The sequence below is a fragment of the Lacrimispora sp. genome, from assembly GCF_031982545.1.
Taxonomy (GTDB): domain Bacteria; phylum Bacillota; class Clostridia; order Lachnospirales; family Lachnospiraceae; genus Lacrimispora.
Genome location: NZ_DALYXB010000007.1, coordinates 56,505 through 171,847, shown reverse-complemented (window position 1 = coordinate 171,847; position 115,343 = coordinate 56,505). Strand labels below are relative to the sequence as shown.

General features: G+C 42.3%; 109 protein-coding genes, 2 tRNA genes and 1 riboswitch (1 of these 112 only partly in view). Of the genes, 80 read left to right on the top strand and 31 right to left on the bottom strand.

Annotated features, from left to right (window positions below):
• Window positions 1–11 precede the first annotated feature (11 nt).
• The 11 genes from ABS301_RS13495 (at window position 12) to gtfA (ending at window position 14,390) form a co-directional block, all read left to right on the top strand.
• Window positions 12–1,262: an ABC transporter permease gene (locus ABS301_RS13495; RefSeq protein ID WP_349672700.1), complete on the top strand. Its 1,251-nt coding sequence runs from the start codon at window positions 12–14 to the stop codon at window positions 1,260–1,262.
• Window positions 1,263–1,274: 12 nt separating this feature from the next.
• On the top strand, window positions 1,275–2,282 hold the full coding sequence (locus ABS301_RS13490) for an ABC transporter ATP-binding protein (RefSeq protein WP_349672699.1): 1,008 nt from the start codon (window positions 1,275–1,277) through the stop codon (window positions 2,280–2,282).
• Window positions 2,275–3,102 carry an ABC transporter ATP-binding protein gene (locus ABS301_RS13485; protein WP_349672698.1) on the top strand — a complete coding sequence of 276 codons (828 nt, stop codon included), beginning with the start codon at window positions 2,275–2,277 and terminating at the stop codon, window positions 3,100–3,102. Before ABS301_RS13490 ends, ABS301_RS13485 begins: the two co-directional genes overlap by 8 nt.
• A 22-nt stretch (window positions 3,103–3,124) precedes the next feature.
• On the top strand, window positions 3,125–5,611 hold the full coding sequence (locus ABS301_RS13480) for a beta-mannosidase (protein ID WP_349672697.1): 2,487 nt from the start codon (window positions 3,125–3,127) through the stop codon (window positions 5,609–5,611).
• 29 nt (window positions 5,612–5,640) lie between these two features.
• Window positions 5,641–7,905: a glycoside hydrolase family 3 C-terminal domain-containing protein gene (locus ABS301_RS13475; RefSeq protein ID WP_349672696.1), complete on the top strand. Its 2,265-nt coding sequence runs from the start codon at window positions 5,641–5,643 to the stop codon at window positions 7,903–7,905.
• A 202-nt stretch (window positions 7,906–8,107) separates the two neighbouring features.
• A complete protein-coding gene (gene tnpA / locus ABS301_RS13470) occupies window positions 8,108–8,569 on the top strand; it encodes an IS200/IS605 family transposase (protein WP_124065458.1) in 462 nt (153 codons plus the stop codon).
• Window positions 8,570–8,803: 234 nt separating this feature from the next.
• Window positions 8,804–9,712 carry a helix-turn-helix transcriptional regulator gene (locus tag ABS301_RS13465; RefSeq protein WP_349672695.1) on the top strand — a complete coding sequence of 303 codons (909 nt, stop codon included), beginning with the start codon at window positions 8,804–8,806 and terminating at the stop codon, window positions 9,710–9,712.
• Window positions 9,713–9,853: 141 nt separating this feature from the next.
• Window positions 9,854–11,200: an ABC transporter substrate-binding protein gene (locus ABS301_RS13460; RefSeq protein WP_349672694.1), complete on the top strand. Its 1,347-nt coding sequence runs from the start codon at window positions 9,854–9,856 to the stop codon at window positions 11,198–11,200.
• A gap of 20 nt (window positions 11,201–11,220) precedes the next feature.
• Window positions 11,221–12,111: a carbohydrate ABC transporter permease gene (locus ABS301_RS13455; protein ID WP_349672693.1), complete on the top strand. Its 891-nt coding sequence runs from the start codon at window positions 11,221–11,223 to the stop codon at window positions 12,109–12,111.
• Complete coding sequence (locus ABS301_RS13450; RefSeq protein ID WP_277407131.1) at window positions 12,108–12,935, top strand: carbohydrate ABC transporter permease; 828 nt, start codon at window positions 12,108–12,110, stop codon at window positions 12,933–12,935. Before ABS301_RS13455 ends, ABS301_RS13450 begins: the two co-directional genes overlap by 4 nt.
• 15 nt (window positions 12,936–12,950) lie before the next feature.
• Window positions 12,951–14,390, top strand: a complete 1,440-nt coding sequence (gtfA, locus tag ABS301_RS13445) for a sucrose phosphorylase (RefSeq protein WP_349672692.1) — start codon at window positions 12,951–12,953, stop codon at window positions 14,388–14,390.
• 61 nt (window positions 14,391–14,451) lie between these two features.
• Here gtfA and ABS301_RS13440 read toward each other — a convergent pair whose 3' ends face one another.
• Window positions 14,452–15,045, bottom strand: a complete 594-nt coding sequence (locus ABS301_RS13440; protein WP_349672691.1) for a type 1 glutamine amidotransferase family protein — start codon at window positions 15,043–15,045, stop codon at window positions 14,452–14,454.
• A gap of 24 nt (window positions 15,046–15,069) precedes the next feature.
• Window positions 15,070–15,525, bottom strand: coding sequence for a pyridoxamine 5'-phosphate oxidase family protein (locus ABS301_RS13435; RefSeq protein ID WP_349672690.1), 456 nt, complete (start codon window positions 15,523–15,525; stop codon window positions 15,070–15,072).
• 94 nt (window positions 15,526–15,619) lie between these two features.
• Between ABS301_RS13435 and ABS301_RS13430 the strand changes: the two genes are divergently transcribed.
• From ABS301_RS13430 to ABS301_RS13405, 6 genes are all read left to right on the top strand, one after another.
• Complete coding sequence (locus ABS301_RS13430; RefSeq protein ID WP_349672689.1) at window positions 15,620–16,555, top strand: helix-turn-helix transcriptional regulator; 936 nt, start codon at window positions 15,620–15,622, stop codon at window positions 16,553–16,555.
• Window positions 16,556–16,639: 84 nt separating this feature from the next.
• Window positions 16,640–17,650 (top strand): putative heme d1 biosynthesis radical SAM protein NirJ2, encoded by a 1,011-nt coding sequence (gene nirJ2 / locus ABS301_RS13425; RefSeq protein WP_349672688.1) that lies wholly within the window; start codon window positions 16,640–16,642, stop codon window positions 17,648–17,650.
• Entirely contained in the window at window positions 17,647–18,603 is a 957-nt protein-coding gene (locus ABS301_RS13420) for an ABC transporter substrate-binding protein (protein ID WP_349672687.1), read from the top strand. Before nirJ2 ends, ABS301_RS13420 begins: the two co-directional genes overlap by 4 nt.
• Window positions 18,566–19,594, top strand: a complete 1,029-nt coding sequence (locus ABS301_RS13415; RefSeq protein WP_349672686.1) for a FecCD family ABC transporter permease — start codon at window positions 18,566–18,568, stop codon at window positions 19,592–19,594. Before ABS301_RS13420 ends, ABS301_RS13415 begins: the two co-directional genes overlap by 38 nt.
• On the top strand, window positions 19,588–20,376 hold the full coding sequence (locus tag ABS301_RS13410) for an ABC transporter ATP-binding protein (protein ID WP_349672685.1): 789 nt from the start codon (window positions 19,588–19,590) through the stop codon (window positions 20,374–20,376). The genes ABS301_RS13415 and ABS301_RS13410 overlap by 7 nt, the downstream gene beginning before the upstream one ends.
• A gap of 82 nt (window positions 20,377–20,458) precedes the next feature.
• On the top strand, window positions 20,459–21,388 hold the full coding sequence (locus tag ABS301_RS13405) for a bifunctional helix-turn-helix transcriptional regulator/GNAT family N-acetyltransferase (RefSeq protein WP_349672684.1): 930 nt from the start codon (window positions 20,459–20,461) through the stop codon (window positions 21,386–21,388).
• 61 nt (window positions 21,389–21,449) lie between these two features.
• Here the strand turns inward: ABS301_RS13405 and xdh are convergent, their stop codons facing one another.
• The 3 genes from xdh to ABS301_RS13390 all read right to left on the bottom strand — a co-directional run bounded on the left by xdh (window position 21,450) and on the right by ABS301_RS13390 (window position 25,719).
• Window positions 21,450–24,035 carry a selenium-dependent xanthine dehydrogenase gene (gene xdh, locus ABS301_RS13400; RefSeq protein ID WP_349672683.1) on the bottom strand — a complete coding sequence of 862 codons (2,586 nt, stop codon included), beginning with the start codon at window positions 24,033–24,035 and terminating at the stop codon, window positions 21,450–21,452.
• A 3-nt stretch (window positions 24,036–24,038) separates the two neighbouring features.
• Entirely contained in the window at window positions 24,039–24,671 is a 633-nt protein-coding gene (locus ABS301_RS13395; RefSeq protein WP_349672682.1) for a nucleotidyltransferase family protein, read from the bottom strand.
• 121 nt (window positions 24,672–24,792) lie between these two features.
• Window positions 24,793–25,719, bottom strand: coding sequence for an NTP transferase domain-containing protein (locus ABS301_RS13390; RefSeq protein WP_349672681.1), 927 nt, complete (start codon window positions 25,717–25,719; stop codon window positions 24,793–24,795).
• Between the two features lie 153 nt (window positions 25,720–25,872).
• On the opposite strand from ABS301_RS13390, the gene ABS301_RS13385 reads away from it, so the two are divergent.
• The 5 genes from ABS301_RS13385 (at window position 25,873) to ABS301_RS13365 (ending at window position 30,710) form a co-directional block, all read left to right on the top strand.
• Complete coding sequence (locus ABS301_RS13385) at window positions 25,873–26,193, top strand: DUF4491 family protein (protein ID WP_349672680.1); 321 nt, start codon at window positions 25,873–25,875, stop codon at window positions 26,191–26,193.
• Window positions 26,194–26,398: 205 nt separating this feature from the next.
• Complete coding sequence (locus ABS301_RS13380; RefSeq protein WP_349672679.1) at window positions 26,399–28,426, top strand: BglG family transcription antiterminator; 2,028 nt, start codon at window positions 26,399–26,401, stop codon at window positions 28,424–28,426.
• Window positions 28,427–28,705 (top strand): PTS sugar transporter subunit IIB, encoded by a 279-nt coding sequence (locus tag ABS301_RS13375; protein ID WP_349669310.1) that lies wholly within the window; start codon window positions 28,427–28,429, stop codon window positions 28,703–28,705.
• Window positions 28,706–28,734: 29 nt separating this feature from the next.
• A complete protein-coding gene (gene ulaA / locus ABS301_RS13370; RefSeq protein WP_349672678.1) occupies window positions 28,735–30,015 on the top strand; it encodes a PTS ascorbate transporter subunit IIC in 1,281 nt (426 codons plus the stop codon).
• Window positions 30,015–30,710, top strand: coding sequence for a tryptophan synthase subunit alpha (locus tag ABS301_RS13365; protein ID WP_349672677.1), 696 nt, complete (start codon window positions 30,015–30,017; stop codon window positions 30,708–30,710). The genes ulaA and ABS301_RS13365 overlap by 1 nt, the downstream gene beginning before the upstream one ends.
• Before the next feature lie 48 nt (window positions 30,711–30,758).
• Here ABS301_RS13365 and ABS301_RS13360 read toward each other — a convergent pair whose 3' ends face one another.
• Window positions 30,759–32,000, bottom strand: a complete 1,242-nt coding sequence (locus tag ABS301_RS13360; RefSeq protein ID WP_349672676.1) for a helix-turn-helix domain-containing protein — start codon at window positions 31,998–32,000, stop codon at window positions 30,759–30,761.
• A gap of 113 nt (window positions 32,001–32,113) precedes the next feature.
• Between ABS301_RS13360 and ABS301_RS13355 the strand changes: the two genes are divergently transcribed.
• The 4 genes from ABS301_RS13355 to ABS301_RS13340 are packed head-to-tail and all read left to right on the top strand — an operon-like array spanning window position 32,114 to window position 38,380.
• Window positions 32,114–33,289, top strand: coding sequence for a glycoside hydrolase family 5 protein (locus ABS301_RS13355; RefSeq protein ID WP_349672675.1), 1,176 nt, complete (start codon window positions 32,114–32,116; stop codon window positions 33,287–33,289).
• Window positions 33,290–33,309: 20 nt separating this feature from the next.
• On the top strand, window positions 33,310–34,695 hold the full coding sequence (locus ABS301_RS13350) for an MFS transporter (RefSeq protein WP_349672674.1): 1,386 nt from the start codon (window positions 33,310–33,312) through the stop codon (window positions 34,693–34,695).
• Entirely contained in the window at window positions 34,695–36,722 is a 2,028-nt protein-coding gene (locus ABS301_RS13345) for a beta-galactosidase (RefSeq protein WP_349672673.1), read from the top strand. The genes ABS301_RS13350 and ABS301_RS13345 overlap by 1 nt, the downstream gene beginning before the upstream one ends.
• Window positions 36,719–38,380 (top strand): glycoside hydrolase family 43 protein, encoded by a 1,662-nt coding sequence (locus ABS301_RS13340; RefSeq protein WP_349672672.1) that lies wholly within the window; start codon window positions 36,719–36,721, stop codon window positions 38,378–38,380. The genes ABS301_RS13345 and ABS301_RS13340 overlap by 4 nt, the downstream gene beginning before the upstream one ends.
• A gap of 71 nt (window positions 38,381–38,451) precedes the next feature.
• Here ABS301_RS13340 and ABS301_RS13335 read toward each other — a convergent pair whose 3' ends face one another.
• A complete protein-coding gene (locus ABS301_RS13335) occupies window positions 38,452–38,619 on the bottom strand; it encodes a DUF6132 family protein (protein WP_349672671.1) in 168 nt (55 codons plus the stop codon).
• Between the two features lie 144 nt (window positions 38,620–38,763).
• Between ABS301_RS13335 and ABS301_RS13330 the strand changes: the two genes are divergently transcribed.
• The 3 genes from ABS301_RS13330 to ABS301_RS13320 all read left to right on the top strand — a co-directional run bounded on the left by ABS301_RS13330 (window position 38,764) and on the right by ABS301_RS13320 (window position 42,057).
• Window positions 38,764–39,327, top strand: coding sequence for a TetR/AcrR family transcriptional regulator (locus tag ABS301_RS13330; RefSeq protein ID WP_277407145.1), 564 nt, complete (start codon window positions 38,764–38,766; stop codon window positions 39,325–39,327).
• Window positions 39,328–39,435: 108 nt separating this feature from the next.
• Window positions 39,436–41,853, top strand: a complete 2,418-nt coding sequence (gene lon / locus ABS301_RS13325; protein ID WP_349672670.1) for an endopeptidase La — start codon at window positions 39,436–39,438, stop codon at window positions 41,851–41,853.
• Window positions 41,854–42,057: a DUF1858 domain-containing protein gene (locus ABS301_RS13320; protein WP_349672669.1), complete on the top strand. Its 204-nt coding sequence runs from the start codon at window positions 41,854–41,856 to the stop codon at window positions 42,055–42,057.
• A gap of 70 nt (window positions 42,058–42,127) precedes the next feature.
• Here ABS301_RS13320 and ABS301_RS13315 read toward each other — a convergent pair whose 3' ends face one another.
• Window positions 42,128–42,517 (bottom strand): DUF6483 family protein, encoded by a 390-nt coding sequence (locus ABS301_RS13315; RefSeq protein WP_349672668.1) that lies wholly within the window; start codon window positions 42,515–42,517, stop codon window positions 42,128–42,130.
• A gap of 175 nt (window positions 42,518–42,692) precedes the next feature.
• Here ABS301_RS13315 and ABS301_RS13310 point away from each other — a divergent pair, with 175 nt between their 5' ends.
• The 3 genes from ABS301_RS13310 to ABS301_RS13300 all read left to right on the top strand — a co-directional run bounded on the left by ABS301_RS13310 (window position 42,693) and on the right by ABS301_RS13300 (window position 46,511).
• A complete protein-coding gene (locus ABS301_RS13310) occupies window positions 42,693–43,817 on the top strand; it encodes a CdaR family transcriptional regulator (protein WP_349672667.1) in 1,125 nt (374 codons plus the stop codon).
• A 131-nt stretch (window positions 43,818–43,948) separates the two neighbouring features.
• Window positions 43,949–45,340 carry a GntP family permease gene (locus ABS301_RS13305; protein ID WP_349672666.1) on the top strand — a complete coding sequence of 464 codons (1,392 nt, stop codon included), beginning with the start codon at window positions 43,949–43,951 and terminating at the stop codon, window positions 45,338–45,340.
• Between the two features lie 34 nt (window positions 45,341–45,374).
• Entirely contained in the window at window positions 45,375–46,511 is a 1,137-nt protein-coding gene (locus ABS301_RS13300) for a glycerate kinase family protein (RefSeq protein ID WP_349672665.1), read from the top strand.
• A gap of 58 nt (window positions 46,512–46,569) precedes the next feature.
• Here ABS301_RS13300 and ABS301_RS13295 read toward each other — a convergent pair whose 3' ends face one another.
• From ABS301_RS13295 to ABS301_RS13280, 4 genes are all read right to left on the bottom strand, one after another.
• Window positions 46,570–48,789: a methyl-accepting chemotaxis protein gene (locus ABS301_RS13295; protein ID WP_349672664.1), complete on the bottom strand. Its 2,220-nt coding sequence runs from the start codon at window positions 48,787–48,789 to the stop codon at window positions 46,570–46,572.
• A gap of 330 nt (window positions 48,790–49,119) precedes the next feature.
• Window positions 49,120–49,692, bottom strand: a complete 573-nt coding sequence (locus ABS301_RS13290; RefSeq protein WP_349672663.1) for a chromate transporter — start codon at window positions 49,690–49,692, stop codon at window positions 49,120–49,122.
• A gap of 2 nt (window positions 49,693–49,694) precedes the next feature.
• Window positions 49,695–50,255 carry a chromate transporter gene (locus tag ABS301_RS13285; protein ID WP_349672662.1) on the bottom strand — a complete coding sequence of 187 codons (561 nt, stop codon included), beginning with the start codon at window positions 50,253–50,255 and terminating at the stop codon, window positions 49,695–49,697.
• Window positions 50,252–50,776 (bottom strand): hypothetical protein, encoded by a 525-nt coding sequence (locus ABS301_RS13280; protein WP_349672661.1) that lies wholly within the window; start codon window positions 50,774–50,776, stop codon window positions 50,252–50,254. Before ABS301_RS13280 ends, ABS301_RS13285 begins: the two co-directional genes overlap by 4 nt.
• A gap of 120 nt (window positions 50,777–50,896) precedes the next feature.
• Here ABS301_RS13280 and ABS301_RS13275 point away from each other — a divergent pair, with 120 nt between their 5' ends.
• The 4 genes from ABS301_RS13275 to ABS301_RS13260 all read left to right on the top strand — a co-directional run bounded on the left by ABS301_RS13275 (window position 50,897) and on the right by ABS301_RS13260 (window position 55,463).
• Window positions 50,897–51,808: a LysR family transcriptional regulator gene (locus ABS301_RS13275; RefSeq protein WP_349672660.1), complete on the top strand. Its 912-nt coding sequence runs from the start codon at window positions 50,897–50,899 to the stop codon at window positions 51,806–51,808.
• 215 nt (window positions 51,809–52,023) lie between these two features.
• On the top strand, window positions 52,024–52,974 hold the full coding sequence (locus ABS301_RS13270) for a dihydrodipicolinate synthase family protein (RefSeq protein WP_349672659.1): 951 nt from the start codon (window positions 52,024–52,026) through the stop codon (window positions 52,972–52,974).
• 30 nt (window positions 52,975–53,004) lie between these two features.
• Window positions 53,005–54,315, top strand: a complete 1,311-nt coding sequence (locus ABS301_RS13265) for an Nramp family divalent metal transporter (protein WP_349672658.1) — start codon at window positions 53,005–53,007, stop codon at window positions 54,313–54,315.
• Between the two features lie 149 nt (window positions 54,316–54,464).
• Complete coding sequence (locus ABS301_RS13260; protein WP_349672657.1) at window positions 54,465–55,463, top strand: LacI family DNA-binding transcriptional regulator; 999 nt, start codon at window positions 54,465–54,467, stop codon at window positions 55,461–55,463.
• Window positions 55,464–55,489: 26 nt separating this feature from the next.
• On the opposite strand, the gene lgt is transcribed toward ABS301_RS13260, so the two are convergent.
• Both lgt and ABS301_RS13250 read right to left on the bottom strand, forming a co-directional pair.
• Entirely contained in the window at window positions 55,490–56,251 is a 762-nt protein-coding gene (gene lgt / locus ABS301_RS13255; RefSeq protein WP_349672656.1) for a prolipoprotein diacylglyceryl transferase, read from the bottom strand.
• Between the two features lie 94 nt (window positions 56,252–56,345).
• On the bottom strand, window positions 56,346–57,341 hold the full coding sequence (locus ABS301_RS13250) for an SPL family radical SAM protein (protein WP_349672655.1): 996 nt from the start codon (window positions 57,339–57,341) through the stop codon (window positions 56,346–56,348).
• A gap of 236 nt (window positions 57,342–57,577) precedes the next feature.
• On the opposite strand from ABS301_RS13250, the gene ulaG reads away from it, so the two are divergent.
• The 9 genes from ulaG (at window position 57,578) to ABS301_RS13205 (ending at window position 66,137) form a co-directional block, all read left to right on the top strand.
• Window positions 57,578–58,681, top strand: coding sequence for an L-ascorbate 6-phosphate lactonase (gene ulaG / locus ABS301_RS13245; RefSeq protein WP_349672654.1), 1,104 nt, complete (start codon window positions 57,578–57,580; stop codon window positions 58,679–58,681).
• A gap of 20 nt (window positions 58,682–58,701) precedes the next feature.
• Complete coding sequence (locus tag ABS301_RS13240; protein WP_349672653.1) at window positions 58,702–59,163, top strand: PTS sugar transporter subunit IIA; 462 nt, start codon at window positions 58,702–58,704, stop codon at window positions 59,161–59,163.
• 15 nt (window positions 59,164–59,178) lie between these two features.
• Window positions 59,179–60,657 carry a PTS sugar transporter subunit IIC gene (locus ABS301_RS13235; protein WP_349672652.1) on the top strand — a complete coding sequence of 493 codons (1,479 nt, stop codon included), beginning with the start codon at window positions 59,179–59,181 and terminating at the stop codon, window positions 60,655–60,657.
• A 17-nt stretch (window positions 60,658–60,674) separates the two neighbouring features.
• Window positions 60,675–60,977, top strand: a complete 303-nt coding sequence (locus tag ABS301_RS13230; protein ID WP_349672651.1) for a PTS sugar transporter subunit IIB — start codon at window positions 60,675–60,677, stop codon at window positions 60,975–60,977.
• Between the two features lie 97 nt (window positions 60,978–61,074).
• A complete protein-coding gene (locus ABS301_RS13225; protein WP_349672650.1) occupies window positions 61,075–61,836 on the top strand; it encodes a DeoR/GlpR family DNA-binding transcription regulator in 762 nt (253 codons plus the stop codon).
• 64 nt (window positions 61,837–61,900) lie between these two features.
• Window positions 61,901–62,764: an L-ribulose-5-phosphate 3-epimerase gene (locus ABS301_RS13220; protein WP_349672649.1), complete on the top strand. Its 864-nt coding sequence runs from the start codon at window positions 61,901–61,903 to the stop codon at window positions 62,762–62,764.
• Entirely contained in the window at window positions 62,761–63,810 is a 1,050-nt protein-coding gene (locus tag ABS301_RS13215) for a hypothetical protein (protein ID WP_349672648.1), read from the top strand. The genes ABS301_RS13220 and ABS301_RS13215 overlap by 4 nt, the downstream gene beginning before the upstream one ends.
• Window positions 63,811–63,931: 121 nt before the next feature.
• Complete coding sequence (locus ABS301_RS13210; protein ID WP_349672647.1) at window positions 63,932–65,899, top strand: methyl-accepting chemotaxis protein; 1,968 nt, start codon at window positions 63,932–63,934, stop codon at window positions 65,897–65,899.
• A 94-nt stretch (window positions 65,900–65,993) separates the two neighbouring features.
• Window positions 65,994–66,137, top strand: coding sequence for a hypothetical protein (locus ABS301_RS13205; RefSeq protein WP_349672646.1), 144 nt, complete (start codon window positions 65,994–65,996; stop codon window positions 66,135–66,137).
• Window positions 66,138–66,207: 70 nt separating this feature from the next.
• Here ABS301_RS13205 and ABS301_RS13200 read toward each other — a convergent pair whose 3' ends face one another.
• The 4 genes from ABS301_RS13200 to ABS301_RS13185 form a co-directional block, all read right to left on the bottom strand.
• A complete protein-coding gene (locus ABS301_RS13200) occupies window positions 66,208–67,881 on the bottom strand; it encodes a S8 family peptidase (protein ID WP_349672645.1) in 1,674 nt (557 codons plus the stop codon).
• 60 nt (window positions 67,882–67,941) lie between these two features.
• Complete coding sequence (locus tag ABS301_RS13195) at window positions 67,942–69,612, bottom strand: S8 family peptidase (RefSeq protein ID WP_349672644.1); 1,671 nt, start codon at window positions 69,610–69,612, stop codon at window positions 67,942–67,944.
• Between the two features lie 36 nt (window positions 69,613–69,648).
• Window positions 69,649–71,322, bottom strand: a complete 1,674-nt coding sequence (locus ABS301_RS13190) for a S8 family peptidase (RefSeq protein ID WP_349672643.1) — start codon at window positions 71,320–71,322, stop codon at window positions 69,649–69,651.
• A 101-nt stretch (window positions 71,323–71,423) separates the two neighbouring features.
• Window positions 71,424–73,097: a S8 family peptidase gene (locus tag ABS301_RS13185; RefSeq protein ID WP_349672642.1), complete on the bottom strand. Its 1,674-nt coding sequence runs from the start codon at window positions 73,095–73,097 to the stop codon at window positions 71,424–71,426.
• Window positions 73,098–73,312: 215 nt separating this feature from the next.
• On the opposite strand from ABS301_RS13185, the gene ABS301_RS13180 reads away from it, so the two are divergent.
• The gene (locus tag ABS301_RS13180) at window positions 73,313–73,837 is read left to right on the top strand and encodes a GNAT family N-acetyltransferase (protein WP_349672641.1); all 525 of its coding nucleotides are present in this window, start codon (window positions 73,313–73,315) and stop codon (window positions 73,835–73,837) included.
• 5 nt (window positions 73,838–73,842) lie between these two features.
• Here ABS301_RS13180 and ABS301_RS25800 read toward each other — a convergent pair whose 3' ends face one another.
• The 6 genes from ABS301_RS25800 to ABS301_RS13155 all read right to left on the bottom strand — a co-directional run bounded on the left by ABS301_RS25800 (window position 73,843) and on the right by ABS301_RS13155 (window position 77,435).
• Window positions 73,843–74,049, bottom strand: a complete 207-nt coding sequence (locus ABS301_RS25800) for a DUF6774 domain-containing protein (protein ID WP_502877965.1) — start codon at window positions 74,047–74,049, stop codon at window positions 73,843–73,845.
• A gap of 105 nt (window positions 74,050–74,154) precedes the next feature.
• Window positions 74,155–74,589, bottom strand: a complete 435-nt coding sequence (locus ABS301_RS13175) for a hypothetical protein (RefSeq protein ID WP_349672640.1) — start codon at window positions 74,587–74,589, stop codon at window positions 74,155–74,157.
• Between the two features lie 147 nt (window positions 74,590–74,736).
• Window positions 74,737–76,026, bottom strand: a complete 1,290-nt coding sequence (locus ABS301_RS13170) for a LysM peptidoglycan-binding domain-containing protein (protein WP_349672639.1) — start codon at window positions 76,024–76,026, stop codon at window positions 74,737–74,739.
• Window positions 76,027–76,182: 156 nt separating this feature from the next.
• Window positions 76,183–76,256: transfer RNA gene (locus ABS301_RS13165), tRNA-Val, on the bottom strand.
• A 6-nt stretch (window positions 76,257–76,262) separates the two neighbouring features.
• Window positions 76,263–76,335 (bottom strand) — tRNA-Ala (locus ABS301_RS13160).
• 152 nt (window positions 76,336–76,487) lie between these two features.
• Window positions 76,488–77,435 (bottom strand): NAD(P)-dependent oxidoreductase, encoded by a 948-nt coding sequence (locus ABS301_RS13155; RefSeq protein WP_349672638.1) that lies wholly within the window; start codon window positions 77,433–77,435, stop codon window positions 76,488–76,490.
• Window positions 77,436–77,679: 244 nt separating this feature from the next.
• Between ABS301_RS13155 and ABS301_RS13150 the strand changes: the two genes are divergently transcribed.
• A complete protein-coding gene (locus ABS301_RS13150; protein WP_349672637.1) occupies window positions 77,680–78,696 on the top strand; it encodes an AI-2E family transporter in 1,017 nt (338 codons plus the stop codon).
• Between the two features lie 75 nt (window positions 78,697–78,771).
• Here the strand turns inward: ABS301_RS13150 and ABS301_RS13145 are convergent, their stop codons facing one another.
• From ABS301_RS13145 to ABS301_RS13135, 3 genes are all read right to left on the bottom strand, one after another.
• Window positions 78,772–80,448, bottom strand: a complete 1,677-nt coding sequence (locus tag ABS301_RS13145; protein WP_349672636.1) for a flavin monoamine oxidase family protein — start codon at window positions 80,446–80,448, stop codon at window positions 78,772–78,774.
• A gap of 73 nt (window positions 80,449–80,521) precedes the next feature.
• Window positions 80,522–81,529 (bottom strand): ABC transporter substrate-binding protein, encoded by a 1,008-nt coding sequence (locus ABS301_RS13140; protein ID WP_349672635.1) that lies wholly within the window; start codon window positions 81,527–81,529, stop codon window positions 80,522–80,524.
• A 75-nt stretch (window positions 81,530–81,604) separates the two neighbouring features.
• Window positions 81,605–81,751: a hypothetical protein gene (locus tag ABS301_RS13135; RefSeq protein WP_277407186.1), complete on the bottom strand. Its 147-nt coding sequence runs from the start codon at window positions 81,749–81,751 to the stop codon at window positions 81,605–81,607.
• A gap of 139 nt (window positions 81,752–81,890) precedes the next feature.
• Here ABS301_RS13135 and ABS301_RS13130 point away from each other — a divergent pair, with 139 nt between their 5' ends.
• Both ABS301_RS13130 and ABS301_RS13125 read left to right on the top strand, forming a co-directional pair.
• Complete coding sequence (locus ABS301_RS13130; protein ID WP_349672634.1) at window positions 81,891–82,700, top strand: Cof-type HAD-IIB family hydrolase; 810 nt, start codon at window positions 81,891–81,893, stop codon at window positions 82,698–82,700.
• Window positions 82,701–82,781: 81 nt separating this feature from the next.
• On the top strand, window positions 82,782–83,081 hold the full coding sequence (locus tag ABS301_RS13125) for a YerC/YecD family TrpR-related protein (protein ID WP_097005014.1): 300 nt from the start codon (window positions 82,782–82,784) through the stop codon (window positions 83,079–83,081).
• Window positions 83,082–83,123: 42 nt separating this feature from the next.
• Here the strand turns inward: ABS301_RS13125 and ABS301_RS13120 are convergent, their stop codons facing one another.
• Window positions 83,124–83,738: a DUF1836 domain-containing protein gene (locus ABS301_RS13120; protein WP_349672633.1), complete on the bottom strand. Its 615-nt coding sequence runs from the start codon at window positions 83,736–83,738 to the stop codon at window positions 83,124–83,126.
• Window positions 83,739–83,943: 205 nt separating this feature from the next.
• On the opposite strand from ABS301_RS13120, the gene ABS301_RS13115 reads away from it, so the two are divergent.
• The 13 genes from ABS301_RS13115 (at window position 83,944) to spoVAE (ending at window position 92,176) form a co-directional block, all read left to right on the top strand.
• Window positions 83,944–84,330, top strand: coding sequence for a RidA family protein (locus ABS301_RS13115; protein WP_349672632.1), 387 nt, complete (start codon window positions 83,944–83,946; stop codon window positions 84,328–84,330).
• 249 nt (window positions 84,331–84,579) lie between these two features.
• Window positions 84,580–85,905, top strand: a complete 1,326-nt coding sequence (locus ABS301_RS13110) for a bifunctional folylpolyglutamate synthase/dihydrofolate synthase (RefSeq protein ID WP_349672631.1) — start codon at window positions 84,580–84,582, stop codon at window positions 85,903–85,905.
• Complete coding sequence (locus ABS301_RS13105; RefSeq protein ID WP_170072532.1) at window positions 85,898–86,038, top strand: hypothetical protein; 141 nt, start codon at window positions 85,898–85,900, stop codon at window positions 86,036–86,038. The genes ABS301_RS13110 and ABS301_RS13105 overlap by 8 nt, the downstream gene beginning before the upstream one ends.
• An 11-nt stretch (window positions 86,039–86,049) precedes the next feature.
• Window positions 86,050–87,366 (top strand): tetratricopeptide repeat protein, encoded by a 1,317-nt coding sequence (locus ABS301_RS13100; protein ID WP_349672630.1) that lies wholly within the window; start codon window positions 86,050–86,052, stop codon window positions 87,364–87,366.
• A gap of 139 nt (window positions 87,367–87,505) precedes the next feature.
• A complete protein-coding gene (locus ABS301_RS13095; protein WP_170820047.1) occupies window positions 87,506–87,847 on the top strand; it encodes an STAS domain-containing protein in 342 nt (113 codons plus the stop codon).
• A 10-nt stretch (window positions 87,848–87,857) separates the two neighbouring features.
• Window positions 87,858–88,292: an anti-sigma F factor gene (spoIIAB, locus tag ABS301_RS13090; RefSeq protein ID WP_104439017.1), complete on the top strand. Its 435-nt coding sequence runs from the start codon at window positions 87,858–87,860 to the stop codon at window positions 88,290–88,292.
• 5 nt (window positions 88,293–88,297) lie between these two features.
• Window positions 88,298–89,011 carry an RNA polymerase sporulation sigma factor SigF gene (sigF, locus tag ABS301_RS13085; protein WP_349672629.1) on the top strand — a complete coding sequence of 238 codons (714 nt, stop codon included), beginning with the start codon at window positions 88,298–88,300 and terminating at the stop codon, window positions 89,009–89,011.
• Between the two features lie 63 nt (window positions 89,012–89,074).
• Entirely contained in the window at window positions 89,075–89,233 is a 159-nt protein-coding gene (locus ABS301_RS13080) for a hypothetical protein (RefSeq protein ID WP_170072536.1), read from the top strand.
• Complete coding sequence (locus ABS301_RS13075; RefSeq protein WP_349672628.1) at window positions 89,230–89,856, top strand: stage V sporulation protein AA; 627 nt, start codon at window positions 89,230–89,232, stop codon at window positions 89,854–89,856. Before ABS301_RS13080 ends, ABS301_RS13075 begins: the two co-directional genes overlap by 4 nt.
• Window positions 89,846–90,271: a stage V sporulation protein AB gene (locus tag ABS301_RS13070; protein ID WP_349672627.1), complete on the top strand. Its 426-nt coding sequence runs from the start codon at window positions 89,846–89,848 to the stop codon at window positions 90,269–90,271. The genes ABS301_RS13075 and ABS301_RS13070 overlap by 11 nt, the downstream gene beginning before the upstream one ends.
• 29 nt (window positions 90,272–90,300) lie before the next feature.
• The gene (locus tag ABS301_RS13065; RefSeq protein WP_349672626.1) at window positions 90,301–90,753 is read left to right on the top strand and encodes a SpoVA/SpoVAEb family sporulation membrane protein; all 453 of its coding nucleotides are present in this window, start codon (window positions 90,301–90,303) and stop codon (window positions 90,751–90,753) included.
• 31 nt (window positions 90,754–90,784) lie between these two features.
• Window positions 90,785–91,801 (top strand): stage V sporulation protein AD, encoded by a 1,017-nt coding sequence (spoVAD, locus tag ABS301_RS13060; RefSeq protein WP_502877967.1) that lies wholly within the window; start codon window positions 90,785–90,787, stop codon window positions 91,799–91,801.
• Window positions 91,802–91,819: 18 nt separating this feature from the next.
• Complete coding sequence (spoVAE, locus tag ABS301_RS13055) at window positions 91,820–92,176, top strand: stage V sporulation protein AE (RefSeq protein WP_104439023.1); 357 nt, start codon at window positions 91,820–91,822, stop codon at window positions 92,174–92,176.
• A gap of 60 nt (window positions 92,177–92,236) precedes the next feature.
• Here spoVAE and ABS301_RS13050 read toward each other — a convergent pair whose 3' ends face one another.
• Entirely contained in the window at window positions 92,237–94,888 is a 2,652-nt protein-coding gene (locus ABS301_RS13050; RefSeq protein WP_349672624.1) for a transglycosylase domain-containing protein, read from the bottom strand.
• A gap of 163 nt (window positions 94,889–95,051) precedes the next feature.
• Here ABS301_RS13050 and ABS301_RS13045 point away from each other — a divergent pair, with 163 nt between their 5' ends.
• From ABS301_RS13045 to ABS301_RS12985, 13 genes are all read left to right on the top strand, one after another.
• A complete protein-coding gene (locus ABS301_RS13045) occupies window positions 95,052–95,714 on the top strand; it encodes a YigZ family protein (RefSeq protein ID WP_349672623.1) in 663 nt (220 codons plus the stop codon).
• 164 nt (window positions 95,715–95,878) lie between these two features.
• On the top strand, window positions 95,879–97,720 hold the full coding sequence (gene typA / locus ABS301_RS13040) for a translational GTPase TypA (protein ID WP_349672622.1): 1,842 nt from the start codon (window positions 95,879–95,881) through the stop codon (window positions 97,718–97,720).
• A gap of 202 nt (window positions 97,721–97,922) precedes the next feature.
• Window positions 97,923–98,549: a single-stranded DNA-binding protein gene (locus ABS301_RS13035; protein ID WP_104439027.1), complete on the top strand. Its 627-nt coding sequence runs from the start codon at window positions 97,923–97,925 to the stop codon at window positions 98,547–98,549.
• 125 nt (window positions 98,550–98,674) lie between these two features.
• Window positions 98,675–99,178 carry a cob(I)yrinic acid a,c-diamide adenosyltransferase gene (locus ABS301_RS13030; RefSeq protein WP_104439028.1) on the top strand — a complete coding sequence of 168 codons (504 nt, stop codon included), beginning with the start codon at window positions 98,675–98,677 and terminating at the stop codon, window positions 99,176–99,178.
• 23 nt (window positions 99,179–99,201) lie between these two features.
• Window positions 99,202–99,376, top strand: a riboswitch (Lysine riboswitch).
• Between the two features lie 142 nt (window positions 99,377–99,518).
• The gene (gene dapA, locus ABS301_RS13025) at window positions 99,519–100,403 is read left to right on the top strand and encodes a 4-hydroxy-tetrahydrodipicolinate synthase (RefSeq protein WP_349672621.1); all 885 of its coding nucleotides are present in this window, start codon (window positions 99,519–99,521) and stop codon (window positions 100,401–100,403) included.
• A gap of 30 nt (window positions 100,404–100,433) precedes the next feature.
• Entirely contained in the window at window positions 100,434–101,192 is a 759-nt protein-coding gene (dapB, locus tag ABS301_RS13020; protein WP_349672620.1) for a 4-hydroxy-tetrahydrodipicolinate reductase, read from the top strand.
• A gap of 74 nt (window positions 101,193–101,266) precedes the next feature.
• Window positions 101,267–101,578, top strand: a complete 312-nt coding sequence (locus ABS301_RS13015; RefSeq protein ID WP_349672619.1) for a hypothetical protein — start codon at window positions 101,267–101,269, stop codon at window positions 101,576–101,578.
• A gap of 158 nt (window positions 101,579–101,736) precedes the next feature.
• Entirely contained in the window at window positions 101,737–102,099 is a 363-nt protein-coding gene (locus ABS301_RS13010; RefSeq protein WP_349672618.1) for a hypothetical protein, read from the top strand.
• A 146-nt stretch (window positions 102,100–102,245) separates the two neighbouring features.
• A complete protein-coding gene (gene purC, locus ABS301_RS13005) occupies window positions 102,246–102,953 on the top strand; it encodes a phosphoribosylaminoimidazolesuccinocarboxamide synthase (protein ID WP_349672617.1) in 708 nt (235 codons plus the stop codon).
• A gap of 25 nt (window positions 102,954–102,978) precedes the next feature.
• Window positions 102,979–104,421, top strand: coding sequence for an amidophosphoribosyltransferase (gene purF, locus ABS301_RS13000; RefSeq protein WP_349672616.1), 1,443 nt, complete (start codon window positions 102,979–102,981; stop codon window positions 104,419–104,421).
• Window positions 104,422–104,556: 135 nt separating this feature from the next.
• Window positions 104,557–105,987, top strand: a complete 1,431-nt coding sequence (gene purB / locus ABS301_RS12995) for an adenylosuccinate lyase (RefSeq protein WP_349672615.1) — start codon at window positions 104,557–104,559, stop codon at window positions 105,985–105,987.
• Window positions 105,988–106,055: 68 nt separating this feature from the next.
• Window positions 106,056–106,949 (top strand): LysR family transcriptional regulator, encoded by an 894-nt coding sequence (locus ABS301_RS12990; RefSeq protein ID WP_349672827.1) that lies wholly within the window; start codon window positions 106,056–106,058, stop codon window positions 106,947–106,949.
• Between the two features lie 101 nt (window positions 106,950–107,050).
• Complete coding sequence (locus ABS301_RS12985) at window positions 107,051–108,325, top strand: adenylosuccinate synthase (RefSeq protein WP_349672614.1); 1,275 nt, start codon at window positions 107,051–107,053, stop codon at window positions 108,323–108,325.
• Between the two features lie 128 nt (window positions 108,326–108,453).
• Here ABS301_RS12985 and ABS301_RS12980 read toward each other — a convergent pair whose 3' ends face one another.
• Entirely contained in the window at window positions 108,454–108,684 is a 231-nt protein-coding gene (locus ABS301_RS12980; RefSeq protein WP_349672613.1) for a hypothetical protein, read from the bottom strand.
• Window positions 108,685–108,866: 182 nt separating this feature from the next.
• On the opposite strand from ABS301_RS12980, the gene ABS301_RS12975 reads away from it, so the two are divergent.
• The 3 genes from ABS301_RS12975 (at window position 108,867) to ABS301_RS12965 (ending at window position 111,228) form a co-directional block, all read left to right on the top strand.
• Window positions 108,867–109,946: a cell wall-binding protein gene (locus tag ABS301_RS12975; protein WP_349672612.1), complete on the top strand. Its 1,080-nt coding sequence runs from the start codon at window positions 108,867–108,869 to the stop codon at window positions 109,944–109,946.
• Between the two features lie 160 nt (window positions 109,947–110,106).
• On the top strand, window positions 110,107–110,469 hold the full coding sequence (locus ABS301_RS12970; protein WP_349672611.1) for a DUF1304 domain-containing protein: 363 nt from the start codon (window positions 110,107–110,109) through the stop codon (window positions 110,467–110,469).
• An 18-nt stretch (window positions 110,470–110,487) separates the two neighbouring features.
• Window positions 110,488–111,228 carry an NADPH-dependent oxidoreductase gene (locus ABS301_RS12965; RefSeq protein WP_349672610.1) on the top strand — a complete coding sequence of 247 codons (741 nt, stop codon included), beginning with the start codon at window positions 110,488–110,490 and terminating at the stop codon, window positions 111,226–111,228.
• A gap of 38 nt (window positions 111,229–111,266) precedes the next feature.
• On the opposite strand, the gene abc-f is transcribed toward ABS301_RS12965, so the two are convergent.
• A complete protein-coding gene (gene abc-f / locus ABS301_RS12960; RefSeq protein WP_349672609.1) occupies window positions 111,267–113,180 on the bottom strand; it encodes a ribosomal protection-like ABC-F family protein in 1,914 nt (637 codons plus the stop codon).
• Window positions 113,181–113,334: 154 nt separating this feature from the next.
• On the opposite strand from abc-f, the gene ABS301_RS12955 reads away from it, so the two are divergent.
• Entirely contained in the window at window positions 113,335–114,009 is a 675-nt protein-coding gene (locus tag ABS301_RS12955; protein WP_349672608.1) for a redox-sensing transcriptional repressor Rex, read from the top strand.
• Window positions 114,010–114,085: 76 nt separating this feature from the next.
• Window positions 114,086–115,343 carry the 5' portion of an NAD(P)H-hydrate dehydratase gene (locus tag ABS301_RS12950; RefSeq protein WP_349672607.1) on the top strand. The gene runs 269 nt beyond the window's last position, so the window shows 1,258 of its 1,527 coding nt (coding positions 1–1,258); the start codon lies at window positions 114,086–114,088; the stop codon falls past the right edge of the window.

Genomic DNA, 115,343 nt, shown 5'->3' with positions numbered 1-115,343 from the left:
GAGGGCGAGTGATGAAAAACCAGATCAGACAGATTTTCCATTCCCCTAAATTTACAGTGGGATTTATCATATTTGCAGCATTGCTTGTGTTAACCGTTTTTTATCCTTTGATTGTGACCAATGATCCTTTGGAGATGGTTGGACAGGGGAACTTTTTTAAACCGGGAACCTATATCTCAGTCTCGGAAGCGGTGAATACAAATCCATATACCTTAAATATAAATGCGTCATCTGGCAGGCTTGAGCAGAATTTAAGCATGGAGGAGCGTATGGCCATGGCTGACTGGCTGAATCAGTTCGCAGGTCTTTCTTCAAAGGAGATAGATGTAACGGACGCCGGGGGGCTTGTTTCGCTGTGGAAAGACCATTATGATTCTGCCAGTGAGCAAAAAGGTCTTATCGCCGCCAGAAAAAAGTATTTCAGCCGTCTTGACAAAAAGATTACAGGACTGCTTGAGAATAGTGATGTTCTTCTGGCTGAAAAGAATCAGGAGACGGGGGAAGTAGCGGTTAAAAAGACCATACCATCCACCTCTTATGTCAATGTTAAGGATGTAGGAAGCAGACGGGTATTCATTCTGGGGACAGATAATTTCGGACGTGATGTATTGACAGAGCTGGTCGCAGCGATTAAAACCTCTTTAAAAATAGGATTTATTGCAGGACTGATTGCCACAACCATTGGGCTTTCTCTGGGTCTGATTGCCGGGTATCTGGGGGGAGTCATCGATGATTTAATTTTGTTTATCACCAATCTGTTTACTGTAATCCCCAGCTTTATTCTTCTTATTCTCATTTCCTACAGCATAGGTAAAAATGCCAGAGGGGTGATGATGGTGGCGATTATTATCGGACTTACCTCATGGACCTGGACTACCAGATCGGTTCGTTCCCAGGTGATTTCTCTTCGAAACAGAGATCACGTGAATCTGTCGAAGCTTTCCGGGCACAGCCTGTTTCGGATTATTCTGACAGATATTCTTCCGTACATAGCATCTTACGTTGTAATGGCACTGATTTTACAGATTTCCTCCGGGATTCTTGCGGAAGCGCAGTTATCGATGATCGGGCTTGGTCCTGCGACAACGACGGTATCCACTCTTGGTCTTATGATGAACTGGGCGATGTCTTACAGTGCACATTTGAATGGGGACTGGTGGGCTTATTTTCCTGTCATCATTTCCATCGCACTGATTTCATTTTCCTTAAATCTGATGAATACGGGCCTGGATCAGATATTTAATCCGCAGTTAAGAGAGTGAGGAGGATAAAAAGTGGAAAAGACAATGCTGGAAGTGGATCATTTAAAAACGAAATATATTACCAGATTTGGAGAAAATGTCTTTGCAGTTGACGGAATATCGCTTAAAATAGAAGAAGGGAAATCTCTTGGAATCGCAGGGGAATCAGGCTGCGGAAAATCCACACTGGCACTGAGTCTGATGGGGTATTATTTTGCGCCCCTTCATTATCAGAGCGGAACCATAAAAGTGGATGGAGTGGATATAACCGGAATGAAGCCGGATGAGATCCGTAAGAAGATTCTTGGCAATGAAATCGCTTATATCCCCCAGGCTGCCATGAATGCCTTAAACCCCACACAGAAGATTATTTCTTTTATCGAAGATGTCATACGGGCCCATGACCCTGGTGCTTCAAAAAAGGAGATTTATGATCTTGCAAGGGAGCGGTTTGAAATTCTGGGGCTTCCGGAAAGCGTCTTAAAGAAACATGCAGTGGAGCTGTCCGGAGGCATGAGGCAAAGGACGGTCATCGCTATATCTACTATTTTATCACCCAAAGTACTGATTGCAGATGAACCTTCCTCTGCTCTTGACGTGACTTCCCAGAAGATGGTAATCAAAATGCTTCGGAACTTAATGGAAAAAGGCTTTATTAAATCCATGATATTCATTACCCATGAGCTTCCTCTCCTTTATAATGTTACAGATGAGATTATGGTAATGTATGCGGGACAGATCGTGGAGCATGCAACTGCGAAGGAGATGGTTTTCGATCCTCTGCACCCTTATTCCAAAGGCCTGATGGGTTCCATTCTGGTTCCGGAGAAGGGGGCAAGAGATGCCAAACTGACTGCCATACCAGGCACTCCGCCTAATTTAAAAAACCCACCCAAAGGCTGCCGGTTTGCTGATCGCTGCCGCTATGCCAGGCCTGCCTGTATGCTTCACCCAATTGCGGAAAGCCGCCTGGAAGACGGCCGGATGTACCGCTGCTATCTGGAAGAAAAGGAATTAAGGGAGGTATACCAGGATGAGTGAAGAAAAAAGGCCAGTACAGAACAGCTCCTGTTTAAGCGGAACTGGCGTGACGAAGATCTTTGGAATGGGGAAAGAAAAAACAGTGGCAGTGGATCATGTTGATTTCCAGTTTATGGAAGGTGAGATTGTATCGATTGTGGGTGAGAGCGGTTCGGGAAAGACAACTCTTTCTAAGATGCTGTTGGGATTAATCAGTGTCACAGAAGGGGAGATTTGCTTTCAGGGAAAGCCCCGTGACATAAAAGGCTATCGTAAGAAGAAAGAGTATTGGAGGGGAATTCAGGCGATTTTTCAGGATCCGTTTTCCTCCTTTAATGTATTTTATAAAATTGATCAGGTGCTTTTGGACTGCATTAAAATGAGAGGCGGCGCCAGACTCCCTTATGAGAAAAAGGTGGAGATGATGACGGAAGCCTGCCGTTTTGTCAATTTGAAATTTGAAGAAATGACCAACAAATATCCCTTTGAACTTTCCGGAGGTCAGATGCAGCGGCTGATGATTGCAAGAATCTTTCTTTTAAAGCCGGCGATTCTGCTGGCAGATGAGCCCACCTCCATGATTGATGCCTGTTCCAGAGCCACCATACTGGATATGCTGTTAAAGCTGAGAGATGAGACCAACATGACCATTATTTTCATCACTCATGATATCGGGCTTGCTTTTTACATTTCTGATTCCATCTACATAATGGAACATGGAAAATTTGTGGAATCAGGAACTGCAGAGGCTGTGATTCTCAATCCCAGGGCGGCATATACAAAACGCCTCATTAATGATGTACCCAAAATTCATGAAGAGTGGGACTTATCGACTGTCTGACTGCGGATTGGAAGGAGAATGTATGAAAAAAAGGGTAATAGACAAAGCATTTGTAATGCGAGTTGCTTCAGAAGAAACCTGGTATCCGGCAACGGTGCCTGGCAGCGTGTATGGTGATCTTCTGGACAATGGAGTGATAGAAGATCCTTACTGGCGGGACAATGAGTTAAAAGCGCTGGAGCTGATGAATGAGGACTTCGAATATGTAGGCGTTTTTGACGGAGATGACGAGATATTAAAGCAAGAAAAAGTATTCCTTCACTTTATGGGACTTGATACTCTGGCAGATATCTATTTAAATAACATCTCCATTGGCAGTGTAAATAACATGCACCGCCAATGGGAATTTGAAGTAACAGATGTAATAAAGCAGACAGAAAATAAGCTTCGGTTGGTATTTCATTCTCCCACCAGGTTTATTGAAAAAGAATATGAAAAGGATAAAATCGGTGGTTCCGAGGATGCCATGCGGGGCTTTTCAAAGCTGAGAAAAGCACATTGCATGTTTGGCTGGGACTGGGGTCCCAGACTTCCGGATGCCGGTATCTGGCGGGATATTTTCCTTACTGGTGTAACAGGCGCCAGTTTTAACAGTGTTTCGGTCAGTCAGCGCCATGAACCGGAAGGGGTTTATTTAAATTTTAAGGTTTTAGTCGGCCGAACTGGCGATAACCGTCTGCTTGATTGGGAGAACGATAACGAAGAGCTTTTGAAAGATGGTTATTCTTTGGACATTACGGTCACAGACCTTGCAGATAAAAGCCAAAAGAAGGTTCATGCCTTTGGTGGAAAGCCAGAAACGATTCTCATTGAAAACCCCAGACTCTGGTGGCCCAATGGGTATGGAGAGCAGAATCTTTATTCTGTACTGGTCCGGCTTTTGAAAAATGAGGAAGAAGTCGATACCTGGGAAAAGAGGATCGGTCTTCGTACGCTTACAATGAAAAGAACAAAGGATGAGTTTGGTGAATCCTTTGCTCATGAGGTTAACGGAGTCAGCTTTTTTGCAATGGGAGCTGATTACATTCCTGAGGACTGTATTTTAGGCAGATGCAGTGAGATGAGAACAAGGCAGCTGCTGACACAGTGCAAGGAAGCAAATTTTAATGTAATCCGGGTCTGGGGAGGCGGTCATTATCCCTTTGATGGGTTTTGGGATATCTGCGATGAGCTGGGACTGGTGGTGTGGCAGGATTTCATGTTTGCCTGCGCACTTTATGATCTGACAGAAGAATTTGAAGAGAACGTCCGAAGGGAATTAATTGATAATATCCGGAGAATCCGCAGTCACCCAAGTCTGGGACTCTGGTGCGGCAACAATGAGATGGAGATGTTTACGGATACGGAAATCTGGGGATGTACTCCCAGACAGAAAGCCGATTATATTAAGCTCTATGAATATATAATACCGAAAATTTTAAGGGAAGAAGATCCACATACCTTTTACTGGCCTGCCAGCCCCTCATCCGGAGGAAGTTTTGACAACCCCAACGATGAAAATCGGGGAGATGTCCATTACTGGGATGTGTGGCATGGAAACAAGCCTATTACAGAGTACCGCAAATTTTATTTCCGGTACGTTTCAGAATTTGGTTTTCAGTCATTCCCATCCATAAAGACAGTGGAGACTTTTACAGAAAAAGAGGACAGAAATATCTTTTCCTATGTTATGGAAAAGCATCAGCGCAATTCCACAGCAAACGGAAAGATAATGAACTATATGGAGCAGACCTTTTTATATCCCAGTGATTTTGATACCCTTCTTTATGCTTCCCAGCTTTTGCAGGCAGAGGCCATGCGCTATGGAGTGGAGCACTTTAGAAGAAACCGGGGGCGCTGTATGGGAGCGATAGTCTGGCAGCTCAATGACTGCTGGCCTGTAGCTTCGTGGTCGTCCATTGATTATTACGGAAGATGGAAAGCACTTCATTACTATGAGAAGCGGTTTTTTGCACCCCTTATGATTTCCTGTGAGGAAGAGGGAATACTAACCCAGGATACCAATCCCAACGCCCAGCCTTATGAGGTAATTAAATCCATACGACTGTGTGTGGCCAATGAAACCCGGGAGGATGAAAAGGTGACCGCTGTCTGGGAACTGAGAAAAAATACCGGAGAGATAGTAAAAGGCGGGCAGGAAGAATGTGTGGTTTCAAAGCTTTCTTCTCTGTGGTTTGAAAAGATTTCACTGCAGGATGCCAGTCTTTATGAGGATTATGTCAGCTATAAACTGCAGCAGAGGGGAGAACCCCTGTCCCAGGGAACGGTTTTATTCTGTCCGCCCAAACACTATCATTTTATTGATCCCCAGCTGACTGTACGGTCAGACGGAGAATATCTGATTGTGGAGGCAAAGGCTTATGCCCGCTCTGTAGAAATTCGTAATAAAGAGGATAATCTTCTGTTAAGCGATAATTTCTTTGATATGAATCCGGGAGAAAGAAGAGTCAGGGTTCTAAAAGGTCTGCCAGAGGAGATAACTGTGAGAAGTGTTTATAACATCCGATAACAATGAATGAAAAGAAGGGATAGATAAAAATGGATATAAAGAAATTGGTTGGGGAAATGACATTGGAGGAAAAAGCGGGACTGTGTTCAGGTGCGGATTTCTGGCATACAAAGACAGTGGATCGGCTGAATGTTCCGGCCTCTATGGTGAGTGACGGCCCTCACGGGTTAAGAAAGCAGGATGAAAAAAGCGATCATTTAGGTGTCAATGACAGTATAAAAGCAATCTGTTTTCCTACCGCATGCGCAACCGCTTCCTCTTTTGACCGGGAACTGCTTATAAGTCTTGGTGAGGCTTTGGGAGATGAGTGTCAGGCGGAGAATGTCAGTGTCATACTGGGACCTGCTGTTAATATTAAGCGTTCGCCTTTATGCGGCAGAAACTTTGAGTATTTTTCGGAAGATCCCTATCTTGCGGCTGAGATGGCAGGAAGCCATATTAAGGGCGTACAGAGTAAGGAAGTAGGTACCAGTTTAAAGCATTTCCTTGCCAATAATCAGGAACACAGGCGTATGACATCTGATTCTGTAATAGATGAAAGAACACTGCGGGAAATTTATCTGGCTGCTTTTGAGGGGGCAGTAAAAACTGGAAAGCCCTGGACTGTGATGTGTTCTTACAATAAAATAAACGGAACTTATGGTTCGGAAAACAGGCGTTATTTAACAGATATACTAAGAGATGAATGGGGCTTTGACGGCTATGTTATGAGTGACTGGGGAGCGGTGAATGACCGTGTTGCCGGAATAATTGCAGGGCTTGATTTGGAGATGCCTTCCTCAGGGGGAGTCAATGATGCACGTCTGGTGGAAGCAGTGAGAGAGGGACGGCTGAAAGAAGAAGTTCTTGACCAGGCCGTCACCAGAATTCTGACCATTGTTGACAGATACATAAAGAACCGGAAGCCGGAAACCGTATGGGATAAAGAAGCCCATCACGAACTGGCGAGAAAGATGGAGGGAGAGTGTGCAGTACTTCTGAAAAATCAGGGAATACTTCCTCTTTCTGATTCCGATGAGGTGGCATTTATCGGTTATTTTGCAGCCCATCCCAGATACCAGGGAGGCGGCAGCTCTCACATTAATTCTACAAGGGTAGAGTCCGCTGTGGAGGCGGCTAAAGACAAGGGGGTAATCTATGCCCAGGGATATGAGATCGATGCAGATCAGATGAACAATACCTTGTTAGAAGAAGCTGTTGAAGTGGCAAAGAAAGTAAAAACAGCTGTAATTTTTGCCGGTCTTCCCGATTCCTTTGAATCAGAGGGATATGACAGAACTCATATGGCTATGCCGGAATGTCAGAATGCCTTAATAGAAGCAGTGGCTACTGTTCAGCCCAATACAGTAGTGGTGCTTCACAATGGTTCACCAGTAGAGATGCCTTGGATTCATAAGGTAAAAGGAGTGCTGGAGGCATATTTAGGCGGTCAGGCAGTTGGCGGTGCAGTTGTGGACATTTTATACGGTGAAGTAAATCCAAGCGGAAAACTGGCGGAGACATTTCCGATCAAGCTGGAAGATAATCCGTCCTATCTTTATTATGGCGGAGAAAAGGATCGGGCAGAATACCGGGAAGGAGTATTTGTAGGATACCGGTATTATGATAAAAAGAAAATGGAAGTGCTGTTTCCATTTGGTCATGGACTAAGCTATACTACCTTTGAATACAGCAATATAAAGGCTGATAAATCCGCAATGAAAGATGATGAAACGGTGACCGTTTCTCTTGATCTTACAAACACAGGTAAGACAAAGGGCAAAGAGGTTGTGCAAATTTATGTAGAAGCACCGGATGGGCAGGTGATTCGCCCGGTGAGAGAACTGCGTGAATTTGCAAAGGTGGAATTAGAGCCTGGAGAAACAAAAACAGTAGCGTTTACCCTTGGTAAACGGGCATTTTCCTACTACCATGTGGAATTAAAAGACTGGTTTGTACAAACCGGGGCTTATCTCATACATGCAGCATCCTCTTCCAGAGATCTTCGTGAGATGATAAGTGTGAACGTTGAATCAACAGTAAAAGAACCGGTGGTTTACCATTTAAACAGCACCATAGGTGATATTTTGTCAGATCCGGATGCTGCAGAAATCATTAAACCTCTGATTGATCGTTATAAAAAAGGAAGTGCATTGGGAAATTCTGACGGAGATGCTGCAAAATCAGCAATTACACAGCAGATGGACGACGCCATGTTCCGATATATGCCTCTTCGCCAGATATTAAGCTTTGCGCCGGATGTCAGTTCTGTAAAAGAACTGCAGGAATTGGTAGACCGGATTAATAAGAAATAATTAATAAGAAAAGAGCGCTGATTGTTCTGAATGGACATTTAGCGCTTTTTTTTATGGGTCGTGACCCTGTTGAGCGCGCGAAGCGTGCGAAATATAAACCACCCGCTATGCGGGTGCGCGGTGTTTGTTACACAAAAAAATCACCTTTCCGTTATAATAAGGTTGTTCAAGCCAATTTATAACGAAAGGAAAGGTGATTTTAATGGCCAATAAGGCAAACAGTTTGGCACATACCAAATGGATGTGCAAGTATCACATAGTGTTCACACCAAAGTACAGGAGAAAAATAATTTACAACCAGTACAAGGAAAGTATTAGAGATATTCTAAAACAACTATGTGGATACAAAGGTGTAGAAATATTGGAAGGTCATATAATGCCCGACCATATTCATATGCTTGTAAGCATTCCACCTAAACTAAGTGTATCACAATTTATGGGATATCTCAAAGGAAAAAGTGCGCTTATGATCTTTGATCAGCACGCAAACTTGAAGTATAAGTTTGGAAACCGACATTTTTGGGCAGAGGGATATTATGTGAGCACAGTCGGTCTTAACGAGGCAACTATAAGAAAGTATATCCAGGAACAAGAAAGTCACGATATTGCAATGGATAAATTAAGCGTCAAAGAGTATGAGGACCCTTTTAAGGGTAGCCGGTAGTACAAAAGCCCTTTTAAGGGCTGCGACGAGTCAAGGGCGTTAAGGCTTGAACAAAGTGAAAGCCAGCGTCTTTAGGCGCTGGCCGGTAACAGAGGCTTATAGCCTCAGGACAAACCACCCGTTTGACGGGTGGTCATGATTGTGCATATGGAATATTTCAGTTGGCATTGAATTGTATGATTTGATTTGGTATGCTGATAATGATATAAGATTGTCAGCTTAAACGGAGGCTATATGGAAAACACGTTGTATATCAAAGATAATATGGATTCACCCAATTACGAAGTTTTTTATAAGGACAATATTCCTTCTGTGGATCATCCTCTCCATTACCATGATTTTCTTGAAATATATTACCATGCGGAAGGAGACTGCGATTATATCATTGACAGCAGGATCTATACCCTGAAACACGGAGATATTGTATTGATTAACAATCAGCGTTTACATCGGGCAGTCATAAAGGATATGACGAAACCGTATCGGCGGTTTGTTTTATGGCTGGAATATAATTACCTGGAAACATTGCTGGGTGGAAAAATTGAATATAATACAATGATAGGAAAGGAGAGCAGAACAGAGATATTCCGTCTCCCCGGACAGCAGAGTGAAGAAATCGAATCCATTTTCAGAAAAATGTGCCGGGAGAGTGAGGTGGAGGATTTTGCAAGTTCCTATCTTCAGGAGAGTTATTTAAGTCAGCTCCTTTTGCTTTTTTGCCGATACAGTCAGAATTCTCAGTCAGTGGAAGAGACCACGTTTGAAAACGATGAGATGATTCAATCCATTATGGATTATATTGACCAGCATTATATGGAACCGATCACCCTGGATATGATAGCACAGCATTTCTTTATGAATAAATATCATCTTATGAGAAAATTTAAAAAGCATACACGAATGACCATCATGGATTACTGCAAAAAGCGGCGGCTGATTATTGCAAGAAATTATCTGATGGAGGGTGCAAGAATACAGGATATCTATAAACTAAGCGGGTTTGATGATTATTCCAACTTTTTCCGGGCATTTAAATCTGCATACCAAATGTCCCCCAGAGACTATAAGAACTATATGATTCAAAGTCATAACAGTACCATACAGCTGGCGGTGGACCGCGATCAGATTAATAAAAAACATTAAAGCCGGAAATTGTCAACATTTGCAATGTTCACGCCAGTTTTCGTTATTTATTCTGGATTCATAATGTTATAATTTATACAAGAGATTGTAATGGATCTCAGAGAAAAATGGCAATATGTACAATGAGAAGGAGGATTATTTATGAAAAAGGCTATTAGTTTTTTATTGGCTGGTGTTATGGCAGCATCCTTGACTGCCTGCTCCGGTTCTGTGAAAGAAACAGCTCCTGCAAAACAGGAAGACACAAAAGCAGCAGAACAAACCAGTGAGAGCAAAGGAAGCGGGGAAAAAGTGGAGATTAGTTTCCTTGTAACAAAACCGGAAATTGTTCCCCAGTTTGAAGAGACATTCAAACGTTATACAGAATCTCACCCCAATGTAACGATTACTGCAATTCCATTGTCAGGACAGACGATATACGAAAAACTCACATCCTTATATGCATCTGGGAATGCGCCTACGATCACAATGGTAGGCGGACCGGAATTTACATCCTTTAAAGATAATTTCTTAGATATTACGGATACCGATTTTGCAAAAAAAGTTTATAGCTGGGCACAGGATAAGACGAAATCGGACGGAAAAGTTCTTGCTGTTCCTACAACCGCTGAAGGCATCGGCATTATGTATAACAAAAAAGTAATTGAGGCAGCCACTGGAAAAGAGTTTGATCCAGCCTCCATTAAATCAAGAAAAGATTTCGCACAGCTTTTAGAAGAGATTTCAAAGACTGAGTATGCACCAGTTCAGATCACTAATAAGGACTGGCTGTTAGGTTCCCATCTGACTTCTGTTTTATATGGCGCTGTAAGTAAGGATTTCGATGAGAGACAGGCTGTCATTGAGGCATGCCGCAAGGGAGAATACAGTTTTGCTGACAGCCAGGTGTTTAACAACTGGATGGATACCTTTGATCTTCTCATGAAATACAACAAATATGCCAAGTCACCTCTTGCCAATGCTTATGAGGACGATCAGTTAACAATGGCAAGTGATGAGGTTGCTTTCTGGCCCATTGGTAATTATATTTATCCAAACATTGTAGATATTAACCCGGATGCCCAGGTTGGCCTGATGCCTTATCCAATGGGAGATGACGAAGCAGCTGTTGGAAATAAGGAAATCGTATTATCTTATTCCATGTTTGCCATTGATGCAAAGCAGTCCAAACCGGAACAGCAGGCAGCAGCCATCGATTTCTTTAACTGGCTGGTTACTTCCAAAGATGGTCAGGATTCCTATGTCAATACTCTTATGTTTGTACCGATTTTTGAAGGTTTTGAGATACAGCCCGCCAATCCGGTAGCAAAGCAGATTGTTTCTTATATGGAACAGGGAAACACGCTGGAGAGAATGAGCGATTATTTCCCAGCTGGTGTTATGAATCAGTTTGGTGCAACCATGCAGCAATATCTGGATGGAAAAATAACCAGAGCCGATGTTGCCAATCAGTTTAAGGATAAATGGGTGGAATTCTCCAAGAAATAAAAGATGAAATGGGAGATATTATGTATAAAGAAAAATCAAATTTGAAAAGTTTTCAGGTTTTTGCTACATTTGGGTTAATCCCTCTGTTGGTTTTTGGTATCGTAGTACTCATCCCTTTCTTTTCCGGTCTGTTTTTATCGCTTACGAATTGGAATGGTTCCATAGACGGCAAAATTGAGTTTATAGGAATCGGAAATTATATTTCAGCAGTCAGGGACCCCGCATTCTGGGGTTCCCTGGGTAAAACGTTTTATTATGTTTTCTTTGTTATGATCTTAACAAATACATCTGCTTTTTTATTCGGTTTGCTGGTAACCAGCGGTATGAGGGGACAGAATTTTTACAGAGCGGGGTATTTTACGCCTAATCTGATCGGCGGAGTAATTTTAGGATATATCTGGCAGTTCATCTTCTCCAGAGTATTTGTTTATTTCGGTACAAAGACCGGAATCCCATTTTTTGAATTCAGCTGGCTGACAGATCCTCATGCAGCTTTATGGGCACTGATCATCGTGGGTGTCTGGCAGAATGCTGGTTATATGATGTTAATTTATATTGCGGGCTTTGTTGGAATTGATAAAAGTCTGATTGAAGCGGCACGGATGGATGGGGCGAGCCCCCTACAGATGCTTCAGAAAATAAAAATACCCATGATGGTGCCGGCTTTTACCATCACGCTGTTTCTCACTCTGAGAAAGGCATTTATGGTTTATGATGTGAACTTATCCCTGACTAAGGGCGGACCTTACAATACCACAGAGCTGATTTCCATGCATGTCTACAATGAAGCATTCTTAAACCAGAACATGGGTCCTGGTCAGGCAAAGGCATTTTTGCTGTTTTTACTGGTCGCTGTGATTGCAGTTGCCCAGGTAGCAGCTTTAAAGAAGAAGGAGGTTGATGCCATATGATGACACAAAGAAGAATCAACTCCCTGATAAAACAGTTGTTTGCTATTCTGTTTTTGGTTTTTATGCTTTTACCTTTCTTTCTTGTCCTGATTAATGCGTTAAAACCAAGAATTGAAATTATTAAGAACCCCATGGCACTTCCCCATGCCCTGTCACTGGCCAATTTCACAAAAGCCTGGGTGACCATGAAATTCGGAACAGTGCTGATGAATACCGCTTATATCACGGCATTTTCTCAGATTCTGCTGATTGTTTTTGGTGCAATGCTTTCTTATATGCTGGTTCGCTGGGACTTTAAAGCCAACAAAATTATTTTTACAGTATTAATTTGCGCCATGATTATACCGTTCCAGTCATTAATGATTCCGTTTGTCAGCATTTTTGGAAAACTGGGACTTATGAACAGCCGGACAGCCCTGATATTTTTCTACATGGGCTTTGGTATGCCTATGACTACGTTTATGTATCATGGCTTTATGAAAGGGATATCAAGAGAGATGGAGGAAGCGGCCCTCATTGATGGCTGTTCCCATTTTTACTGCTTCTGGAAAATCGTATTTCCCAATTTAAAGCCTATTACAACCACAATCTTAATTGTTAATATATTATGGATCTGGAATGATTTTCTTCTTCCTTCTTTAGTTCTCATCAAAGATAAGAACAGGACAATTCCCCTTTCCACATTCTATTTCTTTGGTGAATATACCGCGGAACTGGGTCTGGCAATGGCTGCTTTAATTTTAAGTGTTTTGCCTGTTGTTGTGATTTATCTTTTCCTTCAGAAGCAGATTGTGACAGGGGTCATGGATGGGGCTATTAAATAATGGAGGTAAGCTGACTTGAATATATCGAACAAAATAATGCTGATAACTTATCCGGACAGCATTGGAGGAAATCTGGTTACATTAAGAAATGTACTGAAAGAGTATTTTGAAGATGCCGTTGGAGGGATACATATTCTGCCCTTTTTTCCTTCCAGCGGAGACCGGGGATTTTCCCCTATTACGTATGAAGCGGTAGATCCTGCGTTTGGAGACTGGGCTGATATTAAAAAACTGTCGGAAACATATTATCTCATGTGTGATGTGATGGTAAATCATGTTTCCAAAAGGAGTAAAGAATTTCTGGATTATCTTGAGAAAGGTGAAACTTCCCCTTTTGCTGATATGTTCCTTGATTATGAGCAGTTCTGGGGAGAGGGAAGACCGGACGAACGGGATATCAACCTACTATACCGGCGAAAGGATGGAGAGCCATACCAGAGTTTTGTCCGGGCAGATGGAAAGACTGTAAAGCTTTGGTGCACCTTTACCAATGAGCAGATTGATCTGGATCTTCGGACAGAGACAGCAAAGCAATACTTGAGAGATAATTTCAATCATCTTGCCTTAAATGGTATCAGCATTATCCGCCTTGATGCACTTGGCTATGTGGTGAAAAAAAGGGATACAAGCTGTTTTATGGTGGAACCGGATATCTGGAACGTGATTGATGAGATAACCGGGATGGCCGGTGACAGGGCATGGCTCCTGCCGGAAATTCACGATACATGGGAGACGGCAAAGAAGTTAGAGGAGCATCAGGTCTGGAGCTATGACTTTGTACTGCCGTTCCTGATGCTTCATGCCATCTACACCGGGGACACAAAAAAGCTGGCAGGCTGGCTGGAAGTGGCTCCCCGTACACAATTCACGGTTTTGGATACTCATGACGGAATTGGTGTATATGATGCCTATGACTGGGTTAATGAAGAGGAAGCAACCGAATTAATTGAACGAATCGAAGACCGCTTAAGCTATCAGTTTAAGCCGCTGAACCCGGAGAAGAAACGGTTTAAAAAGGCATATCAGCTTTACACAACCTACTTTTCAGCGCTTCATGAAAATGAACAGGCATATTTACTTGCCCGTGCGGTACAGTTCTTTGCGCCGGGAATCCCTCAGGTGTATTACGTCGGAATGCTGGCAGGTGAAAATGATTATGCAGCTCTGGAACAGTCAGAAGATCACAGATCCATTAACCGCCATAATTATACGGTGGAAGAAATCAGAGCCTGCGCTCAGAAAGATGTTGTAAAAAAATTAAGATCCCTGATGCAATTTCGAAATACGTTTGATGCATTTGATGGAGATCTGGATGTTACTGTTCCTTCAGAGGGGATCTTAATTATGAGAAGGACCGCAAATGATAAGTGGGCGGAGTTGATCTGCAATTTTGCAGCTTTGGATTTTTCCATTTGTTATATGGAACAGGGAATCACTCAGAGGCTTAAGCTCTAATTATATTTTGGGGTATATTTCCCCAGACAGGTGAGGTCCGGGGAAATACCCTGGGCTTTACTTAGTTCTGATTTCCCTCATAAATGCCGTATTTATAAAATTGATACCAATTATGAATCTTGTTTTCTGGCGCAATATTTAATGCCATAAGAACCTCTCTTGCAAATTCCAAAGGCGAAACTCCATTTGCAGTAATGATTTTTTCATCTCTTACCGCCGGCTCCACAATATAGTTTTTTTCTCCTGTATAAGCATTTTTGGCCCACTGCTTTAAATTATCGCAGTCATTGCTGGTATGACGGACGTTATTTAACAGCCCAATTGTACCCAGGAATGCGGATGCATCACAGATGCCAGCTAAAATTCTTCCATCATGAAAACATCTTTCAGCCAGGGGTCTGATCTGCAGTGCTGATTCCCCCCTCCATGAGGTTCCGCCGATGAGGATAAGAGCCTCATAATCCTTTGGCATATCATGGATATCATAATCAGGAATAACCCGGAATCCGCCAATGGATTCCACTGCCTTCTTTTCTAAGGACACAGTCTTGACATCATATTGATTGGCATCAAATGTCCGGATTGCGGAAGATAAATAGGCTGCTTCCCAATCTGCAAATCCTTCTAAAATTACAAATAATACATTTTTTTTCATAATATTCTCCTGTTCTTTTATTAATTACATCTCGTGCTTAATGGACATTGCCGTCTGTTTATTATAGTCAATCACATAACCGTTCCCTGTCTCCATTGATAGAAAGCTGGAATAGGAAGGGGTAATCTTAATCAGCCTCATAGCAGGATCAGCTTTATATCGGTCAAAATGATGAGGCAAAAAGGACTGGACATAACCTATTACCACTTCATTCGAATCACTTAACGGATGGGAAAGCAATGTTCCATTACCTCTGATCTGAATGGCACCAATGCTTAAGGCAACAGAATTGTTTTTGCTTATCTGCTCATATTTGTTGGAGTCAGCTTCTGTTACAAAGTAAAAACAACCCTCATAAATATAAATATTAACGGTTCGGGCAGAAACACCTTCATCATTTCTCGTTGCAAGAACCATCATTTTATTTTGTCCAATTTCTTTTTCTAAACCTTCCAGTGCTTTTTCCATTATTTTATCCATGTTTAATTTCTCCTTTTTTCTAAAGTATAACATTCCATTGTTGACATCTGTATGTCAATGATATAAGCTGATCTAAAAAAATGGAAGTGATGAGATGAAAATAGACAGGCTTATTGCAATTATTATGATTCTTTTAGAGCGGGAAAAAGTAACTGCGAAATCTCTGGCAGAAATGTTTGAGGTCTCCATGCGGACCATATACAGGGATTTAGAAGTAATTAATCAGGCAGGAATTCCGGTCTTTGCCACCTCAGGACCGGGAGGCGGTGTTGAAATCATGAAAGAATTTAAAGTAGAAAAACGAATCTTCTCTGCAAATGATATAAACGCACTTCTGATGGGATTATCCAGTATTAAAAATAATCTGCCTGGGGAACAGACCATGGCAGCGCTGGCAAAAGTAAAGGGAATGATTCCAATAGAACATCATAAGGAGTGGGAATATCGTGCAAATCAGATGAAAATAGATGCATTACCCTGGTTCAATGCCGGAAATTTATTTTCTACAGTAGAAATGATACAGGAAGCATTAAATCAGCAAAGAATTCTCACATTCCAATACCGGGATATCAGAGATAAAAAAAGCAGCAGAGAAGTAGAACCCTATCGTCTTTTATGGAAGGGAGAGGCATGGTATCTTCAGGGTTATTGTCTGTCACGCAGGGATTTTCGTACGTTTAAACTATTAAGGATGAGCGATCTGTTAATATCAGATCAGCGATTTGAAATCCGCGATTTCCCCATGGAACGGTTGGATGAGATGCAGGCCAGAGAAAATTCACTAACAAGAGTAAAACTAAGGATTCAGGAAGGAGTAAGGGATTTGGTTATAACGCGTTTTGGGGAAGACTGTCTGACTCCGGATGGTCCGGATCATTATATAGCCCAACTGCATATGCCAGTGGATGATCTGGCCTGTGGCTATCTGCTCAGTATGGGAACCAGATGTGTATGTCTGGAACCAGAGGAAATGCGGGTAAAGATGAGACAGCTTTCTTCTGAAATCTGTGGATTTTACCAATCTTCGTAAGCTTCTATGCCGCACCTTTTCTGCATATAGATAGGATGTACTTTTTTGAAACTGCAAAAGCTTTAAAACGAAAGGAGTGCATCCATGATAGTATCGTGGCTGACAACCAATGAGTGTAATTTAAGATGCAGGCATTGTTACCAGGATGCCGGAAGCAGAAAAACAAAAGAACTGACAACAGCAGAAGCAGAAAAGATGATCAATGAAATTGCAAAGGCAGGATTTAAAATTATGATTTTCAGTGGGGGAGAGCCACTGATGCGTCCGGATATTTATCATTTGGTATCCCACGCAGCAAAAGCCGGACTAAGGCCGGTCTTTGGAACCAATGGGACACTTTTGACGGAGGAAACGGCCAGAAAGTTAAAAGACTGCGGTGCTGCAGCCATGGGAATCAGCGTGGATAGTTTGAATGAAGAAAAGCATAATGATTTCAGAGGCTGCTCCGATGCATTCCGATTAACTATGGAAGGAATTGAAAACTGCAAAAAAGTGGGACTGCCGTTTCAGATTCATACCACAGTTCTGGACTGGAATCAGGCCGAAGTAAGCAATATCATTGATTTTAGTGTAAATGTGGGAGCTGTGGCAAACTACATATTTTTTCTCATTCCGGTGGGGAGAGGTAAATTTCTGGAAGACACATCCTTGCGGGTCATGGAATATGAAGCACTGTTAAAAACCATTATGGAGAAACAGAAAAAAGTACCCATTGATATAAAACCCACCTGTGCGCCCCAATTTGTCCGTGTGGCAAAGGAACTGGAGATTCAGAGCCGTTTTAAAAAGGGCTGCCTTGCCGGCTTGTCTTATTGTGTGATTACTCCTGAGGGATTGGTCAGACCTTGTGCGTATATGACAGAAATTGCGGGAGATGTCCGAGAGGATTCATTTGATAAAATCTGGTCTGCAAGCAGTGTGTTTAAAAGGTTAAGAAGCAGGGAGTATAAGGGAACCTGCAGTACATGCGTTTATAAAGACGAATGCGGTGGCTGCCGGGCAAGAGCCGGATATTACCATGACGGTGACTATATGGCGGAAGACAGTTACTGTGGGTTTGGAACCAAGTGGAAGGAGGGACTTCCTGCAAAATGAATTTCCGTTTACTGAAAATAGCGGTATTAATTATGATACTTACTTCCTTCTTATCAGGATGCGCAGGATGGACTGTGGCTGCTGACAGGAATAAGACAGATGATCAGACCGGGTATTATCAATTTACGGATGCGTTAGGACAGGAGATCCGGGTGAATAATCCCAAACGTGTTGTTGCGCTCATGGGAAGTTTTGCGGATACCTGGCAAAAAGCAGGGGGAGAGCTATGCGGAGTGACAGAAGAAGCATTTGATGAAAGAGGTCTTGTACTTCCTGAGAATGTGATTTCTGTGGGGATGTACAACAGCCCTAATCTGGAGACGATCATTGGGCTGAATCCTGATCTCGTTATATTGTCGTCTGAGACGAAAGAGCACACAGCTCTAAAGGAAGCGTTACAACAGGCGGGAATTACAGCCGCCTATTTTCATGTGACCTACTTTGAGGATTATCTTTCCATGCTTCGAATCTGCACGGATATCACTGGAAGAGAGGATTTATATAAGAAAAATGGTTTGGAGACAAAGCAGCAGATTGAAGCTGTGATAAAAAAGAATATCCCGGAAAGTTCTCCAAGAGTTCTTTTTCTCATTACCTATTCCGGCGGTGTTCTGGCAAAAAATTCTGACTGCATGACAGGAAAAATGTTGAAAGACTTAGGCTGCATCAATCTGGCAGATGAAAACAAAAGCCTGCTAAAGGAATTTACCATGGAAGCCATAATCAAAGAAGACCCGGATTTTATTTTTGTTGTACCCATGGGAACTGATGATGCGCAGGCAAATAAAAACTTAAAAGAAAGCATAGAGAAGAATCCGGCATGGAATGGTTTGAAAGCGGTTCAGAATCAGCATTATATCCTTCTTCCCAAAGAGAAGTTTTTATATAAGCCCAATGAGAAATGGGGGGAGAGCTATGTTTACCTTTCTGAAATTCTCAGCGGCATCAGATAAAAAGGGTCGGCTGTTTCTGATGATTTCTTTTGCTTTTCTTATTGTTTCTGCTTTGCTTGGATTATTTTCCGGTGCCAGCTTTATTCCGCCCTTTGCGATATTTGAGGTTTTATTCTCCCACAGAACGCAGGACCCGGTTTATCGTATTTTTATGACTGTGCGGCTGCCGCGGGTTTTGGGAGCGTTGCTTGCAGGAAGTGGTCTTGCTGTTTCCGGATCAATTCTTCAGACGGTGTTTCATAATCCGCTGGCAAGTCCCAATATCATCGGTGTCAATGCAGGGGCAGGGCTGTTTGTGCTGATCTGTTCTATTTTTTTTCCAGGTGTCCGTGACGTGATACCTTTTGCTGCATTTTTAGGAGCGCTTCTTGCATCGGTTCTGATTCTGCTCATTGCAATGACCAGCCGGATGTCTCAGTTATTACTTGTTCTGTCCGGGTTTGTGATCAACAGCCTGTTTACAGCCGGAATGAACGCGGTACTGATTTTATTTCCGGATGCTTATGTTGGCGCAGGTAATTTTCTGGCAGGAGGCCTTTCCGGGGTAACCATGGATCGGTTGATTTATCCCACTTTTGGCATACTGGGAGGAATTTTGCTTTCTTTCTGCTGTGCAAAAGGACTAAATCATCTGGGGCTTGGTACAGAACGTGCCGGTGCTTTAGGAATGAATGTACCTGTGATCAGATGCCTGGCGATTGCGATCGCTGCGGCTTTGGCGGGTGCGGCTGTCAGCTTTGCAGGTCTCATTGGATTTGTAGGTCTTATTATTCCTCATGGAGTGAAGCTTTTAATCGGCACAGATAACCGTTTCGTATTACCCGGCAGCGCACTTCTTGGCGGAATGTTTGTTATATTATGTGATCTTTTTGCACGGACTTTATTTATTCCTTATGAGCTTCCGGTGGGGATCTTGTTGTCTATCGTGGGCTGCCCATTCTTTCTTTCTCTGATTCTGAAAAACAGAAACAGGAGGGATATGGAATGTTAAAAATGGAGGGGGTATCTTATTCCTATCATAAAAACAGACCGGTTATTACAAATCTGGATTTAGAAATAGAGGCTGGGAAGATAACTACAATCGCCGGGCCAAATGGCTGCGGAAAGAGTACGGTTTTAAAACTGGCCTCCCGCCTGCTGAAACCCCAGTCTGGAGAAATTATTTTAGGTGAAAAAAGTATATCTCATATGAGTAAGAGAGCGGTGGCGAGAGAAGTGTCCATGCTTTTTCAGAACAGTCAGATTCCGGATATGACTGCTTTACGAGCGGTGATGGCTGCAAGATATCCCTATCAGTCTTCTTTTTCCGCTTACACAAAAACAGAGGAAGAGATGAGCGAATGTGCCATGGAACTGACTGGATGCAAAGAACTTCGGCATAAAAATATGGCAGAGCTTTCGGGCGGAGAACGACAGAGAGTGTTTTTTTCAATGATTTACAATCAGGATACTCCCCTGATTCTTCTTGATGAACCGACTACCTATCTGGACATTCATGTTACCTATGAAATAATGGAACTGATTCGAAACCTGAACAAAAATCGAAAAAAAACCATAGTGATGGTACTTCATGATCTAAATCTGGCTCTTCAGTATTCTAATTCTCTTGTCTTAATGGATCATGGCAGCATTTTTAACACACATACAACAGATGATGAGGGTATTTTAGAAAGTATTAGAGCTCTTTTCGGTATAGAAGTTCTTAATTTTAGAGATAACCGGAATTCTTTTTATTGCTTTGCCAAATCTGTGAATAATGATACTATTATATAGTTGATTAAAGCAAATAAAATACTTGACAAAAGCAACTATAATGATAGAATATAATTATCATTTTACAGCAGGAGGCAAAGTCATGCAGAGTTACCTAAAGAAATACATAGGAATCATTCGTAGTTTCAACCGATATTACACAAATGTTCTCGGATTGCTTAACCAGCATTTTCTGGACAGCCCGTATTCCCTTTCTGAAGTGCGGATTCTTCATGAGATCGAAAAAACAGAGCAATGTACCGCCAGCATGCTGGCAGACACTCTTTCCATGGATGTGGGATACTTAAGCCGGATATTAAAAAAGTTTCAAAAATCAGGATTGATTGAGAAAAAACAGTCTGCAGAAGATAAACGCTCTCAATACCTTACCGTAACGCCGCTGGGGAAGGAAAACCAGGACCAGTTTAACGACCGTTCCGATCACCAGATTGAAAAGCTGGTGGAGGCTCTTCCTGAGGAGGAGATTAAGATGCTGGCACGGAACATGACTTCCATTGAGACCATATTGACCAAAGGGAAAAATATCAGGAGAAGCGAAGTTAACATACGTGACGATGTTAGACCTGGAGATGCAGGTTATCTCACTTATTTACATGGCTGGATTTACAAAAAAGAATATGATTATTCCGTGGCATTTGAGGGATATGTGGCAGAATCCTTTTATCAGTTCCTGGTTCAGTATAATCCGGAGAAAGACAGACTCTGGTGTGCGGAGCATGAGGGAGAAATCGTGGGCTGTATCGGTATCGTTGGCCACGGAACTCAGGCGCAGCTTCGATGGTTTCTTCTCCATCCCAGCTATCGGGGAATCGGACTTGGGAAAGATCTTTTTGAGCTGGCCATGTCATTTTCCAGGGAGAAGGGTTTTAAAAAGGTATACTTAGAGACTACCAATGATTTAACAAGGGCAATTGGAATGTATACGAAGGCGGGTTTTAGAAAGACGGCAGAGAAAGAAAACCGGGCATGGCGGGACGATTTGCTGGGACTGGAATTTGAATTGGAGATATAATACATAAGAGCTGCAGAAAACTAATGTCAGGTTTTCAGCAGCTCTTATCGCAAGTTTTTAACTACTTTCTATACGGAGTATGTTCTAACGGAAGACTCTGGCGGAACACTCCATCCAGCCGATAATATGCATGGGCACAGGCAGGAGCAGTGGGAATCATACATAATTCACCGCAGCCTTTTGCTCCCAGAGAGTAAGGCAATTTATCCTTTTCCTCCGGTTCGCACAGGATTACAGATAATTCTGGTGCCTCTGAAGCTTTCATAAAACCGATGGTTCCGAATCTGCTTTTTGGATATCCATCCACACATTCAAATTTTTCTGTTACACCATAGCCAATGCCCATTATCATACCGCCTTCGATCTGCCCCTCAACCGATTGGATGTTCACTGGCGTACCCACATCAAATGCAGATACAGCTTTGGTGATTTTTCCTTCTTCGTTTAAAACAATTACCTGTGTGCCATAAGAATAGGATACATGGCTGATGGGATTTTCTTTGACAGCTCCCAGCGGGTCGGTGAGTGCAGAATATTCTCCAAAGAATTCTTTTCCTTCCAGTTCTGCAACCGTCTTTCCTTTGTCCAGCTCATATTTTAGCTTCTCCCCTGCCCGGCGTGCAGCTTCCCCTGTCATGACTGTCTGCCTGGAAGCAGTGGAAGTTCCAGCATCCGGTGTACGGACTGTATCAGCAGTTTCAAACACAAATAATCCTGGATCCAAGTTAGTCACATGGCAGATTTCCGTAAGTGCCATCTGTCCGATCCCTTGCCCCATGCAGGCAGCAGATGTGCGAATGTGGATTTTACCATTCTCAACTGACAATAAAACGCGGCCGATATCCTTTTTGCCCATGCCGGTTCCGGAGTTCTTAAAGCCGCATGCAATTCCTGCATAAGGATTGGAATAGAATATATCTTTCACTGCATCCAGACAGGCTGTCATGTTGGTATTGGAATCTGCAGTCTGTCCGTTTGGCAAAACATCTCCTGGCTTTATGGCGTTGCGGCGTCTGAATTCCCATGGATCGATTCCCGCCATTTCAGCAAGTAAATTAATATTCATTTCTGTCGCAAAACAACTTTGTGTAACGCCGAAGCCCCGGAAAGCTCCTGAAACCACGTTGTTGGTATAGACCGACATACCAAAGATATCTATGTTCTGGTAATTGTAGGGTCCTGCCGCATGGGTACAGGCACGATGAAGGACTGGACCGCCCAGAGAGGCATAAGCACCGGTATCGGCGACAATAACTCCCTTCATACCTGTGAGAATCCCGTTTTCGTCGCAGGCAGTTGTAAATTCCATTTCCATAGGGTGACGCTTGACATGATAGTTTAAGGATTCCTGGCGGGTATACTTCACTTTTACCGGCTTCTTTGTAAGCCACGCCACAAGAGAGGCGTACTGCTGAACCGACATGTCCTCTTTGCCACCGAATCCTCCTCCGACCAAAGGTGAGCGGCAGTGCAGTTTTTCTCTTGGGATCTGCAGCATCTTGGCGCATTCTCTCTGGACATCATATACGGACTGACTGCTTGTATAGAGCAGCAGACCATCCTCCCCTTCTGGCATGGCAACGCAGCATTCCGGTTCCATAAATCCATGTTCCTGCCAGGAAGTCTTATACTTTCGTGTCACTACAAATTTAGACTGACTGATTGCTTCGTCTGCATTACCTCTCACAAGATTGGCCCGGCTCATTACATTCCCATCCTCATGAATGAGTGGAGCATCCCCCTTTAATGCATCAAAAGGGGTGGTAATAGGTGATAATTCTGTATAATCAATCTCCACCAGAGAACAGATTTCTTCCAGCGTATCTTTTCTTCTGGAGGCCACAACGGCCAGAACATTTCCTACATATCGTGTAATATCTCTAGGTCCCATCATCACGTCCCAGTCCTGTTTAATATGACCGATTTTATTGCAGGGAACATCGGATTTTAAAAGAATTTTTTCGCAATCAGGATGAATCAGTGCCTTACTGATATCAATACGTTCAATTCTGGCACGAGGGTATTTGGAGTAAACCGGCTTTGCATACAGCATTCCATCAATTATGATATCATCAGTAAAAATACCGGTTCCGTTTACCTTTTCTTCTGCGTCGATTCGTTTTGCCGTCTCATTCATATGCAAGGAGGATGGTGCGGGTGGAATCCCTTTGTTCTCCCTGAAAAAATCAGCCGCCATTAAGATAGCATCTTCAATTTTCTTATAGCCGGTGCACCGGCACAGATTCCCTTTGATAGCTTGCTTCACATCAGAGCGGGACGGATTTAAATTAACATCCAGCAGGCTTTTGGCGGATATTACCATGCCGGGAATACAAAATCCACATTGAACGGCTCCGGCAGCTGCAAAGCAATGCTCGTAAACCTTCATTTCATCTGGAGCAATCCCCTCCACTGTCAAGATCTCTTTTCCCTGCAATTTGCTTAAGGATATTACGCATGCTTTTGTTTTTACGCCATCAACCAAGACCATACAGGTACCGCAGGCGCCTTCGCTGCAGCCATCTTTTGTAGCAGTCAGATGAAGATCATCCCTTAAAAAACCAAGCAGTTTTTTGTCATGATCGGAATAGTAATTTCTTCCGTTGATACACAGGGCATAGGGTTGTCCGTTAAGTTCCTTCTCCATAGCTTAAAGTTTACCTCCTGATATTTCATAATTTTGTATGCATATCCCATAATCCTGTCTGGTATCCAGATCGATGGTGACCCCCTCATCATCAACCGGTACCGTGTAAATCAGTTCTTCACGCTGCCTCCATAGCTGGCGGAGTCCACCGTTTCCGTGAAAAGAAAGAATATCTCCAATCAGCCTTCCATCGATTAGAGGAGGATGCTTCCGGTATCCATTTAATGTGGGAATTATCACACTGGGAATATCGGGGCAGCGAGCCTTTATTAATTTCTCAAATGTGGAAGGGCATATCATCGGCATGTCACCGGGAAGCAGGAAAAAGGCATCACAGGGTGGAAGAGCATAGCAGCCTGTTTTAATGGATGTCATCATGTCAGTTTCCTTAAAATGCTGGTTTTTAACCAGTAGAACTCGATTACCATAGCGTTTCTTTAAGAAATCTTCCAATACTTCGCTCTTAAATCCGGTTACGACTACGGCTGACTGTGCACCGCCTGAGAGTACACTGTCTATGGTGTTTTCGATCAGTGCTTTTCCCCGAAACGGCATCAGCGGCTTAAAATTCCCCATGCGGGAAGATAAACCTGCGGCCAGGATCAGACTGCTTAGAATTTGCTGATTGTATAACAAAAAACCACTCCTTTCATAAGAAAGCAGTTTTCTGATCGAATCAACAGATTACTGCTGCTTTTATTGTAAAAGGGGTGGCATTTGTCTGCAAGTTCTTTTGAGAAGGAACTTGGGTAAGCTGTTATAATAAGTCCGAGGTTAAAAACAAATCGTGGAAGCGGCTTTGTGTGAAGTGAAACACCTCTTCTTCAAACTGCTGATAGGTGGACAAAAATTCATAGCCCTCTTTTGTCAGAAGCGTGTTGCCGCCCTGTCTGCCTCCCTGCCTTCGCAGAACCACGGAATACCCCAGTTCTGTTTCCAGACGGTTTAACATGTCCCAGGCTTTTCCATAGGACAGTGACATGGCATTGCATGCTTTTCGAACATTATGCATATCGGAAATCAGATAAAGAAGAAGCTTAAGACGTGCGTTAAAAAAGGCAGTTTCCCGTTCAATGTTCATATGCAGCATGGGGTGAACGATGGCATTGTTATGCTCAGCAAGCTGTTCCTGCAGCTGCTCTACATTGCGTACACTGGTTAAAATTCCGGTATCCTCTACAGGCAGCCATATAGTGTCCTCCTTCAGTACGCGGATTGCTCCGCGCAGGCCGTCAGAGTCGTTGTAGTTTAAGATATCAGGAATAATCTGTTCCGATAATATCACAGGATGTCCACCCTTACCGTGAAAAGAGGGGATTACGATATTTCCATTGGTGTTTTTCAGGCGAATCAGAGTATCTGGCGTAAACATGGGGACATTTACAGGAGTAAAGGCGATCCGGTCACACTTTCCCTGGAGATAGCGTAATCCATGTTTTATGCAGTCTAACATCTCAAGCTGATCCGTCTGTTCATAGGAAAGAAAAATGACTCCATAATTGCTCAGCTGATATTTTACTTCATCTTCGTCAGCTCCGGTAATGACAACAATAGGAAAAATGCCGGCTTGCTGGAAAGAAATAACAATTCGTCTGATAATCGTGATTGAGCCGACTTTCAGCATGGGAAGCGCCGCCTTTTTGCTGGCTGCTGCAATCAAACCGCCAAATTTACTTATTTTCATACAGGGACCCTCATTTCTCCAAAATATTGATTATATGATAAAATCATACGTTAGATTAAGGTAAAGTGCAAGTTCCTTCCGGGAATTATCCGTATAAACCTGAAATTCCATTAATACAATGTAATAAATGCAAGAAAGAAGAGGTACTACTGAATGAATTATGATGGAATCATGATTGGCATAGGGACATTTCTTATTATCGGACTTCTGCATCCGGTTGTAATTAAGGCAGAGTATTATTTTACTGTTAAAATATGGCCCTTGTTTCTGATAGTAGGACTTTTGTGCTTTGCAATCTCTCTCTTATCACCTTCCTCAACGGAACGATCACTGTCCGCAGTCCTTGGCTGTTCTCTTTTGTGGAGTATAAAAGAGATTTTTGAGCAGAAAAAGAGAGTGGAGAAGGGCTGGTTTCCTGAAAATCCGAAAAGAAAAATATTGAAAGCCTCAGAACTGGGTGGGAAAGAAAAATAACAAGATAATTAAAATAAGATGGTTATAAGAAAAATATTAATGACGATATTAATCTGTAACCATTCTAATTATGTAAGTTATGGGAGACACTGAAAGGTGTCTCTTTTCTTTCCCTATATACCAAAGTATGCAAAGCCTGTGAAGTAAATTGGTTTTGCGGGCAAACCATCCGAAATGCTATACTGAGCACATAAAGGAGGAAATCATGGAAAACCGACTTCCAAAAATATTTGAACTTGTCTGTCAGAACAAACGGGAATTAACAGTCCGGGAGTTTGCCACTCAGTTAGGAGTGAGTACCAGAACCGTTTACAGTGATGTAAAAAAGCTGAATGAGCTTCTGGAGACAGGCGGATATCCCATTATACAGGCAGATAAAGGGAAGCTGCATTATGCAGAACCATTAACAATTGAATTTGAAAGTCTTCTTGCTTCCACCTCGGATTTTGTTTTAACCAATCAACGGATCCGGCGTCTGCGGATTGTAGAGACCATACTTCTGGCGGGAGACCAGTTTACGGTAGAGGATCTTTTGAAGGTTCTGGATATCTCCAGAAACACGCTGATTGCAGATTTAAAGGAAATAAAAGAAATGCTGGCCATTCACTCAATCGCGATGGAATCCACACCTTTTAAAGGTTATCGTGTGATTGCGAAAGAGTTAAATATCCGAAATCTACTGATCCTGTCAGTCAGTGAAGACCCTTTGTTTTTTGAAAACCGGCCTTTCAGCGATCTGGAAATCATAAAGAAGTGTGAAGCCTTTTTAGACGATGTGTCAGAGAAATTGAGCGTGGAACTCAGTGATGTTTCATTTCACCGGATGCTGGCTGCATTCTGGGTCACCTATGCAAGAATTTCCATGGGAAAGGTCTTTCCGGAAGGTCCCAAAGATCCGCTGACAAGAGAGGAAATCACCTTTTTACAGAAAAGAAAAGAGCTTGCATACATTTTTGGAATGGAAGTGTCCTTAGATGACTGCTTTTATCTGGCTAATAAGCTGACGGAAGCGTCTGTGGTAAAGTATGAAGAACTGCTTTCCGAACAATGGCTTCCCTTTCATCTGGTAACCAACCAGTTTATTGAAGCGGTCACCAGGGAATACCCCTTTGAAGCATTTGTTACAGATACAAAGCTGTACGAGGGACTTCTTAATCATCTCCGGCCAGCCTATAAAAGGGCTTTATCCGAAGAGTGGGCGGAAAACCCGCTGCTTAATTATGTAAGGGAGAACTTCTCTCAGCTTAACGATGCTGTCTCAAAAGGGGTTATGCTGGTAGAGGATAAGCTGAAAGTTCATTTTAATGAGCATGAAATATCTTACTTCACACTGTTGTTTGCTTCTGTAATCGAGAGAAATGAAAAACAGGTACGCAGAACGCCCAATGTAATTATTGTCTGCAATGCCGGAATCAGCACCTCCGAGATTTTAAAAAGCAGACTGGAAGCCATGTTTCATGTAAACATACTGGGGACATTCAGCCTTCGCAATGCGGCTTTGTGGCTGATGGAACACGTACCCGATTTTATTGTTTCAACGGTACCTTTTAAATGGAAAGATATACAGGTATTAAAAGTCAGTCCGTTCCTATCGGATTATGATATCAGAGAAATACAAAACCAGTTATCCTTTTTAACTGCCAGAATTCATCTGGGAGATGTTATGGGCATTATCCGCAAATACGCAGATATTAAAGAAGAACAGCTTCCAGCTCTGAAAAAAGAATTAAGTCTATATTTGGGGTTCTCTGAAAAAACGGAACCCAGGAAAGGAATTTATCAACCTATGCTAAAAGAAATACTGACAACCGATTTAATACAGGCAAAGTTTTCTGCAGGCAGCAGAGAGGAAGCTGTCAGGGAGAGCGGCAGACTGCTTGTTGAGAAAGGTCTGGCTGATGAAGCTTATATTGACGCAATGATTAAAAATGTGGAGGTCAACGGAACCTACATTGTAATTGCTCCCGGAATCGCCATGCCTCATGCAAGACCGGAAGAAGGAGCACTTGGGATCGGACTTAGCATTGTTACGCTGAAAGAGCCTGTAGTTTTTGGACATCCGAAAAATGATCCTGTAAATATCGTCGTTGGTCTGTGCGCTATCGATCACCAGTCTCATTTAAAAGCTTTGACAGAACTTGCGGACATTCTTATGGATGAGAAGAAAGTAGAAGAAATTATTAACGCTAAATCGCAACAGGAAATTATGAAAATTATAAAGGGGGAATCCTAAATGTTAAAAATAGTTACGGTATGTGGTGCAGGAGTGGGGAGCTCCATGATGCTTCGTCTGTTTACCCAGCAGATTTTGGATGCGGAAAAGATTGAAGCGGTGGTAGACGCGTCTGATATTGGTTCTGTGAGCCCGGATTTTTATGATATCTTAATAACCACTTCAGATTTTGCTGATGTGTTAAGAGATTCAAAGGCTCATATTATCCGCATTGATAATATGATGGATAAGCAGTATTTGAAAGAACAGCTTATGGAAGCAATTAATACAAAGAGATAACAGGTGTAGAAGCCCTGGGAGGGAGAACTATGGAAGTAATGATGTATCTGATTCGCAATGTGTTCAGCCAGGCGGTGTTCATCATTGGAATCGTAGTAATTATAGGAATGGCTGCGCAGAAAAAGACCTGGGATCAGATTCTGCCAAGCGTAATCAAAACCATGATTGGTTTCACCATGATTAATGTAGGCGGACAGACGCTTGGCGTGTCACTGCTGCCTTTGCAGACCATGATCACGAAAATATTTAATCTGCCGGAAATTCCCGTTGATATCGGCGCGGCACAAAGCGAAAGTCTCTCCGGAATTGGAACGGAGATGGCGCTGATCTTTGCACTGGGATTTGTTGTCAATCTTCTCCTTGCAAGATTCACCCGCTTTAAATACGTACATTTATCTGCTCACGTATCCTTTTTCTACGCAGGACTCATCGCAGCACTGCTGAAATTCGGAACCAACTTAAGTATGATACCGTTAGTAGCAGTGGGTGCTGTTTTACTTGGCTCTTATATGACATTTTCCTGCGCTTACGTCGCTTTGTTTATGAAAGAGGTAAAAGGCGGAGAAGGGTTTACCCTGGCTCACTCCAGCTCTGTGGGAATTCTTATTTCTTCCCTGCTGGCAAAAGCCTTTGGCAACAAAGAGCATGATCTGGAGAATATCAATGTACCAAAAAAACTGAACTTTTTAAGAGAAATGACCATATCACTGACCATTGTCATGACCATCCTTTTCCTCGCCATCAGCCTTCTTTCCGGTCCATCCTGGGCACTGGAAAACGTTACCGGCGGACAGGATATCCTGGTTTTCAGCTTCTTAAAAGGTTTATCCTTTGGTATGTGGATTACAGTTATTATTACCGGTGTCAGAATGATGCTTTCCGAAATTATTGCGGCATTCCACGGAATTGCTAATAAAATTATTCCTAATTCGGTTCCTGGACTGGATATTCCGCTGTTGTTCCCCAATTACCCCAATTCAGTCATACTTGGTTTCATTACCAGCCTGATTGCAGGACTTTTGGGAATGATGGTTCTTGGTTTCCTGAATTATCCGGTAGTAGTATTCCCGGCTCTGATTCCAACGTTCTTCACCGGTGCAGTAACCGCAATTTTCGGCAATGCCCACGGCGGCCGCAGAGGCGCCATAATCGGATCCTTTGTAAATGGTCTGATTCTGATCTTCGGACAAGCCCTTTTACTGCCAATGATCGGAACCTATGCACCGATTATGAGAATCTTAAGTGAGACAGACTACTCCTTCTATGGACCGATTTTAGGATGGATCCTGAGAATGTTTGGAGGAATGTAATGAAACATCTGGCTTTTTATATCCCACTGCATTATCCGGACAGAGAACGTTTTTTTGAAATTCTTCAGCTGCTTGATGAAGAAGGGGCGGGGTATGTGGAAGTTGGGATTCCTGTTTTAAATCCTTATATGGATGGGGAGATTATCCGTGAGACAAACAAAGTGATACTGAACCAGGGGTTAACCGGGGAAGACATTGCAGTTTCGTTAAAGGAGATTCGCAGCCGTTTTCAATTTAAAGTAGTTATTATGACATATCAGGAAGGTGTGGAACGCTTTTCTCTTACCCACATTCCACATGAGCTATATGATGGTTTTATCTGTGTCAATGGCGATTATCCGGCGGATATCCTTCATGATCCAATCAAAGTACTCAATCAGTCTAAAAGTAATGATGAACTGAAACAGGCATTAGAACACAATCATCTGTTTGCCTATGTGGTATCGGGAGAAGGAAAAACAGGCTCTTTTGATCAACTGCCCGATCAGTATATCGACGTTGTAAAAAGAGTGAAATCATTCACTTCTATTCCCGCATTTGTAGGTTTTGGCATCAAATCTGCTTCTGATGTTGAAACGGTGATGAAAAATGGCGCAGACGGCGCCATAATTGGAACCGAATTTATCCGCCGTTATCAGCAGGGAGGATTTGATACACTAAAAAGCTACATAGACGAATTAAAAAGAGCATATTAAAACAGGGGAGTTTTAATAGAATCTGCAGAAGTCTGACTTATCTTACAGTCAGGCTTCTGCTTTTGTGTTTTCTTTTTTTCCAGTGTGGATAAACTCTTTTACACCATAACAGTCTCTGTATTGTTTTAAAGTCATGCCAGTCACTTCCTTAAACTGCTTTCCTAAGTGGCTCTGTGATGAAAAGCCCAGATAGGCCGATATTTCAATATAATGATATTTGGAATATATTAAAAGATTTTCAGCCAGCTTTATTTTTTCATTTCGAATGTAGTCTGTAATAGAAATACCCTCTTCCTTTTTAAACAGATCGGAAAGGTAGTTGGGGTTCATCTGAAGCTCCAGAGCCATAGCTCCAATACCTATTTTCTCGTGAAGATGGGAAAAGATATAATCCTTGCACTCCTCAATGCGGGGATTTTTTTCTTTTTTCCGGGTTCCTTTCTGTTTTTCCTTTCCTTCCTGTACCAGCCTGGCATACTCATATTCCGCACTGTTTTTCATATGAATCAGAGTGGCCATGTCGTTGGATTCTTCTATTTTCATGATAAATATGTCACTGAGGGAAAACGAGATTTCCGGGTTTAAGCCTCCACGGATGGCAGCCCGGCTTGCCAGTGTAATAACTACAATACAGACATTTTTAAAGCTGCGCAGCCGGTCTTTTGCCAGGATGCCCAGCTGCCCGGTGTAGTCCTCCGCCCAGCTTTGCTCCAGTTGTCGGATATCTCCGTTTTCAATGCTGGAAAATTCCCTGACCTCCTGATCATATGGGTTATGTTTTTTTCCATTTTCATGATTCTCAAAGATCAATTCTGAAAAATTCTTCTGTATCTGCTCTTTTGTCAGCGAAGCCACACAGTTTTTCTTTATGATGTCACCTGCTGTTAGCATTTCCTCATGAAAGAGATTATAAATGAGAAGGATATCCCGAAGTAAATCATCGAAATCACAGATACTCAGACTCTGGATCCAATTGGAGTCAATATCAAGAGCCTGGATGCTTCGGTTAATATTCACCTGTGTATGAAAGCCCACTGGCCCAATCACGTAAATCATGTCCTGAGCGGGAACTGCTGCATATATGATATTGCCATTGACAGAAGTAAGTGTGGGAAAAGGTTCTGCTTCCCTCTCAAGTACGGCTTCCCTGACTTTCAGGGAAGAAAAAGGGAGATCAGAAAAGTCCTTGCGGGCACATACAGTCTCTCCTGGTTTTTTATCCATCGTATAGGATTTTACAAAGGTATGAAGATGATAGGAAATGTGTTTCATGAAATAATTTGTAATCATACAAACTCCTTTATCTAAGAAACGTGATAAAAAACTGTAAATAATGATATAAGATCAGTATAACTTAATTTAAAATGAAAGCAACTAAAAAATGATACAACAAGGAGATTTATATGAAAGTGAATGGTGTAAATCTGGGAAACTGGCTGGTACTGGAGAAATGGATGAGTCCCGGATTATTTGAAGGGACGGATGCAGCGGATGAATACTGGCTTCCCCGCAGTCTGACAAAAGAAGTTTATGAAGCAAGGATTCAGATCCATCGCAGTGAATATATTACGGAGCGGGATTTTGTGACCATCAAATCCTGGGGCATGGATACCATACGTATTCCGGTTCCATATTTTATTTTTGGTGACAGAGAGCCTTTTCCAGGCTGTATCAATGAGCTTGATAAGGCATTTAACTGGGCTGAAAAGTATGGTCTTAAAATACTGATTGATTTACATACGGCACCGGATGGTCAGAACGGATTCGATAACGGAGGAATCAGCGGCGTATGCAAATGGGCTCAAAATCCCAAGGAAGTGGAGTTTGTACTGACTGTACTGGAACGCCTGGCAAAACGATATGGAACAAGGAACGGACTGTGGGGAATTGAGATTCTCAATGAGCCGGCTACGGAAGCAATCTGGGAGTTTATGAATGTGCAAAAGAGATATCCTCCCAAAGATGAGGCTATGGGAGCGGGAAGCTGCGGTATTCCCATTTCATTTATTAAACAATTTTACCGGGAGGCCTACAAAAGAATCCGAGCATTTATGCCGGAGGAAAAGCATGTGGTTTTTCACGATGCATTTGACTTGTCCGGCTGGAAGGAATTCTTTGAAAATGAAAATTTCCAAAACATCGTTCTGGATACTCATCAGTATCTGATGATGGCAGAAATGATGGGGTGCGGTCAGAATTTAAACGAATATCTGGATTATATTCAAACTCATTTTGCAAAAGAGATAGAGAAAATACAGGCATACGTTCCGGTAATATGCGGCGAATGGTGTCTCTTTAATTCTCTGGCTTGCGGCTGGGATACAAAAGGGGGTCAGACTGTCTTAAACGGTGTAGAGGGATCTGACAAAGAGTTGAAATCTGCAGAAGAGAAAAAAGAAATCTATCAGGCAGTGGCAAAGGCCCAGCTGGAAGCATGGAATAAGGGTTCTGGTCATTTTTACTGGAGTTATAAGCTTTTAACGGATACGGTCAACACCAGTGGCTGGAGCGGCTGGGACAGCTGGGATTTGGGAAGATGTGTGGATTTTGGCTGGTTTCCTGTAAAAAGTAAAATATAATTCAGAAAAGAGGAGAAGATATGAAACAGACAAAAGCAAACGGGACACTTTCTTTTGTGGAGCGTTTTGGATATGGTATGGGAGATTACGCCGGAAATCTGGTTTATTCTGCAATCAGCGCATTCTTGCTGGTTTATTATACCAATGTGGTAGGGGCGAGTGCAGCATCAGCTGCAGGGATTATTGCAATATCTAAATTTTTTGACGGGGTTTCGGATCTTGCGATGGGATACATTGTAGATCATACAAAAAGCAAATGGGGAAAGGCTCGTCCCTGGCTTGCCAGATTATGTGTGCCTCTGGCCGTGTGCACAGTTTTAATGTTTACCGTGCCTCAGAGCATGGAGGGGAAGGCGCAGCTGGTATACATGTTCCTGACTTATAATCTTGTTTCCACCATATTTTATACTGGAATCAACATTCCATATGCAACCATGCACGGCCTGATGACGACCAACCAGTATGAGAGAGGACTTCTGGGCAATTTCAGAAATCTTCTGGCAACGGCTGGTACAATGACCATTAATACGGTGGTCTTAAAAATGACCGGTTACTTTGGCAGTGGGGATAAATACAGCCAGAAGGGCTGGACAATTACCATGATCATACTGATGATTATATTTATTGTAATCAATCTTTTCACATTTGCAGTGTGCAAAGAGCGGGTAATAGATGAAGAATCAGAGAAAAATCAGGAAGTGAAAATATCGTTTGCTAAGGGCATAAAAGGATTATTAGTGAATAAATACTGGATTTTACTTGTGATTGCCATTTTCGCCCTGTATTTTATGATGTCCTGTTTCTTTGGATCTGCGGTTTATTTTGCACAATACCGTCTGGGAGATGCCAACTATTTTACACCTGTTTCCAACTTCCTGTCCATGTCCCAGATTATAACCTTATTCATTACACCGTTTCTAATGAAAAAATTTACAAAGAAGCAGCTGATGCTTACTGGTCTTACGGTTGCAACCCTGGGATTTGCTTTAACAGGAATGTCTTATAATATAACCTTTATCAGTGCCATGTCAGTAATCAAGGGAATCGGATTCGGATTATCGGGAGCGTGTATGTTCGGGCTTTTGCAGGCTGCCATTACATATGGGGAATGGTATAACGGATACGGTACGGCTGGAATGGGAAATGCGGCATCTTCCTTCTGCATGAAAGTTGGCTCCGGTATTGGAACAGCAGCACTTGGCTGGGTACTGGCAGCAGGCGGATTCCATGCAGACAAGGCAGTGCAGAGCGGGGCATCCTTAGCAGCAATTGACTGGGCGTTTATCTGGATTCCGGCTCTTACCATGGGAATCGGGGTTGTCTGTCTCTTATTATTTGATCTTGATAAAAAATATGATAAAATAGTTTCAGATTTATCAGCGGGAAAACACAGATTGGAGAACTGATGAAAGATAATACTGGATATCAAAGAAAAACTCTTTTGTTTGGAACTGCATATTACCCGGAATATATGCCTTATGACAGGGTGGAGACAGACTTATCCATGATGTGTGAGGCAGGGATGAACGTGGTTCGGATTGCGGAATCCACATGGAGTACTCTGGAACCTTCCGATGGAATTTATGATTTCAGCTATATTGACCGGGTACTTAAAGCTGCCGAAAAGAAGGGGATGGAGGTAATTATCGGTACGCCCACATATGCCATCCCAAGCTGGCTGGAAAAAAAAGATGAGAACATAATGGTAAAGACGAAAGCGGGACAGGCTGTTTATGGGCGAAGACAGGCTATGGATATTATGAATCCTGCCTACCGCTTTTATGGAGAACGGGTGATTCGCAGACTGCTTGAACATACCGCAGGTCATCCATGCGTTACAGGCTTTCAGATTGACAATGAAACGAAGCATTATGGTACCTCATCAGAATTGGTGCAAGCGCTGTTTGTGGAACATCTGCAGCAGAAATTTGTTACAACTGACCGGTTGAATGAAACCTTCGGTCTTGCCTATTGGAGTAATTCCATCCATGACTGGAATGATTTTCCCGATATGAATGGCTGTATCAATGCTGGTTTATCCTGTGAATTTGAACGTTTTAAGAGAAGTCTGGCAGCCGGATTTCTCTTATGGCAGTCGGAAATAGTAAAAGAATATAAAAGAGAAGATCAGTTTATTACCCACAATTTTGATTTCCAGTGGAAGAAATTCGGAGCGGATATTGCTCAGGATGGATATTCCTATGGTGTCCAGCCAGACATTAATCATTATGAAGCAGCAGCTGCGGTAACAATTGCCGGTACTGATATCTATCATCACACCCAGGATCAGCTTACCGGAGCGGAGATCGCTTTTGGCGGGGACGCCATACGCTCTTTAAAAGAAAGAAATTATCTGGTACTGGAATGTCAGGCTCAGGCGTTTAAGTACTGGACGCCTTATCCCGGACAGTTAAAGCTTCATGCTTACAGCCATCTGGCAAGCGGAGCAGACGGAATTATGTATTGGAACTGGCATTCCATTCACAATGGATATGAAACCTACTGGAAAGGGCTTTTAAGCCATGATCTGTCAGTCAATCCCCCATACGAAGAGGCATGTGAGATCGGAAACCAGTGGAAAAAGAAGGGAAATAGTCTTTTGAATCTGAGAAAAGACAATAAGATTGCGCTGGTAGTTGACAATCAGTCCCTGCAAGCACTGGAGTGGTTCCCTATAGACCGGGATTTAAGCTATAATGATGTGGTGAGATGGATGTATGACAGTCTCTATGAGCTGAATCTGGAATGTGATGTAGTGGATGTGAACGGTCTGGATCCTTTTAAATACCAGATGATTGTGACACCTGCTCTGTACTGCATCACAGAAGATAAATGTAAGCAGTTAAAAGAATTCGTTTCCAACGGAGGAGTATTAGTCAGCACCTTTAAATCCTTTGTATCCAATGAATATTTAAGCGTTTATCCGGATACACAGCCTCATCTGCTTCATGAATGCTTTAAAATTTACTACAACCAGTTTACGGAACCGGGTACTGCGAAAATCAAAGGACGTCCGGTTCAGTACTTTGCAGAACTGCTTCATACAGCCGGAGCCAGGGTGCTGGCGTCCTATGAACATAAATACTGGGGAAAGTATGCGGGAATCACCCAGGCAGATTACGAAAAGGGCAGCACCTATTACATCGGCTGTTATACAGATAAGGATATTGTAAAAGAAATATTAAAGATGGCTGTAAAAGATGCAGGTCTTTCTGATTCCATACCGGATATATGCTTTCCCGTGATCATTCGCAGCGGAGTGAATCGGGATCATAAAAAATTACACTATGTACTTCACTATTCAGAAGAAGAAACCACCGTTTTCTGCCCATATGACCGGGTGAAAAACATATTAGACGGAAAGAGTTATAAGAAAGGAGACAGGATACCCCTAAAAGACTGGGATACTGTCATTTTGGAGGAAGAAGGATGAGCAGACAGGATAAAATGATAAAAAACCCCATTCTACCGGGTTTTAATCCTGACCCCTGCATTTGCAGAAAAGGGGATGATTATTATCTGGCAGTATCAACCTTTGAATGGTTTCCCGGAATCCCCATATACCATTCAAAAGATTTAAAAAACTGGGAATTGTACACCCATGTTCTGACAGACGATGAAACAGTTGATTTAAAAAAGCTTCCATCTGCAAAAGGTATCTGGGCTCCATGTCTTACTTACTGTGAAGAGGAAGATCTGTTTTATGTGATCTACGGAGTCATGAATTCCATGAACGCAAGATATTTTGATGTAAACAATTATCTGATTACTGCAAAAGATATTAAGGGATCCTGGAGTGAACCAGTATATCTTCATTCTTCCGGATTCGATGCCTCTATCCTTCATGATAACGGCAAAAAGTATATTGTATCTCTGGAATGGGAGACCAGGGAAGGCTATGAAAAGCCTGGTGCAATCTGTATGGTGGAATACGATCCCGAAAAAAAAGAAATTATCGGTTATCCCAAACGTATCTGGAACGGCGGAACGGATCGGGGCTGCATTGAAGCTCCCCATTTATACAAACAGGGAGACTATTATTACATCATGTGTGCAGAAGGGGGTACTGGCTATAATCATTGTGTAACCGTGGGAAGATCAAAAAAAATCTGGGGACCATATGCAGCGGACCCGATGAATCCCATCGTAACCTCTGTTCCGGGTGAGTCCAATGAGCGCCACGATCCGGATCATTTAAAACCAAGATATTATAATCCTGATTCCATTCTTCAGAAATCCGGCCATGGCAGTGTGGTGGATACCCAGAATGGGGAAACCTATCTGGTGCATTTATGTGCCCGGCCTTTTGTACCAGAACTGCGCTGCACTCTTGGAAGAGAAACAGCCATTCAGAAGATGATATGGACAGATGATCATTGGCTGCGTATGGCAAATGGGGGTAATTTAGCGGAAATTCTGGTTGAAGCAAGTAACCTGCCTGAAGTGCCGGTAAAGCAAATTCCTGATTTTGATGATTTCAATGAAGAAGAACTGGGACTGCAGTATTATGCACCCAGAATCATGCCCCAGCGTTTTGCTGATTTAAAAGCCCGTCCGGGCTATGTGCGGATTCGTGGTCAGGAATCACGGACATCCTTAAATCAGGTGAGCATTCTGGCGAGGAAGCTGACCTCTGTCTATGCAGCAGTGACTACAAAGATGGAATTTGTTCCGGAAGTTCATCAGCACAGTGCCGGACTGATCTTATATTACGACAACATGAATTATATTAATTTAAGAAAATATTACAGTGAAACTCTGGGACAAAGTGCACTTTCCATTATCCATCTGGAGAACGGAGAGAAGACCGAATTTTTAAATACCAGAATACCGGTAAGTGATGATCCCATTTATCTGAGGCTTATAATTGAAGGCCGGCAGTCTTATTTCTCCTGGTGTTATGACGGAGTGAATTATCAGAAGATCGGACGGGTCTTTGACACCACCAGATTTTCTGATGAATACTGTAAGTATGGGGAATTTACCGGTACTATGGTTGGCATTACCTGTGCAGACAGAGTAAAGCACAGCCACTATGCAGATTTTGACTTTTTTGAATATTGTGCAGACGAGGATAAAACACCTCGCTAAGCCAGGGAACAAAATCAGCCAATTACCTGATATCAGATACTGATCAGGTAATTGGCTCTTTCTCATATATTTCAATTAAAAAAATTGCTTATTAAGTATCCAATTGCAGCTCCATAGAGAATCGTTAAATGCAGATTAGAAGTGATTGGACACGCTCCGCTGGGGCAGCCCACCTTTTTATTGTATAGAATCCCGGCAACCCCTCCGACCGCTATGCCAATTATATTATACCATGCCATGTTTCTACCTCCATTTCTTTTTATGTATGATAACAGTTAATTGGCTTGTACTTCAGTAATAAAATCACAGAAGAAAGAATGTGTTAAAAAAAGTATTGACAATAAGTGAATGATCATTTATTATAGACCTATAGAGGTGATGAAATGAGAAGAAAAGACGACGAAAAGGTGAGGAATATCAAGGAAGCAGTAATAAAGCTGATCCTGCAGGAGGGCTTTCACGGCACTTCTGTCTCTAAAATAGCCAGATTGGCAGGGGTTTCGCCGGCAACGGTTTACATCTATTATGAGAATAAGGATGTGATGCTGCATGACATTTACCTGGAATATTCAGAAGAGATTTACGACTACTTATTAGACAGCATGAAGCAGGAGTTAGAAGGGCGCAGACAGATTGAGTTACTGATCCGAAGCTATTATAACTACATTCTGGAGAATAAGGAAATTTTCAGTTTTGTGGAACAGTTTTCCAACTGTCCATCTTTGGCCAACAGCTGTTCTGGAAAACAGGGCATCTGCAAAATTTATCATATGATGGCAGAGATGAAGCAGAACCATATCTTAAGAGATTACAGGGAAGATAATTTACTGGCAATTATTTTCCAGCCGGTGAAAGCCATTGCGGTTGATAACCGGAAAGATGAAGCTCAGAAAGAAGATTTGCTCACAGAGCTGATTATCATGATACAAGACGCAATTATGATGTAACATTTATAAGCGGGATTCTTTTATTGAGACAGTAAGAGATATCTCGCCATTAAAAATCTGATTGTTAAATGAACATTCACTTAAAATACGCACAGAAAGGATAAAACTATGAAAAATTATAATGATAATAATCTCGGCATAATTGTTCCGGTTTTAAATAAAGTTTTATTGCCTGGTGTCGCGACAATAATACATTTGGAACATTTAAATGAAAGACAGATCATGAGTCTGGAAGAGGAGGAAATCGTAAAGATTGCATTGCCGCTGAAACAGAACGCAGGCTCGGAAGATAAGACGGAAGATGATTTTCACCGGATTGGTGTTACCTTTTCCATAAACTCAGTGGAACAGACAGAAAAGGGAATCCGCCTGTCAGTGGAACTGGGCAGCAGAATCATGGTGAACCAGATCAGTGAAGATAAAGGTGTTTTATACGCTGCATTTGTGGAAGAGCCGGATCTGGCAGATTTAGATGAGGCAAGCCTTAAGGAAATGCTGGGATATATTAAAAAAGTCAGCAATGAGATCAGTGGTAAATTCACAGGTGGAGAACAGTACCAGCGAATCGTAAACAGTTTTCATGATATCAATGCACTTATGATGTATTTATCCCAGTTTATACAGATCTCTTCCGAGGAACGCTACCAGCTGTTAGAAATTCAGTCCTTAAAGGAAAGAAGCCTCCGTTTCATGGATCATATGCTGAAGCAGAAGGAAATGATTGAACTGCAGATGCAGGTGACGGAGAAGTTTTCTGAAAGAGCGAATAAAAATTATCGGGAAGCAGTGTTAAGAGAACAGTTAAAAGCCATTCAGGAAGAATTAAACGAAGGAAAAGAAGGGGACGGAAAGAAAGAGAATGACTACCGTTCAAAGATAGAAGAAGCTGGCATGCCCCAGGATATAAAGGAATCTGCTCTGGAAGAATATGAAAAGATGGAAGAGCAGGGACAAAACCAGCCCGACTATAAGGTAATGCGCAATTATCTGGATTTACTGGTAAAGCTGCCATGGAAAAAACAGCCCGCAAAATCCGTTGATTTAGACGGAGCTAGAAAAATTCTTAACGAAAGACATTACGGTCTTGATAAAGTAAAGGAAAGAATCATACAGCATCTGGCGGTTATGGAACTGAACAAAGAAAAGAAAGGTTCCATCCTCTTACTGGTGGGGCCTCCGGGAACAGGAAAGACCAGTCTTGGAAGAAGCATTGCCGAAGCTCTTGACAGACCTTATACACGGTTAAGTCTCGGTGGCGTCAGGGATGAATCTGAAATCAGAGGACACCGGAGAACTTATGTAGGAGCTATGCCTGGAAGAATCATTCAGAGCATGAAAAAGGCTGGCGCTACAAACCCGGTTATGGTACTGGATGAAGTGGATAAGCTGATGTCAGGAGGATACAGCGGAGATCCTGCCAGCGCACTCCTTGAAGTACTTGACCCGGAGCAGAACAATACCTTTACGGACCATTATCTGGATGTTCCTTATGATTTGTCCGATGTATTTTTCATCGCTACTGCAAACTCATTAGAGACCATTCCCGGTCCTCTGCTTGACAGAATGGAGGTTATAAACATCACAAGTTATACGGCAGATGAAAAGTTTCATATAGGAAAAGATCATCTGATTCCGGAAGTATTAAAAGAACACGGATTAACTGTAAACGAGCTTGTGATTGCAGATGAAGTGCTGAAAGCGGTTATCAATGATTATACCATGGAAGCCGGGGTCAGAGGCCTGAAAAAGCAATTGTCATCTCTTGCCAGAACTGCCGCAGAAAAAATAGTATCAAAAAAGACCGAGATACCAGTTGTAGTGAAACCTGCAGATTTGGAAGACCTGCTTGGAAGAAAAGTCTCCCGCCATGAGAAAGCCCAGCTTGACAATCCGCCTGGTGTGGTAACCGGACTGGCCTGGACACCGGTAGGAGGAGAGATCTTATTTATTGAAGCGGCTGATATGCCGGGCAGCGGCAACATCATATTAACCGGAAAGCTGGGAGATGTGATGAAGGAATCCGCCAGAATTTCCTTAAGTCTTTTAAAATCCAGACTGCCCCTTAATACCTTTAATTTTAAGGAGAGAGATCTTCATATTCATGTACCATCAGGTGCTGTACCAAAAGATGGCCCTTCCGCCGGAATTGCACTCTTTACCGCACTGGCATCCTTAGTCACAGGCGCTAAGATTGATTCCAGACTTGCAATGACTGGTGAGATTACGTTAAGAGGAGCCGTATTACCAATTGGCGGACTGAAAGAAAAACTTCTGGGGGCACAGAGGGCAGGAATTAAGAAAGTTCTGATTCCTCAGGATAATGTGATTGATTTAAAGGATGTGCCGGAAGAAACAAAAGAAGGGCTTACCATCATTGCGGTGGAGACCATAGAAGATGTTATAAGAGAAACCATAGGAATAGCGTTGCCACGGATGGAGCAGGTACTTATGCCAAAAGAAGGGGCAGGGCGGTTGTTTGAAACCATCGAGCCTATGAAAAACAATATGAGAAGAGAGGTAATTTAAATGAATCTTACAGTGACAAAGGAAACATTAATTGGAGAAATTTTAGACGCAGACCGTACCACAGCACCATACTTTTTTGAAATGGGAATGCATTGTCTTGGCTGTCCATCCTCAACGATGGAAAGCCTGGAAGAGGCCTGTATGGTACACGGAGTTCCAGTTGAAGAACTGGTAGAAAAATTAAACGGACATATATCCCGGTAAATGATATTTTAGAAAATCCCCCATTCTGCATCACTAAGTAATAGGCAGAATGGGGGACTTTTCATTATAATCAGATCTCACTGTCACCAAGCATTGCTTCCGCCATGCTCTCATATCCGTAGATTCCCGATACATAACGCAGTCCGTCAGATATCTCAGATTTGGAAAAATCGTTCTTATCTAAGAAGTCCCCGTCTTTGTCATTTAAGGTGTAATAGAACATCAAAGCCAGTTTTAAATATTCCATATCCTCAGAATCCAGCTCTTCCAAAAGAGTATTCTCGGCATCATTAATGGATCCTTCTTCAATCAGATTTTTCAGCTCTTCAAATTTCTCTTCCATTTCCCGGCTTTTAAAAGCCCTGTCGTCATTTTTCCCCAACTCTATGTTAAAAATCAGTTTTAACAGTGTACTAACCATTCCATTATTGATCCGTGTAGCGTAATCATCTGTCAGCATAATATTCTCCTATTCTGATTCTGAATTCCTATTTTTAATAAATTTCAGGCAAGAATTACTGTATCATAACGGAATCAAAAAGTAAAGAATTTAAGAATATACCCATGATTGTTACAGATGGAAAAATGTGTTAAGCTGTTATTGGCATGGAGCAGAGAAGGTCAGGAGGTAAGGTATGATTGAAACAGATCTGGCAAGGAAATTTATTGAACAGGTAACCCAGTATACCCAGTATAATATCAATATCATGAATGATCAGGGGATTATTATTGCAAGCCGGGATGAGAGCCGGGTGGGGACGTTTCATGAGGTCGCTTATTATATTGTGACAGGGAAAGAAGACATGGTGGTCACATCGGGAGAGGAAGATTATCCCGGTGTAAGACCCGGAATTAACATGGTAATCAACATCGATGGAAGGCGGGAGGGTGTGGTTGGGATAACCGGAGAGCCAGCTGAAATAAAGCCGATAGCTTTGATTACCAAAATGGCAATTGAGGCGATGTTAAAATATGAAAAACAGCAGGAGGAAATCCGGCGGAGAAGAGATAAAAAAGAACACTTTACCAATCTGCTGATTCATGTGGAACATCCCGATCCGGGAGAACTGCGAAGTATGGCCCATCAGCTTAATTACTCTGAAAACATAGTCCGGATTCCCATCTTATGCAAAACAGAAGAGGTAAAAGCTGAATTAATACTGGACATGTTAAAACATGGTCCCCGTCATGGGAGAGAGGATATCAGTGCAGTTTTAAATGATACGCATCTACTGATATTTAAAACCATGAAAACAGATAACACCAAGCTGTTTGCTGATTATAAATATCTGATTGGGGATTATCTCAGTACCGTATTAAAGTGGCTGCGTCAGCAGGAGAAGCAATGCAGATTTTATATTGGTTCCTTTCAGGAAAACTTCACTCAGTATTACTACGCTTACAGACACTGCGTATGGCTGGAGGAAAAAGCAGTGAATACGACGGCTGCATTTTTTTATGATTTTACGGGTAATTATATACGTTCCGTTGTTCCCTTTAATGAACTTCAGTGGATGTTTCAGACTTATGAAAAGGAAATGAATGAAGATTTGAAACAATCATTTATTGAGATTGCAGGTGCGCTGATAAAAACCAATTATAATCTGGTGACAGCTTCAAAAGAGCTCTTTGTTCATAAAAATACGCTTTTATACCGCTATGGCAAGATCAAAGATTACTTTAATATAAACCCCATTGAAGCAGCAAAAGACCGTTTTTTTATGGAGAATTTTTATTCTTTTTTAACAAAAGAACATTAGTTTTGTATTGATAATACAAAAATTGACGTGATATTGAGATTCACAGCAGTGGTTTTGGATTTATGATGATGATACTATTGGCATAAGAAGTTAGCTGCATGATTAATTTCATTTAAGAAGGGGGTCATTTTATGACAGGTTTACCGTTAATCTTTGTATTTATCCTGGCGATTATTCTGATGATTATGGCTATTTCCAAATTTAAAATTCATCCGTTTATCGCAATTATGACCATCTCTTTGCTGTTAGGCCTTGTAGCAGGAATACCGCTGGCAGACAAAACATTGGGAGATGGAACAAAAGTAAGCGGACTGGCATCTGTAATCGGAGCAGGTTTTTCCGGCACTTTTTCAAGCATCGGTATTGTAATTATACTGGGTGCTTTAATTGGAACCGTTCTGGAAAAAACAGGGGCTGCACTGAAACTTGCAGATATGGTAATTAAGCTGGTAGGAAAAAACAATCCTGTACTGGCAATTGAAATGATGGGCTGGGTGGTATCTATTCCAGTTTTCTGTGATTCGGGGTTTGTAATTTTAAATCCCATCAGAAAAGCACTGGTTAACAGGACGGCAGAATCCTCCGTGGCAATGACAGTTGGGCTTTCTTCCGGATTATATATTTCCCATGTATTTATTCCGCCAACACCAGGACCCATTGCAGCAGCGTCTACCCTTGGAATTGGTGAAAATCTGCTTCTTGTAATGGGAATGGGCGCTTTGTGTTCTGTTTTTCCTCTGATTGCAGGCTACTTCTATGCCAGATACATAGGCAAAAAGGTAAAATCAGATGATGAGGCAGATATGGGAGAGATCGGAAAGACCTATGAAGAACTGGTGGCAGAGTTTGGAAAACTTCCCAGTGGTGTCAATGCTCTTGCCCCGATTATGGTACCTATTCTTCTGATGGCTCTTTCTTCCGCAGCATCCATGGCAGGTATGACTGGACTTGGCGGAGATATGGTTAAGTTTTTGGGAACACCAATCATTGCTTTGGCAGTCGGTACACTTTTTAGTGTGATTCAGCTCAAAGGTGCAGGGAAAATGAGTGATTTTTATGAAATCACCAATGAAACGTTAAAAACAGTGGGACCAATTCTTTTTGTCACAGCTGCAGGCGGAGTTTTAGGTAAAGTGATTTCATCCACTGATATGGTTAATTACATTAAGGATCATGCCTCTGTGTTAAGTACCATGGGAATTTTCTTCCCATTTATTCTGGCAGCAATTTTAAAGAGTGCACAAGGATCTTCAACAGTATCCTTAACCACAACGGCTGGGATTGTGGCACCTTTACTCCCAATGCTGGGGCTGGAGAGTCCAGTCAGGGTCGCTCTTGCATGTATGGCAATCGGTGCCGGTGCAATGACTGTTTCTCATGCCAACGACTCCTATTTCTGGGTTGTGACAAACTTTGGAGCAATGACACCGGAAAAGGGATATAAGACTCAGACTATGGCAACTCTGATACTTGGTATAGCAGGAATACTGGAAATCTTTATTCTGTCATTGATTCTTCATTAGGAATCAGACAAAAGGGGGAAAGGAGAGGCCTGATATGAAACTATTATTTGCATCCGATTCTTTGAAAGGAACGCTTACCAGCGCACAGACCATTGATCTGTTAGGTAAGGCTGCTAATGAAGTATTTGGACTTTGCCAGTGGGAAGGGATTCCGGTTGCCGACGGAGGAGAAGGGACTGCAGACGCGGTAATCTCTGCTGTCAGGGGAGAAAGGGTGCCGGTGACTGTACATGGTCCTCTTTTAGAGACAGTTCACACCTATTATGGCAGCCTGGATGAGAACCGGGCCATTATCGAGATGGCGGCAGCCTCCGGTCTGACCCTGATACCAGAAAGTCAGAGAGATCCCAGAACCACCACCAGTTTTGGAACAGGTGAAATGATAAAAGATGCGTTAAAAAGAGGGTTTACAGACATCTCCATTGCCATAGGAGGATCAGCAACAAATGATGGCGGGATGGGGTGTATGAGAGCGCTGGGTGTCCGGTTCCTGGATGTGAGCGGAGAGGAACTAAATGGAACGGGTGAGGATTTAATCAGGGTATCTAAAGTTGATACTTCCGGTCTGGATTCCAGGCTTAACCAGGTGAAGCTTACTGTTATGTGTGATGTAAACAACCCACTGTGCGGTCCTGATGGAGCTGCCTATACCTTTGGGAAGCAGAAAGGGGGGACTCCACCTGTTTTAGACCAGCTTGAAAAAGGCATGATAAATTACAGAAATATAATGATACAGAAATTTGGAATTAATCCGGATGAAATTCCAGGTTCAGGTGCTGCAGGCGGGCTTGGCGCTGCACTTTGCATATTTTTAGGAGGACGACTAAAATCCGGTATTGAAACGGTTCTGGATTTAATTGATTTTGACTCCCGACTTAATGGCATATCCCTTGTAGTGACAGGAGAGGGGCGGGCAGACTGGCAGTCCTGCTTTGGCAAGGTGATGCAGGGGATTGGACAGAGATGCAGACGGAGAGGAATTCCTGCTGTTGCACTGACCGGATCCATGGGCCCTGGGGCGGAGAAAATCTATGATCATGGAATCCGTTCTATTATGACTACGGTAAATGGGGTTATGGATCTGAATGAGGCATTTAACCGGGCAGAAGATTTATATTATCAGGGAGCAATTCGTATGTTCCGGCTTATTGCCCTTGGAATGGAATTGTAAAGAAAAACGTACATGACTGGGATCAACCGTTCATGTACGTTTCTTTAATTGATTGAATTTAATATTTTAAATCTGTATTTGTTTCAGAGAACTCAGTAGAAGGCCTATGACTGCGTTCTGTTAGTTGGGGCGCATCTTCCTGTTGTTCTTTGCTGTTTACCAGCTGGAATTTTCCAACCAGAGATTTTAAGTTCACTGCCTGAGCAGACAATTCTTCTGAAGTAGCGGCACTTTCTTCTGAAGTAGCGGAGGTCGTCTGAACAACTGCGGAAATCTGGTCAATTCCAGTTGTGATCTGCGTAATGGCATCTGCCTGTACATTCGATGCTTCTGCAATTTCAGCGATTTTACCGGTGGAGATTTCAGACTTCTGAACCACAAGGCGAAGTGCATTTGCTGTCTCGTCAGCGATTTTTGTTCCGCTTCCAATTGCAGATATGGCATTTTCAATGAGAGAAGTAGTATTTTTAGCTGCTTCTGCTGATTTACCAGCCAGGTTTCGCACTTCGTCAGCCACAACAGCAAATCCCTTGCCTGCAGATCCGGCTCTGGCTGCTTCTACAGCTGCATTCAGTGCAAGGATATTGGTCTGGAAAGCAATATCATCAATGGTTCTGATAATTTTACTGATTTCGTTGGAAGTATTGGCAATCTCATTCATCGCTTCCGTCATTTCTTTCATTTTCTGATTGCTTTCCATGATCCCCATACCTGCTTCCTGAGAAAGGGTATTTGCCTCAGCGGCATTGGACGCATTTTGTTTTACACGTTCTGAAATTTCCGTGATTGTTGCGGACAATTCTTCTATGGAAGAGGCCTGCTCTGTGGCTCCCTGGCTTAAGGCCTGGGAAGCGTCAGCTACCTGGGAAGCTCCTGTGGATACCTGCTCAGATGCCTCGTCAATTTCCAGAAGGGTGCTGCTTAAATTTAAGCGGATGTTATGCATGGCTTCATAAATATAGCGGTAATCTCCGGTATATTGATCCTGGCACTCCGATTGAACTTTGAAGTTACCCTGGCTCATTTCCCCAAGCAGATAATTGATATCCTGAATAATCAATTTTAAATTTTGACCCATGTCCACGAATGTTTTTGATAACTGGCCAATTTCATCATTACTTTTGACCTGAATCTCAACATTTAAGTTTCCAGCGGCAATGTTCTTTGCTGCTGCCACAACTCCATCAATGGGTTTTAATGTTTTGCGCAAAAATACAATGATAACTGAATTAATAAAAATAAGGGATAAAACAGCCAGTACAATCATGACAATAACGCTTTTTACCACATCCTTATTCAAATCGCTTTTGTCAAGACTGCTTGAAGCCCACCAGGTCTGGGATCCGCAGGTGATGGGATAGTAATGTCTGGTTTCCAGAGAACCGTCAGCCTTTTTTGTATCAATGTGGAATTCTTTCTTGTTTTCCTGCATTTTTACAATCCTGGCATATTCTGACGGAGGAATTAAGTCTTCCAGTTTTTTACCTATGTTGTCACTTGATTTACTGTCAAAAGCAATCATATTTCCTTCCGTATATATATCCACATACATGGAAGGATATTTGGCATCGGTGGTTTTGATTCTGGAAAAATTAGATACGTTAATATCAGCCAGGATAACACCAATTACATTGTCTCCGTTCATAATTGGATATGCAATGGTACTCATCATGGTTCCTTTATAATTAAAAGGATCAGTCAGATAAGGCGCTTTTGTTTCTCTTGCTACCCGGTAATAATCCTGATTGGAGTATTCGCTGTAGGCCCCGAGAGATTGGGCAGTGTTATTTTTGGCATTGTCACGGTCAACATAGACAGAGTAATCTTTGACTGCCGGGTCAAATTGTCCAGGCTCGAAAAAGGCGCCGACGCCATATAAGGAATCGGTATTATTAAGCGCTGCCCAGGCTGAATTTGTAATGTAATTCTCTACCTCATAATTGATTTCTTTTAGCTGGGCATTGTATATTTTGCTTTTCCTGTTGATGTTTTTCCAGTCACTGGTGGCTTCCCCACCGTTATACACCCGATTTAAGTAATCCTGTAAATCTTTGGCAGTGCCAGACGCATCATTAATAATAGACTGAACCATGAGACCGTTCTGAGCTGCAATTCCTGTAAACTCACCATTGATTGCTTTGGATATTGAACTGCTTGCAAGTATGGAAGAGATGGTAATAAGCACGGTCAAACTCATAATCAGTATGACACCTGTAGCAATGGATGTTTTCATTGCAAGCTTCATATCATTGAAATTAATTTTTTTCTTGTTCTTCATCTTAATGCTCCCTCAAATTAAAAAAATAGTAAAAAACTTCCCTCCTGTGCACCGGTAATATAGTTTGCTTACATGGAAAAATTTACCAGTTACCGTATAAAAAATAAACTGCATATCATGCAGCTGAATTTTTATATATTAAAAAAATGACCTCCTTTCCTGTCATTAGTTTCATTTTTCTTCACCATCAACTGTTATTCGACACAAAGTGACAATTTGTTAATAGAAATTTCATAAAAAAGATTACTATGATTATTAATAATGAGGAGAATAAGATAATTGGAACGGTAATTATCATGATTTAATCGGTTGTAACACGGATGAACAACTTTATATATCAGGCATGATCAACTGTGCGGCTACTTCGGCAACACCGCAAAGAACCATAACCAGGATAGGGTCTTTCTTTTTCTTTCGGAGTAGATATACGGCAGCAGCAAAATAGAGCACTGGACGAAGTTTAATCTGACCAGGTAAAAAAGAGAGGGAACCAGAGGGAAATACAGCAGGAAATAAAATATCAATTCCAGCCACTGCGATCATAGATACAACGGCAGGACGCAGGCTTTCTAATATATCCTGCAGAATGCTTAAATTTTTATAGCGGTTATATGCCCAGGATAAGAAGGTGACAAACAGGCAGGAAGGAAGAACGCAGCCCAAAGTCGCAAAAAAAGCGCCGGGTATTCCGGCAATCTGATTTCCTACAAAGGTTGCAGAATTTATGGCAATAGGTCCAGGTGTCATTTGCGAGATGGTAATTAAATCGGTAAAATCGTTTATGGTGAGCCAGTGATAAGTAGTGATAATCTGTTGTTTAATTAATGGCATGGCGGCGTAACCACCCCCGAAGCTGAACGCTCCGATCTGAAAAAATGCCCAGAACAATTTTAAATAGATCATAATTATGCCTCGTTTCTAAGTTTTCTAATGATAGTCTTACCGATGCCGGTCAGTGCTGCAGCTAAGATGATAAAAATTACATTTATATGATAAAAGTAAGCAGCAATAAAGGAAGCTGCCATCAGAATAATCAAAAGGGGATCTTTTCCCTTTACCACGTCACCTCCCATGTCATAAACAACGGAAAGAATCACAGCACCAACGCCTGCTGTCATACCGTTTAGCATTGCCTGGATGATGGAATTTTCTTTAAAGGCGGTGTAAAAAAATGAGATGACAGAGAGAATAATAAAGGGTGGAATCACAGCACCTAATACGGCGCAAATAACGCCAGGTAATCTGGCAAGTTTATATCCCACAACGATAGCTCCGTTAACAGCAATGGCTCCTGGTGAGGACTGGGCGATGGCTACCAGATCAAGCATTTCCTGCTGATCAATCCAGTGAAGCTCATCTACAAATTTCTTCTTCAGCAAGGTGACAATTACATAGCCGCCGCCAAAGGTAAAGGAGCTTAAATAAAGTGTTGATAAGAATATATTGCTTAATATTTTTTTATTCATCTGTGTAAGTCTCCTGTTTCCGATACAAATTCATTTTCTCTGTCTAAATATCTGCAAAAAATAAAGAGTCCCATTACAATAAAAGGAGAAAAAACCGGATCTGACTCCACATTCCAGCCACCCCCCTTTATACTGTGTACAAGCCTTGCAGTCACCCAGCTGTCCTCGTCCATAATACAGTATTCCTGGCTGCTTCTCATAAATAAATCGTATACTTTATGGTCCATGTTGAACTTGATCTGATTTACTGGATGGCCATTTAGTAAAGACAGATTTTCCGGGAATACAGGACTTCCGGATAAAATGGTCTGATTAAGAGTATCAGAAAGGATGTAAATTTGTTCCTGGCTGTGTTCGCCGCCCTCGCAGGTCTTTAGATCTGCATATAATTTAATTCTGCCGTCAGGGGAAAGAATGGTCTTCTTTGTGGGATAATAGGGCATTTTTAAGCAGGCAAGCTTTGTGGATGGTCTTTCATTATCAAGCATATAAAGTTTTCCCGCTTTGATTAAGTATTTCATAGAAGTTTCCTTTCAGGTTGTTTATTCCTTTACAAGTATAGCACTTGATGGTTTATAATTAAAATAGTATAATTTTATCAAAAACATATGATATTAGCTATAATAACAGGAGGTATCCCAATGTCCATACGCCATTTGCGTATATTTCTTACTGTGTGTGAATGCAATAACAGTATAACCAGAGCAGCGAAAAAACTATATATGACTCAGCCATCGGTTTCTGTAGCCATACAGGAACTTGAAAAATATTATGGAATTGTGTTATTTGACCGTATATCCAGAAGGCTTTATCTGACTGAGGCAGGCAGACAGTTTCTGGAATATGCCCAGCGTATATTCGCGCTCCTAGATGATATGGAGAAGGGGATCAGAAACTGGGATACCATCGGGGTGCTGCGGGTCGGAGCAAGTATCACCATTGGTTCCCAGTTCATGCCAAGCTATGTGGAAAAATTTTCAGCAATGTATCCGGAAGCGGAAGTGCAGGTGTTTATCGGAACTTCCCATCAGCTGGAGCAGAAGCTTCTAAGCAATGAACTGGATTTTGCACTGGTGGAGCGACCGGTTCATGAAAGCTCCCTGCTTGCAGAGCCTTATATGGAAGATTCCCTTGCAGTCATTGCTCCGGGCCGTCACCCCTATTACCAGGGACAGGTGCTGAAAAAGGAAGAGTTAAGCGATCAGAAATTTCTTCTGCGTGAACATGGGAGTGGGACCAGAGAGCTGTTTGAAGAAGTGATGGAAAAATTAAGTATTACGGTAAAGCCGGTATGGGAAGGAATGAGTACAACCGCACTGGTCAATGCAGTCATTCATGGACTTGGAATTGCCGTTGTGCCAAAGCGTATGGTATCCGGACCATTGGAGAAAAGACTGGTTTACCAGCTGGAAATAGAGGAAGCTGAATTTAAACGGTACTTCTATATCGTCCATCACAAAGACAAGCTTTTAACCAGGACGATTCATGAATTCATTGATCTTTGCAGGTGTTACGAACTGGACTTCCCCATGCCCAAATACAACGGACTATAAAAAACACTAATTTATGCAACTATTTGCAGGAACATTTGGTTATATTTACAATGACATTTTCGGGTGATATAATCTGATTCACAATATACAAACGTTTGTATCAAAATAAAATTGTATATTATATCCAACCCGGGCTGAGAAATCTCTCATATGTATGGCGCAATACATGTGAAATCAGATTCATTACATTCTTTCATGAAAAAGGAGATAAAAAAATGTCTAAAGTAAAAAAATGGAAAACCATATTCCCTGCAATCTGCGTTCCTATGAATGATGACTATAGCATTAATGAAGCTGAACTCAGAAAATATGTCAGCTGGCTTGCCGGTTTTGATGAGATTGAAGGTTTAGTCTGCAACGGGCATACCGGAGAGGTAACGGGTTTAAACAGAAAAGAACGAAAAAGAGTGGTTGAAATTGTAGCAGATGAGGTTGGCGACAGACTGACGATCATTTCAGGAATCAACTGTGAAAATACGGTTGAGTCCATTGAGATGGCAAAAGAGGTAAAGGAAGCCGGCGCGGATGGTATTCTGCTTATGCCTCCTCATATGTGGCTTCGCTTTGGAATGCATCCGGATGCACCTTTTAACTACATAAAAGACGTGGCAGACGGCGCAGATATCGATATTATTATCCATTTATATCCCGCAATCAGTAAGGCATTTTATCCGGTAGATACTCTGGTTAAGATGTGTAAAGAAATCGATCATGTAAAGGCGATTAAGATGGGAACCCGTGTGACACCATTGTATGAAAATGATGTCCGGATTCTGCGCAGGGAAGCTCCCCACGTTTCTCTTATTACCTGCCATGATGAAAGCCTGATGTCTTCTCTTACATTCCCTGGTATGGATGGTGCATTAATCGGTTTTGCGGCATGTATTCCGGAACTGATTACAGAAGCATTTAAAGCTTATAAAGCAGGAGACTTTAAAAAGATTCATGAATATGATGATAAGATTTTCCCCATCTCCAGAGCGATTTACGGCGGAGGACAGCCGTCAGGAGAAGCACATGCCCGTATGAAAGAGGCTCTTTATCAAAGAGGAATCTTTTCTTCAGCGCTGATGCGCCGGCCGGTGCTCCCGTTAACGGCTGAGGAGAAGGCCCAGGTATCAGAGGGCTTAAAAGGAAGCGGCTATACATCCAAAATTACTCTTTAAGTAATTGGCACGTCAGGTGGAGGTCAGTTCATGGAAAATAATCTAAGTGCAGCTGCCGTATCATTAGATGCAGCCTTTGACAACTCAGCTATAAAAACTCTGCCGTTTCTGGAGTTAGTGAAGAGAATCGGTCCGGGACTTGTACTTACCGGAATTGTTATCGGCCCGGGCGCCATTACAACTGCAGCCATGCTGGGAGCCAGATATGGTTATGCAATGCTTTGGCTGTTCATTCCCATTTTGTTTATGGGGGTCACATTCTTACTTACTACTTATCGGATTGCGCTGCTCACTGGTAAACCGATTATCCATGCAATCCGTCATTATTATGGAGGAAAAGCCGCAGTTTTTGTAGGAGTTGCCTCATTTTTATCGTGTATGTTTTTCACAATGGGGAATATATCCGGGTCAGGATCAGGTATGAATCTGATTTTTGGTATGGACTGGAAATCAGGAGCAATCATTATGATTGCAATTACTGTACTCTGCTACCTGACAAAGGGGGTATATTCCAAGGTGGAAAAAGGCATTACAATCTGTATTATTGGTATGATTTTCGCTTATTATGCCACGCTGGTAAAGGCTGGGGGGCCTTCCTTTGGAGAGTTGGGAAGTGGTCTCACACATTGGACATTTCCAGCTGGAAGTCTGGCGACTGCCCTGGGATTTATCAGCACCAATGCGTCTGTTACCACAGGTGTTTACGGCACTTACCTTGGAAAAGAAAAGAAGTGGGAGAAAGAAGATTTGTTTAACGGTGCAATGCTGGTTGATTCTATCACACATATTGTAGGAGTGATCTTAATCAGTGGGGCAGTCATGCTTGTAGGCGCAATCGTTCTTCACCCGGCAGGAATAGTAATTAAAAATCCTGCTGAATTAGGAGAAATGATGGTGCCGCTGCTGGGGAAGACAGCCTATGTGGTTATGGGAATTGCACTTTTAGCAGCTGCTTTTTCTTCTCTTCTTGGTAATACTCACCGCACGGTTGTTTTGCTGAACGCCGGTTTTGACAAGCCTACCAATCTGGATCATAAAAGTATTAAAATTGGTTCTATGATTGTTCTTGCAATCGCCGCTGTAATTTGCTTTTCCTATAATGGGTCGCCAACCCAGCTGATTCTTTTTGCCAATATTATGACAGCCGTTGCAACTCCGGTATCTGGCTTCTTTGTATGTATGCTGATCTGGAATAAGGATGTAAATAAAGGTGTGAAGCAGCCTAAAATATTAGGAATCTGCATGGTAATCAGCTACATATTCTGTCTGGTACTGACTATTTCAGCTCTTAGTACGGCTCTGCCCAAATTTGCTGAATCTATAATGAAATTATTCTCCTGATCAACAGTTTTAAATGAAAGTCTTTGGAGGGCTGTCCGGCCGCTGAAGACTTTTATTTGTATCAACCATCACATCTTGTTGACAGGAAAATTTTGTGTGGTATAAAAGATTTAAAGCGATTTATTGTATTGTGAAAGGAGACTGGTAACATGGCAACATTAAAAGATGTGGCAAGGTTGGCCAATGTAGATGTCAGCACTGTTTCAAGAGCCCTCAATCATACCTCTTATGTCCATCCTGAGACAAAGAAAAAAATATATGCCGCTGTGGAGCAGCTTAGCTATAAGCCAAATCTGCTGGCCAAGGGGCTGAGACAGGGAAAACGGCACACCATTGGTGTTGTTATACCGGAAATCAATTTTTCCATCTTTGGGGAAATGGTACAGGGGATCGAAATCCAGGCAAGAAAAATGGGATACAGTATCATCATATGCAATACAAAAGACAGGCAGGATGCAGAAGAAGAGTGTTTAAACAGGCTCCGGAACGGACTGGTGGATGGAATCTTAATAGCGGCAACCGGGCAGAACGGGCGGCTGCTAAGGGATATAAAAAGCAGTGGTATTTCAGTGATGCAGATAGTAAGAAATCAGGACAGCATATTAAGCAGTGTTGTAGCGGATTATTATGCCTGCGGCTATCAGGGGGTTAAATATCTTTATGGAAAGGGCTGCCGTCATATTGGCTTTATTAATGGTTCAATGGAAATTATCCCATACAAAGAACGGTATAAGGGCTACCGGAAAGCAATTCGGGAGCTGTCATCAACAGAACATGTGGCTGATTCCCCATTTCCCCAAAAAGATTATTTTAAAAATGGATATAGCGGAATTCTGGAGCTTATGGAGAAAGACACAGCACTGGATGGTATTATGGTAGCCGTGGATATGCAGGGGCTGGGGGCAATCAGAGCTTTAAAGGAGCGGGGGATAAAGGTTCCGGAGGAGGTGAAGGTCATCAGCCTGACGGGACATTCCATCGGAGGGATGCTGGAAACTGCAATGACTTCCATGGAGGTTCCTGCAAAAGAGATGGGGGAAGAGGTTACCAGGATGATTATTTCCGACATCGAAGGTGGGGCGGATAAAAAAAACAGCCCGTTTCATAAAGTATTTGAAGCTTCTCTTATTGAGAGAGAAACAACTTAGACCTTGAAACAGGCTGATGATCAGGTTTATGACAGTTGGTTCTTATTTCTGCCGGATTTCCACAAAAGGATAAAACCTGCAAGAGCTACAAACAGGGAGATAAACTGGGAGGTTGATAAGCTTCCAACAGAACCCCTGATTAAATCACCCCGGTAAAATTCAATTGCAAATCTCCCCAGGCTGTAAAAAATCAGATAAAAAGCACTGACTCTTCCGGCAGGAGGATTTTTCCGCGCCAGTGCCAGCAGTACAAGAAAGTTTGCAAAATCAAAGACACTGGATACAATCTGAGTCGGCAGCAGCGGGATTCCGTTAGGTGCAAACTGAGAACTCTGAAAGATAATGGAAAAAGGTCCGGAGGTCTGACGCCCATAACAGCATCCGGCAAGAAGACATCCGATTCTTCCAAACCCCTGTGCCAGTGCAATTGACGGGACTACAAGATCCAGATAACGGATTGGGCTTATTTTTTTTATACGGCAGTAAACAAATCCGACCCCAATACCCCCGATGATTCCTCCATACACTACAAATCCGGTAGAGATATCAAGTAAAAGTCTGGGATTACTTCTGATCTCATCAAATATAGTAACGTAGTAAAGAAGCTTGGCACAGATAAGGCCGCCTCCGGCTCCCAGAATAAGCAGATAGAATAAGTGATCCGGTTCCAGCCCAGCCTTTTTGGCGCGGTATTCTGCTGTTAAGTAGGCAGCGGCAATTCCAATGCCGATCATAAGACCGTATCCGTGAAACGTAAAACCCCCGATGGAGAATAAATCGTTATACATGGTTATCTTCCTTCTTTTATCTTTAGAATAAAAACGAAGTTATTATATCATATCTTTTAAAACATTGCAAAGAAAGCCGAAAGTCTCCAGTATATCATACAATATACAAAATGGTCATTTCCTTTAATTTCTCATTCATCTGCTGCCTTAAAAACAGCTCCCCATCCTCTTTTAAATCATTTTTGTAACAATATTTTCCCCTGCCTCTTCCCGTCATTAAGTCTTTGTCATAAAGTTTTCCTGCGTCAGGAAATGCCTCACTGTTAATGGCATTGTGAACAAAGCTGTAAGTCATGAAAATTATTTCAACCAGAGCAGTCCGTTTTACCTTTTCACTTAACTGCATGGAAAGAATTGCAATCAGTTCAGAATAAAGCTGTTTCCAGTCGTCAGTTAATATGACAGGTGCAATTAAGATTCCAACCCGGTAACCGGCATCGCACATTTTGTTTAATGCAGTAATTCTTGCATTTAATCCGGAAGTTCCAGGTTCGAACATAGTTATGATGGACTGGGGATTCACGCTCATACGCATGATAATGCGCCCTCCGTGGTTTAAATTAAGAAGAGGGTCCACCTGATTAAATTTAGTTGGAAAGGTTAAAAAGCCTTTGTCTGTTTTTCCGAACTGTTCAATGGTCCATGATAAATTGCCGGTAATAGTATTTTCCAGAACCAGATCACTGTTGCTGCCAATCTCATAAGTGTTATCTTTTACAGATTTAGCCTGATGATTGATTATTTTATTCAGCATCTGTTCCCGGTTCACAAACAGGCGCAGATAGGAACATTTGTTGTAGTTGCAGACCAGATAGCAGTAGTGGCACATGGCAGTACAGCCAGAAGAAGTATAAGGGACAAGATAATCCGAAACTTTATGGTTTGGAACGTAGTTATGGGTTTTTCTGACTCCAATGACCAGCAGCCGTTTTAGTTCAGGGAAATCCTTGTTCGGCCGGGTACGCAGTTCATCTATTTTATTATGGCTTTCAATGGGGATCCATGGTATATCTTTATATTTCTCTTTCAATAATCCACCTAACTCATAGTTCAGGGAATCTGGTTCAAAATAAATTTTATCTGGAAACATGTTGGTTAACCTCCTGTTTCCATTTATTATGTGGAGAAAAAATTCGGATATCCCATGTAAAAATGCACAAAAAAACGACCAAAATCTGTGTGATATTACAAAAATTTAATAACGAACATATAAAACACAAACGAACATATAAGCCTATTGAAAATCAACATTAATCATGTTAATATGGCATTACAGAAACAAAACGAACATAAAAAACAGGCATTAAGATCAAAGGAGAAGGTAGTATGAGCAAGGTGAGTGAAACGACCAGAGAATCATGGATTATGAGCACGTTTCCAGAGTGGGGAACCTGGCTGAATGAAGAGATTGAAAGCGAGGAAGTAAAACCCGGCACTGTGGCGATGTGGTGGTTAGGCTGTACGGGAATCTGGTTTAAAACGCCAGGTGGCTGTAATTTAACCATCGACTTATGGTGTGGAAATGGAAAACGTACCCATGGAGACGGAATGATGGCAGAAGGGCATCAGATGGCTAATATGTGCGGTGCCAGGAAAATGCAGCCCAATTTAAGAGCAGTGCCTTTTGTCATTGATCCATTTGCCGTCAAAAAGGTGGATGGAGTTTTAGCAACTCATTATCATCAGGATCACATGAGCGCTGAGTATGCAGCTCACGTGATTCAAAGCGGCATGACCACCACTGACGAAAATGGAAAGGAGATTCCGGTTCCATTTATCGGTCCTTTAAAATCTGTGGAGACCTGGATCAAATGGGGAGTTCCAAAAGAACGGTGTAAAGTAGTGCGTCCGGGAGATACCATAAAGATCAAGGACGTGGAAATCGTAGTGCTTGATTCCTTTGACAGAACCTGTCTTGTAACAACGGACTCCACCGGAGCGGACAGAGAAGAACTGACCGGAATCTGTCCAACCGATATGGACGATAAGGCGGTAAATTACTTAATCAAAACGCCAGGCGGCAATATCTATCACAGCGGTGATTCCCATTATTCCATCTATTTTGCAAAGCATGGAAAGGATCATAAGGTTGATGTGGCGTTTGGCTCCTATGGAGAAAATCCGGTAGGTATGGCCGATAAGATGACCTCCTGCGATGTACTTCGCATGGCGGAGGCATTAAACTGTGATGTGGTGATTCCCATTCACTATGATGTGTGGAGCAACTTTATGGCTGATGTCAACGAAATCCGGGTGCTTTATGATATGAAAAAGGACCGTCTGGATTACCGGTTCCATCCGTTCTTCTGGGAAGTGGGCGGAAAATATGTCTATCCAGCAGACCGAGAGAAAAAAGCCTATCATCACCCCAGGGGATTTGAGGATTGCTTTGAAGCTCCTCAGAACATACCATATCGGTCCTGTTTATAAACAATTGGGGAGGGTTCGTCATGCTGTTAAAAGAGTTTGTGGAACTGGGGCATTACAAATTCGCTGAGGAAGCGGCAAACTGGGAGGATGCGGTCCGGATGAGCTGTGAGACCTTAGAGGCGGATGGAACCGTTGAGGCAGATTATAAGGAAGAAATCATTGAATGTATCAGGAAATATGGACCTTATATTATTATCATGCCCAATGTAGCCATGCCACATTCGCAGGAAGGTGCAAAAGGGGTGCACAAAACTGCGATTGGATTTATGAAGCTGAATAAGCCGGTCAGCTTTGAACCGGGGGACAAGGAAAAGGATGCCAGGCTTTTCTTTACCCTTGCTTCCTGTAATCCGGAGCAGCATTTGGTAAATATGACAAGGCTGTCGGAACTGTTAATGAATGAAGGGGCGGTGGAAGCACTGTTAAGTGCCAATTCATCAGAGGATTTAATCAAAATCCAGAGCGATTATCTGGATTCATAATGGGGAGGGTTTCTTATGGATATTTTATTAAAGATTTGGTCGTATTTTGCAGTCAATGTATTACAGCAGCCGGCTTTTATGATTGGTCTGATTGTTATGATCGGTTACATACTGCTGGGAAAACCCTGGTATGATGTTCTTGCAGGAGTGATTAAGGCAACCGTAGGTTATTTGATTCTGACTGTGGGTTCCGGGGGCTTAGTCAGTAATTTCCGTCCGGTGCTTGTCGGTTTAAAAGACCGGTTCAACATGAACGCAATGGTAATTGATCCTTACTTTGGACAGAATGCCGTAACAGCAGGAGTGGAAGAGGTGTTTGGCAAGGCATTCGGCAATGCCATGATCCTGCTTTTAATCGCATTCATCGTAAATATTCTTCTGGTACGTTTCAGTAAGGTGACCAAGTTAAGAGCCCTGTTTACCACTGGTCATGTACAGGTACAGCAGGCGGCTACCGCTTACTGGCTCATCCTCTTTGCCTGCCCGTTTTTATTAAACAATAATGCTGCCCTCCTGGCAGTAATGGCACTGATTCTTGGGGCGTACTGGGCAGTCGGTTCAAACTTAACCATCAAGCCCTGTCAGGAACTGACTGATGGCGCTGGTTTTTGCCTGGCACATCAGCAGATGTTCGGCATTGCATTTAATACCTGGCTGGCAGAAAAACTGTTTGGCAAAAAGAAAAACGGGAAAGAAATTAAGAAGATTGACGAGATTGAGCTTCCCGGATTCATGTCCATATTCAATGAAAACATGGTATGTACCTCCATACTGATGATGGTTTTCTTCGGAGCAATTCTATGTATATTAGGAAGGGATTATCTGGTGGAACAAAAGTTTATGAAAGAGGGCGCAAGTATGGTCTTCTATGTCATTCAGACCTGCCTTTACTTCTCTGTTTACTTAGCAATCCTTCAGCTGGGAGTCAGAACCTTCGTCACTGAGCTGACCGCTTCCTTCCAGGGAATTGCAGATAAGCTCCTTCCTGGTTCTCTTCCCGGAGTTGACTGTGCTGTTGTATTCGGATTTGGTTCTGCCAATGCGGTACCTCTTGGTTTCCTTGCAGGATTTGCCGGTCAGATTCTGGCAATTATCGCATTGATTGTCTTAAAGAGCCCGGTTCTTGTAATCTGCGGTTTCGTTCCTGTATTTTTTGACAATGCAACCATTGCCGTATTTGCCAATGAAAAAGGTGGAATTAAGGCAGCTCTTTTGTTACCGTTCTTCTCCGGTATCTGTCAGGTATTCGGTTCGGCAATCATTGCAGGCTGGGTTGGAATGGCAGCTTATGGCGGATACTTGGGTATGTGGGACTGGGCCGTTGTATGGCCGGTTATGACAGCAGTCATGAAGTTCTTAAGCTATGCCGGAGTGCTGATTGTAGTGGTTGTTTTACTGGCGATTCCCCAGATTCAGTATCGGAAGGATAAAAAAGGTTATTTCCTTATTACAGAAAATTACGAAGCCTATAAAGAATTAAAAGGAATCAAATAGAAGTCAGGAGAAGGAAAATGTCAAAAGAAAATATGAGTTTTATGGTTTGCTGTGCCAATGGGGCCGGCTCCAGTCTGATGATGAAAATGACCATGCAGAAGGTACTTGATAAGGCGGGAATTAAGCCCGCCAAAGTTCATCACTGCGCCTTATCGGAAGGAAAAACGGCAGCCACTCAGTACGATGTTGTCTTTTGCGCACAGAATTTTGTCAGCATGTTTAAAGGGGCACAGGAAAAAGGGACCCTGGTAATTGGTCTTAGAAATATCATGTCTCCCCAGGAGATGGAACAAAAAATGAAGGAAAATGGAATTCTTTAATTTCAATCAAAACGAACATAAAACAAGTGACACAGGCTTCTGAACAGGCTATAATGAGGATAAAGAATCATATCTTTATGAGTTGAGAGGGAAAACAATGAAAAAAGACAGAGCTTGTGTTGAGAACAGAAGGAGCCGCATCCTGGAACTGATGGAAAAGAATCCCAGGGTGCGGGTAGATGAACTGGCGGAAGCATTAGAGGTATCTCTTATTACCATACGCAGGGATTTGCAGTATTTAGAAGATAAGAAGCTTCTTGTACGCACCCATGGAGGCGCCATTGCTTCCGGCAGTCCAGTCGATGAGGTATCCTTATATAGGAGGCTGATTGCTGAATTTGCCGCGAAGTTCGTAACCGATAATGATACGCTGTTTATTAATACCAGCAGCAATGCATTAAAGATACTGGAATACATTAACTGTTCCAATGTAACCGTCATTACCAATAACGGAAAAGCCATTCACTGTGAGCACTCCCAGGAAGTAAACGTTGTGCTGACAGGGGGGGAACTGCGCTATCCCAAAGAAGCGATGGTAGGAGATTTTGCATTACGTAATTTACAGACAATCTACGCGAAGAAAGCATTTATCGGCTGTTCCGGTATCAGCGGGGAAAACGGCATGACAACGGAGATCTTCAACGAGGTCAGCATCAATGAAATGATGGCAGGCCATGCAACCCAGGATGTTTATGTCCTGGCCGATCACACAAAGATCGGGAAGAACAGCAGCTTTGTCAGCTGCCCCATCGAAAAAATCAAGTATTTAATCACCGATGAAAAAGCATCATCAGAAGCTCTGGATCTAATCAGGGAAAAAGGGGTGGAAGTATTTGTAGTCCGCCGGTCAGATTTTTAAATCAATCATAGTGGAACAATGCCCGGGCGTCCATGTTGATTGCATCTTTCGTGGAGGCAAATTTATGGAAAAGGCATATACCCTTGGCTTATATGAGAAATCCATGCCTGAGTGGCTTGGATGGAAAGAAAAACTGGAAGCAGCAAAAGCGGCCGGTTATGATTTTGTGGAAATCAGCATTGATGAAACAGACGAAAAGTTAAGCCGTTTATCCATGTCACAGGCAGAACGGCTGGAATTAATTAATACCATGAAGATTGTGGGACTGCCCATCCGCACCATGTGCTTAAGCGGGCACCGCAAATATCCTCTTGGAAGCCATGATCCCGCTGTACGGGAAAAGGGTATGGAGATTATGGAGAAAGCAATTCAGCTGGCAGATGATCTGGGGGTCAGAATCATCCAGCTGGCAGGCTATGATGTATATTATGAGGATTCAAGCGAAGAGACGAAGCAGTATTTTCTGGAAAATCTGAAGAAAGCCACGGAGATTGCAGCGCGCCTAGGAGTTGTACTGGGATTTGAGACCATGGAAACGGAATTCATGAATACAGTGGAAAAATCCATGGAATATGTAAAGCTGGTATCGTCTATGTATTTAAACGTCTATCCGGATATCGGGAATATTACCAATGCCGCCAAAACTTACGGAACCAATGCCTTAGATGACTTACGCGCAGGGAAAGGTCATCTGGTTGCCATGCATTTAAAAGAAACCGTTCCTGGAAAATTCAGGGAGATTCCATTTGGGACAGGGCATGTGGATTTTGAAAGTGCCATTCAAACAGCCTGGGAACTGGGAATCAGAAAATATGTGGCAGAGTTTTGGTATGCTGGCAATTGCCGGTGGATGAGAGAACTTTACGACGCAAATAAGCGGATGACTGAGATTCTGGATAAACAATGCCTGAAGGAGAGTGTGCAATGAAAGCAGAGAAAAAGGTATTAGGGCATTTAACAAAATGTTATTCGGTTGCTCCCCTCAATTATAAAGGGACAGAACATTTTCTGGTAGCAGCGGAAAAGGAAGATCCCTGTCTTATATTTGATATGGAAGGAAATATGGTGGATACTGTATGGGAAGAACCAGGCGGCACTATGTCCATGGTACAGGTTCCCGATACAGACGGACAGTTTCTGGCAACCCAGCGGTTTTATTCTCCCAATGACTCCCAAGAGGCAGTCATCGTTCTGGTAACCCCGGATCGTTGGGGTAAGTGGGAGATAAAGACCATTGCAGCCCTTCCTCATGTCCATCGGTTTGACATACTAAAAAGGGGAAGGACACTCTATCTTCTTGCGTGTACATTAAAATCCGGCCATGAGTATAGGGAAGACTGGTCCAGTCCGGGCAGAGTCTATGCTGCAGTGCTTCCGGAGGATCTTTCGGGGCTTTGTGAGTCCGGTTCTTTGCAATTTGAAGTGATTCAGGAAGGACTTTTTAAGAATCACGGCTATTACCGGGTGGAGGAAAACGGAGTAGATACGGGACTGGTGTCCTGTGAAGGAGGAGTCTTTCAGTTTGTTCCGCCGTCTCAAAAAGGGGAAAAGTGGGAGGTGCATAAGCTGCTTGACACTCCTGCCAGTGACGGTGTTTTAATCGATTTTGATGAGGATGGGGAAAAGGAGCTTGCTGTATTGTCCCCCTTCCATGGTGACTGCATTTCCATTTATAAAAAATCGGAAGGCAGCTATAAAAAGGTATATGAATATGAGAAAAAGGCAGAGTTTTCCCATGGGATATTTGGAGGAAGCTTATGCGGGAAGCCTGCTTTGGTGGTGGGACACAGGCAGGGAGAGAGAAATCTCCTTTGCTTTACCTGGAATAAAGAACGTAAGACATATCAATGGGAGATCTTAGACCGGGACTGTGGACCTGCCAATGTCCTGCATATGAAAAAAGACGGGGAAGATCTGTTAATCAGTGCAAACCGTGAAATCGATGAAATTGCCATGTACCGGATTACACCGTAGGTGGAATAACGTGGTTTCTAAAAGAGAATAGACAATTATACCTTTGTGAAGTATACTGAAATTAAGTTGAACAGCAGATTTATCCATAAATTTTCTGCTGAGACACAAAGGAGGAATTGTCATGAAGAGCATAAAAAACAAAATATTTCTTTACATGGCTTTAACTGTTTTTATTTCACTTACAGTAGTTGGCGGCATCAGTATTTATTTGAATTATTACAGTATGATCGGAACCATGAACCAGTCCATGACGGAACTGGCTGAGACAGCGTCTGAGCGGGTGGCAAAGGAACTGGATATTTATAAGAATCTTGCTTATGAAGCGGGAAGCATTGCAAGACTGGCCAATCCGGATACGAGTGTTGATGAAAAGAAGTCTATTATTGATCAGAGAGCCAAGACTCACGAATTCCAGAGAGGGAATATTATAGGGACCGACGGTATCAGCATTTTTGATGGAAAAGACTATTCGGACCGGGATTATTTTAAGCGTTCAATCAAAGGAGAGATGGCGGTATCGGAACCATTAATCAGCAAGGTTACAGGGCAGATGACCATTATTATATCAGCCCCTTTGTGGGAGCAGGGAATCCCGGGAACGAAAGTGGTAGGAGTTGTTTATTTTGTTCCCAAGGAAACCTTTTTAAATGATATCGCTGCTTCCATACAGGTCAGCAAGGGATCCAATGCCTATCTTCTTAATCAGACAGGGAAGGTAATTGCCGATCCCAATATGGATAAGGTTACCAATGGAATCAATGTCCAGGAAAGTGCTTCAAAGGACTCAGGGCTTGCACAGCTTGCAGCAATTGAAGCAGAGATGACCCAGGGGAAAAGCGGTTTCGGACGTTATGAAAACCAGGGGCATAAGATGTTTCTTTCCTATGCGCCGATCGCAGGAACGGATGGCTGGAGCATTGGAATCAGTGCACCCATGTCAGATTTCATGGGATCCACAAAAACAGCCAGCGGGATTACTCTTTTCCTGATTGCAGTATTTCTCGTAGTTGCGGGAATCGTATCCGCTGTTCTGGCAGGCAAGATAGCAAGCCCCATTACTTCCTGTGCAAACCGGTTAAAGCGGCTGGCAGAGGGAGATCTTGATTCTCCTGTAACAGAGGTGAAAGACAAAGATGAAACAGGTATTCTTGCAGATGCAACCAGGGAACTTGTTTCCAGACTTGGGATGATTATTAAAGATGTGGATTATGTTCTTCATGAGATGGCGGCAGGGGATCTGACAGTCAGCACCACCTGTGACGCTGCTTATGTAGGGGGATTCAAAGGCATACACGAGGCGATGCATCAGTTAAAGGCGCAGCTGGGAGATACTCTTTTAAACATCAGCCGTTCTTCCGGTGAAGTGGCAGCAGGAGCGGATCAGGTATCTGCAGGTGCTCAGGCGCTGTCTCAGGGAGCTACGGAACAGGCAGGCTCCATAGAGGAACTGGCTGCCACCCTGGGGGATATATCAAAGCAGGTAGAAGGAAATGCAAGAAATGCCAGGGAGGCCAGTAACAAAGCGAAAGATATGGCTGAGGAGTTAAGCAGTGGAAAAGAGCAGATGCGAAAGATGACAAAAGCCATGGATGAGATTTCCCAGACGTCTGGGGAAATCGGAAAAATAATAAAGACGATTGAAGACATCGCTTTCCAGACCAATATTCTGGCACTGAACGCGGCAGTAGAAGCTGCAAGGGCAGGGGAAGCAGGAAAGGGCTTTGCAGTGGTTGCAGATGAAGTAAGAAATCTGGCTTCCAAGAGTGGGGAAGCATCAAAGAATACATCTGCCCTGATCGAGAATTCTTACCAGTCTGTGCAAAATGGAGCACTGATTGCGGCAGAAACAAAAGAGTCGCTGGATCGGATCGCGGCCTCTTCTGAAAGTACCGTATCTTTGATCAATGAAATTTCCAATTCGTCAGCAGAGCAGGCTGTTTCCATTGGTCAGGTAAATCAGGGGATTGATCAGATTTCCAGTGTGGTTCAGACAAACTCCGCTACGGCCGAAGAGAGTGCAGCAACCAGTGAGGAACTTTCCGGTCAGGCACAGATTTTAAAGAATTTAATCGACCGATTTCGACTTTAATCGATTTTATTAAAATAGCGTTAAGATTTCCTCCAATCTCTATCTTTTTATAGCATATATTACTAAAATAGAAGGGTAGAAGGAGGGAAGAATTATGGGGTTCATGATTGTTTTGCTTATGGTGGTATATGCTGTTATCGGTGGACTGACAACGCTTTATCTGTTTTTCAGCTTCCCGGCAGTGATCATTTGGAAATTTTACAGAAAACTGAAATATGGAATTTCTGTCTTTAACTGAACATGCAAGGAAAAGAAACAGGCACCAGATCATTCTGATATCAGGAACTCTGGTGCCTGTTTCTTAAAAATCAGATATTGGTAAGACGTTCAAATAAATTGTTTACATTGATTCGGCCGTATCCCCAGACATTATTTGGATAAACTTCTGAGGGGCTTCTCACGGCACCCCTTATAATTAACCGGTTGACGTCATATCCGGTCAGAGAAGTATAGTTGCCTCTTGGAATTCCCCATTCAAGTACCATGGCAATAATTCCTGCTGCATGGGCGCAGGCAGCTCCGGTGCCGGTTGCAGTCCCGTATTGGTTGCCGGGAGCAGCACAGGGAATCTGGTAGCCGGGTGCTGCAATATCCGGCTTAACCAGGCCGCTTCTGGTATAACCCCTGCTGGATTCAGGAAGAATGCCATCGTTAAACTGATTATAAGCTGTTACGGTCAGCTGGTTGGCACCATTGCCCGGGGAGGTGATGGTAGTATCCGGATTCGGTGCTAAAAAATAGGTGTTGTCAGATATGATTGATCCGCTTGGGAGCCAGCAATGAAACGAAAAGGATTCATTTTCAAGACTCTGAGCCCGTAAAGACCACACACCAGGCTGAGGGTTTAAAAAACGGATTAAAATAAGCTGATCTCCGGTTTCCTCTTCAAAGATAATATTGTTCACCCAGACCACACTCTGGGTGAAAATGAAATTGAATTTCCGGCAGTCTGAGATGGAAGGATAAATACGCTGGGTCGATTCCCTGTTTGGCGTAGAGATATCAATGGAGATTCGGTCTGGTGCGTATGGCCAGATTTCCATCCAGAATTCTTTGTCATTATCTCCAATTCTCAATTCAAAATCATTATAAAACGGCACAGTGGACGTACTGTTAAAATAATGCCTTTGTGTATTTCCTTCATTTCCTGCGGAGACAGACACGCCAATTCCTGGAAGCTGTACCAGATAAGTTAAATAACTGCTTAATGTACCTTTGCCATCATGACTGCCCTGACTTGTGCCAAGTGCAATACAAATAACAAGGGGAAGACTCAGTTTCTGCGCTGTCAGAAAGAGATATCTGATCCCCAGCAAAATGTCTGATTCCTGGAAGCAGTATGTATCTTTTGGTATGGTAAACACATTTTTTAAGTTTTCTTTTGCATCTTTCAGCTTCACAATTACAATCTGGGAATTGGGAACCACTCCTGCAAAGACCTCATCAGAACTGGCGCTGCCTGCTGCAATGCTTGCCATAGCTGTTCCGTGACCGTTGGTATCAGTAGATGGAACAATGGAAAGTGGATCTTCTGAGGTTAAGGCCAGATTGATGGCCTCTCTGTTATATTCACTGCCGAAGGTAAAACCTTCCGGAATATTTCCGGTCTGCACGGTCTGATCCCATATAGAAACGATACGGGAGGTTCCGTCGTTATTACGAAATGCGTTATGCTGGTAGTCAATGCCGGTATCCACAAAGCCCATTAAAATGCCCTGACCGGTCAGATTCAAAAATGGGTTTCTCTGAACCGTGCCAATCCCCGATTTTTCTATACTGATGGTGGATTCAAGAGTATAAAGGGAGGGAAAGGTGTTATAGGGGTGTGTTCCTAAATCACAAGGATCCGTTCCGGTTGTGGGAATATGAAGCAGTGAGCTTCGCTCTGTAAGTGGTGTGATATTGTCTCCCGTATCATAGGAGGGGACCGAAATATTATTAATGATTAAGTCGTAATAATTATTATCCAGTATTTTATTCAAAATCAGGCCTCCTCACCACACCAATATTAAGAATTAAAACACCCGTTTAAGACAACCGGATCAGATATTGGTCAGCCTTCGAAACAGGTTATTTACATCAAGCCGGCCATATCCCCAGATGTTGTTTGGGTAGGTGATAGAACTGTCACGTGTAGCTCCCCGGATCAACAGCCGGTTCACGTCATTTCCGGTCATGGATGTGTAATTCCCCCTTGGTATTCCCCATTCAAGTATCATGGCGATGGCTCCCGCTGTGTGAGCAGCAGCGGCACCAGTTCCAGTCATGGTTCCATAAAGATTTCGCGGAATCGCACATGGTATCTGATATCCGGGAGCGGCAATGTCTGGCTTTATCAGCCCGTTTCTTGTATAACCTCTGCTGGATTCAATGAGAATACTGTCATTAAACTGATTATAGGCAGTAACGGTCAGCTGACTGATTCCATCTCCGGGAGAGGTAATGGTAGTATCCGGATTCGGATTTAAAAAAAATGTGTCATTTGTAATAATATCACCGGAAGGAAGCCAGGAATGAAATGAAATGGGTTCATTTTCCATGCTTTGTACCCGGATATTCCAAACTCCCGCAAGGGGATTTTGAAAACGCAGAAGAATCAGCTGATCGCCGGATTCTTCTTCAAATATAAAGTTATTTACCCACACGGTACTTCCTGTAAAAATAAATTCAAACTTTCTGCAGGAACCAATGGTAGGGTAAATGGGCTGAGTGGATTCTCTGTTTGGAGTGGAAACATCTATGGATACACGGCCCAGTGCATAAGGCCAGATTTCCATAAAAAACAAGGAATCATTTTCTCCTATTCTTAATTCAAAGTTATTATAATAAGGCGGCGCTGTGGTACTGTTAAAATAATGACGTCTGTCATTGCCTTCATTTCCTGCTGAAACAGATATCCCGATTCCCGGCAGTCTGGAAAGATAATTTAAATAGTTGCTAAGTGCATCTGTGCCGTCATGACCTCCCTGGCTGCTGCCAAGGGCAATGCAGATAACTAACGGGCGGCTTGCATTTTGTGCATATGTTTCAAGATACCGGACACCCAGCATAATGTCAGATTCCTGGTAGCACAATACGTCCGGCTTTACAAAGTTCATACTCCTTAAATTCTGTTTGGGATCCTTTAGCTTTACAACAACCAGTTCCGCTTCCGGCACCACACCGGTAAAGGAATTCTCCGGATTGTACCTTCCTGCAATAATGCTTGCAACGGAGGTTCCGTGTCCTACGGTGTCGACAGAAGGTACAAGCGATAAGGGATCATCTGATCTCAGAGCAATATTAATGGATTCTCTGTTATATTCTGTTCCAAATGTAAATCCCACCGGCGGATTGTTGCTTTGAATGGATTGATCCCAGATAGAAAGAATTCTGGAAGTATTATCGTTGTATAGAAACGCTTCATGTGTGTAATCGATCCCTGTATCAATCACTCCTACAATAATTCCCCGTCCTGTCAGATTTAAAAAAGGATTTCTCTGTACAGGACCGATCCCGGATTTTTCTATGCTGATGGTAGAGTTAAGTGTATAAAGTGTGGGAAATGTATGATATGGATATTCTCCAAGCAGGCATGGAGTTGAATCGGCTGCTGGAATATGAAGCAGGGAATGTCTGAAATTAATCATGGTTATATTGTCTGAGTTATAGCTGGGAATTGAGACATTATTAATGATCAGATCATAATAATCGTTATCCAGAATCTTTTCCAAAAGACAGTCCTCCGGTCCATTTTTCCATATTTGCCGTTACAGATTTGTAAGCTGCTGAAAAACTTTATTTACGTCAAGCTGTCCATACCCCCAAAGGTTATTTGGATATGTGTAAGATGCTGAGTGCCTGGCGGCTCTCATGAACATTCGGTTAATATCATATCCGGTTAAAGTCGGGAGATTTTTTCTGACGATTCCCCATTCCAAGATCATGGCTGCAGCACCGGCAGCATGAGCAGCAGCAGTACCAGTACCCGTTGCGCTGCCGTATGAATTGCCTGAAACAGCGCAGGGAAGTAAAAACCCGGGAGCGGCAATGTCTGGTTTAATCATACCTGTGGTTGTATAACCCCTGCTGGCATCTGCAAGAACACTGTCATTAAATTGATTGTAAGCAGTAACTGTTAACTGATGAGTCCCGTTTCCGGGAGAGGTTATGGTCACGGAGGAATCTGGACTTAAAAAGTAAGTATCGTCGGACAGAAAATCACCATTCGGAAGCCAGCAGTGAAAGGAAAAAGGTTCTTCCTTCATTGACTGCACCCGCAGATACCACACGCCGGGCATAGGATCCTTAAACCGCATTACGATTACCTGATTTCCTGTTTCATCATCAAAAAGAATATTATTCACCCAAATGATGCTTTGGGCAAAAATAAAATTGAATTTTCTGCATTCGTTCAGGTTGGGAAAAATTCTCTGTGTGGATTCTCTGCTGGGAGTTGAAATATCAATGGATATCCGGCTTGCTGCATAAGGCCAGAGAACCATACAAAATTCTTTATCCTTTTCGCTGATCTTCAGCTCAAAATCATGATACCAGGGGATCTGTCTGGTATTATTAAGATAATGTCTGGCTTTATTCCCCTCATTGCCAGCGGAAGCAACAAAACAGATTCCCGGATCTTGTGTTTTCGCTGTCATAAAACTGCTGATTGCCCCGTTGCCGTCATGACCACCCAGGCTGCTTCCCAGGCAGATACATATTACTATGGGTCTTGCCGCTTTCTGGGAAACTGAGAGCAGATAACGGAGTCCCAGATAAATATCCGATTCCTGAAAACAGTAGGTATCTTCAGGAACAAAGAAAATATTTTTCAGATTATTTTTTGCATCCTTTAGTTTTACTATAACAAGTTCAGATAATGGAACGACTCCTGAGAAAGAGAGGTCTGCTGAGGGTGATCCGGCAGCTATGCTGGCAATGGCGGTTCCATGCCCGTTGTTGTCCGTGGAAGGAACTACAGACAGCGGCTGGGAGGATAATAAAGCTTCATTGATCTGTTCGCTTTTGTATTCGGTTCCAAAGGTAAAACTATCTGGAGGAGTTCCCTCCTGTATTGTCTGATCCCAGATGGAATAGATCCGGCTGGTTCCGTCCGGATTTTGAAATGCCGGGTGTGTGTAATCAATTCCTGTATCAACTACGCCGACCAGTACGCCTTTCCCCATGAGACCCAGATAAGAGTTTTGCTGAACGGGACCGATTCCTGATTTATCCAGGCTTACCTCAGATTCCAATGCATATAAGGAAGGGAAGCTGTTATAGGAGTAAGTTCCCAGATCACAGGGATCGGGGGACGTAATGGGGATATGGAGCAGAGAGTAGCGATCACTCAGCGGGGTTATATTATCCCCCGTGTCGTAACCCGATATTATGGTATTGCCCATAATAAGGTCGTAATAGTTATTGTCCAGAATTTTATTCAATAAAAGTCCTCCTGTCTTATACTGAGGGCATATATGATAAGTTTATGCAGCAGGAATTCTAATATGAAAGGAGGGGGGAGAATGGAAAAATGTTACATCCTTTAAATATTGGTAAGTCGTTGAAACAGTTCATTCACATCTAACATTCCATAACCCCAGATATTGTTAGGATATATAATAGAAGATTGCCGTCGTGCTCCGCGGGTAATCAGACTGTTGATTACATTACCTGACAGGGTGGTATAGTTGCCTCTGGGAATGCCCCACTCTAAAATCATTGCAATAGCACCGGTGGCATGTGCGGTTGCAGCACCTGTTCCGGTTAAAGTTCCAAATCGGTTTCCAGGAAGTGCACAGGGGATCTGGTGCCCTGGTGCGCTGATATCCGGCTTCACGTAATTATTTCTGGAATAACCTCTGCTGGCCTCTGTTAAAATGCTGTCATTAAACTGATTATAAGCGGTGACTGTCAGCTGATGGGATCCATTTCCAGGGGAGTTAATGGTTGTGCCGGGATTGGAATTTAAAAAGAACGTATCATCGCTGATCAGGCCACCTGCTGGAAGCCAGGAATGAAAAGCAAGCGGTTCTTTTTCCATGCTTTGCACGTTAAAACTCCAGATGCCCGGCATGGCGTTTTGAACGCGCAGCAGAATCAGCTGATCCCCGCTTTCTTCCTCAAAGCTCATATTATTGACCCATAAGACAGAAGGGGTGAAAACAAACTTGAATCTTCTGCATTCCCCCAGTCCCGGACGTATGAGCTTAGTCGATTCCCGGTTCGGCGTGGTAATATCAATGGAAAGCCTGCCAAGAGCAGATGGCCATATTTCCATGGAAAACATGCTGTCTTTTTCCCCGATTCTCAATTCAAACTGATTGGTAAATGGTTCCTGCTGTGTGAAATTAAAATAATGCCTTCGGGCATTACCCTGGTTTCCCGCAGAAACAGCGATTCCATAACCGGGAAGACGCACCAGATAATTCAAATAATTGCTGAAAGCACCATTGCCATCATGGGCACCCTGGCTGCTTCCCATGGCAATACAGATGGCAAGAGGGCGGTTGGCTTTCTGCGCAATGGAAAGAAGATAAGTGATGCCCAGCATCAGGTCAGTCTCCTGATAGCAGGAAATACCATCTGGAACAAAAAACAAATCCTTTAGGTTTTTCTTTGCTTCTTTCAGCTTAACAACTGCCAGTTCGGCGAAAGGAACAATTCCGGAAAAATTTTGTTCTGCTTCCGGTGATCCGGCGATGATACTGGCGATTGCGGTTCCATGCCCATCTGCATCATTGGAAGGAACAATGGATAACGGATTACCAGAGGCCAGAGCCAAATTGATCATGTCCCTTGAATATTCAGTTCCATATGTAAAATGTTCCGGTGGTGTTCCAGCCTGAACAGACTGATCCCATAAAGACAGGATTCTTGAAGTGCCATCATTAAAGAGAAATGTATGGTGCTGATAATCAATGCCTGTGTCAATAATACCCACGATAATTCCCCGTCCGTTAAGATTTAAATATGGGTTACGCTGTACGGCTCCCATTCCGGATTTTTCATGGCTTACGGTAGAGGTAGGAGTATAAAGGGAGGGAAAGCTGTAATAAGGATATTTACCCAGATTACATGGATCAGCGTTTCCTACAGGAACATTCAGCACAGAATGTCTGATATTTAAAGGTGTGATATTATCCCCTTCGTCATACAGAGGCACAGAGACGTTATTAATAATGAGATCATAGTAATTATTGTCCAGTATTTTTTCCAAAAGGGGCCTCCCTTAAAAAAGGTAGGAGCATTTGTTCTATATTATGCTGAAAAAAGGTGAATATGAAAGAGTGGGTTATATGGTGGGGGGAGTTTTTGGTTATGAAGAGAAATAATTTATCAAGGTTATTTTGATGCAGACTAAGGATTAAATATTGATTTTTTCAAACTGATATATTAATATAATAGGAAATCGTTGAGTAGGAGATAAAAAGAATGGATGAAATCAGATTAATAAAGCCAACACTGGAATATGCAGAAGATATCATGAAATATCGCCAGGAGTTTTTAGATTCCGGTGACAGCCTTGATGGCTGCGGCGATTTAAAGATATGCACTTCAGCAGATGAATGGATAAGATCCGTTAATCTTATGGAAAAGGAAGAAACGTGTCCCGAAGGCAGGGTTACGTCTAATATATTTATTGCGATCCGCCCAGCCGATCATAAGATTATTGGAGCTATCGACTTCAGACATCACATAAACCATCCTATTTTGAGCGTATGGGGCGGACATATTGGATACTCCGTTCGGCCAGATGAAAGAAGAAAAGGGTACGCTAAAGAAATGCTGCTGCAGAATTTGAAAAACTGTAAAGATTATGGTTTAGATAAAGTCTTAGTTACCTGCGATTATGATAATGTGGGAAGTGAGAAGACGATTTTGGCAAACGGAGGGCTTTTTGAGAAGATAGTAGTTGTGGATGAGGACAGGATTAAGCGGTATTGGATTCATCTATAAATTTTTTATTCATCGCAACAGGTCGGTTTATCTGTTGAAGGCGTGTTGTTTGTACAAGAATTCGTTATTGAACGTCTGACGGCAATTGCACTTAAAGCATCGCTCAGTAAGAGTGTATCTGCTGCTAACAAAGATAATTCATCGTCGTCTAAGCAATCTGCTATTTGACATGCTAATGTAGAAATTAATAATACATCACAACAATAACTCATTGTATCACCTCAGTTGTGTATCTGTAATTAATACTATTTTATACCGTAAAGCCAGAATTGTTTTAGAAAAAGGAGTTGCACAGTTTGCACAACTCCGATTAATAATTAGAATGGATATAATCCATTCCTGCTTATATATATTACACCTGCCATATCTCTGGGTCCTTGAAAGTAGAAATAATAATAATGAGAAGGATCTAGATTTGTAAATGTGATGTACTGATGATTTGTTGCAGATATTGTTCTGCTTGAAACTACCTTTTTAGTTGTATTATCAATACAATCAACCCTTATTTTTGCAGTTTTTGGCAGTGAACATTCAGCATCTATTCTTACTGGGAGTGTAGTTCCATATCCCATTGTCGGAACCATAAAATGAGTATAGCCGCCACTCATATATGGATCGTCATACAAATCACCATCTAAATAATAATCAAAAACGTTTGTGGGGGGCTGGGATGATGTTGCATGGACTGTTAATGGAGTCAATAAAGATAAAACAATTGCAAATGCTGTAAATAATTTAAATATTTTTTTCAACACTAATCTCCTTCAGATATAATTTTTACCTAGGTATATTAAATTATATGTATTGATTGTACAAATATTACTAATTAATTATTCTTTATACGGTATAGTAACATGTTTCCCCTTTGCATTGCCGCTTTCCGCTTGGTAATGAAGTTATTAAAAGGACAATTTCTGGATGTAGTATTGAGTATTAATAATAAACCACATTTGGGTATCAAATCTCATGATAGTCCATAGGGATAAACCTTGAAGATTATATTCTGCTACCAGCCCGGCTCTTGCCTCAAAACTTCTCGCATCATTAAACCACACTAAGTGAAGAATCCCATCACTATCCATATAATAGAAAAAAGGTGACTGTGCTGCTTCGTTAAATTGTATTGGTATATTGTTATCTGCTGCAATCTGTATTGCATTATTGTTTGCTATAGCAGTTGCTTCTGTTGCACCCGGAACATAGGGTAGTGCCCAATCATAACCGAGTGTAGTGATTCCTAAGAATAATAATTCCAGTGGAATAATACTGGTTACGTAGGCTAATAGTTCTCTTAAAACATTAACTGGGAAAATTGAGCTTGGATAACTATAAAATCTGGCCCAATCATAAGAAGCAAATAGAATTCCATCTACATATCCAGATAATCGCGAATAATCCAACTTTTCAAAGCTGACAATAGGCCCCTGAATATTCATAATTGGCGTAGTGGTGATTAGTACTCTATAACCTTCAGAACGAAATATAGCTGAAGCCTTTTTTATGTATTCTACAATACTGTTTATGTTATCCGGTGTAATATCTTCGATATACATATTCACTCCATAATAACCCTTTGTTTTTATCATTTGAAGAATATTGTCAATAAGACGATCTTGCACAGAAGAGTTATTTAAAATATTCTGAGTTACTTCACGAATAATAGTTCCTTCTTCCGTAATCGTAGAAACAAACATCATGGGCGCAACGCCATAAGTTTTAGCCAACTGAATTACATCAGCATCGTCAGCAATAGTAATAATTTCTCCTTCACTTGTAGCCCTGTAATTGAATATAGTCAAATATGTTAAAAAAGGAAGCGTTTTTATTAGAACAGATTTATCTATATATGAAAAAGTATAACCACTAGTGGCAATTGTTCTTGTTTTAATCGATTGATAGCTTATAACTATGGATTCACCGACGTACAAAATTTCTCTATCGGAAAGATAGGGATTATTTCTTAATAATTCCATTGGAGTAGTACCATGTTGCTTTGCAATACTCTCCAAAGTGTCGCCTGCCTGAACAACGTAGAGTGTTTCCGGTTGTACAATTACGATGGTTTGGCCGACTGCTAAATGATCGGGGTTTGTAATTCCATTTTCCAATGTCAATCGGTCAACGGGGATTTTATAATACTCTGAAATGGAAACGATGGTTTCACCTGGTTTGACAACGTGTATGATCATGAATTCCCTCAAATGATCTTATTAATTCTATTATATGCTAATGTGTTGTATTTATGGGTATATCCATGCTTTATTAAGCAAATTGTTACGAAACAAAACCACCGGAATCCCCTGTATTTACAAGTGATTCCGGTGTTTTGGCTGTTTATAGAAAAATGGAAGTAATGGGGCTCGAACCCATGACCTTTCGCGTGTGAGGCGAACGCTCATCCCGGCTGAGCTATACTTCCATTTCGTGGAGATAGCGAGACTCGAACTCGTGGCCTATGCGTTGCGAACGCATCGCTCTCCCAGCTGAGCTATATCCCCTTGTCTAAATTATAGCATGAAGATTCTGAATTACAAGTATTATTTGCACAAATAGAAAAATATTTTTCGTTCTTTTCTGTGGATTTTGTTGTAAAAAACTTCCAGTTTTAACATAGAAAAGAGGCATCAAATAATGCCTCTCTGATTCCTGATTATAAAATTTTATTAATCTGGTCGCCTTCCATCCATTTCTTCAGGTTTTCAAATACAATCTGGGCTCTTAACTCCATCGATTCTGCAGAGGCAAAAGCAATGTGTGGAGTAACAATGGTATTTTTACAGTTTAAAAGTGGGTGGGAAGTATCAATCGGCGGCTCGTTCTCAAATACATCGATTCCAGCACCTGCCAGATATCCGTTATTCAAAGCTTCTGCAAGGTCTTTAGAATCCACCACCGGACCTCTTGCAGCGTTAATAATATAAGCACCCTGTTTCATTTTAGCGATTGTATTTCTGTTTATTAAATGGCGGGAATCTTCATTTAACGGGCAGTGGAGACTCACGATATCAGAGCTGGAAAGAAGTTCATCCAAAGATACAAACTCCATGAAATCCGGTTCGTTTCCAGTGATGGTACGCTTATACCCAAGAACACGGCAGCCAAAGGCTTTACAAAGTTCTGCAGTTCTTGTTCCAATTGCACCAGCGCCGATAATTCCGATGGTTTTTCCTCTCAGCTCACAGCCTACCAGACCATCCTTTGTCTTTCCTTCCCGGCAGCGGGCATCTGTCTGCATCACATTGCGTAAAAGAGAAAGCATAAGGCATAAAGACAGCTCGGCAACCGCTTCGGTTGAGTAACCGGCGGCATTGCTGATGGAAATATTATTTTTTCTTGCTGCTTCCAGATCTACATGGTCCACACCTGTAAAAGCAACATCTATAAATTTTAAGTTCTTACAGGCGTCGATGACTTCACCGTTTAGGGGCATGTTGGCAATCATAATGACATCGGCATTTTGAGCTTGTTCAATCTGAACTTTGGTATCTGTGTTTTTTTCGAAAGCTGTAAAACTGTGACCTGCATCGATCAATGGTTTTGTACATTCATTTAACAGGCTGTCAGGAATTCCAAGAGATTCTAATAATACGATATTCATATGTATCACTCCGATCAATCATAAAATTACAGGGACTGAAAACCATAGCCCTGTAAAAACAATTATAACACCATATGACAGAATGAAAAGGGATAGTTATGAATTTGTTAAAATGTATGGGAGTTTCCGGATTTTTTCGATTAAGTATTTCCATTGTTCTGTTTCTATATTATAATCTCATAGACAGTGTGTCAGATGACTAATCGAGACAAAAATAATATTTGACAACAGAAAGGCACAGGCAATGGATAAATTGGATCATTTTATAAACGGAGAACTGGCGAAAAAAATAATCAGTATTATTCTTTTGGCAGTTTTTCTTTATTTTTTAAGAGGAATGCTCAATCAGTTTCTGCTGATATTTATGGTTACGTTCATCTTTGGTCAGCTTCAGAAATTTATATATGATAAGGTAAATAAATATATAAAGATCAGCCGGAAGCTTATTACCATTTTAATGTATCTTATATTTTTGCTTATTTTTATCATTACCATGATTGCTTATATTCCGAAAGTTACCCAGCAGCTGATTGATGTAATCAATCTGATTTCTACCTTTGACTTAAATCAGTTACAGAATTATGACCGGTTTAATCTGTTAAGCAGCATTCCGGAGGATCAAATCAGCGAATACATTCGTATGGCGGAAAGCCATTTGCTGGACTTTGTAACGACTGCAGGAACTTTCAGCATCAACATTCTGCTGTCTCTGTTGATCAGCTTTCTCTTTCTTCTGGAAAAGAAAGAGATTATAGCATTTTTTAAACATATGGAGCACAGTAAAGTGTCATTTCTCTATCAATATTTTACATTTTACGGAAAGAAGTTTTTAAATTCCTTTGGAAAAGTCATTGAATTGCAAATCGTCATTGCATTTATTAATTCGTTCTTGTCTGTAGTAGCATTAACAATTATGGGATTTCCCCAGACGCTGGGATTAGGAGCCATGATTTTCATACTTGGACTGGTTCCGGTTGCAGGAGTGATTATATCACTCATACCTCTTTCCATTATAGCGTTTAACATCGGAGGTGCGTTTAAAATTATAGAAGTTATCATCATGATATTTGTGCTTCATTCGTTGGAGACCTATGTGCTGAATCCTAAACTGATGTCGGCTAAAACCAAATTGCCGGTATTTCTGGTTTTTCTTATTCTTTTAGTCAGTGAGCATTATATCGGAGTGTGGGGACTGCTTTTAGGTATTCCCATGTTTATGTTCTTATTGGATATTTTAGATATCAGAGTGAAAAATGAATAAACTTTTTTCTATTAAAAAAGGGTGCTGCATTAAATAGAAGATTCTATTAAGGCAGCCCCTTACTTTTTAATGATACTACATTGGCTGACTGTAAATAGAATAGGCCAGCTGATTGGCAGCTTCCTTTCCTGTATACAGCGCCCCCTGCATCCAGCCGTGCTTTGTGGATACGTGCTCGCCGGCAAAGAAAATCCTCTGATTATATTCAGGCTTCAGCATCTCATAAGAAAACAATGGTTTCTGACCTGGAAGTGACTCAGCAAAAGCCCCCCGGTTGTAAGGCTCATTATCCCAGACCACGGTCTTATGGTCTGCCACAATGGGATCTAAGAATCCTCTTGGCAGTCCGTGAACTTCCTCCACGCTTTCTTTTATATATTCAAACCGAAGCGGCTCTAACATATTTCCCACTCTTGTTGAATTTAAATGATAATTATAGGAGGCAATTAATACACCGGGTTCATTTGGTGAGCAGAAAGAAGGATCCGGACACAGAAGATGATCTCCGGGATAGAAAATGTACTGAATCGGCAGATCTGTTTGCGAAAATCCTCCTACAATACGGCCATAATCTGTATCCTGTTCCCAAAAACGTTCCCTGCATAAAAAAAAGGTTTTTTGAGAATTGGTATAATTATATTCTAAGATAGCCTGCATCTTTGGATTGCTGAAACTTGGTCTGATTTCCACTTCCCGCAGAGTGGAGTAGGGGATTGCACATATAACATAATCGAAAGTATCAGAAGTTCTGCTTAAATCCCGTACATTGCGATGGGAAAGAACAATCTGATTGCCGTTTTCCTGCTGGTAAATACCTGTGACCGTCTGACCGGGTAAGTAAGTGACGGTGCCTAGCTGAGAGGGTGGAATATTTTGATATTGGGGTAAATTGTCTGTGTAGAAGGATTGAATAAAGGCGTAGGGCAGGTTTACAATCCCGTCTTCAATGGTATAGGTGTTACGGTAGTCAATGGTATACTCCTCCTGGACCGTTTCCGCGTAACTGGCATCAATCAAAGACCCGGTTCCGGGATCGACCCCTGAGATCAGGCTGATCGCCCCCTGACTGAGACCCAGATTTTCCAGAGTCTGCCGGACAGAATAGTTCATAAAAGGCAGTATTTCCGGGGAATACCTGGGTAAGATCTGTATCAGCTCCGAGCGTATATCAGGTGTAAGCTGCATCATTGGATACGTAAAGGCGTAGTCAATCAACTCCTCCCAGGGAGTGTTTCGTTCCTGAGGAGTTAAATCGTACAAGGGATAAAGTTTCTGCTCGATCGATTCTGTTGTTCTTAAGCGGGTGTTATGTACATACAAAAAGTTGTTGCGCTGCCTTACAGAGAGAGGACGGGTATTGAGACCAAACAAATTAATGTAGTGCCAGGTGGTTTGATGGGTGACCGGAATCCTGTGGGCGCCAAATTCGTTATAATATTCTGTATTAAAATAGTAGGTATAAACTCTTCCTCCGACTCTGTTATCGTTTGCCTCAAGAATGGTAATGTCAGCCCCCAGCTTTCGAAGCTCAAATGCAGCGGACAGACCGGCAAGGCCTCCTCCGATTACGCCGATTTTTACACCCTTTAGTTCTCCAGGCTGGGCATAATTTGTAATGTCAGGAGGCGGGCTCAGCAAACGGACAATATTATCGTAATCTTCCGGCCGGCCGGCCGTCTCCAACGAATTCCTGATCATTTCCTGCCGCTGCTCATTGGTGGGGTTAAGTACCTGATTGAGTGGAATGTTCATTAATTTTACCTCATAATGTCACTGTTATAAGGGGACAATTGCCTGGGCAATGTCCCCTTTGTTGTTGAAATAATTATTTGGCAGCCTTCTCAGAATACTCAGTCGTCACAAGATTTTCATAAGGAACCCGGTCTTTTAACTGACCAGCCTCCTCCAGAATATTCTCTAAAAGCTCAAAGCTGTCTTTGTTAAATACAGTATCCTTTTTCCAGGTATCCTGTGCTTTATAACGGTCTACAATGGCAGCAATGGTTTTCACATCAGTTTCCTTAAACTGGGGCTGGATTACTTTTGCAATTTCTTCCGAGGAATGAGAATTTACATATTCCAGGCCTTTTTGAATGGCATTGGTAAATTTCTGTATTGTTGCCGGATTCTTTTCCAGGTAACTTTTTTTGGCGCTGTAGGCGGTATATGGAATATAGCCTGAGTCTACCCCCAAAGAAGCGACTACGAAGCCATTGCCTTCCTTTTCCAGTCCTGTTGCAAACGGTTCAAATTCAACGGTATAATTTGCGTCATTGCTGGTAAAGGCTGCTGCCGTCAGTCCAAAATTAATGCTCTGATCGATTGTTAAATCTGTGGCAGGGTTAATTCCGTTCTTTTTCAGGATATATTCAAATACCATTTCCGGCATACCACCGGCTCTGCCGCCCAGTACTTTCTTTCCTTTTAAGTCGGCCCATTTAAAATCAGGCTGCTCACTTCTTCCAACAAGGAAATTGCCTGCACGCTGAGTCAGCTGTGCAAAATTGACTGCGTAATCCTGGGCGCCGTTTGCATAAGTATAGATTGAGGCCTCAGAGCCCATAAAACCAATATCTGCATCACCGGATATAAGGGCAGTCATAACCTTGTCAGCGCCGGCTCCGTTTACTAAGGTTAAATCAATGCCCTCATCCTCAAAGTATCCCAGCTCTATGGCTGCATACTGAGGGGCATAAAAGATGGAATGGGCAACTTCATTTAATTTGACCGGGGTTAAGTCCGATGACTTTGTCTTTGAACCGCAGGCAGTTAAGCTTAGTAAAGACGCTCCGGTGAGAACGGCCATGATAAATGTACGATAGGCTTTTCTCATAAAATCCTCCTTTTTCATATCTTAATACTACATTGTATTGTTGTAATACGGGAAAGTACCTTGTCTTAAAAAATTTTAAATAATAAAGATCTGGGCGGATACGTGGGAAAAAAGGGGTTTGATCTGTTTTCTGGATGTTGTTCTGCAGCTGGTCAGTAAGCCGGCGACCACAATTACAGCCAGAAAGATTGCAATTGCTTTCTTCATTTGGTTCTCCTCCATTCATCCTCCTGTTAAAATTCTATGTAGTCTGACAGGCAGAGTTTACGAACTATTCCATATTTTCTTATTTAAAGATGGTATATAGTTTAAAACTGTGCTATACTGCTATAGTAAAATTTACAAAAGCAGGTGAAGTACAATGAAATATCGTATAATAGTGCTTGATTTGGATGGGACGCTGACGAACCGGGATAAAGAAATCACGCCCAGAACAAAAGAAGCACTTTTTGAGCTGCAGCGTCAGGGCGGAGTGATTGTGCTGGCTTCCGGCCGCCCGACTTATGGAATCATGCCCGTTGCAAAAGAATTAAAGCTTCATGAAACAGGCGGTTATATTTTATCCTTTAACGGAGGACGTATTATAGACTGTAAATCAGGTGAAACCATCTTTGCAAAGGAGCTGCCGGTAACTTCAAACCAGAAGATTATCCGAATGGCGAAGGAGCACGGGGTTAATATCTTAACTTATGAAGATGACTTAATCATAACCGGGAATGCCAAAGATGAATATGTAGGCAAGGAATCTGCCATTAATAAACTGGAAGTCAGAGAAGTGGAAGATATGGAAGGGTATGTACAGTTTCCGGTAGTCAAATATCTGATGCTGGAAGAGGGGGACTATCTTGCCATGGTAGAGCCCAAGGTCAAGGCTGCACTGGGACGTGATTACAGCGTGTACCGTTCAGAACCTTACTTTCTTGAGATTCTTCCCAAGGGAATTGATAAAGCGGCAAGCCTGGAACGGCTTCTTACTCATCTTAACATGAGCCGGGAAGAGATGATTGCCTGCGGTGACGGTTACAACGATTTGTCTATGATTGAGTACGCCGGGCTTGGAGTGGCCATGGAAAATGCAGTTCTTCCAGTCAGAAAGGCAGCTGATTATGTGACCGCTTCCAACAATGATGACGGAATTGCTCTGGTAGTAGAAAAATTTATGCTTTCCTGATGCCACAGGGGGTGGATTTTATAACGTTAATATGTTAAAATACAGATAGACCATAAGGAATAAAAAGGGGATAGATCTCATATGAATAAAAAAATTAAGACAGATGCAGTTGATCATCTGTTTGAAGCAATTCTAACCTTAAAAACACCGGAGGAGTGCTATACGTTTTTTGAGGATGTATGTACGGTGAATGAGCTGTTAAGCTTATCACAGAGATACGAGGTAGCAAAGATGCTGCGCGAAGGCAGAACCTATCTGGAGATTGCAGAGAAGACCGGTGCATCCACAGCTACCATCAGCCGTGTGAACCGTTCCTTAAATTACGGGAATGACGGCTATGATATGGTATTTAAGCGTTTGGAAGAGAAGAAAGAGATATAGAAAACAGGGGACAAGCCCATACCGGTTCTTGTCCCCTGTTTGTTATTTCTTCCTTTTTAAAGAAGGATCTTCTCTTAAATCGTCTATCAGCTGTTCAATCACCTGCTTTTTTACGTATACATCCAGTGACAGCTCGCAGATCCAGGAAAAAAGGCGTAAGTATTCCAGGTCATCACCCTCAATTCCTTTTTCTTCAAAGGTCTTGCTGGAATGCTGGTACTTTTCCAGTATGTCGGATTTAATACGTTCTAAGTCAGAATCTTCCTGGGAAAATACTTCTTTATAGATTGCTTCTAATGGCATGCCGTCAGAAGGATTAAAGTGCTTATCGGTAATTGGTCTGAAAAGCTGTTCAATATCATTAAAGGATAATACATTTTTAAAATAGTAGATAAATATAAGCAGAAGAATATGTTCTTTCGTATATTTCTTTTTATTAGGAGCGGGTAGAAGATTATTCTTGGCATAATTGTTGATCATAGTCTTGGTTAAGACCTTATCATCTGGATAACGCTTTGTTTCACTTAAATGCTTATCCATAAAAGTAGTGACCTGATCCATATATAAATCAATGTTTGGAATGGTTTCCGGCGAAATATAGCCAAGCCCATCCAAATGCTCTAAAATTTTTTGTAATCGTTCCTCGTTGGTTTTCATATGTCCTCCGTTCTGCATGGGAAAGCTCCGCACATGTGATAATCCCCTTAGTCATATTATATAGTATTCAATACCAGATGACAAGGGGGAAAAACTCCACTTAAACTAAATATTTTTGAGCATACCAAAATAATTTTCTTGACTTTTGAGGAATGTGTGTTAATCTAGAAATATCATTGTAATGAACGAAAGGAGATACATAATTATGAAAAAAGTTTTGGCGACAGAAAAGGCTCCGGCAGCAATTGGTCCTTATTCTCAGGGTGTTCGCGGGGGCGATTATGTGTTCGTGTCCGGTCAGCTTCCCATTGATCCGGCAACCGGTGCATTTGCAGGTGAGGATATTACATCTCAGACAAGACAGTCTTTAACCAATATAAAGGCCATACTGGAGAGCGGTGGTTTATCCATGGATCAAGTGGTTAAAACAACGGTATTATTAAAGAATATCAATGATTTTGCAGCAATGAATGAAGTGTATGCAACCTTTTTTGAAGGAGAATGTCCAGCCAGAGCAGCATTTGGAGTGGCAGCTCTTCCAAAAGACGCATTAGTGGAAATTGAAGCCATTGCATATTGCGGAGAATCATAAGCTGTATCAGATAAGTAGAAAGGGGATGCCGGTTAACTGGCATTCCCTATTTTAAATTCAGGCAATTTCCCCCTTTCCAGGGATGCACGGGGGACAAGATGTAGAAATAAAGGACTTTTTGCGAAAGAAATGGGTTGCATATTGGCAGACTTATATTATAATTAATTGAGGAAGTTGGATCAGTCCGTTTTTTTAACCTTAATAAAGTAATTGATCTATGAATTTAAGCAGGAAGTTGGTACTTTAAGGATGAGATTTGAAGAAACGGCAGAGGAATATTTAAGCCGTATCCCGATGTGGGCGAAAAAGAAGAATTCACTGGAAGTGATCAGGACGTTTTTAAAAGAGATGGACGAGCCTGATGAAACCATGAGAATCATTCATGTTGCAGGGACCAATGGAAAAGGTTCTGTATGTGCTTTTTTGCAGTCTGTGTTCTTAAGTGCTGGATATAAAGTGGGTACATTTACATCCCCTCATCTGATTGATATAAGAGAACGTTTTTGCGTAAATGGAGAGATGGCATCGGAATCAGCTTTTACAGACAGCTACCGGACAGTAAGATTACTTTCTGAACGGATGATAGAACAAGGATACTGCCATCCATCTTATTTTGAATTCTTATTTTATATGGCTATGGATTTATTTCAGAAGTCCGGGGTTGATCTTGTTATACTGGAAGTTGGCCTGGGTGGAAGACTTGACACAACCAATGTCATCCGTAATCCGCTGGTATCTGTTATCACCTCGGTCAGTCTGGACCATACGGAATACTTAGGTGATACAATCGATAAGATTGCTGCTGAAAAGGCAGGTATTATTAAGAAGAATATTCCAGTAGTATTTGACGCAAATCAGGAGATTGTTTCGGACGTGATCCGAAAAAGAGCATTGGAACAGGACGCACCTTATTTTGAAACAGACAGGCATTGTTACCAGATCACAGGATCAGATAGCAACGGCTTTCTGGCAGAACTGAAAGGGATAAAAGGAGATGTATATCAGGTGACGATTTCTTCTCCAGCCAGATATCAGGTCATGAATGCCCTTTTCGCTTTGCGGGCAGTGGAAGTATCCGGATTACTGGGAGACATGAGACTTAAAAAAGGAAGGGAACAGATCCGGACAGGCTTTTTAAAAATGCGCTGGCCTGCCAGAATGGAAGAAGTACAGCCAGACGTCTTTTTGGATGGGGCACATAATCCAGGGGGAATGGAAGAATTTGTAAAGACCGGGTCTGAACTGTGTGCAGACAGGAAAAAAAGAGCGAATCTTTTGTTTTCTGCCGTTTCCGATAAGAATTATCACGAAATGATAAGATTGATTGCAGCCAGTCTGCCACTGGATGAAGTGGCAGTGACCCATATAGATTCCGACAGGGGAATTATGACGGAGACAGCGTTACATGAGTTTGAAGAAGTGATTCATTGCGAAATAAGAGGATTTCAAAACACAGAGGATGCATTGCTTTCTATGCTTCAAAAACAGGATGAGGATCATCTGCTGTTTTGTGTAGGTTCACTCTATTTAATGGGTGAGATAAAAGCCGTTTTAAGGAGGATTAAACATGATTGATTTTGATTCTGAGATTAAGGACTACAGGCCAAGCCTGGAGGTCGATGCAGTTGAAGATGCCATTGTGAGAAGTGATTTAACCGATATGAATGATCTTATGATGAATCTGATTAAAGAAGTCAGCAAGGAATAGGCGGATAAAATATGGATTATGAACGAAGAATCCGGGTGATTGCAAACAGCTATTATAATATGGGACTGGAGAAGGCTAAGCTAAGAGATTTAACCGGATCAGCCGATTGTTTAAAAAAGTGTCTTCATTTTAATAAATATATGACAGATGCAAGGAATCTTCTTGGTCTCATCTACTATGAGGTGGGAGAGGTCGGGGATGCATTGGTTCAATGGGTTATCAGCAAGAATTTACAGTCTGAGGATAACCGCGCAGATTACTACCTGGAAGTGATTCAGAAGAAAAAGGGCACCATGGATCTGGAGCGGAGGGCAGTGCGCCGGTTTAATCAGGCACTGGCTTACGTCAAAAGCGAAAGTGAGGATCTGGCCATACTGCAGCTTAATAAAGCAGTGGAGGACAAGCCCAATTATGTAAAAGCCCAGCTTTTATTTGCACTCCTGTATCTCGTACGGGAGGATTACCAGAAAGCAGGGAAAGCAGTAAATAAGGTGCTTCAAATTGATCATAATCATCCGAAAGCACTTTATTATAAATCAATTATGAAAGAGACCGGTACCAGGGTTAAGCCAGAACGGGAACCGGAAAAAAGAAAACTAAAGAACGTGGTTTCCCACAGGCAGATGCAGGATGATGATGTGATTATCCCGCCAAGCTATAAGGAAAACACCAGGGATCAGGCGGTTTTAAACATACTGGCAGGACTTTTGCTGGGAGCCGCAGTGGTGTTCTTTATGGTTATGCCGGCGAACACCAAAGCCATTAACGATAACCATAACAAAGAGATGTTAAAATACAGCGAGCAATTAAGCCAGGCCAATCAAAAGGCGGATCTTTTAACCCAGCAGCTTAATTCTCTGGAATCAGAAAAGAAGACAGCAGAGGATTCCCTGGCATCCTTAACCAATAACTCTGACAGCGTTCTGGCTCAGTATCAGTCGGTTATCGGTATTTTGCAGGCATATAAAAAGGATGATTTTCCATCTGCAGTCAAAATCTATGCAGATCTCAATCCTGGGCTGATTGCTTCAGCAGATGTTCAGGCGATTATTGTTGAGATAAAAAAGGATATGGCACAGAAGGGCTGCCCCATTTTAGAGAGTCTGGGTGATAAAGCCATGGAAGCAGGGGACAGTCAGTCCGCCCTTAATTATTATGCAAAATGTATTGAGTTAAAACCAGACAGCTGGCAGGCAAAGTTTAAGACTGCCGTTATCTACAAGGGAATGGATCAGAAGGATCAGGCCAATGGTTTGTTTTCTGATATCATAAATAACAGCAAAGACGAAACGTTATCTGCTAAGGCGAAAACAGAACGAGGTTTTTAATGGCAGAATTCGAAAAGACACTACAGAAGAAACATATTTTTGTGGTGTCTTTTTTTATTCACCCGGATTATTTTTCGGTATAAAAAACACTCTTCTCTGGTATTACGGACAGACAATAAGAAATGGAGGAGTATTGCATATGAATCAACCACACTTTACGTATGAGGCAGAAGGTCACACATTAATCGTTCATCTGCCGGAGGAACTGGATCATCATAACTGTTCCGGGTTAAAATATGAAACAGATTTAATCCTTTCCGAGAATTATATCCGCCGTATTATATTCGATTTTTCCAGTACAAGATTTATGGATTCCTCCGGAATCGGAATCCTGCTTAATCGTTACAAGCAGATGGCATTAAGCGGAGGAAGTGTAGCCATTTACGGTGCGGGATCTCAGGCTCTCCGCATTTTAAAAATGGGAGGAATTTTAAAATTAATGAAATTATATGACTCTAAGGAAGCAGCAGTCACAGGTTGAGGAGGAACATATGTCAGAACAAAACAAACCAGAAATTCTGAAAATGGAATTGGAAGCCCTGTCCCAAAATGAAGAATTTGCCAGAGTAGCAGTAGCCGTATTTATGGCCAGGCTGGATCCTACCCTGGAGGAGGTGGAAGATGTGAAAACGGCTGTCTCAGAGGCAGTCACTAACGCAGTCATCCACGGATATCAGGGGAAGGGAGGAATCATCTACATAGAAGTGACGGTTGAGGGACAGGAACTGACTGTTTCCGTCAGGGATACAGGAATTGGGATTACAGATATTAAACAGGCGATGGAACCCATGTTTACCACGGATCCTGACGGAGTCCGGTCTGGTATGGGATTCTCTTTTATGGAAGCATTTATGGATCAGGTGGAAGTTAAGTCGGAGCCAGATAAGGGAACTGCGGTGATTATGAAAAAGAAGATTAGCAGGTGAGCCCTATGGATGAGACCATGAGATTGATACAAATGGCTCACGATGGTGATAAAGCGGCAAGAGACCGGCTTGTGACCGAGAATTTCGGTTTGATCTGGAGTATTGTGCGCAGATTTACAGGGCGTGGTTATGAGCCTGAGGATTTATTTCAGATTGGAAGCATTGGCTTGATGAAAGCCATTGATAAATTTGATTTATCCTATGAAGTCAAGTTTTCAACTTATGCAGTTCCAATGATAACCGGAGAGATCAAGCGTTTTTTAAGAGATGATGGAATCATAAAAGTCAGCCGGTCCATTAAGGAAATGGGAATGAAGGTAAAAAATATGCGGGAGGAGCTGGTTTACCGCTTTGGAAGAGAGCCTACGGTAGAAGAGATAGCAAGAGAAATCGGGGCCAGTAAAGAAGAAGTGGCAGCTTCTATAGAAGCTGGTGCTGAGGTGGAATCATTATATCGTTCTGTCAATAAAAATGACGAAAACAGTTTGCTACTGATTGATAAAATAGAGGAAGAAAGCTCTGCACAGGAAGAATTGTTAAACCGCATGGTGCTTCGGGAATTGTTAACCGATTTGTCGGATAAGGACAGGGAAATTATTATACGTCGGTATTATTACAATGAGACCCAGAGTCAGATTGCTGATAAGCTTGGCATTTCCCAGGTTCAGGTTTCCAGGCTGGAAAAAAAGATTTTAAAACAGATGCGCGAAAAATTATAGAATAAAAAATTTGATACGGCTCATACTAATTTTGAAAAACCAGAGAAAAGGATGTGAGCATGTATGGAATCCATGAAACATAAGCTAGTCATGACGCTACTGGTCATATGCTTAATTGCAATCGCTGCTGCAATCTGGTATATGATCGCCGTTATGCCCGATGGGACTCAAAAGGAAGGAACACTTGTTGAGGCCGCTCCCAGATGGGAGATGGTTGCATGAGTAAGACCGTATATTTAAACATCAGTGAAATTACAGAGGTGCACCACAAGGAAGTGCAACTGAAAGATGTAGCTGATGTCTATTGTGACGATTCTGCTGTTATGAATAAGTGTAATGCACTGCGGATTAAAACCATTCATTTAGATCGTAACAAACGATATGTTGAGAGTACACTTGATGTGATTAAAAAGCTGGTGGAAATGGATCCGGCTATTTCTGTCAATAACGTGGGCAAGGTTGATTATATCATTGATTATCACAGACCCAAATCTCCAAACTGGGTGTGGCAGTGGATAAAAACAATTTTTGTCTGCGTGATCTGTTACTGCGGTGCGGCTTTTGCAATCATGACATTTAATAACGATGTAAGCGTTACGGATGTGTTCAAGGAAATTTATAAAATTATTATGAGAGAGGAATCCAATGGTTTTACGATTCTGGAAGTCAGTTATTCCGTTGGACTGGCTGTTGGAATTGTTGGATTTTTTAATCATTTTGCAAAAATTAAGATCAATACCGATCCGACCCCTCTGGAGGTGGAAATGCGTCTTTATGAAGATAATATCAGCAAAACCCTGATCCAGAATGAAGGGAGAAAGGAGTCTGATATCGATGCTTCTTAAAGAGGTGTTGCTATGCTTTGTCGGATTAAGCGCTGGCGGCATCATAGCAGCCGGCGTTTTTGCCTTTTTGGCAATCATTGGAGTGTTTCCCCGCCTGATTGGATTTACTCATACAAAGAAACACATTATGCTGTATGAGTCATGTATCATTCTTGGAGGTGTGCTTGGAAATATCGGTGACATTTACGAAACACCCATTGGATTTGGAGGTAATATATTTTTAGGTATCTTTGGATTGTCAGTGGGAATATTTGTGGGCTGTCTGGTAATGTCTCTTGCAGAAACATTGAAAGCATTACCTGTCTTTAGCAGAAGAGTTAATCTGGGAGTTGGTCTGCAATATATCATATTGTCCATCGCCCTTGGTAAATTAACAGGATCCCTGTTGTTTTTTGCAGAACGCTTTGGACAATAACAGCAATTTTTACAGAATGGAGGAAAAGAATGGAAGTTAATAAAAAAGCCTATGAAGCCTATGTAAAGGAAGTAACTCCGGTAAATAAAAAATTCCCCAATATTATCAAAGCTTTTTTTGTTGGAGGAATTATCTGTACCATAGGTCAGATTTGTACCACGCTGATTATGAACCAGGGAGCGGAAAAAGATACTGCGTCCGCCTGGACGACTCTGATCTTAATTGCGGCCAGTGTGATTCTTACAGGACTGAATATTTATCCGAAAATAACCAAGTTTGGCGGGGCTGGGGCTTTGGTGCCCATAACAGGCTTTGCAAACTCCGTAGTGGCGCCTGCAGTAGAATTTAAAGCAGAAGGACAGATATTTGGAATTGGCTGTAAGATTTTTACCATTGCCGGTCCGGTAATTCTTTACGGTATATTGAGTTCGTGGATACTGGGAGTGATTGCCTATGTCCTGAAAGCCTTCGGCATAGTGTAGAACAGACTGAAAGAGAAATGGAGTGAATAAAATGCAGGTTGGAAAAGCTAGTATTAAATTTGAAGAACCGCCGATAATTGAGAGCATGGCTTCCATAGTCGGTAAAAAAGAGGGAGAAGGCCCCCTTGCCAAGCTTTTTGATGTAGTGGAACAGGATGATATGTTTGGGGCAGATACGTGGGAGAAGGCAGAAAGTGCACTGCAAAAGCAAACCGCAGACTTAGCAATAGAAAAAGGAGATGTCCGGAAAAAAGATATCCGTTATTTATTTGCAGGGGATTTACTAGGTCAGCTGATAGCAACGTCATTTGGTACGGTAGATTTGGAAATTCCTTTATTTGGTCTTTTTGGCGCCTGCTCCACCATGGGAGAGGCTCTAAATCTTGGCTCTATGACAGTGGCAGCAGGCTATGCAGACAAAGTAATGGCAATGGCATCCAGCCATTTTGCAACAGCTGAAAAACAGTTCCGATTTCCACTGGGTTACGGAAATCAGCGCCCGTTTTCTTCTTCATGGACAGTGACCGGCTGCGGAGCTGTTATTCTCACCAAACACAGGAAAGAAGGAATTGCGGCAATTACCGGTATTACCACCGGCCGTATGGTGGATATGGGAATCAGGGATTCCATGAATATGGGAGCAGCTATGGCACCTGCCGCATTTCATACCATACAGCAGAACTTTGATGATTTCAATATAGATGAAAATTATTATGATAAAATCATAACTGGAGATCTTGGCCGGGTTGGCCGTACCATTCTCCTGGACTTCATGAGAAACAAAGGGCATGATCTGGAGAACATCCATACAGACTGCGGGATTGAAATATTCGATCCTGATTCCCAGGATACACATGCGGGAGGAAGCGGCTGTGGCTGTGCAGCATCAACGCTCTGTTCTTATATATTACCAAAAATCAAGGATGGAACGTGGAAGAGAGTTCTTTTTGTACCAACTGGTGCGCTGCTGTCCACGGTAAGCTTTAACGAAGGAGAAACCATTCCTGCCATTGCTCATGGAGTTATGATCGAGCATATAGACAACTAATCTGGAAAGGAGAACGCTATGGAATTTGTAAAAGCATTTTTGGTAGGCGGAGCAATCTGTGCAGTGGTTCAGGTTGTGATGGACAATACCAAGTTGATGCCCGGGCGGATTATGGTGCTTTTAGTAGTAATCGGAAGTATTCTTGGAGCCCTTGGAATCTATCAGCCCTTTAGTGACTGGGCAGGAGCAGGAGCAACGGTTCCTCTGCTGGGATTTGGCAATTCTCTATGGAAAGGCGTCTTAAAGAGCATGGGAGAGGACGGTTTTCTGGGAGTGTTTAAAGGTGGATTTACTGCAAGTGCAGTGGGAATATCCGGTGCTTTGATTTTTGGATATCTGGGATCCATTATATTCAAGCCGAAAATGAAAAGCTGATTTTATACAAGGAAAAAGGCATCAGACCTGTTTTAAGGTTTGATGCCCTTCTTCTTTTTATCAATAATCTTCCCAGGGATAAATGGGTTTGGTTGCGCCGGGATTTTGTGGAATATAGCCCGGTGCGTATTGCTGGGGAGATGTTTCATCCTCGTAAGGATGACTGCCTGGAGGAATAATAATGGAATTTGCTGAATGTATGGTGCAATATCCAGGCATTGCGTATTTGGAATCATCTGTCTGACCTGTCTCGCCGTTTGGAAGAACCATAAATACGGCAGTTGTCCGTTCCGGACAATAAGGAGTGGGCAGCTGATGGGATACGGAACATACGGTTGCTCTTACGTGATTATTACATACGTCTGTGGGTACCGTTCCCTTTGCAAAGTATTCCGTATAAACAGCATTGCCTCTTGGATCTTCCGTACAGACACCGGTCACTGCCAGTTTGCCGGATTTTCGGCAGATCTGAGCCGTTTCTACACTGTCAGGTATGGGGAAACCAGGGTCTGGCTTTCCTTCATGAATTCTTGTCATGATCTTGCGCCAGATTGCCTTGTGGAAGGAGGCGCCTCCGTTTTGCTTCGTCAGTTTCTGGTTATCGTCGCATCCAGCCCAGATACCGGCAGTATAGTAGGGGGTATAACCTACAAACCAGATATCGTTGTTGGCTGAGGTAGTACCGCTTTTTCCGGCAGCGGACATTCCCGGTATTTTAGCAGCAGGGCTGGTGGAACTGGGTCCTGAGCTGGAAAATTTCCGGCTGCTTTCCATGGAAGCTGCCATTGCATCGGTCAAGAGAAATGCAGTGGAGTCTTTTAAAACACGATGGGTCTCAGGTGTATTATCAATTAGAACCTTGCCATCGTGATCCAGGATCTTGGTGAAAAAGACCGGTTTTGTATAGACTCCGCCATTGGCAATGGTGGCAAAAGCGCCGGTAAGCTCTAAGTTTGAAACTCCCTTGGTGATTCCTCCCAGTGCAAGAGCCGGATTGTAATCGGTGTCAGTCAGGGAAGTAATTCCAAAGTTTCTTGCATACTCCACACCCAGCTGGGGTTTCACGGTTTCAACCAGACAGCGCACAGCCACGATGTTCATAGAATAAACGATACCTTCACGGATGCTTGAGTATCCCTGATATCCGGAACTGTACCAGTTGGAAAATGTTTTATTGCCAATCGTGTAAACAGAATCATAATAAACCGATCCCAGGGTAGCACCGCAGGTATCCAGAGCCGGAGAGAATGCGGTGAGGATTTTAAAGGTAGAACCTGGCTGACGATAGGTATTGCTGGCACGGTTTAAAGTCAGGCTGGCCAGTTTTTGTCCCCGTCCTCCGTTAATAGCTTTTACTTCTCCTGTTTTCTGATCCATAATTACAAAGGACGCCTGAGGCTGCAGGGTTTTATGAAGGCTTTCTCCAATTATGGTATCTCCTTCTTTCAGCTGATAGCTTTTATAGCCCTGTATATCTGCCTCTGCCGCTTCTTCGTTATTGTATAAGCCATCATAGCCGTTGTCCCCCATCTCCTTGTGATAGCGCTTAACATTTTCTTCGGAGTAGTGGGTGGTTGTTCCATCCTTGTGAGTGACGGATAGCCGGTATTCGATGGAATAGCGTGCTGCAGTATAATTTTCCGGATTATTGATTTCCTCATCTACAATGGTCTGGATTCCAGGATCCTGGGTTGTGTAGATGGAGAGACCTCCGCTGTATAGCATATTGTGAGCCTGAGTATCGGTATAGCCTAACCGTTCTTTCATGGAAGTGATAACTTCTTCCACCAGTTTGTCTGTAAAATAACTGTATGGAGATGCAGTTTCCTTGGTTACAGTGTCAACATTCTGGATTCGGGAATAGACGTCATCTGCAAGAGCCTGGTCTTCCTCTTCCTTTGTAATGTATCCCTGATCATGCATGTATTGAAGAATGACCTTCTGCTTTTCTGCGTTATTCTTCTGACCGGATATGGGGTTAAATTTAGAAGGGTTTTGGGTGATTCCTGCTAAAACAGCACATTCAGATAAAGTCAGTTCCGATACATTTTTGTTGAAATATCTCTTGGCAGCCACTTTAACGCCCAGGGTATTGTTGCCTAAGTTAATGGTGTTTAAGTAGTTGGTAATGATCTGCTCCTTTGACATAACACCGTCAAGTTTAATGGCCAGAAACCATTCCTGAAATTTTCGTTCCAGACGTTCTCCAAAACTTTTTTCCATACCTCCGCCAAACACACTGTTTTTGATCAGCTGCTGTGTAATGGTGCTTCCGCCTCCGGCTGTGGAATCGCCGGTCAGTACACCTCTTACCGCTCTCATAATGGAGCGCAGATCGATTCCGTTATGTTCCCAGAATCTGGAATCTTCATAAGAAACAAAAGCATTGACCAGATTTTTAGGAAGTTCCTCGTAAGTGGATTCCTCTCTGTTTGAACCTGCAGTTACCAGGGTCTCGGTGACATTGCCCGCACTGTCGTAAACGGTAGTGGCATATTCGTTGGGGACAATGGTTGAGATGTCCACATCAGGAGCATTGTCTATGATTCCTTTTACCATGCCAAATAAGACGCTTGCAGCCACAATGCTTCCAAACAGGCATAGGATAAACAGACTTTTTAAAAAGGCAAGAAAAACCTTTGTGGTGTATTTCCTCGCTTTTGAATTGGCAGATTTGATCTTTCTCTCTGTCGCTTGCTTGCCGTAATTCATGGGAAACCTCCTTTACCGGTTCATTATACCAAAAATTGTCGTGCAATTCAACACTTACCATTTTTGGAAGAAATTTATCCGTTTATACATAGAACCTTGATCCTGCACCTTATTTTGGATATAATGGGAGAGGATTGTTTATATAGAAGAAATGAGGATGCGTATGAGAAAAGCCTATAAAATATTATACAAAGAAGGTACGGGAGAAATTATGGAAAAAAAATCCCGTTTTATAGCCAGCTTTCGGCCTGTTAAAACAGAAGAAGAGGCTCAGGCGTTTATAGAGGAAATAAGAAAAAAATACTGGGATGCCAGTCATAACTGTTATGCCTGGATTTTAGGTGAGAATGGGGAAGGGAAGCGCTGCAGTGACGATGGAGAACCCAGTCAGACTGCCGGAAAGCCCATGCTTGATGTTTTGGAAGGAGAGGAAATCGTGAATCTCTGCGTGGTAGTTACCCGTTATTTTGGCGGGACCCTTCTTGGTACGGGAGGTCTTGTAAGAGCTTATTCCGGGGCGGTAAAGGAAGGCCTTAAAGCATGCACGGTTCTGATGCTGGTACCGGCAAAAAAACTTTTCATAGACACAGATTATAATGGAGTTGGAAAAATACAGTATCTATTGGGTCAGTCAAATCTTACAACGTTAAACAGTGAATATACGGATCACGTCGTGCTCACGGTGCTGGTGCCTGATGAGGAAGTCTTAAAGCTCCAGGCTGATATTACGGAAGCTACAGGAGGAAAAGCAAATCTTGAGACAGGCGATTCCGTCTATTTTGGCATACACGAAAAAGAAGTCTTATTGTTTCCAGAAGGGAAATAGTTTTCAGAAAATAAAAAAAATCTTGCAATATTATATTTCAGGTGTTATACTAATAAATCGTGATAATGTAGATGAAACTAAGGGCATAGCAGGTCCTTAGTTTTTTATGATATGGGAGTGAATTACCTGTATTATGCTTGAATAACAGAAAGAAGAGTACATTTATGAAGATGAAAAGAGAAGACGTCAGGAATGTGGCAATCATTGCCCACGTCGATCATGGTAAAACCACGCTTGTGGATGCCCTGTTAAAGCAGAGCGGTGTATTCCGTGAGAATCAGGAAGTAGTAGAACGGGTTATGGATTCCAACGATATTGAAAGAGAGCGCGGAATTACCATCTTATCCAAGAATACGGCAGTTCATTTCAGAGATACAAAGATTAATATTATTGATACACCAGGACATGCGGATTTCGGCGGAGAAGTAGAGCGTGTATTAAAGATGGTTAACGGAGTTATTCTGGTAGTAGACGCTTATGAAGGTGTTATGCCCCAGACCAAGTTCGTATTAAGAAAAGCACTGGAATTAGGACTTTCTGTCGTAGCCTGTATCAATAAGATTGACAGACCGGAAGCAAGGCCGGAAGAAGTAGAAGAAGAAGTGTTAGAGCTTCTTATGGATCTTGACGCAAGTGAAGAGCAGCTGGATTGTCCGTTCCTCTATGCTTCAGCAAAAGCTGGATTTGCAAAAAAACAGCTTGATGATGAAGGTGTTGACATGGCTCCTTTATTCCAGACTGTCCTTGATCATATTCCGGCTCCGGAAGGAGATCCGGAAGCTTCTACCCAGCTTTTAATCAGTACCATCGATTATAATGAGTATGTGGGACGTATCGGAGTTGGTAAAGTAGATAACGGCAAAGTCAGAGTTAACCAGGAATGCGTCATAGTCAATCATCATGATCCTGACAAATTCCGCAAGGTTAAGGTTGGTAAGCTGTATGAATACGAGGGTCTTAATAAGGTAGAAGTACAGGAAGCAGGAATTGGTGCCATTGTAGCGATCTCAGGTATTGCAGATATCCATATCGGTGATACTCTCTGTTCTGTGGAAAACCCGGAAGCTATTCCGTTCCAGAAGATTTCTGAACCAACAATCGCCATGAATTTCATGGTAAATGACAGTCCTCTCGCAGGACAGGAAGGTAAATTTATCACTTCCCGTCATTTAAGAGAACGTTTATTCCGTGAATTAAATACAGATGTCAGCCTTCGTGTGGAGGAGACAGAATCTCCGGACTGCTTTAAGGTTTCCGGCAGAGGAGAGCTTCATTTATCTGTACTGATTGAGAATATGAGACGGGAAGGCTTTGAATTTGCAGTAAGTAAAGCAGAAGTTTTGTATCATTATGACGAAAGAAACAGAAAACTGGAACCAATGGAAATCGCTTATATCGATGTACCGGAAGAGTTTACCGGAGCTGTTATTCAGAAGCTGACAGGCCGTAAGGGTGAACTTCAGGGTATGAGCCCGGCAAACGGCGGATATACAAGACTGGAATTTTCCATTCCATCCAGAGGATTAATCGGCTACCGCGGTGAATTTATGACAGACACCAAGGGAAACGGAATTATGAACACTACATTTGATGATTATGCACCGTTTAAGGGTGAATTGTCTTATAGAAAGTCCGGATCCTTAATTGCATATGAATCAGGAGAATCCATAACCTATGGTCTTTACAATGCCCAGGAGAGAGGAATCCTGTTTATCGGAGCTGGAGTCAAGGTGTATTCCGGTATGGTAATCGGACAGAACCCCAAGGCAGAAGATATTGAAATTAATATCTGTAAAGCAAAGAAACTGACCAATACCCGTTCTTCCGGTGCAGATGACGCTTTGAAACTCAGTACTCCAAAGGAGATGAGCTTAGAGCAGTCTCTTGACTTTATTGATGTTGATGAGCTGTTGGAGATCACCCCTGTCAGCCTTCGAATCAGAAAGAAAATTCTGGATCCAACAATCAGAAAACGTACTTCTCAGAATAAAAAATCATCCGTATAAATTGTTATAAACAGGAGAATGCTGACGCAGATCGCCGAAATATCGCCGATCAGTCAGCATTCTCTGTTATTTTTTGTGCATTCTGCCTCCTTCTGTCGATATTTTTGGTATGCTTTTTATCATTTTCATGTATTCTGCCACATAAATTTAATATTAGCTGTGAAGCATATTAGCAAATTAGTGAAAGAAGAGGAGAAATACTATGTCAGAAAAAATGATTGAAAACAACAAAGTAAGCGTTATCGGAGAGATTGTCTCCGGCTTCACCTTCAGCCATGAGGTATTTGGAGAAGGATTCTATATGGTGGACATTGCGGTAAACCGTCTCAGTGATCAGGCAGACGTGATCCCGCTGATGATCTCCGAACGTCTCATCGACGTGGAAGGAAATTACGAAAGTTGTACCATAGAAGCGGTTGGTCAGTTCCGTTCCTATAATCGTCATGAGGGAACAAAGAACCGCCTTGTACTTTCCGTATTTGTCCGTGAGATCCACTTTATGGAAGAGTTTACAGATTACACAAAAACCAATCAAATTTTTCTGGATGGATATATCTGCAAAGCACCCATTTACAGAAAAACCCCGTTAGGCAGGGAAATTGCAGATTTACTCCTTGCAGTCAACCGCCCTTATGGAAAGTCCGATTACATACCCTGTATCGCATGGGGAAGAAATGCAAGATATGCTTCTGGTTTTACAGTAGGAACCAGAGTTAAGGTCTGGGGAAGAGTTCAGAGCAGAGAGTATACCAAAAAGCTCACGGATACGGAATGTGAAAAGAGAGTGGCTTACGAGGTATCGGTCAGCAAGCTGGAGTGCTCTGAATAAAATATTATTAATATGTTAAGGAAATAATAAGAAAACTTGAAAAAATATTAATTATATGATACGATAAGCAGGTTCTAACATAATAAGTAAATAATTGCTTTTTAGCTGTTATGAGGTGCTGAAAGATGAATCGAGGTACGATACAGGTTATATGCGGAGAAGGAAAAGGCAAGACGTCTTCTGCACTCGGCATGGGAATCGAGGCTCTGACGAAGAACAGAACTGTCATCATGATCCAGTTTTTGAAAGGCTGCCAGGGACGGGGATCTCTGGAGATTATGAAAAGACTGGAGCCGGAGATGAAGATCTTCCGGTTTGAGAAGTGCGATGGATTATTTGAGAATCTGTCCATGGAACGGCAGGAAGAGGAACGCATGAATATCCGCAATGGTCTTAATTTTGCCAGAAAAGTAGTATCTACAGGAGAATGTGATATGCTGATCCTGGATGAAATTCTTGGACTTTTGGACCAGGGCATTGTAGAAGCGGGAGAACTCATAAAACTTCTTCAGTCTAAAGTGGATGAGATGGAGGTCGTATTAACCGGTAAGGTATTTTCAAAAGAGATAGAACCTTATGTAGACAGTATTCTGGAAATCAATCATGTTAAAGTTGACAATACAAAATAATAATGTTAGTATGGTAACATACATAATAGAGTAGAGGTTGCGTTGCTTATCAGTATATTGTCCGATGTATCAGGTACAGAGGAGGACAGTGGAAAGGAAGAGACGCCGAAGAACGGTATGGCCTGAACATATCTGTTCTGGGCATGTGGTTAAGAGCCATATGACTGTCATCCGTATGGATGGGGAGCTACTTAAAGAAAGATGAGATTACCAGATTCTGGACTTTAAGAGCTGACCCTGTTGTCAGCTCTGTTTTTTCGTTTTGACAGAAAGAACAGAGTGCCAAAGGGCCCTTAGAAGTTTACTATGTATAACGATAAAGAATCAGGAGGATAAGACCATGGCAATTTTTGAAGGCGCAGGAGTAGCGCTTGTAACACCATTTCAGGAAAACGGACTAGTCAATTATGAGGTACTTGAAAAATTGGTAGAGGAGCAGATTGCGGAGGGAACCGATGCGATTGTTGCATGTGGAACCACTGGCGAAGCATCTACCATGACTCATGAGGAACATCTGGATGTAATCAGATACGTATGTGAGGTAACGAAGAAAAGAATTCCAGTCATAGCCGGAACTGGTTCTAATTGTACGGATACAGCTGTTTATCTGTCTGTGGAAGCACAAAAACTGGGTGCAGATGGTCTTCTTCTGGTATCTCCGTATTACAATAAAGCGACGCAGAACGGATTAAAGGCTCATTTTAAAGCTGTGGCAGATGCTGTGAATATTCCGATTCTTCTATATAATATACCGGGCAGAACCGGTGTAACCATAAAAGCGGAGACCATTGCAGATCTCTGTCTTACTGTTCCTAACATTTTAGGCGTGAAAGAGGCCAGCGGTGACTTTTCTGCCATTGCTGATTTAATGAGTCTGACGGATGGGAAAGCCGATGTATATTCCGGCAATGATAATCAGATTGTTCCCATGATGTCTTTGGGCGGAAAAGGAGTTATTTCTGTTTTATCCAATGTTGCCCCCGCAAAAACACATGAGATCTGCCAGGCGTATTTTGACGGTGATGTGAAGCGCAGCGCAAGACTTCAACTGGAAGCAATCCCATTAATTAATGCGTTATTCAGTGAAGTCAATCCCATCCCTGTGAAAGCCGCGTTAAATCTCATGGGAAGACAGGCGGGACCAATGCGTCTGCCATTAACTGAAATGGAAGAGAAAAATCAGGAAAAATTAAAAATTGCCATGAAAGAGTATGGAATTTTGTAAGAAGTATATGCTATCCATATGGAGGAAATCATGATTAAGATGATAATGCACGGCTGTAACGGGGCCATGGGACAGGTCATTTCCGGTATTGCAGCGGAAGAAAATAATATAGAAATTGTTGCCGGTATCGATCCCAACATGACGAAAGAAAATTCGTATCCGGTATTTTCTTCTTTAGAGTCCTGCGATGTAGAAGCGGATGTAATCGTTGATTTCACTTCTGCAAGAGCTGTGGAGGGTCTCCTTCATTACAGCATTGAAAAGCAGATTCCGGTTGTCTTATGTACAACGGGACTTTCTGAGGATCAGGTAAAGCTGGTTGAAGAGGCATCCAGACAGGTAGCGGTGCTTCGGTCTGCCAATATGTCTCTGGGCGTTAATCTGTTAATGAAGCTGATAAAGGATGCTGCACTTGTTCTTGCCGGCGCTGGTTTTGATATTGAGATTTTAGAAAAACATCACAATAAGAAGCTGGATGCCCCCAGTGGAACTGCCCTTGCCCTTGCAGATTCCATTAATGAGGCGATGGATCAGGAATTTCATTATGTTTATGACAGAAGCCAGGTGAGAAAAGCAAGAGATAAAAAAGAAATTGGAATTTCTGCAGTCCGCGGCGGCACCATTGTAGGAGAACACGATGTAATTTTTGCTGGAACAGATGAAGTTGTTACCTTTCAGCATACCGCGTATTCCAAAGCTATTTTTGCAAGAGGAGCAGTTTCCGCTGCCAAATTTTTAGCAGGGAAAAAGCCAGGACTTTATACAATGAAAGATGTGATAGAAACCTGATTTTACAAAATTTTCCACTATAATTCATTTCTCCTTGACACATACTAAGCATAGAACATGAAAGGAGAAGTATTATGAAGAAGATAAAACCATATGTATTTGCGATTCTTGTCATTATGTCAGTTATGTGCCTGACTGCATGCGGCACAACAAAGGGAACTACCGGCACAAAAGGTGGAACAGGAACAACTACAGCAGCACAGACAACTGCAGGTGCCACAAAAGAACCGACTACAACCACAGCTGGTACGACAAAAGCGGATCAGGGCAAGGAAAGCACAGGCGTTATCAATGATGCTGTAAAAGATGTGGAAAAAGGCGTGGATAAAATTACCGGTGAAAGTAATGGTCAGCCTACCACAGAAAGTACAACAGCAGCAAAATAATCTTTCATAAAAAGCTTCGGCATAAAATTATGCTTGAAGCTTTTTTTACTTTCGTATATAATCAGATCAGACACACATCTTAAATTCTATTGGTCTCTTTTCTCGTTTTTTTTCCATTCCCCTTTATGTTATGCCTTTAATCAGTCAGGAGCCTGTTTATGAATTATATTTTAAAAAATTATCGCATACTGAGATATAATAAAAGAAAGAAGCCATGGAGAAATTTAAAATGGGCATTTAACCGTGAGAAATGTCGCAGCAGATTGCGTTATCTTTTGTATTGCTGCCTGTTTATTGAAGCTGCCTTGGTCTTTCCCAGTGAAAGAGAACGAATTTGCAGGGAGCTGGTAGAAATATATACAGTGAAAGACGAGATAATGGAAGAAGCAATTACTGAAATTTCTTCTTTTGAAGGAACGGAGGGAGAAATGAGAGAACGTGGCGTTCTGCTGGATTTAAAAGAAGGTCAATTAAAATTCTGGCAGAAAGTGGAGCGGCAGATCCTGAAAGAATCACATTGAGAAACAGACATGTATATTGGTCATTAGTATTTATAATAATAAAACCAGTTGCAATCCAATTTTCACTGTATTATAATTTCTACTGAAACACCAGAGTTTTATTTGAAAAACTTATAAATTAATTCAGAAAAGGACAGGTGGATACCGTGGAGAAAAAAGAAATGCTGTATGAGGGAAAAGCAAAGAAGGTCTATACTACTGAAGATCCGGACGTGTTAATTGTTTCTTATAAAGATGATGCCACCGCTTTCAATGGTCTTAAAAAAGGTACCATTGTTGGAAAAGGTGCAATCAACAACCGTATGACTAATTTCGTTTTCAAAAAATTAGAAGCCAAAGGTGTTCCGACTCATCTGGTTGAAGAGTTAAACGACCGTGAGACTGCAGTAAAAAAAGTAGAGATCGTTCCTCTAGAGGTAATCCTCAGAAATTATTCTGCAGGTAGTTTTGCAAAAAAGATGGGGATGGAAGAGGGAATTAAGTTTGCCTGTCCGACACTTGAATTCAGCTATAAAAATGATGATCTGGGAGATCCGTTTATTAACGATTATTACGCTCTGGCTCTTAATCTCGCAACAAAGGAAGAGATTGAAGCTATCACAAAGTATGCGTTTTTAGTAAACGAGGTTCTCATTGAGTATTTTGACACCTTAAACATTGATCTTATTGACTTTAAGATTGAGTTTGGCCGTTACCACGGACAGATTATTCTTGCCGACGAGATTTCTCCTGATACATGCAGACTGTGGGATAAGGACACTCACGAAAAACTGGATAAGGATCGCTTCCGCAGAGATTTAGGCGGTGTGGAAGACGCATATGAGGAGATATTCCGCCGTCTTGGAATTCAGTAAACAGCACAGAGAGGGTAGATATTTCATGAGTAACGAATTGAACTTCAATATAGAAGAAGAGTTACATGAGGAGTGCGGCGTCCTCGGCATCTATGATTTTGACGGCGGCGACGTTGCTTCCACCATTTATTACGGTTTGTTTGCATTACAGCACAGAGGACAGGAGAGCTGCGGAATAGCTGTCAGTGATACCGAAGGTCCAAAAGGAAAAGTAAGTGCGCATAAGGGGATGGGATTATGTAACGAAGTTTTTACTCCCGAGGTTTTGGAAGGTCTTCATGGGAATATCGGAGTAGGCCATGTTCGTTATTCAACGGCAGGCAGCAGTACACGGGAAAATGCCCAGCCTCTTGTTCTTAATTATGTAAAAGGTACTCTTGCCATGGCTCATAACGGAAATCTGGTGAATGCGCCGGAGCTTCGCAAAGAGCTGGAGTACAGCGGTGCGATTTTTCAGACTACAATTGATTCAGAAGTTATCGCGTATCATATTGCCAGAGAGCGGGTTAAGACCCCTTCCGTAGAAGCAGCAGTTGCCAATGCCATGAAAAAAATCGTGGGAGCCTACTCCCTGGTTGTTATGAGTCCCCGTAAGCTGATCGGAGCCAGGGATCCATACGGATTTAAACCATTGTGTATTGGGAAACGGGATAATTCTTACATCATTGTATCAGAAAGCTGCGCCCTTGATACAGTAGGTGCGGAATTTGTCCGTGATGTTCTGCCTGGTGAAATCGTAACTATTACAAAAGACGGAATCGCTTCAGACACAAGCCTCTGTTTTAAAGAAAGATCCAGGGAGGCCAGGTGTGTATTTGAATATATTTATTTTGCAAGGCCGGACAGCGTATTTGACGGGGTGAGCGTCTATCATTCCAGGCTTTGTGCAGGCCGGGCACTGGCTGTGGATTCACCGGTAGAGGCAGATGTGGTGGTGGGAGTTCCGGAATCCGGAAATGCAGCTGCCCTTGGATATTCTCTTCAGTCAGGAATTCCTTATGGAACCGCATTTGTAAAGAATTCCTATGTAGGCCGGACTTTCATTAAGCCAAAGCAGAGCTTCCGGGAATCATCGGTGAGAATCAAGTTAAATGTACTTAAGGAAGCGGTTGTGGGGAAACGGGTAATCATGATCGATGATTCCATAGTCAGGGGAACTACCAGCGCCCTGATTGTAAACATGCTTCGGGAGTCTGGTGCCAAAGAGGTTCATGTACGGATCAGTGCGCCGCCCTTTTTACACCCCTGTTATTTCGGAACGGATATTCCCGATGAAGATCAGCTGATCGCCCATAACAGAAGCATTGACGAGATACGGGAGCTTCTTGGAGCAGACTCCCTGTCTTATTTAAATATAGAACGTCTGAATGAGATGGCGGAAGGGCTGCCTATCTGTACGGCATGCTTTAGCGGAAACTATCCCATTGAACCGCCGAAAGAAGACATACGCGGTGAATACAGCAGATAATAGGACTTGGAATCAGGGGCTGTCAGACCGGTTTGCGCTGCATAACCGGAAGGCAGTCCCTGGCTGCTCTTTCCATAATAAAGAAAATATGATAAAATAGCTCTACAACGAAACCCAAGGAGGAATGAAAAGAACATGACAGATCGTTACCAAAGCCCGCTGTCTGAGCGTTATGCCAGCAAGGAGATGCAGTACATTTTTTCTCCTGATAAGAAATTTAAGACCTGGAGAAAACTGTGGATTGCTCTGGCAGAAGTAGAAAAGGAACTTGGACTTCCTATTACGGAAGAACAGATAGAGGAACTGAAGGCGTTTCAGGATGATGTAAATTACGAGGTAGCCATACAGCGGGAAAAAGAAGTCCGCCACGATGTAATGTCTCACGTATATGCATATGGAGTCCAGTGTCCCAAGGCAAAAGGCATTATTCATCTTGGAGCCACCTCCTGTTATGTTGGTGATAATACAGATATTATTGTTATGACAGAAGCACTTTTACTGGTGCGGAAAAAACTGATTAACGTAATTTCTGAGCTGGCAAAGTTTGCAGACAGCTATAAGGATTTACCAACTCTTGCATTTACCCATTTTCAGCCTGCCCAGCCTACGACAGTCGGTAAGAGAGCTACGTTATGGCTCCATGATCTTACCATGGATTTAGAGGATCTGGATTATCTTCTTGATTCCATACGCCTTCTTGGCTCCAAGGGAACAACCGGAACCCAGGCAAGCTTTTTAGAGCTGTTTGACGGAGACATGGACAGAGTGAGAAAAGTGGATGCCATGATTGCAGAGAAGATGGGATATAAGGGGTGTTACCCGGTATCTGGTCAGACCTACTCCCGGAAAGTGGACAGCCGTGTGGTCAACGTTCTGGCAGGAGTTGCTCAGAGTGCTCATAAGTTCTCCAATGATATTCGCCTTCTCCAGCATTTAAAAGAGGTGGAAGAGCCATTTGAAAAGAGCCAGATCGGTTCTTCAGCCATGGCTTATAAGAGAAACCCCATGAGAAGTGAGAGAATCGCCTCCCTGTCCAATTACGTTATGGCAGATGTGATGAATCCCATGCTTGTTTCTTCCACTCAGTGGTTTGAACGGACACTGGATGACTCTGCAAACAAACGTCTGAGTGTTCCGGGAGGCTTTCTTGCAATTGACGGAATTCTGGATCTCTATCTGAATGTGGTTGACGGTCTTGTGGTTTATCCCAAGGTCATTGAAAAACATATGATGGCGGAACTTCCTTTCATGGCGACAGAAAACATCATGATGGATGCGGTAAAAGCAGGCGGCGACAGACAGGAACTCCATGAGCGGATCAGGGAACTTTCCATGGAAGCCGGTAAGAATGTGAAAGTAAACGGACTTGATAACAATCTGCTGGAACTTATTGCAGCAGACCCATCTTTTAATCTTTCATTAGAAGAACTGAAAAAAAGCATGGATCCTAAAAAATATGTAGGCTGCGCTCCGGCTCAGGTTACCATTTACCTTGATGAGGTAATTCGTCCTCTTCTTAAGGATAACCAGGAACTTCTTGGTATGACAGCAGAAATCAATGTATAAGAAGGCTGCGGACAGACTGATCTTTATCAATGAGTCTGTCTGCAGTTTTTTGTGTGCAAGGAGGAATGATGAGCAGTAGTCTGGAATATTATAAAGTTTTTTATTATGTGGCAACGTTAGGCAGCATTACACTGGCATCTGAAAAACTCTGCATCTCCCAGCCGGCAGTCAGCCAGGCGGTCCGGCAGCTGGAACAGTCACTGGACTGCCAGCTTTTTATGCGGATGTCAAAAGGAGTTAAGCTGACCAGAGAAGGAGAATTTTTATTCGATTATGTAAAATCCGGTTTAGAGAGCATCTGGCACGGGGAAAATATGTTAAGACGGATGAGGGATTTAGAGACCGGTGAGGTACGCATAGGAGCGAGTGATATGACACTTCAGTTTTATTTACTCCCTTATCTGGAAAAATTTCATGAACTTTATCCGGGAATTAAAGTAACGGTTTCCAATGGTCCCACACCAGAAACACTTCGCTTTTTATATGAAGGGAAGATTGATTTCGGTGTGGTCAGCACTCCCTTTGAAGCAAGGAGCGAGGTGAAAAGTACTCCTGTAAAGGAAGTCCGTAATGTTTTTATTGCAGGTGAGAAGTTTAGGCATCTGGAAGGGAAAAAACTGAGTTATGATATCCTAAAGGAACTTCCCTGTATTTTTCTGGAAAAGAATACCAGCACCCGGACATTTATGGACGAGTTCTTAAAAGAGCGGAAAGTGGAGGTGGAGCCGGAATTCGAGCTTTCCACCAGCGATATGATCGTTCAGTTTGCCATGCGGAATTTAGGAATTGGCTGTGTGATGTCTGGATTTGCCCAAATGGAGCTTGAGAAAGGTAACCTGATAGAACTGCAGTTTGAAGAGTCCATGCCTGGACGGCAGTTTGCTATTATCACTGACCGTAAGACTCCCATTTCTCCTGCTGGGAAGAAGATTCTGAAACTAATGATTGATGATATAAGCTAGACTTATGCCAAATATAAATAATATTGACTTTACTTATGTGAATCTTTGCGCTATCATAGGGAAGTAAAAGGTATTTTTTCACTCATAGGAGGATTAATCGAATGGTAAGAGCAATCGTAGGCGCCAACTGGGGCGATGAAGGAAAAGGTAAAATCACAGATATGCTGGCAAAGGAGTCCGATATTATTATCCGTTATCAGGGCGGAAGCAATGCCGGGCATACCATTATCAACAATTATGGCAAGTTTGCCCTTCACCTTCTTCCGTCAGGTGTTTTCTACAACCACACAACCAGCATTATTGGCAATGGCGTGGCATTAAACATCCCTTATTTAATTAAGGAAGTGAATGATCTTGTGAGCAAAGGCGTTCCAAAACCGGCGATTCTGGTTTCTGACCGAGCACAGATTCTGATGCCATATCACATTCTGTTTGATCAGTATGAAGAAGAGCGTCTGGGAAAACGGTCCTTTGGTTCTACAAAATCAGGGATTGCACCATTTTATTCAGATAAATACGCGAAAATCGGTTTTCAGGTATGCGAACTTTTTGATGAAGAGTCATTAAAGGAAAAGGTGGAACGCGTTTGTGAAATGAAGAATGTTTTAATGGAACATTTATATCACAAACCAGCCATTGATCCGGAAGAATTATTTAAGACTTTACTTGAGTATCGCGAGATGGTAAAACCGTTTGTTTGTGATGTTTCCAATTATCTTCATAAGGCAATTAAGGAAGGTAAGAATATTTTGCTGGAAGGACAGCTGGGATCTTTAAAGGATACCGATCACGGAATTTATCCAATGGTTACCTCTTCCTCCACACTGGCAGCATACGGTGCAATTGGAGCAGGCATTCCCCCATATGAAATCAAGAACATTACCACAGTTGTAAAGGCATATTCCAGTGCAGTTGGTGCCGGCGCATTTGTCAGCGAGATCTTCGGAGACGAGGCAGACGAGTTAAGACGCCGCGGCGGTGATGGCGGCGAATATGGCGCAACGACTGGAAGACCCAGACGTATGGGATGGTTTGATGCAGTGGCTTCCAGATATGGATGCAGAATTCAGGGAGCTACCGAAGCAGCACTTACTGTTTTGGATGTACTTGGTTATCTGGATGAACTTCCTGTTTGTATCGGATATGAGATTGATGGAACAGTTACAAAAGATTTCCCCAATACGATTGAGCTTAATAAGGCAAAACCGGTTTATACCACACTTCCAGGCTGGAAATGTGAGATCAGAGGAATTAAAAAATACGAGGATCTGCCAGAAAACTGCAGAAACTATATTGAATTTATTGAGAAAGAGCTTGAAACTCCGATTACCATGGTTTCCAATGGACCGGGAAGAGATGATATTATCTATCGCTAGGGTTTGAAAAAATTAAGCAGAGCATTAGGATTATTTCCTATTGTCTCTGCTTAATTTTGTTTTTCAATTCTCGATTTATTTTCAAGTGATTTCGTGAAAATACCTAATTATACCTATATAATTATAAATTATTCTTTGTTAGTGGTATTAGTATTGTTGTGATCATCATTCGGTCTTATGACCCGGACAACCAGCTGAGCAGCATATATAAATGCGGGAATAACTACGGTGGAATAGATCGCCGCCATCAGCCATTTCTTTGATTCCGCACTATGAGAAAATGCGGATACCAGTGCAATAAGATAAAGGGAACAGATTAATACCAGACCGGCAATAGCCAGGGCGCGTTTCCATTTCATGGGGAAACCTCTCTTTCTGAAAAAATTATACTGGGTTTATTATATCCCAAAACAGTATATTTGGAAAGAAATGTTTGGAAAATGTTCACAAAATCTTCAGATTTTGAAAACTGTACATTTCTCCCAATCTATAGTACACTTTTAATAGATTACAGACAACGCGGAAGGAGTGCTTGGTACCCTTGAGAAAACAATGGTTGGCAGTAATTTCAGCAGGGATCCTTCTGAGCATGGGAGGGGTGATGAGTTCCCTTGCTTCAGAAGATAATGGGCAGGAACAAAGCACCGCCATTAATCTTTTGGAGGCCACGAAGGAATGGCAGTGGAAGGAAGATTCCGGAGGCTGGAGATACATAAAAAAGGATGAAACCTATAAAAAGAACTGCTGGGAAAAGCTTGACGGAAGCTGGTATTATTTTGGCTTTGATGGTTATATGAGTACCGACTGGACAACGATCCGCGGTATGGATTATCTCTTTGCCGAGACCGGAGAGCTGCAGCTTGGCTGGTGCTATAACGACGAAGAGGAAAAATGGCATTATTACAAGGAAGATGGTACCCCGCAAAAAGGATGGTTTCAGGATCTGGATGGAAGCTGGTACTGGTTTTCTGCAAAGGGTGAGATGGCTTCTTCCGGATATAAGTATGTAACCGGAGGAAAGTATTATTTCTTTGATAACGGACAGATGGCTGCTAACCAGTATGTCGGTCTCTTTTACATGGATGAAACCGGAAACAGAAACAAAAATTTTGATATCATAATTGAAAGTAAGAAAAAGAATACTACCGTCTCTGCTGAAGTAAAGGAAGGATTTACAGAAGCATCCAAGAATCTGCCCCGAGAATGGGTGAAGCGTTTTACGGATCAGGGCTGGGAGATTCTTTATTATCCGGAAAAACAGTATTTTTCTGCGCCTAATACCGGGAGTGGTGTTTATTATGTAGGTCATTCGCTGGATACCACTTACAAGAAAATAAAGATATGCAATCCTTCTGAACTTACGGAAGCATTTTGTGAATATATTGGATATGAATACGGCTTATATAAGGGAACGCTTCAGGAGGCGACGGATTTATCCATGGATAAATCTTTAATGGACGAATATGTTTTCATACCGGATTACTATGCGGATGATATGAAATTTTATTTTGGAAAGCTGGCAGCAGCATATTTGGGAAGTGCATCAACCAGGTCAGAGATGGAAGCAGAAGCCCCGGAAGTGACCCGGATATTAAAAAAGATATTATACAGGCAGAGTTGAATTACGAATAATTCTTATAGCAGGCATATGGTCTGATATAGATTATACCGATTCAGCGCTGCTTTTTTATTTAAAATCTGGTTGACAAATCAGTTTATATATAATATTATAAAATTATATTTAGCAAAATTGAATTTGGCGAAATAAAAGGAGAATATAAATGGGTTTAATACCCCGTATCGTTGTTCTATTGATTGCAGCAGAACATTTATACATTCTATGGATGGAGATGTTTGCCTGGAAGACAGCTGGAGAAAAGATGTTACCTGGTTTTGAACCGTCGTTTTTTGAGGAAACAAGAGTAATGGCGGCAAATCAGGGGTTATATAATGGGTTTCTTTCCGCAGGTCTTATATGGTCCCTGTTTGTAAGAGAAGGAATATGGGCGGACAGGATTTCCATATTTTTTCTTTCCTGTGTGATTATCGCAGGGGTATATGGAGCACTGACTTCATCGAGAACTATTTTTTTTAAACAGGCGTTGCCTGCAATTGCAGCACTTTTTATAGTGATAATTATTTAAATGAAAGGAGTAATATATATGAATGAAACTATAAGAACAATTCAAAATCACAGATCAATCAGAAGCTTTTTAGATAAAGAGGTTGATGACCTTATCATTGACGAAATCCTAAGGGCTGCACAGTCCATGCCCAATTCGATTAATGGCCAGCAGAGTTCGGTAATAGTAATTAAGGATAAAGAAACAAAGGCTAAAATAGCCCAGCTGGCCGGTGGTCAGAAATGGGTGGAAGATGCACCGGTATTTCTTCTGTTCGTACTGGATTTTTATAAAACCAGTCTTGCGGCTGAAAAGAACGGGCTGACTCAGGTGATACATGAGAGTGTGGAAGGAACCATGGCAGGAACCTTTGATGCAGGACTTTCCATGGGCGCTGCAATTATAGCCGCAGAGTCTCTGAATCTTGGGATTGTACCAATCGGCGGAGTGCGTAAAAATCCAGGTGAAATCATAAAGCTTTTGAATCTTCCTCCATATACTTATCCGGCAGTTGGCCTGGCAGTTGGATATCCAAAAGACGAATCACACAAGAAACCAAGACTTCCATTTTCCACATTTCGTCACAATGAAGTTTACCACACAGAGGAAATGAAAGAAGCCATCGACCAGTACGATATGGAGATGGAAGATTATTTGAAAGAAGTGGGGCGTCAGCAGGAAGGGAACTGGAGTAAATACACCTCGGGAATTTATCAGAATGTTTATTACCCCGATGTCTATCCAACCATGAAAGACCAGAAGTTTTTAAACGACAAATAAAAGAAGGGGAAAGCTGCAAAAAACAGCTTTCCCTTTCTTTATTCTGCCAGCTCACTCCAAATCTCATACAGCTCTTCCAGACGTTTGCTGATCATCTCTTTTTCCTGATTTAATTCCATAAGTTTTGGTACATCTGTGAAAATCTCTTCTTTTACAAGAAGCTCATCGATTTCCCCGTCTCTGGTTTCCAGTTTATGAATTTCATCTTCTGTTTTTTTCAGTTCGTTCTGGCGTTTGCGGATCTTTGCCTGTTCTTCCTTTTGGGCTTTCCAGTCAAGCTTTATCCCGGAGGGGTCTTCGCCGGGTACAGCAGCAGCTTCGGACACCTGGGTCAAAAGACCTGTCATAATATCCTTCTTTTCCAGATAATAATCGTAATTTCCGATATAGTTAATAAGTGTCTGGTTAGTCAGGTCCAGAATTCGTGTGGCAGTTTTATTAATAAAATAACGGTCATGGGATACGTAAAGCACGGTACCGGTGTAATTGACCAGGGTGCCCTCCAGTATCTCTTTGGAGGTGATATCCAAATGGTTGGTCGGCTCGTCAAGGATCAGGAAATTGGCTTCAGAAAGCATAAGCTTTGCCAGAGAAACACGTCCCCGTTCCCCACCGCTTAAGTCCTTGATCCGTTTATATACGTCATCGCCTGTAAAGAGAAAGGCGGCCAGGATATTGCGGATCTGAGTATTGTTCATATATGGATAAGTATCCTGAAGTTCATCGAATAAAGTTTTGTCCATATGAAGAACCTGATGCTCCTGGTCATAATATCCGATATGTACCTTGGAGCCTAAGGAAACCTCTCCCTGATCGGGCGCCAGTATGCCGTTTAATATTTTTAAAATTGTGGTTTTTCCGGTTCCGTTGCCGCCGATAATGGCAACCCGTTCTCCCCGCTTGACTTCAAACCCGATGTGTTCAAAAAGGAGATTGTCCCCAAATGATTTTTTTAAATCTTTAACAGTCAGAACGTCATTTCCACTGATTACGTTGGGTTCCAGCTGGATGCGCATCTCGTCGTTAACCTCGGCAGGTTTTTCTAACAACTCGATCTTGTCCAACATCTTTTCTCTGCTTTCTGCCCGCCGTATGGATTTTTCCCTGTTAAACGATTTTAATTTTGTAATTACTTCTTCCTGATGCCTGATTTCCTGCTGCTGGTTTAGATAGGCCTTCATCTTAGCTTCCCGGATCATGGCTCTTTTGCTGCTGTACTCCGTATAGTTACCCTGATATACGGACAAAATGCCATTATCCAGCTCAATGATCTTTGTCACCACACGGTTTAAAAAGTACCGGTCATGGGCGACGATGATTACGCTGCCGTCATAATTAATCAGATATCCTTCCAGCCAGGCAATGGAGTCCATATCCAGATGGTTGGTAGGCTCATCAAGGAGAATGATGTCTGGTTTTGTAAGGAGAAGGCGTCCTAAAGCTACCCGGGTTTTCTGACCGCCGGAAAGAGCAGATACCGGCTTCCCGAATTCATCTTCTGTAAAACCAAGACCCTTTAATACGCCGGTCACTTCACTTCGGTAAGCGTAGCCGTTCTGCAGCTCAAATTCATGGTTTAAGCGGCTGTAAACGGTAAGCATCTCATCCAGTTCCTCACCAGTGGCGTGCTTCATATCCAGCTCAAGTTTGCGGATTTTTCCTTCCATATCCATAAGGGGACGTTTCACTTCCAGAACTTCTTCATAGACTGTCCGGACTCCGGATAAATCCTGATGCTGTGATAAATAGCCTAAGGTTTTTCCCTTGGATATGACCACCTCTCCTTCATCGGATGCCAGTTCACCGATAATCATTTTTAACAAAGTTGATTTACCAGCTCCGTTAATTCCTACAATGGCGGCTTTCTCATGGTCTTCTATATGAAAGGAAGCGTGTTTAATCACTTCGTTGGTGCCAAATGCTTTACTGATATTGCTGCATGAGAGAATCATGGTTTCTTTCCTCCTGAATAAAATGGGACAATAGTACCAGTATAATATAGGTCCATTTATTTTTCAAGGATACAATCGTAAAACTCGTTTGACATTATTTTATCACGCAGTTATAATGGTGTTAGTTAAATTCTAAGTAAAAGAAGGTGAAGATGTGGCAGATAAAGAAATTTCAAAAGCAGTGATTGCCAGGCTTCCCAGGTATTATCGTCATCTGGGAGAGCTTATGGAGGATGGAGTGGAACGAATATCCTCTAATGAGCTGAGTTTGCGTATGAAAGTGACCGCTTCTCAGATACGCCAGGATCTTAATAATTTCGGCGGATTCGGACAGCAGGGTTATGGATATAATGTGAAATACTTATATACAGAGATAGCGAAGATATTAGGAATTGACAGACAGCACAATTTAGTGATCATTGGTGCGGGCAATTTAGGACAGGCGATTGCGAATTATGCAAATTTCGAAAAGCGTGGTTTTTTAATCAAAGGAATGTTTGATATCAATCCACGTCTGATCGGTCTGGTTGTTCGCGGAATTGAGATCCGAAGTGTGGATGATCTGGAACAGTTTGTAAGAGATAATGATGTTCAGATTGCAGCCCTGACCATACCAAAGACCAAGGCACCGGAAATTGCAGACCGTCTTGTAAGGGCAGGCATCAAGGCTATCTGGAATTTCGCTCATACAGACTTAACCGTGCCGGATGATGTTGTGGTAGAGAATGTACACTTATCAGAGAGTCTCATGAGACTGTCTTACCGGGTCTGCAGCATGCAGGATAACTCGATTGATGAAAAGCAAAGACAATCAGCAAAGAACAGTTAATATGCCTGCCGGCAGCCAAAGAGGAAATTTCCCTCTTTGCTGCCGGTAGTTTGCTATGGAGAAAGGCGGGTGCAGTATGAGATATCTGGTAACGGGAGAACAGATGAAGCAGGTTGACCAATATACCATCGAACAAATTGGTATCCCATCACTGGTACTGATGGAGCGGGCAGCCCTGGCCGTTTTTAAAGAAGCAGTAAATCATGTGAAACAGACGGAGCTGGTGTGGGTACTGTGCGGGAGCGGTAACAACGGTGCTGACGGAATCGCTGTTGCCAGAATGCTTCATATAAGCGGTTATCATGTTCTGGTTATTCTTGCTGGAAAAAAGGACAAAGGAAGCAGTGAATATTTAACCCAGCTCTCCATTGCAGAGAAAACAGGAGTAAAAGTAATGGAAGGCATGGATGGGAACCCGGGAACCTGCAGTCTGCTCATTGACGCGCTGTTTGGCGTAGGGCTTGACAGGGAGATTCTTGGTACCCATCTGGAAATTATGAAATCCATAATCAGGTGTAAACCGGAATTTATAATTGCAGTGGATATTCCTTCCGGCATTCATTCTAATACCGGACAGATTATGGGAACTGCAATCCCTGCAGATTTAACGGTTACATTCGGATATGAAAAACTTGGTACCATGCTGTACCCTGGAAAAGAATACAGCGGCAGAGTTATTGTGGAGGATATTGGTTTTCCTCCTGAAAGTATGAATTATGTGAAAACCGAATATTTTACATTTCAAGAGACTGACATGACGATGATCCCCAGTCGGCCAGCCTATTCCAATAAAGGCAGCTTTGGTAAGGTTCTCCTGGTTGCTGGTTCCAGAAACATGAGTGGGGCTGCATATTTAAGTGCACTTTCCGCCTATCGGACTGGTGCTGGTCTGGTCCGGATCTTTACTGTAGAGGAAAACAGGGAGATTTTGCAGACCTTACTTCCTGAGGCAGTGATTGTTTCCTACCGGTCAGCAGAAGCAGAACGGAAAACGGAGAACTTTGAACAGCTTTTGATTAAACAGTGTGAGTGGGCCAGTGTGATTGTTTTGGGACCGGGACTGGGGCAGGAAGTTTACGTGAAAAATCTGGTGGAATCCGTTCTTGTAAATGCCTACGCTCCGGTAATTGTAGATGCTGACGGGCTGAATACCATTGCCAGTAATCCGGAGCTTACCAGTTATTACACGGAGAACATTATCATTACCCCTCATCTGGGAGAGATGGCAAGACTTACCGGAAGCTCGGTAGAACTAATAAAAAAACATCTCATTCAGACAGCAAGAGAGTATGCGGACCGGTTTGGTATAACCTGTATATTAAAAGATGCGGTTA

What these genes read in the sequence shown, in the direction of transcription:
- ABS301_RS13495 (WP_349672700.1), top strand. Translation starts at nt 12, where the DNA reads ATGAAAAACCAGATCAGACAGATTTTCCATTCCCCTAAATTTACAGTG.
- ABS301_RS13485 (WP_349672698.1), top strand. Translation starts at nt 2,275, where the DNA reads ATGAGTGAAGAAAAAAGGCCAGTACAGAACAGCTCCTGTTTAAGCGGA.
- ABS301_RS13480 (WP_349672697.1), top strand. Translation starts at nt 3,125, where the DNA reads ATGAAAAAAAGGGTAATAGACAAAGCATTTGTAATGCGAGTTGCTTCA.
- ABS301_RS13475 (WP_349672696.1), top strand. Translation starts at nt 5,641, where the DNA reads ATGGATATAAAGAAATTGGTTGGGGAAATGACATTGGAGGAAAAAGCG.
- tnpA (WP_124065458.1), top strand. Translation starts at nt 8,108, where the DNA reads ATGGCCAATAAGGCAAACAGTTTGGCACATACCAAATGGATGTGCAAG.
- ABS301_RS13465 (WP_349672695.1), top strand. Translation starts at nt 8,804, where the DNA reads ATGGAAAACACGTTGTATATCAAAGATAATATGGATTCACCCAATTAC.
- ABS301_RS13460 (WP_349672694.1), top strand. Translation starts at nt 9,854, where the DNA reads ATGAAAAAGGCTATTAGTTTTTTATTGGCTGGTGTTATGGCAGCATCC.
- ABS301_RS13455 (WP_349672693.1), top strand. Translation starts at nt 11,221, where the DNA reads ATGTATAAAGAAAAATCAAATTTGAAAAGTTTTCAGGTTTTTGCTACA.
- ABS301_RS13450 (WP_277407131.1), top strand. Translation starts at nt 12,108, where the DNA reads ATGATGACACAAAGAAGAATCAACTCCCTGATAAAACAGTTGTTTGCT.
- ABS301_RS13440 (WP_349672691.1), bottom strand. Translation starts at nt 15,045, where the DNA reads ATGAAAAAAAATGTATTATTTGTAATTTTAGAAGGATTTGCAGATTGG.
- ABS301_RS13435 (WP_349672690.1), bottom strand. Translation starts at nt 15,525, where the DNA reads ATGGATAAAATAATGGAAAAAGCACTGGAAGGTTTAGAAAAAGAAATT.
- ABS301_RS13430 (WP_349672689.1), top strand. Translation starts at nt 15,620, where the DNA reads ATGAAAATAGACAGGCTTATTGCAATTATTATGATTCTTTTAGAGCGG.
- nirJ2 (WP_349672688.1), top strand. Translation starts at nt 16,640, where the DNA reads ATGATAGTATCGTGGCTGACAACCAATGAGTGTAATTTAAGATGCAGG.
- ABS301_RS13420 (WP_349672687.1), top strand. Translation starts at nt 17,647, where the DNA reads ATGAATTTCCGTTTACTGAAAATAGCGGTATTAATTATGATACTTACT.
- ABS301_RS13415 (WP_349672686.1), top strand. Translation starts at nt 18,566, where the DNA reads ATGTTTACCTTTCTGAAATTCTCAGCGGCATCAGATAAAAAGGGTCGG.
- ABS301_RS13410 (WP_349672685.1), top strand. Translation starts at nt 19,588, where the DNA reads ATGTTAAAAATGGAGGGGGTATCTTATTCCTATCATAAAAACAGACCG.
- ABS301_RS13405 (WP_349672684.1), top strand. Translation starts at nt 20,459, where the DNA reads ATGCAGAGTTACCTAAAGAAATACATAGGAATCATTCGTAGTTTCAAC.
- xdh (WP_349672683.1), bottom strand. Translation starts at nt 24,035, where the DNA reads ATGGAGAAGGAACTTAACGGACAACCCTATGCCCTGTGTATCAACGGA.
- ABS301_RS13390 (WP_349672681.1), bottom strand. Translation starts at nt 25,719, where the DNA reads ATGAAAATAAGTAAATTTGGCGGTTTGATTGCAGCAGCCAGCAAAAAG.
- ABS301_RS13385 (WP_349672680.1), top strand. Translation starts at nt 25,873, where the DNA reads ATGAATTATGATGGAATCATGATTGGCATAGGGACATTTCTTATTATC.
- ABS301_RS13380 (WP_349672679.1), top strand. Translation starts at nt 26,399, where the DNA reads ATGGAAAACCGACTTCCAAAAATATTTGAACTTGTCTGTCAGAACAAA.
- ABS301_RS13375 (WP_349669310.1), top strand. Translation starts at nt 28,427, where the DNA reads ATGTTAAAAATAGTTACGGTATGTGGTGCAGGAGTGGGGAGCTCCATG.
- ulaA (WP_349672678.1), top strand. Translation starts at nt 28,735, where the DNA reads ATGGAAGTAATGATGTATCTGATTCGCAATGTGTTCAGCCAGGCGGTG.
- ABS301_RS13365 (WP_349672677.1), top strand. Translation starts at nt 30,015, where the DNA reads ATGAAACATCTGGCTTTTTATATCCCACTGCATTATCCGGACAGAGAA.
- ABS301_RS13360 (WP_349672676.1), bottom strand. Translation starts at nt 32,000, where the DNA reads ATGATTACAAATTATTTCATGAAACACATTTCCTATCATCTTCATACC.
- ABS301_RS13355 (WP_349672675.1), top strand. Translation starts at nt 32,114, where the DNA reads ATGAAAGTGAATGGTGTAAATCTGGGAAACTGGCTGGTACTGGAGAAA.
- ABS301_RS13350 (WP_349672674.1), top strand. Translation starts at nt 33,310, where the DNA reads ATGAAACAGACAAAAGCAAACGGGACACTTTCTTTTGTGGAGCGTTTT.
- ABS301_RS13345 (WP_349672673.1), top strand. Translation starts at nt 34,695, where the DNA reads ATGAAAGATAATACTGGATATCAAAGAAAAACTCTTTTGTTTGGAACT.
- ABS301_RS13340 (WP_349672672.1), top strand. Translation starts at nt 36,719, where the DNA reads ATGAGCAGACAGGATAAAATGATAAAAAACCCCATTCTACCGGGTTTT.
- ABS301_RS13335 (WP_349672671.1), bottom strand. Translation starts at nt 38,619, where the DNA reads ATGGCATGGTATAATATAATTGGCATAGCGGTCGGAGGGGTTGCCGGG.
- ABS301_RS13330 (WP_277407145.1), top strand. Translation starts at nt 38,764, where the DNA reads ATGAGAAGAAAAGACGACGAAAAGGTGAGGAATATCAAGGAAGCAGTA.
- lon (WP_349672670.1), top strand. Translation starts at nt 39,436, where the DNA reads ATGAAAAATTATAATGATAATAATCTCGGCATAATTGTTCCGGTTTTA.
- ABS301_RS13320 (WP_349672669.1), top strand. Translation starts at nt 41,854, where the DNA reads ATGAATCTTACAGTGACAAAGGAAACATTAATTGGAGAAATTTTAGAC.
- ABS301_RS13315 (WP_349672668.1), bottom strand. Translation starts at nt 42,517, where the DNA reads ATGCTGACAGATGATTACGCTACACGGATCAATAATGGAATGGTTAGT.
- ABS301_RS13310 (WP_349672667.1), top strand. Translation starts at nt 42,693, where the DNA reads ATGATTGAAACAGATCTGGCAAGGAAATTTATTGAACAGGTAACCCAG.
- ABS301_RS13305 (WP_349672666.1), top strand. Translation starts at nt 43,949, where the DNA reads ATGACAGGTTTACCGTTAATCTTTGTATTTATCCTGGCGATTATTCTG.
- ABS301_RS13300 (WP_349672665.1), top strand. Translation starts at nt 45,375, where the DNA reads ATGAAACTATTATTTGCATCCGATTCTTTGAAAGGAACGCTTACCAGC.
- ABS301_RS13295 (WP_349672664.1), bottom strand. Translation starts at nt 48,789, where the DNA reads ATGAAGAACAAGAAAAAAATTAATTTCAATGATATGAAGCTTGCAATG.
- ABS301_RS13290 (WP_349672663.1), bottom strand. Translation starts at nt 49,692, where the DNA reads ATGATCTATTTAAAATTGTTCTGGGCATTTTTTCAGATCGGAGCGTTC.
- ABS301_RS13285 (WP_349672662.1), bottom strand. Translation starts at nt 50,255, where the DNA reads ATGAATAAAAAAATATTAAGCAATATATTCTTATCAACACTTTATTTA.
- ABS301_RS13280 (WP_349672661.1), bottom strand. Translation starts at nt 50,776, where the DNA reads ATGAAATACTTAATCAAAGCGGGAAAACTTTATATGCTTGATAATGAA.
- ABS301_RS13275 (WP_349672660.1), top strand. Translation starts at nt 50,897, where the DNA reads ATGTCCATACGCCATTTGCGTATATTTCTTACTGTGTGTGAATGCAAT.
- ABS301_RS13270 (WP_349672659.1), top strand. Translation starts at nt 52,024, where the DNA reads ATGTCTAAAGTAAAAAAATGGAAAACCATATTCCCTGCAATCTGCGTT.
- ABS301_RS13265 (WP_349672658.1), top strand. Translation starts at nt 53,005, where the DNA reads ATGGAAAATAATCTAAGTGCAGCTGCCGTATCATTAGATGCAGCCTTT.
- ABS301_RS13260 (WP_349672657.1), top strand. Translation starts at nt 54,465, where the DNA reads ATGGCAACATTAAAAGATGTGGCAAGGTTGGCCAATGTAGATGTCAGC.
- lgt (WP_349672656.1), bottom strand. Translation starts at nt 56,251, where the DNA reads ATGTATAACGATTTATTCTCCATCGGGGGTTTTACGTTTCACGGATAC.
- ABS301_RS13250 (WP_349672655.1), bottom strand. Translation starts at nt 57,341, where the DNA reads ATGTTTCCAGATAAAATTTATTTTGAACCAGATTCCCTGAACTATGAG.
- ulaG (WP_349672654.1), top strand. Translation starts at nt 57,578, where the DNA reads ATGAGCAAGGTGAGTGAAACGACCAGAGAATCATGGATTATGAGCACG.
- ABS301_RS13240 (WP_349672653.1), top strand. Translation starts at nt 58,702, where the DNA reads ATGCTGTTAAAAGAGTTTGTGGAACTGGGGCATTACAAATTCGCTGAG.
- ABS301_RS13235 (WP_349672652.1), top strand. Translation starts at nt 59,179, where the DNA reads ATGGATATTTTATTAAAGATTTGGTCGTATTTTGCAGTCAATGTATTA.
- ABS301_RS13230 (WP_349672651.1), top strand. Translation starts at nt 60,675, where the DNA reads ATGTCAAAAGAAAATATGAGTTTTATGGTTTGCTGTGCCAATGGGGCC.
- ABS301_RS13225 (WP_349672650.1), top strand. Translation starts at nt 61,075, where the DNA reads ATGAAAAAAGACAGAGCTTGTGTTGAGAACAGAAGGAGCCGCATCCTG.
- ABS301_RS13220 (WP_349672649.1), top strand. Translation starts at nt 61,901, where the DNA reads ATGGAAAAGGCATATACCCTTGGCTTATATGAGAAATCCATGCCTGAG.
- ABS301_RS13215 (WP_349672648.1), top strand. Translation starts at nt 62,761, where the DNA reads ATGAAAGCAGAGAAAAAGGTATTAGGGCATTTAACAAAATGTTATTCG.
- ABS301_RS13210 (WP_349672647.1), top strand. Translation starts at nt 63,932, where the DNA reads ATGAAGAGCATAAAAAACAAAATATTTCTTTACATGGCTTTAACTGTT.
- ABS301_RS13205 (WP_349672646.1), top strand. Translation starts at nt 65,994, where the DNA reads ATGGGGTTCATGATTGTTTTGCTTATGGTGGTATATGCTGTTATCGGT.
- ABS301_RS13180 (WP_349672641.1), top strand. Translation starts at nt 73,313, where the DNA reads ATGGATGAAATCAGATTAATAAAGCCAACACTGGAATATGCAGAAGAT.
- ABS301_RS25800 (WP_502877965.1), bottom strand. Translation starts at nt 74,049, where the DNA reads ATGAGTTATTGTTGTGATGTATTATTAATTTCTACATTAGCATGTCAA.
- ABS301_RS13170 (WP_349672639.1), bottom strand. Translation starts at nt 76,026, where the DNA reads ATGATCATACACGTTGTCAAACCAGGTGAAACCATCGTTTCCATTTCA.
- ABS301_RS13155 (WP_349672638.1), bottom strand. Translation starts at nt 77,435, where the DNA reads ATGAATATCGTATTATTAGAATCTCTTGGAATTCCTGACAGCCTGTTA.
- ABS301_RS13150 (WP_349672637.1), top strand. Translation starts at nt 77,680, where the DNA reads ATGGATAAATTGGATCATTTTATAAACGGAGAACTGGCGAAAAAAATA.
- ABS301_RS13145 (WP_349672636.1), bottom strand. Translation starts at nt 80,448, where the DNA reads ATGAACATTCCACTCAATCAGGTACTTAACCCCACCAATGAGCAGCGG.
- ABS301_RS13140 (WP_349672635.1), bottom strand. Translation starts at nt 81,529, where the DNA reads ATGAGAAAAGCCTATCGTACATTTATCATGGCCGTTCTCACCGGAGCG.
- ABS301_RS13135 (WP_277407186.1), bottom strand. Translation starts at nt 81,751, where the DNA reads ATGGAGGAGAACCAAATGAAGAAAGCAATTGCAATCTTTCTGGCTGTA.
- ABS301_RS13130 (WP_349672634.1), top strand. Translation starts at nt 81,891, where the DNA reads ATGAAATATCGTATAATAGTGCTTGATTTGGATGGGACGCTGACGAAC.
- ABS301_RS13125 (WP_097005014.1), top strand. Translation starts at nt 82,782, where the DNA reads ATGAATAAAAAAATTAAGACAGATGCAGTTGATCATCTGTTTGAAGCA.
- ABS301_RS13120 (WP_349672633.1), bottom strand. Translation starts at nt 83,738, where the DNA reads ATGAAAACCAACGAGGAACGATTACAAAAAATTTTAGAGCATTTGGAT.
- ABS301_RS13115 (WP_349672632.1), top strand. Translation starts at nt 83,944, where the DNA reads ATGAAAAAAGTTTTGGCGACAGAAAAGGCTCCGGCAGCAATTGGTCCT.
- ABS301_RS13110 (WP_349672631.1), top strand. Translation starts at nt 84,580, where the DNA reads ATGAGATTTGAAGAAACGGCAGAGGAATATTTAAGCCGTATCCCGATG.
- ABS301_RS13105 (WP_170072532.1), top strand. Translation starts at nt 85,898, where the DNA reads ATGATTGATTTTGATTCTGAGATTAAGGACTACAGGCCAAGCCTGGAG.
- ABS301_RS13100 (WP_349672630.1), top strand. Translation starts at nt 86,050, where the DNA reads ATGGATTATGAACGAAGAATCCGGGTGATTGCAAACAGCTATTATAAT.
- ABS301_RS13095 (WP_170820047.1), top strand. Translation starts at nt 87,506, where the DNA reads ATGAATCAACCACACTTTACGTATGAGGCAGAAGGTCACACATTAATC.
- spoIIAB (WP_104439017.1), top strand. Translation starts at nt 87,858, where the DNA reads ATGTCAGAACAAAACAAACCAGAAATTCTGAAAATGGAATTGGAAGCC.
- sigF (WP_349672629.1), top strand. Translation starts at nt 88,298, where the DNA reads ATGGATGAGACCATGAGATTGATACAAATGGCTCACGATGGTGATAAA.
- ABS301_RS13080 (WP_170072536.1), top strand. Translation starts at nt 89,075, where the DNA reads ATGGAATCCATGAAACATAAGCTAGTCATGACGCTACTGGTCATATGC.
- ABS301_RS13075 (WP_349672628.1), top strand. Translation starts at nt 89,230, where the DNA reads ATGAGTAAGACCGTATATTTAAACATCAGTGAAATTACAGAGGTGCAC.
- ABS301_RS13070 (WP_349672627.1), top strand. Translation starts at nt 89,846, where the DNA reads ATGCTTCTTAAAGAGGTGTTGCTATGCTTTGTCGGATTAAGCGCTGGC.
- ABS301_RS13065 (WP_349672626.1), top strand. Translation starts at nt 90,301, where the DNA reads ATGGAAGTTAATAAAAAAGCCTATGAAGCCTATGTAAAGGAAGTAACT.
- spoVAD (WP_502877967.1), top strand. Translation starts at nt 90,785, where the DNA reads ATGCAGGTTGGAAAAGCTAGTATTAAATTTGAAGAACCGCCGATAATT.
- spoVAE (WP_104439023.1), top strand. Translation starts at nt 91,820, where the DNA reads ATGGAATTTGTAAAAGCATTTTTGGTAGGCGGAGCAATCTGTGCAGTG.
- ABS301_RS13050 (WP_349672624.1), bottom strand. Translation starts at nt 94,888, where the DNA reads ATGAATTACGGCAAGCAAGCGACAGAGAGAAAGATCAAATCTGCCAAT.
- ABS301_RS13045 (WP_349672623.1), top strand. Translation starts at nt 95,052, where the DNA reads ATGAGAAAAGCCTATAAAATATTATACAAAGAAGGTACGGGAGAAATT.
- typA (WP_349672622.1), top strand. Translation starts at nt 95,879, where the DNA reads ATGAAGATGAAAAGAGAAGACGTCAGGAATGTGGCAATCATTGCCCAC.
- ABS301_RS13035 (WP_104439027.1), top strand. Translation starts at nt 97,923, where the DNA reads ATGTCAGAAAAAATGATTGAAAACAACAAAGTAAGCGTTATCGGAGAG.
- ABS301_RS13030 (WP_104439028.1), top strand. Translation starts at nt 98,675, where the DNA reads ATGAATCGAGGTACGATACAGGTTATATGCGGAGAAGGAAAAGGCAAG.
- dapA (WP_349672621.1), top strand. Translation starts at nt 99,519, where the DNA reads ATGGCAATTTTTGAAGGCGCAGGAGTAGCGCTTGTAACACCATTTCAG.
- dapB (WP_349672620.1), top strand. Translation starts at nt 100,434, where the DNA reads ATGATTAAGATGATAATGCACGGCTGTAACGGGGCCATGGGACAGGTC.
- ABS301_RS13015 (WP_349672619.1), top strand. Translation starts at nt 101,267, where the DNA reads ATGAAGAAGATAAAACCATATGTATTTGCGATTCTTGTCATTATGTCA.
- ABS301_RS13010 (WP_349672618.1), top strand. Translation starts at nt 101,737, where the DNA reads ATGAATTATATTTTAAAAAATTATCGCATACTGAGATATAATAAAAGA.
- purF (WP_349672616.1), top strand. Translation starts at nt 102,979, where the DNA reads ATGAGTAACGAATTGAACTTCAATATAGAAGAAGAGTTACATGAGGAG.
- purB (WP_349672615.1), top strand. Translation starts at nt 104,557, where the DNA reads ATGACAGATCGTTACCAAAGCCCGCTGTCTGAGCGTTATGCCAGCAAG.
- ABS301_RS12990 (WP_349672827.1), top strand. Translation starts at nt 106,056, where the DNA reads ATGAGCAGTAGTCTGGAATATTATAAAGTTTTTTATTATGTGGCAACG.
- ABS301_RS12985 (WP_349672614.1), top strand. Translation starts at nt 107,051, where the DNA reads ATGGTAAGAGCAATCGTAGGCGCCAACTGGGGCGATGAAGGAAAAGGT.
- ABS301_RS12980 (WP_349672613.1), bottom strand. Translation starts at nt 108,684, where the DNA reads ATGAAATGGAAACGCGCCCTGGCTATTGCCGGTCTGGTATTAATCTGT.
- ABS301_RS12970 (WP_349672611.1), top strand. Translation starts at nt 110,107, where the DNA reads ATGGGTTTAATACCCCGTATCGTTGTTCTATTGATTGCAGCAGAACAT.
- ABS301_RS12965 (WP_349672610.1), top strand. Translation starts at nt 110,488, where the DNA reads ATGAATGAAACTATAAGAACAATTCAAAATCACAGATCAATCAGAAGC.
- abc-f (WP_349672609.1), bottom strand. Translation starts at nt 113,180, where the DNA reads ATGATTCTCTCATGCAGCAATATCAGTAAAGCATTTGGCACCAACGAA.